Source organism: Streptomyces caniscabiei (genome assembly GCF_014930365.1).
Classification (GTDB): domain Bacteria; phylum Actinomycetota; class Actinomycetes; order Streptomycetales; family Streptomycetaceae; genus Streptomyces; species Streptomyces caniscabiei.
Genome location: NZ_JABXWI010000003.1, coordinates 57672 through 173014 on the forward strand (window position 1 = coordinate 57672; position 115343 = coordinate 173014).

General features: G+C 72.3%; 94 protein-coding genes (2 of these 94 cut by a window edge). 40 read left to right on the top strand and 54 right to left on the bottom strand.

All coding sequences use genetic code 11. The features are described 5' to 3' along the window. The 5 genes from HW837_RS08700 to HW837_RS08720 all read right to left on the bottom strand — a co-directional run. Window positions 1-1162, bottom strand: the 5' portion of a protein-coding gene (locus HW837_RS08700; RefSeq protein ID WP_193380991.1) for a pyridoxal-phosphate dependent enzyme. The gene continues 179 nt to the left of window position 1, outside the view; only the first 1162 of its 1341 coding nucleotides appear in the window; its start codon is at window positions 1160-1162; the stop codon falls past the left edge of the window. Continuing rightward, window positions 1159-2673 carry a type III PLP-dependent enzyme domain-containing protein gene (locus HW837_RS08705; RefSeq protein WP_193380992.1) on the bottom strand — a complete coding sequence of 505 codons (1515 nt, stop codon included), beginning with the start codon at window positions 2671-2673 and terminating at the stop codon, window positions 1159-1161. Before HW837_RS08705 ends, HW837_RS08700 begins: the two co-directional genes overlap by 4 nt. 497 nt (window positions 2674-3170) lie before the next feature. Continuing rightward, window positions 3171-3722 (bottom strand): GNAT family N-acetyltransferase, encoded by a 552-nt coding sequence (locus HW837_RS08710; RefSeq protein ID WP_045559662.1) that lies wholly within the window; start codon window positions 3720-3722, stop codon window positions 3171-3173. A 133-nt stretch (window positions 3723-3855) separates the two neighbouring features. Further along, entirely contained in the window at window positions 3856-4338 is a 483-nt protein-coding gene (locus HW837_RS08715; RefSeq protein ID WP_093791230.1) for a DUF2267 domain-containing protein, read from the bottom strand. A gap of 200 nt (window positions 4339-4538) precedes the next feature. Beyond that, window positions 4539-4973, bottom strand: a complete 435-nt coding sequence (locus HW837_RS08720) for an Hsp20/alpha crystallin family protein (protein WP_045559664.1) — start codon at window positions 4971-4973, stop codon at window positions 4539-4541. Between the two features lie 142 nt (window positions 4974-5115). On the opposite strand from HW837_RS08720, the gene HW837_RS08725 reads away from it, so the two are divergent. Further along, window positions 5116-5811, top strand: a complete 696-nt coding sequence (locus HW837_RS08725) for a hypothetical protein (RefSeq protein WP_045559665.1) — start codon at window positions 5116-5118, stop codon at window positions 5809-5811. A gap of 289 nt (window positions 5812-6100) precedes the next feature. Here HW837_RS08725 and HW837_RS08730 read toward each other — a convergent pair whose 3' ends face one another. Beyond that, the gene (locus HW837_RS08730) at window positions 6101-6781 is read right to left on the bottom strand and encodes a HemK2/MTQ2 family protein methyltransferase (protein WP_093791234.1); all 681 of its coding nucleotides are present in this window, start codon (window positions 6779-6781) and stop codon (window positions 6101-6103) included. A gap of 421 nt (window positions 6782-7202) precedes the next feature. On the opposite strand from HW837_RS08730, the gene HW837_RS08735 reads away from it, so the two are divergent. Further along, complete coding sequence (locus HW837_RS08735; RefSeq protein WP_060886883.1) at window positions 7203-7625, top strand: CBS domain-containing protein; 423 nt, start codon at window positions 7203-7205, stop codon at window positions 7623-7625. A 26-nt stretch (window positions 7626-7651) separates the two neighbouring features. After that, window positions 7652-7873, top strand: a complete 222-nt coding sequence (locus tag HW837_RS08740; protein ID WP_045559668.1) for a DUF6480 family protein — start codon at window positions 7652-7654, stop codon at window positions 7871-7873. Window positions 7874-7907: 34 nt separating this feature from the next. Here the strand turns inward: HW837_RS08740 and HW837_RS08745 are convergent, their stop codons facing one another. Next, window positions 7908-8369 carry an ATP-binding protein gene (locus HW837_RS08745; protein ID WP_045559669.1) on the bottom strand — a complete coding sequence of 154 codons (462 nt, stop codon included), beginning with the start codon at window positions 8367-8369 and terminating at the stop codon, window positions 7908-7910. A gap of 217 nt (window positions 8370-8586) precedes the next feature. Between HW837_RS08745 and HW837_RS08750 the strand changes: the two genes are divergently transcribed. Continuing rightward, window positions 8587-8949: a hypothetical protein gene (locus HW837_RS08750; protein WP_045559670.1), complete on the top strand. Its 363-nt coding sequence runs from the start codon at window positions 8587-8589 to the stop codon at window positions 8947-8949. A gap of 77 nt (window positions 8950-9026) precedes the next feature. Here the strand turns inward: HW837_RS08750 and HW837_RS08755 are convergent, their stop codons facing one another. From HW837_RS08755 to HW837_RS08770, 4 genes are all read right to left on the bottom strand, one after another. Further along, window positions 9027-9992 carry a YihY/virulence factor BrkB family protein gene (locus tag HW837_RS08755; RefSeq protein WP_045559671.1) on the bottom strand — a complete coding sequence of 322 codons (966 nt, stop codon included), beginning with the start codon at window positions 9990-9992 and terminating at the stop codon, window positions 9027-9029. Window positions 9993-10002: 10 nt separating this feature from the next. Then, window positions 10003-10428, bottom strand: a complete 426-nt coding sequence (locus HW837_RS08760; protein ID WP_045559672.1) for a DUF6003 family protein — start codon at window positions 10426-10428, stop codon at window positions 10003-10005. A 112-nt stretch (window positions 10429-10540) separates the two neighbouring features. Beyond that, complete coding sequence (locus tag HW837_RS08765) at window positions 10541-11287, bottom strand: DUF1775 domain-containing protein (RefSeq protein ID WP_193380993.1); 747 nt, start codon at window positions 11285-11287, stop codon at window positions 10541-10543. A gap of 175 nt (window positions 11288-11462) precedes the next feature. Next, entirely contained in the window at window positions 11463-12167 is a 705-nt protein-coding gene (locus HW837_RS08770) for a hypothetical protein (RefSeq protein WP_045559918.1), read from the bottom strand. A gap of 291 nt (window positions 12168-12458) precedes the next feature. On the opposite strand from HW837_RS08770, the gene HW837_RS08775 reads away from it, so the two are divergent. From HW837_RS08775 to HW837_RS08785, 3 genes are all read left to right on the top strand, one after another. Continuing rightward, window positions 12459-14231 (top strand): hydroxysqualene dehydroxylase, encoded by a 1773-nt coding sequence (locus tag HW837_RS08775; RefSeq protein ID WP_093791236.1) that lies wholly within the window; start codon window positions 12459-12461, stop codon window positions 14229-14231. Window positions 14232-14323: 92 nt separating this feature from the next. Continuing rightward, entirely contained in the window at window positions 14324-16075 is a 1752-nt protein-coding gene (locus HW837_RS08780; RefSeq protein WP_045559675.1) for a SulP family inorganic anion transporter, read from the top strand. Window positions 16076-16192: 117 nt separating this feature from the next. After that, a complete protein-coding gene (locus HW837_RS08785) occupies window positions 16193-16978 on the top strand; it encodes an MBL fold metallo-hydrolase (RefSeq protein ID WP_045559676.1) in 786 nt (261 codons plus the stop codon). A 55-nt stretch (window positions 16979-17033) separates the two neighbouring features. Here HW837_RS08785 and HW837_RS08790 read toward each other — a convergent pair whose 3' ends face one another. From HW837_RS08790 to HW837_RS08805, 4 genes are all read right to left on the bottom strand, one after another. Next, the gene (locus HW837_RS08790; RefSeq protein WP_045559677.1) at window positions 17034-17729 is read right to left on the bottom strand and encodes an alpha/beta fold hydrolase; all 696 of its coding nucleotides are present in this window, start codon (window positions 17727-17729) and stop codon (window positions 17034-17036) included. A 96-nt stretch (window positions 17730-17825) separates the two neighbouring features. After that, window positions 17826-18737 carry an alpha/beta hydrolase gene (locus HW837_RS08795; RefSeq protein WP_193382340.1) on the bottom strand — a complete coding sequence of 304 codons (912 nt, stop codon included), beginning with the start codon at window positions 18735-18737 and terminating at the stop codon, window positions 17826-17828. Window positions 18738-18882: 145 nt separating this feature from the next. Next, a complete protein-coding gene (locus HW837_RS08800; protein WP_045559678.1) occupies window positions 18883-19695 on the bottom strand; it encodes a VOC family protein in 813 nt (270 codons plus the stop codon). Between the two features lie 73 nt (window positions 19696-19768). Next, window positions 19769-20434 carry an SDR family NAD(P)-dependent oxidoreductase gene (locus HW837_RS08805; protein WP_045559679.1) on the bottom strand — a complete coding sequence of 222 codons (666 nt, stop codon included), beginning with the start codon at window positions 20432-20434 and terminating at the stop codon, window positions 19769-19771. A 118-nt stretch (window positions 20435-20552) separates the two neighbouring features. Here HW837_RS08805 and HW837_RS08810 point away from each other — a divergent pair, with 118 nt between their 5' ends. From HW837_RS08810 to HW837_RS08820, 3 genes are all read left to right on the top strand, one after another. Next, window positions 20553-21458 carry a PaaX family transcriptional regulator gene (locus HW837_RS08810; RefSeq protein ID WP_371271677.1) on the top strand — a complete coding sequence of 302 codons (906 nt, stop codon included), beginning with the start codon at window positions 20553-20555 and terminating at the stop codon, window positions 21456-21458. Between the two features lie 363 nt (window positions 21459-21821). Then, window positions 21822-22499, top strand: a complete 678-nt coding sequence (locus HW837_RS08815; RefSeq protein WP_045559681.1) for a response regulator — start codon at window positions 21822-21824, stop codon at window positions 22497-22499. Continuing rightward, complete coding sequence (locus HW837_RS08820; protein WP_237270091.1) at window positions 22496-23656, top strand: sensor histidine kinase; 1161 nt, start codon at window positions 22496-22498, stop codon at window positions 23654-23656. The genes HW837_RS08815 and HW837_RS08820 overlap by 4 nt, the downstream gene beginning before the upstream one ends. Here HW837_RS08820 and HW837_RS08825 read toward each other — a convergent pair. After that, window positions 23653-26076 (bottom strand): SpoIIE family protein phosphatase, encoded by a 2424-nt coding sequence (locus tag HW837_RS08825; protein ID WP_193380997.1) that lies wholly within the window; start codon window positions 26074-26076, stop codon window positions 23653-23655. The genes HW837_RS08820 and HW837_RS08825 overlap by 4 nt on opposite strands. Before the next feature lie 151 nt (window positions 26077-26227). Here HW837_RS08825 and HW837_RS08830 point away from each other — a divergent pair, with 151 nt between their 5' ends. Then, on the top strand, window positions 26228-28024 hold the full coding sequence (locus HW837_RS08830) for a serine/threonine-protein kinase (RefSeq protein WP_313895509.1): 1797 nt from the start codon (window positions 26228-26230) through the stop codon (window positions 28022-28024). Here the strand turns inward: HW837_RS08830 and HW837_RS08835 are convergent. Further along, window positions 28011-29501, bottom strand: coding sequence for a hypothetical protein (locus HW837_RS08835; RefSeq protein WP_045559684.1), 1491 nt, complete (start codon window positions 29499-29501; stop codon window positions 28011-28013). The genes HW837_RS08830 and HW837_RS08835 overlap by 14 nt on opposite strands. A gap of 149 nt (window positions 29502-29650) precedes the next feature. Between HW837_RS08835 and HW837_RS08840 the strand changes: the two genes are divergently transcribed. After that, window positions 29651-31396 (top strand): acyltransferase, encoded by a 1746-nt coding sequence (locus tag HW837_RS08840; RefSeq protein WP_078853651.1) that lies wholly within the window; start codon window positions 29651-29653, stop codon window positions 31394-31396. A gap of 342 nt (window positions 31397-31738) precedes the next feature. Beyond that, the gene (locus tag HW837_RS08845) at window positions 31739-32704 is read left to right on the top strand and encodes an alpha/beta hydrolase (RefSeq protein ID WP_045559685.1); all 966 of its coding nucleotides are present in this window, start codon (window positions 31739-31741) and stop codon (window positions 32702-32704) included. 22 nt (window positions 32705-32726) lie between these two features. On the opposite strand, the gene fxsT is transcribed toward HW837_RS08845, so the two are convergent. The 8 genes from fxsT to HW837_RS08890 form a co-directional block, all read right to left on the bottom strand. After that, a complete protein-coding gene (gene fxsT / locus HW837_RS08850) occupies window positions 32727-36716 on the bottom strand; it encodes an FxSxx-COOH system tetratricopeptide repeat protein (RefSeq protein ID WP_045559686.1) in 3990 nt (1329 codons plus the stop codon). Beyond that, window positions 36713-38050 (bottom strand): FxsC protein, encoded by a 1338-nt coding sequence (gene fsxC, locus HW837_RS08855; RefSeq protein ID WP_045559687.1) that lies wholly within the window; start codon window positions 38048-38050, stop codon window positions 36713-36715. Before fsxC ends, fxsT begins: the two co-directional genes overlap by 4 nt. Window positions 38051-38054: 4 nt before the next feature. Beyond that, window positions 38055-38762, bottom strand: a complete 708-nt coding sequence (locus tag HW837_RS08860) for a TIR-like protein FxsC (protein WP_234442663.1) — start codon at window positions 38760-38762, stop codon at window positions 38055-38057. 115 nt (window positions 38763-38877) lie between these two features. Next, a complete protein-coding gene (locus HW837_RS48485; RefSeq protein WP_313895508.1) occupies window positions 38878-41664 on the bottom strand; it encodes an FxsB family cyclophane-forming radical SAM/SPASM peptide maturase in 2787 nt (928 codons plus the stop codon). 33 nt (window positions 41665-41697) lie between these two features. After that, window positions 41698-41853 carry an FxSxx-COOH cyclophane-containing RiPP peptide gene (gene fxsA / locus HW837_RS08875; protein ID WP_005482117.1) on the bottom strand — a complete coding sequence of 52 codons (156 nt, stop codon included), beginning with the start codon at window positions 41851-41853 and terminating at the stop codon, window positions 41698-41700. Between the two features lie 190 nt (window positions 41854-42043). Next, window positions 42044-42943 (bottom strand): ATP-binding cassette domain-containing protein, encoded by a 900-nt coding sequence (locus HW837_RS08880; RefSeq protein ID WP_086787168.1) that lies wholly within the window; start codon window positions 42941-42943, stop codon window positions 42044-42046. An 8-nt stretch (window positions 42944-42951) separates the two neighbouring features. Next, window positions 42952-44028 (bottom strand): ABC transporter permease, encoded by a 1077-nt coding sequence (locus tag HW837_RS08885; protein WP_045559690.1) that lies wholly within the window; start codon window positions 44026-44028, stop codon window positions 42952-42954. Between the two features lie 5 nt (window positions 44029-44033). After that, complete coding sequence (locus tag HW837_RS08890) at window positions 44034-45050, bottom strand: sugar ABC transporter substrate-binding protein (protein WP_045559691.1); 1017 nt, start codon at window positions 45048-45050, stop codon at window positions 44034-44036. Window positions 45051-45383: 333 nt separating this feature from the next. On the opposite strand from HW837_RS08890, the gene iolC reads away from it, so the two are divergent. The 4 genes from iolC (at window position 45384) to HW837_RS08910 (ending at window position 50292) form a co-directional block, all read left to right on the top strand. Further along, window positions 45384-46343: a 5-dehydro-2-deoxygluconokinase gene (gene iolC, locus HW837_RS08895; RefSeq protein WP_045559692.1), complete on the top strand. Its 960-nt coding sequence runs from the start codon at window positions 45384-45386 to the stop codon at window positions 46341-46343. 271 nt (window positions 46344-46614) lie between these two features. After that, window positions 46615-47493 carry a Cgl0159 family (beta/alpha)8-fold protein gene (locus HW837_RS08900; protein ID WP_045559693.1) on the top strand — a complete coding sequence of 293 codons (879 nt, stop codon included), beginning with the start codon at window positions 46615-46617 and terminating at the stop codon, window positions 47491-47493. A gap of 47 nt (window positions 47494-47540) precedes the next feature. Beyond that, complete coding sequence (iolD, locus tag HW837_RS08905) at window positions 47541-49418, top strand: 3D-(3,5/4)-trihydroxycyclohexane-1,2-dione acylhydrolase (decyclizing) (RefSeq protein ID WP_093791246.1); 1878 nt, start codon at window positions 47541-47543, stop codon at window positions 49416-49418. A 103-nt stretch (window positions 49419-49521) separates the two neighbouring features. Next, window positions 49522-50292 (top strand): GntR family transcriptional regulator, encoded by a 771-nt coding sequence (locus tag HW837_RS08910; protein ID WP_045559695.1) that lies wholly within the window; start codon window positions 49522-49524, stop codon window positions 50290-50292. Between the two features lie 46 nt (window positions 50293-50338). Here HW837_RS08910 and HW837_RS08915 read toward each other — a convergent pair whose 3' ends face one another. After that, on the bottom strand, window positions 50339-51490 hold the full coding sequence (locus HW837_RS08915; RefSeq protein WP_045559696.1) for a Gfo/Idh/MocA family protein: 1152 nt from the start codon (window positions 51488-51490) through the stop codon (window positions 50339-50341). Between the two features lie 111 nt (window positions 51491-51601). Between HW837_RS08915 and HW837_RS08920 the strand changes: the two genes are divergently transcribed. Next, window positions 51602-52618: a LacI family DNA-binding transcriptional regulator gene (locus HW837_RS08920; RefSeq protein WP_045559697.1), complete on the top strand. Its 1017-nt coding sequence runs from the start codon at window positions 51602-51604 to the stop codon at window positions 52616-52618. A gap of 14 nt (window positions 52619-52632) precedes the next feature. Here HW837_RS08920 and HW837_RS08925 read toward each other — a convergent pair whose 3' ends face one another. Beyond that, window positions 52633-53121 carry a MarR family winged helix-turn-helix transcriptional regulator gene (locus HW837_RS08925; protein ID WP_045559923.1) on the bottom strand — a complete coding sequence of 163 codons (489 nt, stop codon included), beginning with the start codon at window positions 53119-53121 and terminating at the stop codon, window positions 52633-52635. A 140-nt stretch (window positions 53122-53261) separates the two neighbouring features. Here HW837_RS08925 and HW837_RS08930 point away from each other — a divergent pair, with 140 nt between their 5' ends. Further along, window positions 53262-53636, top strand: a complete 375-nt coding sequence (locus HW837_RS08930; protein ID WP_045559698.1) for a DoxX family protein — start codon at window positions 53262-53264, stop codon at window positions 53634-53636. Window positions 53637-53639: 3 nt separating this feature from the next. Here HW837_RS08930 and HW837_RS08935 read toward each other — a convergent pair whose 3' ends face one another. From HW837_RS08935 to HW837_RS08955, 5 genes are all read right to left on the bottom strand, one after another. Next, window positions 53640-54065, bottom strand: a complete 426-nt coding sequence (locus tag HW837_RS08935) for an ankyrin repeat domain-containing protein (protein WP_045559699.1) — start codon at window positions 54063-54065, stop codon at window positions 53640-53642. 78 nt (window positions 54066-54143) lie between these two features. Beyond that, window positions 54144-54755, bottom strand: a complete 612-nt coding sequence (locus HW837_RS08940; protein ID WP_045559700.1) for a hypothetical protein — start codon at window positions 54753-54755, stop codon at window positions 54144-54146. After that, window positions 54752-55624 carry a carbohydrate ABC transporter permease gene (locus tag HW837_RS08945; protein ID WP_045559701.1) on the bottom strand — a complete coding sequence of 291 codons (873 nt, stop codon included), beginning with the start codon at window positions 55622-55624 and terminating at the stop codon, window positions 54752-54754. Before HW837_RS08945 ends, HW837_RS08940 begins: the two co-directional genes overlap by 4 nt. Further along, the gene (locus HW837_RS08950) at window positions 55621-56562 is read right to left on the bottom strand and encodes a carbohydrate ABC transporter permease (RefSeq protein WP_045559702.1); all 942 of its coding nucleotides are present in this window, start codon (window positions 56560-56562) and stop codon (window positions 55621-55623) included. Before HW837_RS08950 ends, HW837_RS08945 begins: the two co-directional genes overlap by 4 nt. Next, window positions 56559-57854: an ABC transporter substrate-binding protein gene (locus HW837_RS08955; RefSeq protein ID WP_093791254.1), complete on the bottom strand. Its 1296-nt coding sequence runs from the start codon at window positions 57852-57854 to the stop codon at window positions 56559-56561. Before HW837_RS08955 ends, HW837_RS08950 begins: the two co-directional genes overlap by 4 nt. 65 nt (window positions 57855-57919) lie before the next feature. Between HW837_RS08955 and HW837_RS08960 the strand changes: the two genes are divergently transcribed. Continuing rightward, entirely contained in the window at window positions 57920-59269 is a 1350-nt protein-coding gene (locus tag HW837_RS08960) for a Gfo/Idh/MocA family protein (protein ID WP_193380999.1), read from the top strand. Window positions 59270-59315: 46 nt separating this feature from the next. On the opposite strand, the gene HW837_RS08965 is transcribed toward HW837_RS08960, so the two are convergent. Further along, window positions 59316-60548, bottom strand: coding sequence for a cytochrome P450 (locus HW837_RS08965; RefSeq protein WP_093791258.1), 1233 nt, complete (start codon window positions 60546-60548; stop codon window positions 59316-59318). Between the two features lie 257 nt (window positions 60549-60805). Between HW837_RS08965 and HW837_RS08970 the strand changes: the two genes are divergently transcribed. Beyond that, window positions 60806-61261 (top strand): SRPBCC family protein, encoded by a 456-nt coding sequence (locus HW837_RS08970; RefSeq protein ID WP_193381000.1) that lies wholly within the window; start codon window positions 60806-60808, stop codon window positions 61259-61261. 130 nt (window positions 61262-61391) lie between these two features. Then, complete coding sequence (locus HW837_RS08975) at window positions 61392-62042, top strand: class I SAM-dependent DNA methyltransferase (RefSeq protein WP_193381001.1); 651 nt, start codon at window positions 61392-61394, stop codon at window positions 62040-62042. Window positions 62043-62106: 64 nt separating this feature from the next. Here HW837_RS08975 and HW837_RS08980 read toward each other — a convergent pair whose 3' ends face one another. The 3 genes from HW837_RS08980 to HW837_RS08990 all read right to left on the bottom strand — a co-directional run bounded on the left by HW837_RS08980 (window position 62107) and on the right by HW837_RS08990 (window position 64887). Then, window positions 62107-63039, bottom strand: coding sequence for a hypothetical protein (locus HW837_RS08980; RefSeq protein ID WP_237270112.1), 933 nt, complete (start codon window positions 63037-63039; stop codon window positions 62107-62109). Window positions 63040-63115: 76 nt separating this feature from the next. Continuing rightward, window positions 63116-64243, bottom strand: a complete 1128-nt coding sequence (locus HW837_RS08985) for a DUF4185 domain-containing protein (RefSeq protein ID WP_078853653.1) — start codon at window positions 64241-64243, stop codon at window positions 63116-63118. Between the two features lie 125 nt (window positions 64244-64368). Continuing rightward, on the bottom strand, window positions 64369-64887 hold the full coding sequence (locus HW837_RS08990; RefSeq protein WP_045559709.1) for a phospholipase A2: 519 nt from the start codon (window positions 64885-64887) through the stop codon (window positions 64369-64371). 149 nt (window positions 64888-65036) lie between these two features. Between HW837_RS08990 and HW837_RS08995 the strand changes: the two genes are divergently transcribed. Further along, the gene (locus HW837_RS08995; RefSeq protein ID WP_093791434.1) at window positions 65037-67964 is read left to right on the top strand and encodes an nSTAND1 domain-containing NTPase; all 2928 of its coding nucleotides are present in this window, start codon (window positions 65037-65039) and stop codon (window positions 67962-67964) included. Window positions 67965-68015: 51 nt separating this feature from the next. Here the strand turns inward: HW837_RS08995 and HW837_RS09000 are convergent, their stop codons facing one another. The 5 genes from HW837_RS09000 to HW837_RS09020 form a co-directional block, all read right to left on the bottom strand. After that, a complete protein-coding gene (locus tag HW837_RS09000; RefSeq protein WP_193381002.1) occupies window positions 68016-69170 on the bottom strand; it encodes an XdhC family protein in 1155 nt (384 codons plus the stop codon). 61 nt (window positions 69171-69231) lie between these two features. Then, window positions 69232-70677 carry an NCS2 family permease gene (locus tag HW837_RS09005; RefSeq protein WP_193381003.1) on the bottom strand — a complete coding sequence of 482 codons (1446 nt, stop codon included), beginning with the start codon at window positions 70675-70677 and terminating at the stop codon, window positions 69232-69234. 347 nt (window positions 70678-71024) lie between these two features. Then, window positions 71025-73412, bottom strand: coding sequence for a xanthine dehydrogenase family protein molybdopterin-binding subunit (locus HW837_RS09010; RefSeq protein ID WP_045559712.1), 2388 nt, complete (start codon window positions 73410-73412; stop codon window positions 71025-71027). Window positions 73413-73414: 2 nt separating this feature from the next. After that, a complete protein-coding gene (locus HW837_RS09015; protein WP_045559713.1) occupies window positions 73415-74017 on the bottom strand; it encodes a (2Fe-2S)-binding protein in 603 nt (200 codons plus the stop codon). Beyond that, window positions 74017-74907: an FAD binding domain-containing protein gene (locus HW837_RS09020; RefSeq protein WP_045559714.1), complete on the bottom strand. Its 891-nt coding sequence runs from the start codon at window positions 74905-74907 to the stop codon at window positions 74017-74019. The genes HW837_RS09015 and HW837_RS09020 overlap by 1 nt, the downstream gene beginning before the upstream one ends. A 264-nt stretch (window positions 74908-75171) precedes the next feature. On the opposite strand from HW837_RS09020, the gene HW837_RS09025 reads away from it, so the two are divergent. Further along, window positions 75172-76854 (top strand): PucR family transcriptional regulator, encoded by a 1683-nt coding sequence (locus tag HW837_RS09025; RefSeq protein ID WP_045559715.1) that lies wholly within the window; start codon window positions 75172-75174, stop codon window positions 76852-76854. A 150-nt stretch (window positions 76855-77004) separates the two neighbouring features. Beyond that, the gene (locus HW837_RS09030) at window positions 77005-77781 is read left to right on the top strand and encodes a hypothetical protein (RefSeq protein WP_045559926.1); all 777 of its coding nucleotides are present in this window, start codon (window positions 77005-77007) and stop codon (window positions 77779-77781) included. 248 nt (window positions 77782-78029) lie between these two features. Here HW837_RS09030 and HW837_RS09035 read toward each other — a convergent pair whose 3' ends face one another. Further along, complete coding sequence (locus HW837_RS09035) at window positions 78030-78920, bottom strand: GntR family transcriptional regulator (protein WP_371271731.1); 891 nt, start codon at window positions 78918-78920, stop codon at window positions 78030-78032. Window positions 78921-79118: 198 nt separating this feature from the next. Between HW837_RS09035 and HW837_RS09040 the strand changes: the two genes are divergently transcribed. Both HW837_RS09040 and HW837_RS09045 read left to right on the top strand, forming a co-directional pair. Continuing rightward, window positions 79119-79985 (top strand): (2Fe-2S)-binding protein, encoded by an 867-nt coding sequence (locus HW837_RS09040; protein WP_045559716.1) that lies wholly within the window; start codon window positions 79119-79121, stop codon window positions 79983-79985. A 337-nt stretch (window positions 79986-80322) separates the two neighbouring features. After that, window positions 80323-81381, top strand: coding sequence for a DUF2637 domain-containing protein (locus HW837_RS09045; protein ID WP_045559717.1), 1059 nt, complete (start codon window positions 80323-80325; stop codon window positions 81379-81381). A 121-nt stretch (window positions 81382-81502) separates the two neighbouring features. Here the strand turns inward: HW837_RS09045 and HW837_RS09050 are convergent, their stop codons facing one another. Together HW837_RS09050 and HW837_RS09055 are read right to left on the bottom strand one after the other, a co-directional pair. Beyond that, complete coding sequence (locus HW837_RS09050) at window positions 81503-81982, bottom strand: ATP-binding protein (protein ID WP_045559928.1); 480 nt, start codon at window positions 81980-81982, stop codon at window positions 81503-81505. A gap of 443 nt (window positions 81983-82425) precedes the next feature. Next, complete coding sequence (locus HW837_RS09055; RefSeq protein ID WP_408994914.1) at window positions 82426-84069, bottom strand: protein phosphatase 2C domain-containing protein; 1644 nt, start codon at window positions 84067-84069, stop codon at window positions 82426-82428. A gap of 739 nt (window positions 84070-84808) precedes the next feature. On the opposite strand from HW837_RS09055, the gene HW837_RS09060 reads away from it, so the two are divergent. The 3 genes from HW837_RS09060 to HW837_RS09070 all read left to right on the top strand — a co-directional run bounded on the left by HW837_RS09060 (window position 84809) and on the right by HW837_RS09070 (window position 87052). Further along, window positions 84809-85036, top strand: coding sequence for a hypothetical protein (locus HW837_RS09060; RefSeq protein WP_052682965.1), 228 nt, complete (start codon window positions 84809-84811; stop codon window positions 85034-85036). Window positions 85037-85540: 504 nt separating this feature from the next. Further along, entirely contained in the window at window positions 85541-86524 is a 984-nt protein-coding gene (locus tag HW837_RS09065) for a helix-turn-helix domain-containing protein (protein WP_045559718.1), read from the top strand. A 45-nt stretch (window positions 86525-86569) separates the two neighbouring features. Then, window positions 86570-87052: a DUF456 domain-containing protein gene (locus tag HW837_RS09070; RefSeq protein WP_045559719.1), complete on the top strand. Its 483-nt coding sequence runs from the start codon at window positions 86570-86572 to the stop codon at window positions 87050-87052. A gap of 43 nt (window positions 87053-87095) precedes the next feature. On the opposite strand, the gene HW837_RS09075 is transcribed toward HW837_RS09070, so the two are convergent. The 8 genes from HW837_RS09075 to HW837_RS09110 form a co-directional block, all read right to left on the bottom strand. After that, entirely contained in the window at window positions 87096-87596 is a 501-nt protein-coding gene (locus HW837_RS09075; RefSeq protein ID WP_045559720.1) for a methylated-DNA--[protein]-cysteine S-methyltransferase, read from the bottom strand. Continuing rightward, complete coding sequence (locus tag HW837_RS09080) at window positions 87593-88993, bottom strand: DNA-3-methyladenine glycosylase 2 family protein (protein ID WP_193381004.1); 1401 nt, start codon at window positions 88991-88993, stop codon at window positions 87593-87595. The genes HW837_RS09075 and HW837_RS09080 overlap by 4 nt, the downstream gene beginning before the upstream one ends. A 141-nt stretch (window positions 88994-89134) precedes the next feature. Continuing rightward, complete coding sequence (rsgA, locus tag HW837_RS09085; protein ID WP_390623550.1) at window positions 89135-90262, bottom strand: ribosome small subunit-dependent GTPase A; 1128 nt, start codon at window positions 90260-90262, stop codon at window positions 89135-89137. Window positions 90263-90542: 280 nt separating this feature from the next. Beyond that, a complete protein-coding gene (locus HW837_RS09090; RefSeq protein ID WP_193381005.1) occupies window positions 90543-92072 on the bottom strand; it encodes a cellulose-binding domain-containing protein in 1530 nt (509 codons plus the stop codon). A gap of 215 nt (window positions 92073-92287) precedes the next feature. After that, window positions 92288-93613, bottom strand: coding sequence for a radical SAM protein (locus HW837_RS09095; protein ID WP_045559723.1), 1326 nt, complete (start codon window positions 93611-93613; stop codon window positions 92288-92290). Window positions 93614-93947: 334 nt separating this feature from the next. After that, window positions 93948-98423, bottom strand: coding sequence for a discoidin domain-containing protein (locus tag HW837_RS09100; RefSeq protein ID WP_193381006.1), 4476 nt, complete (start codon window positions 98421-98423; stop codon window positions 93948-93950). A gap of 198 nt (window positions 98424-98621) precedes the next feature. Beyond that, window positions 98622-98993, bottom strand: a complete 372-nt coding sequence (locus tag HW837_RS09105; protein ID WP_045559725.1) for a hypothetical protein — start codon at window positions 98991-98993, stop codon at window positions 98622-98624. Window positions 98994-99111: 118 nt separating this feature from the next. Then, window positions 99112-100119, bottom strand: coding sequence for a hydroxyacid dehydrogenase (locus tag HW837_RS09110; RefSeq protein ID WP_045559726.1), 1008 nt, complete (start codon window positions 100117-100119; stop codon window positions 99112-99114). A gap of 159 nt (window positions 100120-100278) precedes the next feature. On the opposite strand from HW837_RS09110, the gene HW837_RS09115 reads away from it, so the two are divergent. From HW837_RS09115 to HW837_RS09150, 8 genes are all read left to right on the top strand, one after another. Further along, window positions 100279-101526: an FAD-binding protein gene (locus HW837_RS09115; protein WP_045559727.1), complete on the top strand. Its 1248-nt coding sequence runs from the start codon at window positions 100279-100281 to the stop codon at window positions 101524-101526. 122 nt (window positions 101527-101648) lie between these two features. Continuing rightward, on the top strand, window positions 101649-102950 hold the full coding sequence (locus HW837_RS09120) for an ROK family transcriptional regulator (RefSeq protein WP_045559728.1): 1302 nt from the start codon (window positions 101649-101651) through the stop codon (window positions 102948-102950). Window positions 102951-103198: 248 nt separating this feature from the next. Beyond that, a complete protein-coding gene (locus HW837_RS09125; RefSeq protein ID WP_193381007.1) occupies window positions 103199-104461 on the top strand; it encodes an ABC transporter substrate-binding protein in 1263 nt (420 codons plus the stop codon). A gap of 23 nt (window positions 104462-104484) precedes the next feature. After that, window positions 104485-105450: a carbohydrate ABC transporter permease gene (locus tag HW837_RS09130; protein WP_045559730.1), complete on the top strand. Its 966-nt coding sequence runs from the start codon at window positions 104485-104487 to the stop codon at window positions 105448-105450. Continuing rightward, window positions 105447-106349, top strand: a complete 903-nt coding sequence (locus tag HW837_RS09135) for a carbohydrate ABC transporter permease (protein WP_193381008.1) — start codon at window positions 105447-105449, stop codon at window positions 106347-106349. Before HW837_RS09130 ends, HW837_RS09135 begins: the two co-directional genes overlap by 4 nt. A gap of 19 nt (window positions 106350-106368) precedes the next feature. After that, the gene (locus HW837_RS09140; RefSeq protein WP_045559732.1) at window positions 106369-109260 is read left to right on the top strand and encodes a glycoside hydrolase family 2 TIM barrel-domain containing protein; all 2892 of its coding nucleotides are present in this window, start codon (window positions 106369-106371) and stop codon (window positions 109258-109260) included. Between the two features lie 123 nt (window positions 109261-109383). Next, complete coding sequence (locus HW837_RS09145) at window positions 109384-109968, top strand: hypothetical protein (RefSeq protein ID WP_045559733.1); 585 nt, start codon at window positions 109384-109386, stop codon at window positions 109966-109968. 128 nt (window positions 109969-110096) lie between these two features. Then, entirely contained in the window at window positions 110097-111416 is a 1320-nt protein-coding gene (locus tag HW837_RS09150) for a jacalin-like lectin (protein WP_093791450.1), read from the top strand. On the opposite strand, the gene HW837_RS09155 is transcribed toward HW837_RS09150, so the two are convergent. Further along, a complete protein-coding gene (locus HW837_RS09155; RefSeq protein ID WP_319677614.1) occupies window positions 111355-112446 on the bottom strand; it encodes a zinc ribbon domain-containing protein in 1092 nt (363 codons plus the stop codon). The genes HW837_RS09150 and HW837_RS09155 overlap by 62 nt on opposite strands. A 290-nt stretch (window positions 112447-112736) precedes the next feature. Between HW837_RS09155 and HW837_RS09160 the strand changes: the two genes are divergently transcribed. Both HW837_RS09160 and HW837_RS09165 read left to right on the top strand, forming a co-directional pair. Continuing rightward, window positions 112737-113309 carry a TetR/AcrR family transcriptional regulator gene (locus HW837_RS09160; RefSeq protein ID WP_045559932.1) on the top strand — a complete coding sequence of 191 codons (573 nt, stop codon included), beginning with the start codon at window positions 112737-112739 and terminating at the stop codon, window positions 113307-113309. Between the two features lie 59 nt (window positions 113310-113368). Then, window positions 113369-114778: a hypothetical protein gene (locus HW837_RS09165; RefSeq protein ID WP_093791452.1), complete on the top strand. Its 1410-nt coding sequence runs from the start codon at window positions 113369-113371 to the stop codon at window positions 114776-114778. On the opposite strand, the gene HW837_RS09170 is transcribed toward HW837_RS09165, so the two are convergent. Then, window positions 114723-115343, bottom strand: partial view of a DUF2264 domain-containing protein gene (locus HW837_RS09170; RefSeq protein WP_193381009.1) — the 3' portion only. 1137 nt of this gene lie beyond the right edge of the window; 621 of the gene's 1758 nt are visible here — the last part of the coding sequence; its start codon lies off the right edge, out of view; the stop codon is at window positions 114723-114725. The genes HW837_RS09165 and HW837_RS09170 overlap by 56 nt on opposite strands.

Below are 115343 nucleotides of genomic sequence, written 5' to 3' on the forward strand. Positions count from 1 at the left end.
GTTCCTCGAAGAGTTCGTCGACGATGTTCACCGAGCCGTCGATGTGCAGCGCGGCGTACGCGAAGGGACCGCGCAGGTCGATCACGAGGGGGCGCTGCTCGGCGATCCACTTCTGGGCCTCCTCGACGTCGATGACCTTCGCCGAGCGGATCTCGCTGTCGGTCGGTGCCGCGAGCGCGTTGCGCGCCGGGGGGCGGCCCAGCAGGTCCGGGCGGCGCTGCCGGACGTAGCCGAGATAGCTCTCCACCCGGTCGCAGACGATGAAGACGGCCGTCTTCCGCTCCGTCGACCCGGCGTCCGCAGCCGTCAACTCGGCGTCCACGGCGGCGAGATGGCGGACGGCGCCGAGGTAGGCCGCCCCGCCGGTCGGACCGGCGAGCAGTCCGCAGCGGCGGAGCAGGGTGAGCATGCCGTCGATGGCCTCGTCGGCGCTCACCGACTCCAGCGTGTCGTAGGTGGCCGGGTCGAAGATGCCGACCTCCTGCACCTCGTCGACGGTACGGATGCCGGGGATGAAGTCCCCCTTGCGGCCGACCAGTCCGACGACGCGCACCGCCGGGTCGTGCGCGCGCAACGCCCGGGCGACGCCGGTGGACGATCCGGCGGTGCCCACGCAGGCGATGAACCAGTCGGGGGCGCGGCCGTCCAGGTCGGCGATGATCTCCGGGCCCGTTCCGGTGGCGTGAGCCTCGGTGTTGAGGGCGTTGAAGTACTGGTCCGTGTGCAGGTGGGCGCCGCCCGGGCGGTTCAGCCGCTGGTGGAAGAGGGTGAGAGGGTCTTCGGTGTCGGTCGGGTCGAGACATTCGGTCTGGCCGGGGAGTTCCTCGATCTCGGCGCCGAGCAGCAGGAGCAGGTCTTTGATCTCGGGTACGCGCATCCGGTTGGTGACGCTCTTGAACGGCAGTCCGTGCAGGCCGGCGATGAGAGCCAGGGCCTTGGCGGTGTTGCCGCTGGACAGCTCGACGATCGTCTCGCCGCGCTCCTTGGCGCCGGCGATGTCCTGCCGGGTCATGCTCCAGGCGGCCCGGTCCTTCAGCGAGCCGAAGGGGTTGAGCATCTCCAGCTTGGCGTAGAGGTCGATGTTGCGCAGGCCGTGGACGGCCGGGTCGATACGGACCAGCGGTGTGTCACCGATGGCGTCGGTGATGGTGTCGTACCTCATCCCTGCGGACCCCCCGTGCGGTCGAGCGGCCAGTACTCCTCGTCCAGGCACCACCGCCACCGGCCGCCCTGCCGGTGGACGGCCACCTTGCGGGCGACGGGCTGCTGTTGGGCGTGCGTGGCGCCGAAGTCCATGCAGTAGCCGGCCGTGTTGACGAAGGCGAGGAGGTCGCCGGGGCGCGGGAGCCGGGGCAGGAAGACGGTGCGGCGGGTGATCAGGTCCGCCTCCAGGCAGAGGTTGCCCATGAGGTGGACGGCGACCGCGCCCGCCGTGTCGTCGCCGGAGCCCGACGGGGTGCCGCCGGAGCCCGTCGGGGCGTCACCGGAATCCGTCGGGTCTCGGGACAGGACCAGGGGGTCCAGGAGCACTCCGTGGTCCTCCAGGCCGACGTCGCCCGCGTTCATCGCGAGGCGCACCAGGTACGGCCCCGTGTCCATGGGCCGGACCTCCAGGACCCGGCCGAGGGTGAGGCCGCACTGGTCGACCAGGGCGCGGCCGGGCTCGACACAGAGGTCGTACAGGCTCTCCAGCAGCAGGACACCCAGGGGGCGCCCCAGGCTCGGCGAGGGGTACGAGAGCAGTGCGTCGAGGTACGCGGCCCCGGCGACGGGGCGATGGGCGGGGTAGAGGCTCAGCGCGCCCCTGAGGGTGCCGTTCTCGGCCCGTAGGCCGTAGCCGTGGCCGCCCCAGGTCAGGGGTGGGCGGCTGCCCATGACGGCGGCGGTGAGTTCGGTGGTGTAGCGCTCCCACTGGGCCGCGTGCGCCAGGTAGTCGATACCGAAGCCGCCGCCGACGTCGATGGCGCGCGGCTGGAAGCCACGGATCCGCAACTCCTCCATGGCCCGGAGGCATCCGTCGAGCGCGGCCGCCTTCTCGTCGAGGCTGGTGGTGTCGAGGTGGTAGCCGACGCCGATCGGGTCCAGGACCTGCCGGTGGCGTTCGAGGATGTCGAGCAGGAGGTGCAGGGATTTCACCGAGGTGCCGAAGCGGCTCCGGCGCGAGAGCCGTCTGGCTCCGGCCGCCTCGAATCCGGAGAGGCGCAACAGCACGCGCAGGGGCGGCAGTTCGTGGGTGCGGACGAGGTCGGCGGCCTGCCGGAGTTCCTCGGGGCCGTCGACGTTGAGGACGGCCCCGGTGCGCGCGGTGAGCCAGAGGAAGTCCGGGTCCTTGGGGCCCGTCGCCATGATCCGGTCGCCGGCGAAGCCGGATCCGAGCGCGTGCTGGAGTTCACGGAGCGAGGCGGCGTCCAGGGAGGCGTCCGTCGTGGTGAGCCGGCGTACGAGGGAGCTGGAACGGTTGGCCTTGTGGGCGAAGTAGATCTGCCCGCCGAGGCGGTGGCGGTCGAAGACCGAACGGAACTGACGCAGATTGTCGGTGATCCGGTCCGGCAGGACGATGTTGAGGGGTGAGCCGAGCGCGTCCACGAGGGTGTGGAGGAGTGGAGCCGACTCCAGGAGCGCCGCTGTGGGCGGTGCCAGCCGCGGCTCCAGGTACAACGGGTCGTCGCTCATACCAGCGCTTCCTCCCGCCGAGGAGTACGTACCGGTGTCGGCAAACAGCCATGACGACCCTAACCAGCACCGGCCCCTCTCAATCCGGCACGGCCGAAGGGGAGCCGTTTCCGACTGCTTCCGGCTGCCGGACGGCTGGAACGGGACGGTCGGGGCGGGGCCGGACGAGGCGGAGGGGAGGGTGGGGGCGGGGAGGGTCGGGAGGGGCCGGGGTGCTTCGCGGCGGGGCGGGAGGCGCGGGGGCAGGGGCAGGGTCGGCGGGGCGGGCGAGGTCGGCGGGCCGGGATGCGTCGTGGTGGGGCGGAGGTGCAGGGGCAGGGCGGACGCCGTGGGGGCCGGGATGGACCGGTGACAGGGAGATGCCCGGCAGGTCCGGTCGGCCGGGAGATCGGGGGGCCGGGCTGGATCGGGTGGCCGGGCTGAATCGGGGTGGGCCGGGCTGGATCGGGGTGGGGCGGGGACGGGTGGGTGCGGTTCAGAGGGTGAGGTTCGTCAGGTCAGAGGGTGAGGCTCATCAGGATCGAGTCCCGGTCGTCGCCCGGCGCGATCCGCAGCGCGCCGGGCCATCGGCCGACCTCCACCCACCCGACCTTGCGGTAGAAGTCCTCCAGGCCGACACCGCCCCGGGCGGAGAGCGACAGCCGCTCCAGGCCCATCTCGTCCCGCGCGATGTCACGGACGCGGTGCATCAGCGCGACGCCGACGCCCCGGCCGCGATGGCGTGGACGGGTCTGGACGTGGTTGACCGTGCCGCAGTGCGCGCCCAGGGGGTGCGGTTCGCGGCGCAGGATCAGCCAGCCCGCGAGCGAGCCGCCGACGGTGGCGACGAGCAGTCTGCCGTGGCCCGGGTGCAGCCGGCGGACGAGCCCGTCGACCACGGGGGCCACGTCCCGGGCGCTGACCGGCAGCGGCGGGAACTCGGTGGCGAGCACCGCGCCGCCCGCGTTGGCCACCTCTCCCCAGCAGTCGACGATCTCCTGTCTGAGTTCACCGGTGACCTCGTCGGGGCACGTCAACTGCAGCAATTCCGGAGCTCCGTGGGCCGTCATGCCTTCAGCCTTCCAGAGGAGCGGGCGCCGGCACACGTCCACGAGGCCCTGGCCCGGCGTGTCCGCCTCCCCCCGACGGGTCGGCCGCGGCGCCGCGTCCTCGGCTCCGCCGGGTGGGGCGGCGCCCGGCGCTTCAGAGGGGCGTCGCGCCGGTCGGGGCTCCCGCGCCCACCAGGGACGCCGTGGGCGCCTGGGTGAGTTCCGCGCGGCCGAACAACAGGGCGTAGCCGGGCGGGAGTTGGGCGAGGATGCGGTCGAGGAGGTCGTCGCCCGCGAGCTGCGCGACGATCCGCAGGACGGTCCCGGTGTCCCAGCGGGTCGTGGCCGCCGTACCGCCCGTGCGCGACGCCAGGTCCTTGACGAAGCCCCAGCCGGTGACGGGTTCGGGGTCGGGGATCTCCGCCGTGAAGCAGCGAGCGGCCTCGTGGGGCAGTCTGGCCGCGAGTTCCACGCGCTCGTCGCCGGTGAGGCGGCGACCGAAGGCGGTCAGTACGGCGCGTACGGCCTCCTCGGCCCGTGCGCGGGTGGGGTAGGCGCCTTCGTAGCGCACTCTTTCCAGCAGCTGCTCGAACGTCATGCCCGCGGTGTGCCGGCACGGCTCTTGCAGGGAGAACATCGTGAAGCGATTGCCTTTCTCGTCCGAGGGGGGCGCGTCCGTGGGGGCGCGATGGGGGGCGAGGGGGGCGGCGGCCGGGGACTGAGCCCAGGCCGCCGGTGGGACGGGCCGAGGACGGCGTGGGGGACGGGGGGCGGGCGGAGGACGGGCGGAGGACCCGCGGAGGCGCCCGCCCTCTGTACCGCGCGGCCGACCGGAGGTCAGCCGCGGATCTCCCGGTGCGCGGTGCCGCCGCCGATGGCGACCTTGCGGGGCTTGGCGCGCTCGGCGATCGGGATCCGCAGAGTCAGCACACCCGCGTCGTAGTCCGCCCTGATGTGCTCGGTGTCCAGGGTGTCGGCCAGCACGACCTGGCGGGAGAAGACACCCAGGGGACGCTCGGAGAGCTCCATCTGCACGTCGTCGGACTTGGGGACGGGGCGCCGCTCGGCCTTGACGGTCAGCATGTTGCGCTCGACGTCGACATCGATCGCGTCCGGGGACACACCGGGCAGGTCGAGGGCGATGACGTACTCCTCGCCCTCGCGGTAGGCGTCCATCGGCATCGCTGACGGGCGTGACCATGTGCCGGTCGGGTTCAGGAGCTGCTGGGTGAGGCGGTCCAGCTCACGGAACGGATCGGTGCGCATCAACATCGTCAAACACCTCCAGTGTTCGGGTCAGGCACGTTCCTGCCAATGCGTTTCACCTGCCTTCGTTGTAACATGTCATCCAAGTGATGACAAGTGGAAAGTCATCGAGTCGATGACATCGCGAGTGTGTGACGCTGGAGGGCCCATGACCACCGCCGACCGACAGCCGCCCCCCGATCCCGGCGGTCCCACCCCCACGTCCTTTCTCGCGGCGGCGGCGGCGCTGGACACGATCCACGCGGCGCTGCACGCGGCCCGGACTCCTCGGGACGGGGAGCCGGACGGGGAGCCGCCCGCGCCCGAAGCGGCCAGCTCGCAGCAGACGCTGGCCGCGCTGCTGATGCTCCGTGAGGCGCGTGACCAGCTCGCCGAGTGGGAGGCGGGGTTGATCGAGGCGGCCCGGGAGGCGGGCGCCAGCTGGGCCGATCTCGCGCACCCCTTGGGCGTCTCCAGCCGTCAGGCCGCCGAGCGCCGCTACCTGCGGGTGCGCCCTGGGCGTCCCGGATCCACCGGCGAACAGCGTGTCCAGGCCACGCGCGACCGCCGCGCCGCCGACCGCAGCGTCAGTGCGTGGGCCCGCGCCAACGCGGCGGACCTGCGCGGGCTCGCGGGTCGGATCACCGCGCTCACGGACCTCCCGGCCGCCGCGCGCACCCCCGTCGTCGAACTCACCACGGCCCTCGCGGACGACGACGCGGCCGCCCTGATCGCCCCCTTGGCGGACACGCACGCGTACCTGACACCGAGCCACCCCGAGATCGCGGCCCGAGTCGACGACATCACCCGCCACACCGACGGACTCCGCCGCAAGAGCACCGACAAACGCCAGAACCGCCCGTGACCACCCCGACTCCGGCTGCGGGTGGTGTGGGGGCGGCCGGGGAGGAGGGGTGGGGCGAGGTTGAGAGCCGGGCGCTGGGTGGGGGCCGGAGGCCGGCGAAAGCCGGGCCCGCAGCGGGAATTGGGCGGGGGCCGGCACCCGGGCCGGGAACCGGGCGCCCAGCCAGGCTCGACCGCCGAGCCCAGGGCCGGAGGCCGGGTGTCGAGCCCAGGGCCGGGCGTCAGGTCGGGAACCCGGCGGTGCGCCCAGGCTCGGCCGCCGAGCAGCCCGCCTTCTGTGCGCCTCGGCCTCAGGGGCGTTCGGCTCGGATGACCACCAGTTCCTCCTGGGTGTCGTCCTCGGTGATCAGGCCTTGGTGGACGAGCCAGGGGCGGCGGGAGCGGAGTACCGGGCCGTAGGGCACCTCCGCGCGGTCGACGACCGAGGCGCGCAGGCCGGCCTTCTCCAGGCGCCGCAGTGTCGTGTCGGTGCCGCACAGGTCCGAGTGGACGACCAGCAGCGTCCCGCCCGGGCGGAGCATCCGGGGCGCCGTCGCGCAGAGGCGGTCCACGAACACCCGGCCGTCCCGGCCGGCCTCCCATGCCCGGGCCCGCCCGTTGCGCGGGATCCGGTCGGCGGGCGAGGGCACGTACGGCGGATTGCTGATCACCAGGTCGTACGTGCTCCCCGCGACCGCCGTGGTCAGGTCACCGTGCCGGACACGCACCCGCCGACGGGCGAGCAGCGCGTTGACGCGTGCCGTGATCACGGAGAGCCATGAGATGTCTACGGCGGTCACCCGGGCGCCCAGGCGCGCGGCGTGTACGGCGACGGCGCCGCTGCCGGTCCCCAGGTCGAGCACGTCGGTGGAGGGACCGATGTCCTCGCGGCAGAGGGCACGCATGAGCAACTCGGTGTCCCACTGCGGGGCGTACACGCCCGGTGGGGTGAGCAACAGCGTCGACGTCGACACCAGCGTGAGCGCCGCCATCGCTCACCTCCGTTTCCTTGGGCACGACGGCGACACCGCCGCGACGAGCCTCCGACGCCGAGCCGAGCACCCGGCACATCCGCCGATTCACGCCACATACGCCATGCACGCCATACGCGCTGCGCGCGCCACACACGCATCACACGCCTCACGCGCCGCACACGAGTGCCCAGGGTTCTACGGGCCACACGGGTGACTACAGGTGGCTACCGGCGGCCACCGGTAGCTACGGGTGGCTACGGGTGACTACGGGTGGTCGGGCCGCTGAGCCGGAGGCACTCACTTCAGGGGTGGTCGAGTCGGACGAGTGCCCCTGGGGAGCCGTGCGAAGCAGAGGCGTGGTGTTTTGCCGCTTATGGGTACTCGCGGAGCCGAGTGGCGGTGAAGGCGCCGTCCCCAGTTCACGGAGGGATGGGTTCCCATGACTCAGCATGTCAGCGAGCTGATGACAAGCGCCCCGGTGACCGTCGAGCCGCAGACGTCGGTGGCGACCGTGGCCCGGATGATGCGGGACGAGGACATCGGCGCCGTCCTGGTCACCGAGGGCGACCGGCTGCGAGGGCTGGTCAGCGACCGCGACCTGGTGGTCCGCACGCTGGCCGAGGGCGGCGACCCGGGCCGGACGACCGTGGCGGAGGCGTGCAGCGACGACCTCGTCACGGTGGGCCCCGACGACGACGTCCGCCACGCGGTGGAACTGATGCGTGAGCACTCGGTCCGCCGTATGCCGGTCGTCGACGCGGAGCAGCACGCGGTGGGCATCGTCTCCCTCGGGGACCTGGCCATCGAGCGCGACCCCGAGTCGGCCCTCGGCGACATCAGCTCCACGAAGCCCAACAAGTAGCGCGTCCGCCGAAGGGAGCGTGCGACATGACGACCCCTGAACCCGGCCCCCGACGGGCGCCGGGAGTCGACGCACACGGCGGGGTGCCGCCCGGTGAGACCCCGCCCGGCGAAGGGGGGACCTACGGAATCTCCCATCCGGAGCCGCCCGCACCGCGCAGGGGATGGGGGTCGATGTCCCTCGTCCTGATCCTGGTGGTGGTGGCGCTGATGGTGATCGGGCTGGTCGGTATGGCCGTGGTCCTCTGATCGCACGGCGGTGAGCAAGGCCGGTGACGCGCCGTCACCGGCCGCCGCCGGGCGGGTCGGCCAGTGCGATGCGGGCCGTGATGCGCTTGCCGACCGGTTCCTGTTCCACGAAGAGGTCCTCGGTGACGGCCTTGACGATCTCCAGCCCGTGCTGTCCGACCCGGTCGGGATCGGCGCCCCGGGCCGCGGGCACCGTCGGATCGCTGTCCCACACGACGATCTCCACGCTGTCGGCGGTGACGCGCAGCTCCAGGAGCACGGGACCGGGGGCGTACTTGCGGGCGTTGGTGACCAGTTCACTGACCACCAACTGGGTGAGGTCCCGCGCCCGCGCGGAGACGGCCAGCCGGTGATCGGCGTGGGCACGGTCGAGGAACGCGAGGGCGTGATGGCGGGCGTCGGCGATGCAGCCGTCCTCGCCACCCAGGGCGTATCCGGCGCGCATCAGACACTTGTCCGGCCCGCCACAGCCGTCACCGTCGGCATTCGATCCCACGTGTCCCGCCCTCATTCCCCCCTCACATACGCGCCCGTACCCGCGATGGTCCCATCCATGCCACCCGGTCGACCGCGGGAGGGCGGCCCTATCCGGACCGGACGGGCGGTGAAATGGCCCGATTGCGACGCTCGCACCGAGTTCGGACGCGGCTGCCCGGGGCATTCGGACGGCGGAGACGTGCTTGCGCTCATGGAGCCTCAGGGGAGGAGAGGTCATGCATCTGGCACGGGGAGGGAGCGCGGACGGCACCGGGTTGCTGTGGGCCATGGGCGCTCTGGCGCTGTACGTGTTGATCGGTTACGGGTTGCGGTACCGGGCCCGCGTCCGGCGCGGCTCGGGGCGGCCCGCGCGTGAGGCCCTGCGCGATCTGGGGGAGGGGGAGGAACCGCAGCCGCGGCAGCGCTTCGTCAGCCGCATGATCATGCTGTGCGGCGGGGCGGCCACCGGGTTGGTGGGCTACGCGACCGCCGGCGTCGTCCGTGTCGTGGCCGTGGGCCTCACCGCCGTGGTGGGCGTCGCGGCATGGGCGTACTACGACCACCGCACCGAGACGCGTGCCGCCGCCGCGGACCGGTGACCCACCCGCCCCGCCCGGCGTCACGGCCCCGGCTCGGGGCGCCGGCTCCGGCCGGGAACCGAGGTCCCACCCCGAGGTCACGGCCCCGGTCCCGGGTCCGGTCGGACGGCCTCCGTGATTCCCGCCCGGGCGGCTTCGAGCTGGGCGGCGAACGCGATCCCCAGGAACAGCGCGACACCCGTCAGGTTGGCCCACAGCAGCAGGGCGACGAACGCCGTCAGCGGCCCGTACACGGCGCCGAACGAGCCGCTCCTCGCGACGTAGAGCGCCAGGAGCCACGTGGCCGTGACCCACAGGACCAGGTGGACCGCCGAGCCGAACGCCAGCCAGGTGTAGCCGGGCTGGTCCCTGCGCGGGGCCCAGCGGAAGATCACCGCCGACGCGACCCAGGCGAGCAGGACACCCAGCGGCACTTCGAGGGGGCCCCACAGGTCGAGCCAGTCCCGGGACCAGTCGAGGGTCTCCACCACCGCGGTCCCCACGGCGTCCCCGGCGACGAGCACGAGGAACCCCAGGACCATCGGCATGCCCGCCGCGAGGGCGAGCAGCAGGGCCCGCCCGTACTTGGCGAGGAAGGGCCGGTCGCGTTCGACGCCGTAGATGCGGTTGGCGCCCCGCTCCACCTGCCCCATCGCCGAAGCGAGGTTCAGCAGGGCGAAGGCCAGTCCCAGCCACATGGCGACGGCGTTCCACACGCCGGAGCCGGCGCTGCGCGCGGTGGCGTCCAGCGCGTCCTCGACCAGGCTCGCGCTGGCGCCCGGCACGATCCGGCCCACGGTGCGTTCGATGATCCGCCCCACGCTCTCCGTGTGCACGGTGGTGGCCACGCCGACCAGGGCGATGGTGAACGGCACCAGGCCGAGGACCACCTGGAAGGCGAGTGAACGGGAGTGGGAGAAACCGTCCGCGTAGCGGAACCGGGCGAACGCGTCGAGCAGCAGCCGGCGGCCCCCGTAGTGCCTGAGCGCGGTCAGCGCCTCGTCGCCGGACAGTTCCTCCCCGATCATGTCCCGTGTCTGCGGGACATGGACGACGGTCCCCATCGCGGGCGTCTCAGCCGCTCGCCGCGGCGGTCACCGTGTCGGGGTCCATGCCCGTCAGTTCGACGATGCGGTGCGGTGGCACGCCCGCCGCCAGGGCGCGGCCGATCAGTCCGTCCCGGCCCTCCGCGCTGTCGCGGTAGGCGAGCAGTTCCTCCTCGATCCGGGCGAGCGGCTCCGGTGCCAGCCGGTGGCGGACCCGGCTCAGTTCCTCGTCGTTCAGCGGGACGGGCAGCCGTTCCGCCCCCTCGGGAATGGACCCCGTCTCCTCCGGCGGCAGCAGGCGCAGTCGCGCGGAGGTCGGCGTGGTCCCCTGGGCGTCCAGCCACGCGCGAACGGCGGGAGTCTCCATGCAGGCGAGATCCTCGACGGCGGCGGGGGCCACGCCGAGCGGCACGGACTCGTCGTCGAGCAGGAACAGATAGGCGTCGTCGGTCATCCTCGATCCTTTCCCCACGGCTGCTGACCGACATCCGCATACCCCCTCGCGGCCGATTAACCGTCCGGCGGGCCCGGGCTCACCCGAACCGGGCCCGCGTCGGCTCCCGGGGTCAGGCGGTGGTGCCGCGACGGCTCCGGAACCACCACACTCCGCCGCCGACCGCGACGAGGACGGCCGCGCCGATGCCCAGCGGGACGGCCGGGGAGAGACCGTCGTCGCCGTCCGTGCTCTCCGCGGCCGGCTCGGCCGACGGCGTCCGGTCGTCGGACTGGGTCGTGTCCTTCGCGGCCTCGGTCTCGGGAGCGGCGGTCGTGGGCTCCGCGGAGGGCGTGGGGCTGACGGCCTTCGCGCCAGGAGCTGCGGCCTTCAGGTCCAGGCGGGGCGCCGGGTGACCGTGGTGGCCGTCGTCCTCGGACTCCTCCAGTTCGATCCAGCGGTCCACCTTGCCGTCGCTGTAGGACTGGAGCGTCTTGAAGACCAGCGACTTCGCGTCGGGCAACTGCCGTACGGAGACGACGTACTCGACGTCCTCCCCCACCGCGAGCTTGTCGCCCGAGACGGTGTAGCCCCGGCCGGTGGGGGCGAACTTCCAGCCGTCCGGGCCCTTGTCGTAGGTGATGTCGGCGGGGACGAGACCCTCGGGGAGGATCACCTCCAGCTTGGTGATGCCGGCCGTGGCGGACTCCGACGCGGCGGAGAAGGTCAGTTCGACGTTCTGGTCGAGGGCGCGGGCGCCGTCCGCCTCGACCTCCGCGTGGGCCGCGGCGGGCCCCGCGACGGCGACGACGGACGCGAGGGCGACCGCGGTGAGGGCGCCGGTTCGACGCATGGTGCGCAGCAGGGTGGAGCGATGCACGGGGAACTCCCTTGAGGGGGTGGGCTGAAGGCTGTGACGGGACACGGGGCAGCCCCGGCGCACCCGGATCGGCAAAGGGCCGACCGTCGGGTACGGGGGTGCGGTGCTTGCCCGGGGCGGGGAGCCGACAGCGGGGCGTCGTCTCCGCGTGATGTCCCCGGGAAACCGGCTGTCGTCAGGAGGCGACAGCGGTCCCGGCCGGTGGCCCGCGGGAGGTGATCGCGTGGGTGAGGAGACAGCGGTGCGCCACGCGGTCCGTACGGGCGCGGCGGGCGCGGATCCGCGGACGGTACGGCGGCATGGACGGGCTGCGGAGCAGGCGCAGCGGCGCGGTCAGCCAGCCGGCGAACGCCCGCAGGATGCGGAAGGCGGCGCGCTCACCGTGGGCGAGCCAGAGGCCGCAGAGCACCGCGGCCAGCAGATGGGCGGCGAGCATGCCCGTCGAGGGCAGGCCGCCCAGGGCGTGGTCCAGCGCGTGCGCGGGCCCCGCGCCCATGTGGTCCATCGCCGCCGAGGAGGTCGCGGCCCCCGTCGCGTGCTCCATCGGTGCCGCGCCGGGCACGGCGCCCGTCACGGTGCCGGCCGTCCGCGCGGCCCGGCCCGTGGCGCTCCCGGAGTGCCGGACGGCCGTATGGGCGAGCGAGAACATCGTGTGGAGGACGGCCTGGGCCGCGACCGTGGCGGAGCCGACAAGGAGCGGCCCGCGTTCCCGGGCGCCGGACCACCAGGCCGCGCCGCCGGTCACCACCGCGCCCGCGGCCATGGCCCACCAGGGCACCGCCGTCCCGGACATCATGACGTGCCCGAGGGAGGTGAGCAGCACGCAGACAGCCGCGAACACGGCGGCCCTGAGCGTGCGGGAACACCCCCCAGCGGTCATCGAGCCCATCCTCGCAGTCCTGGTCCCATGCGTCACGAGAAGGTACGTGAACGCCCCTGGCCTCCCACTCAATCCAGCCGTTGTGACACACACCACACCGGCTCCGGAAGGAGGCGCGCACCCAGCGGCTGGTCCACGGTCGAGGCGGGCGGCGCGAAGCGGTGCCGCGCGCGGCGGCCTGATGCGGCATCAAGCCAAAGTGGCCCGCGCGGCGCCGGTCGACTTCCGGGATCGGTGCGTCGCTCCTATCTTCGTACGCCGATGGTGGTTACCGACGGTAAGGGGTGGGCGATGGGCACGCGGGGCGGCACCACACGCAGAGGGTTCCTGGGTACGGCGACGGCTGCCGGCGGCGCCGTCGCGCTGGGCACCGCCGGGCGGGCCACCGCCGACGACGGCGCCGCCGCGCGCACCGTGGCCGTCCTCGGCGGCGGCGTCGCCGGGCTCACGGCGGCACACGAACTCGCCGAGCGCGGCTTCCGGGTGACGGTGTACGAACGCAAGGCGCTCGGCGGCAAGGCCCGCAGCATGGACGTACCGGGCAGCGCCACCGGCGGGCGTGCCCCGTTGCCCGGGGAACACGGCTTCCGCTTCATCCCGGGGATCTATCACAACCTGCCCGACACCATGCGCCGCATCCCCTTCCCGGGCAACGCCCATGGCGTGCACGACAACCTCGTGGCCCCCAAGGAGATGCTGTTCGCCCGGTCCGGCGGCCGGGAGGACATCAGGATCCCCCTGCCCTGGCCGGACAGCGGCCCCGCCGAACTCACCCCCGACGAGATCCGCCGCGCCGTCACCGCGGTGCTGGACACCGCCTTCAACCTCCCGCTCCACGAGGCCCTCTACTTCGCCGACCGCTTCCTGGTCTTCCTCACCAGCTGCGACGAGCGGCGCGACGAGACCTGGGAACGGACGCCGTGGTGGGAGTTCGTGCGGGCCGGGCGGATGTCGTTCGACTACCAGCGGATCCTCGCCGTCGGCATCACCCGCAACATCGTGGCCACCAAGGCGGAGGAGGCCAGCACCCGTACGGTCGCCACCCTGCTGGAGGCCTTCGCCTTCAACCTGCTGGGGCGGGGCGCGGACGGCCCGCTGGACCGGATCCTGAACGCGCCCACGAACGAGGCCTGGATCGACCCGTGGGTGACCCATCTGCGGTCGCTGGGCGTCGAGTTCAGGATCGGCTGGACCGTACGGGACCTGACGCTCGCGGGGGGCCGGATCGGCGGGGCCGTCGTGGAGGACCCGGGCGGCGCCCGGCGGACCGTCACCGCCGACCACTACATCTCGGCCATGCCGGTCGAGCACGCCCGGCGCACCTGGAACGCCGCCGTGCGCGCCGCCGATCCCCAACTGGCCGCGTGCGACCGGCTGGAGACCGACTGGATGACCGGCATCCAGTTCTATCTGACCGAACGCACACCGATCCTGCACGGCCATCTCGACCTCATCGACTCCCCCTGGTCGCTGACCGCGATCGCGCAGGCCCAGCACTGGCCGGGCCACGACTTCCCCGCCGACTTCGGCGACGGCACGGTCGCGGACTGCCTCTCCGTGGACGTCTCCGAGTGGGACCGCCCGGGCATCCTGTACGGGAAGACCGCCAAGCAGTGCACCCGCGCGGAGGTCGCCCGCGAGGTGTGGGCGCAGCTGAAGGCGGCGCTCAACGACAGCGGCCGTACGGTCCTGAAGGACTCCGTGCTGCACTCCTGGTTCCTCGACCCGGCGGTGGACGGCCTCGGCACCCCGAACCCGGTCAACGACGAGCAGTTGCTGATCCATCCGACGGGCACCTTCCACCACCGTCCCCGCTCGGCCACCCGGATCCCCAACCTCTTCCTGTCGGGCGACTACGTGGCCGTGCCCATCGACCTGGCGACCATGGAGGGCGCCAACACCTCGGCCCGGCAGGCCGTCAACGCGCTGCTCGACCGGATCGGTTCGTCCGCCGAACGGTGCGCCGTCACCCCGCTGTACCGGGCGCCCGAGTTCGAGGCGCTCAAGCGCCACGACCGCACCCGGTACCTCCTGCGGCTGCCGAACCTGTTCGACCTGGGCTGACAGCGCCGTCCGGCGTAAGAAGCGACACTTCACCGTCCGCGCCGGGGTCCCGCCGTTCACGTGCCACGCTTGCCGGGACGGAAGGACGGTCTGTGACAACCGAGCGCAAGAGCCGAGGGCTCCTCTCCAGGGTGCGGGCGGTTCCCGGGGTCCGTGCGGTGTCGTCCTACCGGCGCGAGTGGCTGGTCAAGGACCTGGTCGCGGGGGTGGTCCTGACCACGCTGCTGGTGCCGCAGGGCATGGCGTACGCCGAGCTGGCGGGCCTGCCGCCCATCACCGGTCTCTACACGACGGTGCTCTGCCTGCTCGGGTACGCGGTGTGCGGACCGTCCCGGATCCTGGTGCTGGGCCCGGACTCCTCGCTCGGGCCGATGATCGCGGCCACCGTGCTGCCGCTGGTGGCGGCGGACGGGGACCCCGACCGGGCCGTCGCGCTGGCGTCGATGCTCGCGCTCATGGTGGCGGGCATCATGCTGCTGGCGTCGGTGGCGAAGCTCGGCTTCATCGCCGACCTGATCTCGAAACCGACGATGATCGGCTACATGAACGGCCTGGCGCTGACCATCCTGATCGGTCAGCTGCCCAAGCTGCTCGGCTTCAAGGTCGAGGCGGACGATCTGATCGGCGAGTGCGTCGGCTTCGTCCGGGAACTCGCCGACGGGGCGGCGGTGCCGGCGGCCGCCGCGGTCGGTGCCGGCGGGATCGTGGTGATCCTGGTCCTGCAGCGCTTCCTGCCGAAGGTCCCCGCGGTGCTCGTGATGGTGGTCCTGGCGATCGCCGCCGCCACGGCCTTCGACCTCGGCGCGCACGGCGTCAGCCTGGTCGGCGAACTGCCCGAGGGTTTCCCGCCGTTCACGGTCCCCGACATCCGGCTCTCCGACCTCGCCCCGCTGTTCGGCGGGGCGCTGGGCATCGCCCTGGTGTCCCTGGCCGACACGATCTCCAACGCGTCGGCCTTCGCGGCCCGTACGGGGCAGGAGGTCCGCGGCAACCAGGAGATGACCGGGGTCGGGGTGGCGAACCTGGCCGCCGGTCTCTTCCAGGGCTTCCCGGTCAGCACGAGCGGGTCCCGGACGGCCGTGGCGGAACGCGCGGGGGCGCGGAGCCAGCTCACCGGCGTCGTCGGAGCGGCCCTGATCGTCCTCATGCTGGTGCTGGTTCCGGGGCTGTTCCGTGATCTGCCCCAGCCGGCCCTGGCCGCCGTGGTCATCACCGCGTCGCTCTCCCTGGCCGACGTCCCGGGGGCGGTACGGCTGTGGCGGCAGCGGCGGGCGGAGTTCCTGCTCTGCCTCGCGGCCTTCCTGGGTGTGGCCCTGCTCGGCGTACTGCCCGGGATCGCCGTCGCCGTGGCGCTGTCCGTCCTCAATGTCTTCCGGCGCGCGTGGTGGCCGTACAACACCGTGCTGGGGCGGGTGCGGGACCTGGAGGGCTACCACGACATCCGCTCCTACCCGCAGGCCCGGCAGCTGCCGGGCCTGGTGATCTACCGGTTCGACGCCCCGCTCTTCTTCGCCAACGCCAAGGCCTTCCGCGACGAGGTCAGGCGCCTGGCCTCGGCCGAGCCGCGGCCGAGCTGGATCGTGATCGCGGCGGAGCCCATGACCGACGTCGACACCACCGCCGCCGACGTGCTGGAGGAACTGGACGAGGACCTCAACGCCCGTCACGTGCACCTCGTGTTCGCCGAACTCAAGGACCCCGTACGCCGGAAGATCGAACGCTACGGCCTCACCCGCACCATCGATCCCCACCACTTCTTCCCCACACTGGAGTCCGCCGTCGCCGCGTACCGTCTGCGCGCCGCAGCGGATCGGGACCCGCTACCGAGCGAGGAGGAGGGATGAGGCCCGGCGCGGCCCCGTACGCTGTCCGCCGAAACGCCCAGGGGGCGGGTGAGCCGCCCATGTCCCCGGGGCCGTCTCTTCCCGTCCTCTCCTCGACACCCCGAAGGCGGTACTGCCGTGAAGGTGCACCACCTCAACTGCGGGACGATGCTCCCGCTCACCGGCGCGCTGGTCTGCCATGTCCTGCTCGTCGAGGCGCCCGGCGGGCTGGTGCTGGTGGACTCCGGGTTCGGGCTGCGCGACATCGCCGAGCCGGGACGCCGGCTGGGCTCCTCCCGGCACCTGGTCCGGCCCGTGCTCCGGGCCGAGGAGACGGCCGCGCGTCAGGTCGAGGCCCTGGGGTTCCGGCGGGACGACGTACGGCACATCGTCGTCACCCACTTCGACTTCGACCACATCGGCGGCCTGGCCGACTTCCCCGACGCCCAGGTCCACACGACGGCCGCCGAGGCCCTGGGCGCCGTCGTCTCCCCGTCCCGGCGGGAACGGTCCCGGTACCGCTCCGCGCAGTGGGACCACGGGCCGAAGCTCGTCGAGCACACCCCGGACGGCGAGGCCTGGCGCGGATTCGCCGCCGCCAAGGAACTCGACGCCGTCGCCCCGGGGATCGTCCTGGTCTCCCTGCCGGGGCACACCCGCGGCCACGCCTGCGTCGCGGTCGACACCGGAAACGGCTGGATCCTGCACGCCGGCGACGCCTTCTACCACCGCGGCACGCTCGACGGGCGCTCCCCCGCCCCCCGGGCCCTGCGTGCCGTGGAGAACCTGCTGGCGCACGACCTGAAGCAGGTGCGCGCCAACCACGTCCGCCTCGCCGCACTGCACCGCCGGGCCGAGGCCGATCTGACCGTCGTCAACGCGCACGACCCCGTGCTGCTGGAGCGGATGCGGACCGCGCCGTAGCCACGGCACCGCACCGCACCGGCCGCCCCGGAGTCGACCGCCGAGAGGGCGGGCGTCAGATCCAGCCGTCGAGCGACTTCATGAAGCCGTCGAAGTCGTCCCGGTGGATGGTGTGGCCGGCTCCGGGGACGGAACGGACCGTGAAGCCGCCGGCCCTGAGCCGGTCGGTGTCCTCGGGGCCGACCAGGGAGCTGGGGTCGGCGAGTTGGACGAGGGAGGGGACGACGGGGTGGCCGGGGACGAACCCGGTGAGCGGGCGGCCGCCGAGGAAGTGGGCGGAGCCGGCGTCCCAGGCGGCCAGGGTGGCCATCTCGATGTCGATGTCCTCGGGGTCCCAGCGGGGGTTGAGCGCGGCCGTCCGGGAGCGGGTGGCGCGTTTGAAGGCGGCGAACACCTCGGGGCCGACGTGCCGCTCGGGGTCGGCGGACGACCAGGCCGGGTCCGCGTAGACCGCACGCCGGGGCCGCAGCCGCTCGACGGCGAGGGAGAGGGCGAGCCCGCCCAGGGAGTGCCCGAGTGCCAGGTCGGCCTGCCGGGGCAGGGTGTCGACGAGGTCGTCCGCGAAGAGCTGCGGGCTGTACGCGCCGCGCGGTGAGAGCCCGTGGCCGCGCAGGTCCACGGCGATCACCCGGTAGCCGCGGTCCGCGAGCGCCGGGCCGACCCGGCGCCAGGTGCGGGAGTCGGACATGATGCCGTGGACGAGCAGGGCGGTCCGGTCACCGGCGCCCCACTCACGGGTGTGCAGCAGCACGTGGTGCCCTTCGTCGGGTCGGCGTCGGTCAGGCCGCGGCCGGTGTATCCGGTCGCAGCCCGGGTGAGCAGTGTCCCGCCGACGGGGCGCGCGCCGTCAAGCCGCGTCGGGGACGGTGGCGTCGAGGGCGGTGCGCAGGGTCGTGGCCATCAGGTCGATCGCCTCCTTGCCTGCCTCCACCGGGCCGGTGTGGGTGAAGTAGTGGTCGACGCCCTCGAAGACGCGGTGGGTGACCGGGACCCCGGCCTTCGCCAGGGCCTTGGCGTAGGCGTCGCCCTCGTCGCGCAGTCGGTCGTTCTCGGCGGTGATGACCAGGGCGGGCGCCAGGCCGGAGAGGTCGTCGACGAGGCCGGGGGAGGCCAAGGGGTCGGCGAGGTCGGCCGGATTCGGGACGTAGGCGGCGGTGAAGATGCGCATGAGCCCCGGGCTGAGAAGCGGCTTGGCGATGCGGGACCGCTTGGTGGCCGGGTCGGCGACCTGGTCGAGCAGCGCGGAGTCGATGATCTGCAGACGCGGGGTGACGGTGCCCCGGTCGCGGGCCGTCTGGCAGACCACGGCGGTCAGGTTGGCGCCCGCGCTGTGGCCGCCGACGGCGAGCCGTGAGCCGTCCCAGCCGTGGGCCTCGCCGTTCCGCGCGACCCACTCGACGACGTCGTAGGCCTGGGTGACGGCGGTGGGGAAGACGTGCTGCGGGGCGACGGAGTAGTCGACGTTGACGACGACGCAGCCGGCGGTGGCGGCGATGTAGCGGCAGATGTGGTCGTCCTGCTCGGGGCGGGCCACGATGAAGCCGCCGCCGTGGAAGTTGACGTAGACGGGAGCGGGGGTGGGGGTGGCGGTCGGCGGGCGGTAGACGGTGCAGTCGACCGGGCCGGCCCCGGTCTCCACCCGAAGGGTTTCCGTCCGTTTCGGCACGTCGGTGAAGCGCAGGTCCTGGTGGACGCGGGTCATGACGCCGCTGAGCAGCAGCTGGACCCCTCTGGCCTGGATTCTGGCACCGAACGACATGATCGCACCCACCCATCGCTCCAACATTGAATTAACAGGATTCCTGTTGGTGGGATGATGGACGCTGATCCGGTTTTCCGCAATGGTGAGCACGCCACCGGCGCGGGAACGGTGGCGTGCGGGGGGGGCGTCAGGGGCGCCGGGGTCAGCTCTCGGCGGCGGCGAGGAGGACGAAGTCCGCGCCCGACGGGTCGAGGCAGACGGCCAGCCGGCCGACGTCCGGCATGTCCACGGGGCCCATCTGCACACTGCCGCCGTTCCCGGTGACCGCCGCGACAGCCGTGTCGCAGTCGGCGACGGCGAAGACGGGATGCCAGTACGGCCGTCCGCCGGTCAGGGTGAGGTCCTCCGCGCGGAGCTGCATCAGGCCGCCCTGCATGCGCTCCTCGGGGAGCCCGGCGGGCGTGATGAGGGTGTACACGCCCCCGTCGCCCTGCATCGGCATGTCGCCGAACTGCCAGCCGAGGACGCCGCCGTAGAACTCCTTGGCGGCGGAGGCGTCGGTCGTGTACAGCTCGGTCCAGGACAGCGAGCCCGGCTCGTCCGCGAGTTCGAATCCCGCGTTCGTGCCCGGCTGCCAGACGGCGAACTGACCGCCGAGCGGGTCGCTGTACTGGGCCATCCGCCCCCAGTCACCGAGGTCCCGCGACGGCACCCGCACGGTGCCGCCGGCGCCCTCCACGGCCCGCGTCGTGGCGTCCGCGTCGGTGACGGTGTAGTAGAGCATCCAGGCCGACCGCGCGCCCTCCTCGGTGAGCTCGCCGAGCCCGCCGACGACCTTGCCGTCCTTGCGGAAGACTCCGCCCGAGCCCTCCGTCCCCTCCCCCTCTCCCCCGCCGCCCATGGGCTCGTACTCCCAGCCCAGCACCGCCCGGTAGAAGGCCGCCGCGGCCGGGAGGTCGCGGACGCCGAGGTCCAGCCAGCAGGGGGAGCCGGGCTTCAGGTCAGTGGTGATCACAGGATTCCCCTTCACGTTCTCGGTGCCTGTGCCTTCAGCCTGACACCGGCCGCGGACGCCCGCGCGCCGACCGTCAGGCGTCCAGGTCGTCGGCGAAGTGCCGGAAGCCGTGGCGGTCGCGGTGGATGCCCCACAGGGTGTCGGCGAGGACGGCCGGGTCCTTGCGGGGGTGCCCGGGGACGATCGCGCCGGGCACCACCAGCTGCGCGACATGGACGCCCTCGGCCGCGAGGGTGTCGTGCAGCAGGTGGCCGTACGCGCTCTCCGCCGCGAACGCCACGGACGTCCCGGCCCGGTCGGGGTGCGGGACCACGGCCGTACCGCCGTTGACGAGCAGGATCGTGCCGCGGCCGAGGGCGCGCATCCCGGGCAGCACCTGGCGCACGGCGGCGACCGCGCCGTAGACGGAGAACTCGATCGGGCCGACCAGGTCGGCGGGGCTCGTCTCCAGCACCGGCAGCATGAAGTCCGGATGCGGCAGGGGGCTGTACTGGAGGACCTCGATCGGGCCGAGCGCCGTGCGCGCCGCGTCGAGCGCGGCGGTCAGGGCCTCGGGGTCGCGTACGTCGGCGGTGAACCCCCGCGCGGTGACGCCCTGGTCGGCGAGGTCGGCGGCGAGCGCCCTCGTGCGCTCCGGGTCGCGGGCGACGAGCGCCACGGCGAACCCCTCACGGCCGAAGCGACGGGCGACGGCCGCGCCGAGACCCGGCCCGGCTCCGATGACGGCGATGGTGGTCATGGCTCGTGTGCCTCCTGACGGACGTGCTCGACGGTCCCCACTGTCCCGGAGCCGTCACGATCGCGCGCCGCCAGGGGTGCGGGAATCACGCGGAGCGGGCGGCCGTACGCTTTCCCCCGTGGAGGACTACGACATCCTGGACACCCCGGACAGAGACACCCCGGACAGAGACACCCGGGACGACGACATCTCGGACGGCCCGCAGTCGCGTCCGCAGTCGCTCATGCTCGCCTTCTTCGGCAACCACGTGCTGGAGGAGGACGACGGTGACCTGTGCGTGTACTCGGGCAGCATCATCGACGTGCTCGGCCGGGTCGGCGTCGGTGAACAGGCCGTACGCTCCACCCTGACCCGCATGGTCAACCGCGGTCTGCTGCGGCGCCGCCGGGAGGGCCGCAGGATGTACTTCGGCCTCACCCCGCAGGCGACCCGCGTCCTCATGGACGGCCGCACCCGCGTCTGGCGGCAGGGCGCGGTCAACGACGACTGGGACGGCACCTGGACCCTCCTCGGCTTCTCCCTCCCCGAGGCGTGGAAACGCCGGCGCCACGACCTGCGTTCACGGCTGACCTGGTCCGGGTTCGGCGCCCTCTACAGCGGGCTCTGGGTCGCGCCCGGGAACGTCGACATCGCCGCGGCCGTCGCCGACCTCGGGCTCACCGACCACGTCAAGATCTTCCACGCCCGGGCGAACGAGGCCACCGACGTCGAGCTGATGATCCGCGACACCTGGGACCTGGAGAGCATCGCCGCCCGCTACGTCGCCTTCGACAAACGCTGGACGGCCCTCCTGGGCTCGGGCGCCGACCCGGTCGACGATCCGATCGGCACGCGGCTGCGGCTGGTCAGCGACTGGCTGTGGACCATCCGCACCGACCCCCGGCTCCCCGCCCGCCACCTTCCCTCCGAATGGCCCGCCCGCCCGGCCGAGGAGACCTTCCGCCGTCTCGCCGAACTGACCGCGTCCCCGGCCCGGCACGCGGCCCACGCCTTGCTCGACACGGTGCCGGCCCGCCGGGCCTGACCGAGGTGGGTGGGGGCCGCCGGGTGCGTTGTCGGGTGCGGGTGGGTGGGGGTTGCTCGCCCAGTTCCCCGCGCCCCTGAAAGGCCGCAGGCCCTGGCGGGCCCTTGGCCTTTCGGGCCGAGAAGCACGGGGCGCAACCCCTGCTTTTCAGGGGCGCGGGGAACTGCGCGAGAAGCCCCACCGGGCCCGCACCCGACAACGCACCCGGCGGCCCCCCACACGGCTGGAACGCTCCCCCCGAGTGGCGGGACCGCCCGACCCGGTCGCCACGCGGAGCGGGTCCCGTTCTACGGTCGGAGCGGTGACAGTGGACGGTGAGGTGCGGGCGGCGACCCGCCCACGGGACGGCGAGGCGGGACGCGTGTGATCCGGGTGACGGTGGTGGACGACGAGGCCCTGGTGCGGTCCGGCTTCAAGCTGATCCTGAACGCGGCGGAGGACATCGAGGTCGTCGCGACGGCGACGGGCGCCGAGGCGGTCGAGACCGTACGGCGCGTGGCGCCGGACGTCGTGCTGCTCGACATCCGGATGCCGGACGTCGACGGCCTGACCGTGCTGCGGGAAGTGCGCGCGCTGCCGCAGCCACCGGTGGTGGCGATGCTGACGACGTTCGACGCCGACGAGTACATCCTCACCGCGCTGCGTTCCGGCGCGGCCGGCTTCCTGCTCAAGGACACCGAACCCGAGCAACTGGCCCAGCTGGTGCGGACGTTGGTGGCCGGTGGTGTGGTGATGTCGCCGAAGGCGTCCCGCGCCGTCTGGCAGAGCCATCCCGTGGCCGCATCCGTCGACGACGTCGAGGCCGCCCGGGTGGGGCGGCTCACCGGGCGCGAGCGGGAGGTGCTCGTGCTGGTCGCGGAGGGACTGTCGAACGCCGACATCGGCGCCCGTGTCCACCTCAGCGCGGGCACGGTGAAGGACCATGTCAGCGCGATCCTCGGCAAGTTGCGGGTGAGCAGCCGCGTGCAGGCCGCACTGCTCGCTCAGCGGGCCGGGCTGCTCGACGACGGGGCGCGGCGCTCGCCGGAGGCAGGTCGATGACCGCGCCGAGAGCCGGCGCGTGGTGGGCGCGGATGCCGGATCCGGTGGTGGACGCCCTGGTCGTCCTGATCGCGGTCGTCGACGTCGTGCTCAATCTGTGGGGCGCCTCGCCCCTCACCACCGGGATCGCGGCCGGGGGCTGCGCCGCCCTCGCGCTGCGCCGGCGGTTCCCGCTCGCCGTCTTCGCGTGCACGTTGCCGGTCGCGCTGATGCTGGACGTCGTGTTCGCCCCGCTCGCGGCCCTGTTCACCCTGGCGGAACGGTCCCGCGACCGCCGTCTGCTCGGCATGTGCGCCCTGCTCTTCGGGCTCGCCTCCGCCACCCCCTGGCCGCTGAACGACATCAGCCCGCACGACCGCAACTGGACGGTCGTGTACTTCTTCTACACGCTCGCCACCGCCGCCGCCCCCGTCCTGCTGGGCCAACTCGTGCAGGCGCGGCGGGACCTGGCGGGCCGCCTGGTCGAGATCGAGGACGCGCGGGAACACGAGCGGCTGCTCCACTCGCAGGCCGTGCTCGCCCGCGAACGCGCCCAGCTGGCCCGTGAGATGCATGACGTCGTCTCCCACCAGGTCAGTCTGATCGCCGTGCAGGCGGGCGCGCTGCAGGTCGCCGCCCGGGACCCGGCGGCCAAGGAGGGCGCCCGCACCATCCGTTCGCTCAGTGTCGACACCCTCGACGAACTGCGGCACATGGTGACCCTGCTGCGCGCCTCCGGTGGCCGGGCCACGGAACTCACCCCGCAGCCCACCCTGGCCGACCTCCACCGTCTGGTCACCACCAGCGGTATCGAGGCCGACCTCACGGGCGAACTCCCGCCGGACATCGGCACGCCCGCCCAGCGCGCGGTCTACCGCACCGTGCAGGAGGCCCTCACCAACGTCCGCAAGCACGCCCCGGGCGCCACCGCCGCCGTACGGCTCCGGTGCGCCGCCGACGGCTCGTCCTACGGCGTCACGGTCACGAACGGCCCCGTCCTCCGCCCCTCCCTGCCGCTCCCCGGCTCCCGCCAGGGCCTCGTCGGGCTGCGGGAACGCGCCGAACTCCTGGGCGGCACCCTGGAGTCGGGCCCGACGTCCGACGGCGGCTGGGAGGTGACGCTGCGGATCCCGGCCCCGGACTCGGCAGGGCCCCTTCCCGCCCGTCCCCCTCTCTAGAGCGCGGCCGGTTCCGGGAAGGTCAGGTCGGCGGCTTCGTGCAGTTCGGCCCAGACCGTCTTGCCCCGGCGGGCGCGGCGGGTGCCCCAGTGCTCGGCGAGCTGGGCGACCAGGAGCAGGCCTCGGCCGCCCTCGTCGTAGCCCCGGGCGCGGCGCAGATGCGGCGTGGTGCCGCCGGAGTCGGAGACCTCGCAGATGAGGGTGCGGTCGCGGATGAGCCGTAGCCGGACGGGGGGCCGGCCGTAGCGGATGGCGTTGGTGACGAGTTCGCTGACCACCAGCTCGGCGGTGAACTCCAGCTCCGCCAGGCCCCAGTCCCGCAGCTGCCGGGTGACGTGGGCCCTGGCCCGCGCGACGGCGGCGGGTTCGGCCGCCAGGTCCCACGTGGCGACCTGGCTCGCGCCGAGGGCGTGGGTCCGGGCCAGGAGCAGGGCGACGTCGTCGGGTGGTCTGGCCGGGAGCAGGGCTTCGAGCACGGCGTCGCAGGTGGTCTCCAGGGAGGGGCCGGGCCGGGCGAGGGCGTCGCGGAGCCGGGCCAGACCCGCGCCGATGTCGTGGTCCCGCGCCTCGATCAGACCGTCGGTGTAGAGCGCGAGCACACTGCCCTCCGGCAGTTCGAACTCCGCCGCCTCGAACGGCAGCCCGCCCAGGCCGAGCGGCGGTCCCGGCGGCAGCTCCAGGAAGTCGACGGTGCCGTCCCGGCCGACCGCGGCGGGCAGCACGTGCCCCGCGCGGGCGAGGGTGCAGCGGCGCGACACGGGGTCGTACACGGCGTAGAGGCAGGTGGCCCCGATGTCCCCGCCACCGCCGACGGCCTCGGCCGCGTCGCTCCCGGCAGCCGCCTCCGCCCGCACGACCGCATCGGCTACGGCGGTCACGGCGGCTCCGGCGGTCGGAACGGTCCGAGCCTCGTCGTCCGCGTCGTGAACGCGGTCCTCGTAGTCCTCCTCGTTCCTGTCGTCCGCGTCGTTCTCCTCCACCTCGGCGGCGAGGCGGAGCACGACGTCGTCCAGATGGGTGAGGAGTTCGTCGGGCGGCAGATCGATGTCCGCCAGGGTGCGTACGGCGGTCCGCAGGCGCCCCATGGTGGCGGCGGCGTGGATGCCGTGCCCCACGACGTCGCCCACGACGAGGGCGACCCTGGCGCCGGAGAGCGGGATGACGTCGTACCAGTCGCCGCCCACGCCGCCCTGGGCGTCGGCGGGGAGGTAGCGGAAGGCGACGTCGACGGCGGACTGCCTCGGGGTGCGGCGCGGGAGCAGGCTGCGTTGCAGGGTGAGGGCGGTGGCTCGGGCGTGTGTGTAGCGGCGCGCGTTGTCCACCGCGATCGCCGCCCTCGCCGCGATCTCCTGCGCGAGCAGCAGGTCCTCGTCGTCGAACGCGTCGGGATTGCGGTCCCGGCAGAACTGGGCGACACCGAGCGTGGCCCCCCGCGCCCGCAACGGCACCACCAGCGTGGAGTGCACCGGCCGACGCCGACCGCCGGGGCCACCGTCCCCGCCCCCGCCCCCGCCAGCACCAGCACCAGCACCAGCACCAGCACCGGCCTCGGCCCCCACCGCACCGGCACCGCACCCGCCGCCCGGTGGCTCGGCGGCCGTGTACGGCCCCCGGTGGTCGCCGTCGAGGCGGTGCCTGCTCGGCTGGCCCGTGGCCAGCGCGCGGGACGCCGGCGAGCCGGGCGGGTAGGTGTGGGGCAGCCGAGAGGCGGGCGGGGCCACCGGGCCCGGATGGGCTACCGACCGCTGGGCGACCCGGTGGAGCACGGGGGACGTGCGCGGTTCGTCCGGCGGGGTGCCGTGGGCGCCGAGCGCGGAGTCGAGCAGGTCGACGGTGACGAGGTCGGCGAAGTGCTCGGTGGCGAAGTCGGCCAGCTCCTGCGTGGTCCGGGCGATGTCCAGCGTGGTGCCGATGCGGACGCTCGACTCGTTCACCATGGACAGCCGCCAGCGCAGCCGCCGGTCGCGCTCCTCCTGGTAGGCGAGGACGCCCTGCTCGGAGGTGCGGTCCACGTACCCGGTCGCCGTCACGATGAGGCTCCGCGCGGCCTCGCTGATCAGGGCCGCGTCGTCGGTGCACCGGGGCATCTCCGCCAGCAGGTGGTCGAGGATGATGCCCTGGCCCAGCCGGAAGGCCCGCAGCACCGCGCTCACCGGGATTCCGTGCCGGGCCACCCGGCGGACGCGCTCCAGTTCGGTGGACGGCACCTCGATGCCGCCCGGTTCGACGCCGTACCGCAGGGCGGACAGCACCGCGACGACGTGCTCGGCGACGTTGTCCGAGGCCATGGCGTCGGGGTGCGCCCACAGCTCGGGCATCTCGCGGCGCAGGCATCGCTCCACCTCGGCGGTCAGCTCGTCCGCTCTGGGGACGAGCTCACGCGCGACACGGGCCACGAGACCGTCAGCCGTGGAGTCCACAGTCACGACGGTACGCCGAACAACGGCTCACGCCCCACCGCGAGCCCGACCGCCCCGCCGTCCCGGGGGACGGTCCTCATCCCTGCTCCTTACCCGGGTCCGGCTATTGTGACGAGGCGAATCGAACAGACGCAGGGCTGGCGGAGGGCACGTGGTGTCGGACGTAGGGCGGCTCGTCGCCGGGCGCTACCGGCTCACGGAGCAGATAGGCCGCGGCGGCATGGGCACGGTGTGGCGGGCGGGGGACGAGGTCCTCGACCGCCAGGTCGCCGTGAAGCGACTGCATGTGCAGCCGCATCTGTCGCCCGACGACCTCGTCACCCTGTACGAGCGCACGCGCCGCGAGGCCCGCAGCGCGGCCCGCATCGCGCACCCGAACGTGATCGTCGTCCACGACGTCGTGGACGACCGTCTGGACGACCACACGAACGACCACACGGACGACGGCACGGGCGGCCACGCGGGCGGGGTCCGGGGCGGCGGCACGGGCGGCTCCGGCGACGGCCGGCCCTGCATCGTCATGGAGTACGTCCCGGCGCCCACCCTCGCCGACCTCCTCGCCGACGGCCGGACCCTCCCGCCCGAGGAGGCGGCCCGGATCGGTCTGGGCATGGTCGCCGCGCTGCGTGCCGCGCACGCCGCCGGGGTGCTGCACCGCGACGTCAAACCCGGCAACGTCCTGCTCGGCGCCGAGGGGCGGGTCGTCCTCACCGACTTCGGCATCGCGATGACGGCGGACGCCTCGACCCTCACCAAGACCGGCGAGATGGTCGGCTCCATCCACTACATGGCCCCGGAGCGGATCCGCGGCCAGAAGCCCGGTCCGGCCTCGGACCTGTGGGCCCTCGGGGCCACGCTCTACCAGGCGGTCGAGGGACGGCCGCCGTTCCGCCGCCTCACCGCGATGGAGGCCGCGTACGCCATCGCGGTGGACCCCCTGGAGCCCTTGAAGCGGGGCGGCGCCCTGGAACCGCTCATCGAGGCCCTCCTGGCCAAGGACCCCGCCGACCGGCCCACCACGGAACAGACGGAACGGGCCCTCCGCGCCGTCGTCTCCGGCCAGGCGACCATGGCCCTGCCGATGCCGATGCCGATGCCGACGCCGACTGCGACGCCGGCTTCGACGCCGATGCCTTCGCCGGGAGCCGGCGGCCCCGCCGGGGGAGGCACGCGCTCGTACGACGCCGACACGACCGGCAGCCGGACGGGCGGTGGCGCGACCGGCGGCGGGACCGTGGGAGGCACGAGCGGCGGTCGGCACACGGGCCGGCAGACGCCCCCGGCCGAACCCGGGAGCCCCCCGGACGGCGGACGCCCGGATCGCGGCGGCCGCAGGAAGCGTCGGATCCTCGTCCCGGTCGCCGTCGCGGTGGCCGTGGCCGCCACGGTCGCGGGTGCCGGGCTCTACCTGGTCTCGAACCCCGCCGGGCAACCCAGCTCCCCGAGGGGCGGCACGTCCGCCACGCCTTCCCACTCCCCCTCGCCCGTACCCGCCGGCTATCACCTGGTCAGGGACAAGACCCTGGGGATCTCCTTCCCGGTCCCGGACGGCTGGCTGGCCGGCAAGCGGACGTCGGAGTCGGTCACCTACACCGACGAGACGAAACTGGTCGGACTCACCATCGGCGTCGTGGACCCCGCCGGCTCGCACCCCGAGGCCCACTTCGAGGACATCGAGGCCAACACCAAGATCAACTACCCGGACTCGTACCGGCGGCTGCGGATGCAGCGGACCACCTTCCGCGGCGAACCGGCGGCCGTCTGGGAGTTCACCTTCCAGGGCCGGGCCCGGGCCTTCCGCGCCATCGACCTCGGATACGGCCGCGAGGGCGAACGGGAGTACGACATCTACCTCTCGGCCCCGGCCCTCGACTGGGACGTCTACCGCCCCGTCTTCGACAAGGTCAAGAACGGCTTCACCACCGACGCCTCCGTCAAGGCCCCGTGAGCGCCCGTCCCCCGGTCGGCGCCACATGCAGCCGGAACCCGGCGACCCGGTGTGCCGGCCACGCCCGGGCGAACTCGGGCGGCCCGCCGCCCGGCGCGACGAGGGCCGCCACGGGGATGCGGTCGGCGGCGCGCACCATGCCTTCGCGGGTGATGTTGGCGTTGTTGCCGCGGGTGTGGGCGGAGGAGCAGCCCGCGTAGTAGGCGATGGGGATGGCGTAGTCGCCGGTCAGCAGACAGGGCGGCCGGACGCCGAGGCGCCGCAGTTCCGCGGCGACACGGTCCCAGTCGCGGTGGGACGCGGTGGTGCGCGTGACGGTTCGCTCCAGCACCGCGTACTGCACCGCGAGGTGCGCGACGAGCCCGAGCGCCACCACGGCCCCCGCGACCGGCCGCCAGGCCCCGCCGGGCCCCCTGACGAGGTCCAGCAGCGCGTCGGCGACGGGGATCGCCAGCAGGGCGTACGCGGGCAGCAGGAAGCGCGGAGCGGCGTACCCGATCAGGAACAGGTACGGGACGGCCGCCGTGGCGGCGCAGACCAGGGGCACCGCCGTGGCCGCCGGCCGCCCGGCCCGGACCGCGACGGCCAGGCCGAGCGCGGCCAGCACCGGCAGGACGAACCACCAGGCGCTGACCGCCGGATGCGGCAGGTCGCCGGTGCACGGGCGGCACAGCGTGCGCCCCACCAGGCTGCGCACCTGGTCGTCGACGGCGATGTTCCAGCCCAGCCCGCCCTGGATCCGCGACCCGTCGGACAGCCGCCGGGCCGGCCCGCCGAACCGGGCGTACGCCTCCACGACCCAGGCGACCATCCCGGTGGCGAGGCCGGCCGCCGTGACCGCCAGGAGCCGTGGGCGCCGCCATCGCCGTACGGCCACCAGCAGCGTGAACAGCGGGAGTGTCACCCACACGGCGTCGGTGGGCCGCATCCACGCCATCAGCGCCGCGGCCGCGCCCGCGCCCCACAGCGCCGTGCGGTCCCCCGGATCGTCGCGGGCCCGCAGGAAGCAGGCCACACAGCCGAGCGCGCCGACCGCGACCCAGTAGTTGGGCATGGCCTGCGGCCCGTAGAAGAGGGTCACCCACAGGGACGCGAACAGCGCCCCGGCGACCGCGCGCACATGTGCCGGGAAGAGCCCTCGCCAGGCGTGCAGGGCGAGGTGGAGCGCCACTCCCGACAGCAGCGCGAGATACACGCGCAGCACCACGGTGGAGGACGTCCAGACGACCACCGGTGCCACCAGCAGCGGCACGCCCCGGGTCCGGGGCGCGCTGAAGAACGCCGCCGGCGCGTGCGGGCTGACCTGGCTGACGTACACCGTCTCGTCCCACCCGAGCCCCATCCCCGGTGGTACGAGCAGGAGTTGGGCCAGTGTGAACGCCGCGGCGACCAGGGCGACGGGGCCGGGGCGCGGGGCCACGGCCGTCGGGACGGCGACGGGCGCGACGACCGGAGCAGCGTGCGAACTCATGCGCATGGACCCATCCCGGGGCGACACCGACAAGCCTCTTACCCGACACATGCATTTAAAGGGACAAAAGGATCAGCCGCCCGCCGCCGTGCGCGGCGGCCCCTGCAAAGGCCACCCCCTTCCTCACACGACACCGCGCGGCTTAGCGTGCGCGCATGCATCAACGAAAGCCGCCGCCCGCGCAGCCCTTCCCCGACACCGAACGCCCAGGTGGCCCCGGCGACCCGGTCCGCTTCGACCACTGCCCCTGGCTGTTCGAGAAGGAGGCGACGGAGGAGCAACGGGCGGCGCAGCGGGAGCGTCAGCGCTCGCTCGACGGGGACAGCGCGGTGGGCGAGCGCTGCTACGTGGCCGAGTCGGCGGCGGTCCTGCCCGACCTCCTCCGTCTGGGCGACGACTCGTACATCGCCGCCCACGCCTATGTCACCGGCACCCTGACCACCGGCACGGACTGCACGCTGAACCCCTTCACCGTGGTCCGGGGCACCGTCTCCCTCGGCACCGGGGTACGCATCGGAGCGCACACCTCCCTCCTCGCCTTCAACCACTCCATGGACCCCGACCGGCCGGTCCACCGGCAGCCCCAGACCAGCCGGGGCATCACGGTCGGCGACGACGTGTGGATCGGCTCCCATGTGGTGGTCGTGGACGGTGTGACCATCGGCGACCACTGTGTGATCGGCGCGGGCGCCGTGGTGACGAAGGACCTGCCGGCGTGGACCGTCGCCGCGGGGAACCCGGCCCGCCGCATACGGGACAGACGGGAGCCGACGGGCCCGAGGCGGGAGACCGGGGGGACGGGAGCGGGAACGGCCGGCCCCGAGGCCCTGGCGCGGTTCGCCGACACCGCCCGCGACCAGGCCGCCGGCCTCCTCGCCCGCTGCTGGGACGGCGACCGGTACACGGACCGCCCCGGCGTCGCCCCCACCGTGCGGGCCCACTGCGACGCCGTGGAGATCGCCGACCTGCTGCTGTCGGCCGCCCCCGCGCAACTGGAGCGGGCGGAACACATCGAGCGCCTGACGTCCCTCCAGGACCGGGAGACCGGCCTGGTGCCCGAACTCGGCGAGCGGCTGCCTCGGATGGACGCCGACGGCTTCACCGGCGAGGGCGCGGCGCTCTACCACGTCCTGTCGGTGGGCTACGCGCTGGACCTCCTGGGCTCCGCCTTTCCCCAACCGGTGTGCGGCGTAAGGCACATGACGGCCTCTCAACTGGTCGACCGGCTGGAACGGCTGCCGTGGCGGGACGGCGCGTGGGAAGCGGGCGCGTGGATCGACTCCTGGGCCACGGCCGCCCACTGGAACCTCCGGCACCCGGACGGCGCGGGCCTCGCCCCGGGCACCCTCGAAGCCCTCTTCGGCTGGCTCCTCACCCGCGCCGACCCCTGGACCGGTATGTGGGGCACCCCTTCCCGCGGCGCGGGCCGTCTGCAGGTGGTGAACGGCTACTACCGGCTCACCCGGGGTTCCTTCGCGCAGTTCGGGGTACCCGTCCCCCATCCGGAACGGGTCGTGGACGCGGTACTGGACCACGCCCGTGACACCCGCTACTTCGGTGCGGGCCGGGAGAACGCCTGCAACGTCCTCGACGTCGCCCATCCGCTGTGGCTGTGCGCACGGCAGTCGGGCGGCCCGGGAACGGGCGACGGCGGCTACCGGTCGGCCGAGATCCGCGGCTGGGCCGAACAGCGGCTCACCGCCGTCCTGGCCCGCTGGCAGGACGGCAGGGGGCTCGGGTTCGGACCGGGTACGGCGGGACCCGGACCGGAACCGGGGCTGCAGGGAACCGAGATGTGGTTGGCCATCGTCTGGCTGCTGGCCGATCTGCTGGGCCGCTCCGACGCCCTGGGCTATCGGCCCCGCGGGGTGCACCGCCCCGAGCCCGCCGCCGGGACGTGAGACACACCACTTCCCGGAACGTCAGCGTCCGTACTGCTCCTAACGGGTGGTCGCTCCTTCACCCAGGTGCCGGGCATCAAGCGGGGGCGGAAAGGGCTTAGGGAGCACGGTGAGGCGGCATGACCCATGACGCACTCGGTCATGACGAATTCCCCCCTCGTCCGGCGACCCGTGCCCCGGTGCACTACCTTGGGCCGTGAACAGCCGAGCGGCCCACGTTTACCCAATTCTTGCCATATGAAGCCAGAACGGCTGAGCAGCTACTAGGAGCGGGGCTTCCCATGCGTAATGCTGGGAGGTCCCGCGCTTCACTCCACAGCCGCTGGCACGGGAGGGCATCGGGTGGTCAAGACAGTGAAGACGCCGTCCGGCGGACGGACGATCGCCTACGAGACCTGGGGCGATCCGGACGCACACCCGGTGTTTCTGCTGCACGGAACTCCCGGAAGCCGACTCGGGCCCCGGCTGCGCACCTTCGACCTGCACAAGCTCGGAGTGCGCCTCATCGCCTACGACCGGCCGGGGTACGGCGGTTCCGACCGTCACGAGCGTCGCCGCGTGGTCGACGCCGCCGAGGACGTCGCCGCCATCGCCGAGGACCTGGACCTCAAGAAGTACTCCGTGGTGGGCAGATCGGGCGGCGCACCGCACGCGTTGGCCTGCGCTGCACGGAACATGGGCAGCCAGGTGGCGAGTGTCGCGGCGTTGGTCTCCCTCGCTCCGCCGAAGCCCGACAGCGACGACGACAGCCCGGGCGACAGTGCCACCGACGGACTCGACTGGCCCGAGTGGCACAAGGAGATGTCCGAGTCCAATGTGTCGACCTACGAGCTGCTGCGGCGCCACGCACCCGACGTGACCGAGCTGGGCGCGCTGCTGGCCCGCAACGCCGAGACCATCCGGCGCGACCCCACCGTGTTCCTCGCGTCCCTCCGGGGCGAGATGCCGAGCGTGGACCGGGTGATCGTCGAGGACGCCGGGATCCGCCAGGCCCTCCTCAGGAACTACCTGTCGGCGGTGGGCGAGGGGGAGGCCGTCGACCCCCGCGCGCCGATGGGGTGGGTGGACGACCTGGTCGCGTTCCGGCGGCCCTGGGGATTCGATCTCAAGGACATCGACGGTTCCGTGCCCGTGATGCTGTGGCACGGCGAACACGACATCTTCGCCCCGGTCGCCCATTTCCGCTGGCTGACCAAGAAGATCCCCTCGGCCACACCCAAGCTGCAGCCCTCCGCGGCGCACTTCGCGGCGCTGCCCGCCCTGCCCCAGGTGCTGGCCTGGGCCCGGGACGAGGCCGGGCCCTCCTAGCGCCTGTCGCGCCGTCCCGCGGTCAGATCGGGTGCGGCTCCAGGTCGAGACAGCTGAGTCTCCAGTCCTTCAGGGCCACCACGCGGGGATGGTCCCTGCCGATGCGCTTGCTGAGCGCGGCCAGCGCGTCGTGGTGGGTGGTGCGGGCCTCCTCCGCCCGGCCCAGATGACTGAGGACGACGGCGAGGTTGCCGGCGCAGGTCAAGGTCGACGGGTGCAGCGGGTCGAGCACCTCCCTGAGCATCTCGAACGACCCGACGCTGATCCTGCGGGCCTCGTCCCAGCTGCCGAGCGCCGCCTCCGCGACGGCCAGGTTCGCGTGGCAGATGAGCGCGAACGGGTGGGCCGCGCCGTTGAGTTCGGAGAACCGGGCCTGGGCCTCGCGGAGCAACTCCCGTGCCTCGCCCGCGGCTTCCGGGTGGATTGACCCGATGTCGTGCAGGAGCAGGACCGCGTGGTTGACCGAGCAGGCCACCGTGTGGGAGTGCCCTTCCCCCAGCTTGTCCCTCAGGTTCTCCTGGACCCGGCGGATCGAATCGAGTCCTTCGTCGACCCGTCCCTGGGCGGCCATGTCCCCGGCCAGGCTCATCTCCAGCAGCAGCTCCTCCGACGTCGACTTCTCGCCGTCCGGAGTGCTTCTGAGCACATGCCGTACGAGCTCCTCGGCCTCCGCCGCCCGGCCCGCCCTGCGCAGCGAACCGGCCAGCCCCTTGGCCGTGTTCAGCACGGTCGGTGAGCCCTGGGTGAGGCGGGGATTGCGCAGACAGCGCTCGTAGGCCTTCCTCAACAGCGCGACGGATTCGTCGTAGTCCCCGCAGTCACGCAGGTCACGGCCCAGGTTCACCGCCGACTCGATGGTCAGAGGGTGGTCGTGGAGCTGAATGGCCTCACGGAGTTCCAGTGTCCTGCGGTCGAGATCGCGGGCGCGGTAGTAGTCGCCGGAAAGTCTCAGGGCGACGGCGAGGTTGTTGGCCGCGCTGAGCGTGCGCGCGTTGTCCTCGCCGTAGTTCAGCTCGTATCTGCGGTACGTCTCCTCGTCGTACTGCAGGGCCTCGGTCAGCCGTCCCAGGCCCCGCAGGTCGGCGGCGATGCTACTGGTGGTCATCAGGATGTGCTGGTCGTCGATGTCGTCCAGCACCTCCAGCTGCCGCTCCAAAACCTCCTGGTCCAGGGCGAGGGACTCCTCGTACTTGCCCTGGGCGCGCAGGATGTTCGCGATCTGGAAGCGCATGTGCAGCGTCCAGCGTTCGTCGGGCGACTCCTCCGCGGACCAGGCGGCCACCCGGCGCAGGCTGTAGTCCATCGCCTGGCTCAGCTCGCCCCGGCGGCGCAGCTGACGGACCCGGTCGACGTAGAGCTCCTTGATGCCCTCGTCAGGGGCCCTCTCCGCCCAGGGCGTACCGAGGTGCGGCCAGATGATGCGGTACTTCTCCCAGGTGTTGGGGTTCTCCGGGTCGTCCCCGCTCGGCCGGGCGGCGATCAGCGAGCGGTAGACGGCCGCTTGGGCCGCGTCACGCTCCTCGGCGGTCATCCCCTCCCGCATCGCGCTCTGCATCATGCGGTGCACCGTCACGCTCCGGGCCTTGCGGTCCAGCGTGACCAGGGAGAACTTGCTGAGTTCCTTGTAGGCGCGGGAGACCGTGCGCACCCCGCCCAGGGCGCGGGAGACCTCGTAGCCCTCCAGGAGATCCATGGAGATCTCCTCGGGGCTGTAGTACGAGCAGATCTGCAGCAGCTTCACCGCCGGCGGGAAGCTCTCCCGCAGCTGCCTCAGGCCGAACTCCCACGTGTTCGTACCGGACTTGACGACCGCGCCCACCGAGTTCTCATCGGGGGCTCCGGTGGCCTGCGGCTGGAGCTTCTTGATGTAGTCGCGTACGTCGGCCCGGGTCTGCTCGATAAAGGCCGCGGCCCGTTCGATCGCGATCGGCAGGTCGCCCAGGGACTCCGCGATCTGGTCGGCCTCCGTCCAGCCGCAGTCGGGCAGCCGGCTGTGCAGATGGGCGATGCTCTCGTTCCGCTCGAACACCGGGATGTCCACGGTGTCCACGAACCGTCCCCAGCCCTCGGCGCGCTGGCTGGTGACCAGGATGTGGCCGCTGCGGCCGTCCATCATCCACTCGGGCAGGTGGTCCGCCTCCGGGACGTTGTCCAGGATCAGCAGCCAGTTGTCGTACTGGTCACCGTGGTTGAGCGCCTCGTAGACCATCTTGGCGGTGTCGGTGGGGTTGGTGCGCGCGGGCAGGCCCAGTTCCTCGGCCATGCCGGCGTACTGCTCGACGGCCAGGATCTTCTGCTCGGCCTGGATGTGCCAGACCACGTCGTAGTCGCTCTTGTAGCGGTAGGCGAACTCCTGGGCCAGCAGGGTCTTTCCCACTCCGCCCATGCCCTTGAGCACCAGGGCCCGGGTGTCGCCCTTCCAGAGCTTCTCCCGGATGCTCTCCAAAATTTCCGTACGGCCGGTGAAGGACAATTTGCGCAGCGGGACGTCGAAGACCGACGGCTCGGTTTTCGGGAAGCGGGGCAGTTTCGGCTCGTCGCCGGTGAAGTGGTTGCGCGAGAGGGAGTCGGCGCTGCGGCCGAACCAGGTCAGCAGGGCGTCACGGCCGGCCTCACCGTCGTGGCAGCCCGTCATGTCGGCGAGTTGCTCCGTGAAGGGGGCCTCCAGGGACACCTGGTCGTCGACCTGCATCGAGACCAGCTGGTGCGTCCGGCGGTCGCTCTCCGCGTAGACCGCCTCCCAGGTGGTGCGGAAGCGGGACGACCTGAGGTAGGCCTCGGAGAAGATGACCAGGGTGTGGGAGGCCGACTCGACGCCCCGTTCGATCTCGTCCCGCACCTGTGAGCTCTCCGTGGTGCCTTCCTGCGCCAGGTGGACCTTGAAGCCCGCCTGCTCCAGCACCGCCCCCGCCCAGTTGGCCCAACTGCGGTCCTGCGGGACGAAGCTGATGTACACGTCGGAGATCCGCGGCGGGCGATGGCGGGTGTACCGGTCGAGGGTCTTGTGACGCAGCGACTCGTCGATGCGGGGCATCGACTCGACCTGGCCGTCGGTGATGACCTCGGTGAGTCTCTCGTAGGCCGCGAGCAGGCTCTTGGGGTCCCCCGGCTTCTCCCGGAACGGGGCGAGCGTCTCCTCGTAGGAGTAGATGGGCCGGTAGGGGATCTCCACACTGCCCCAGTAGCTCTCCGGGTCCCGGTCGGGGATGTGTTTGCGCACGATGCGGTCGAAACGGTACTGGATCTGTCCCCGGGCGGCGTCGAGCCGGTCGGCCTCGGCGTTCTCCACCCGCATGGGGACGGGCAGGATCCGGATGTCCCGGTTGCCGTACAGCATCCCGTCGATGCGCTCTGCGACCCCGGCGGCGCCCTCGATGCTCTGGCTGCTCGGGGTGAAGCAGGTGACCACGGTGTGCGGCAGATTGACCGTGCAGATGTCGGAGATGTCGTTGAGCCCGGTGCGGCTGTCGATGAGGACGTAGTCGAAGTTCTCGACGAACTCGCGCTTGAGCCCTTCCAGGAACCTGGTGGCGAGGGGCCCGTCCATGAAGTCCTTCCAGTCGAACTGGGAGAACGCCGAGAGATAGCCCTTGTTCTTGGTGCCCGCCGGCATGTAGTAGAGCTGACCGCCCGAGGGGAAGTTCCAGTCGACCTGGATGAGACAGCTGTTGAGGGTGATCCCGTCGGCCGCCTCCACGTCGGACCCGCCCGCGTGGTCGGAACCCAGTTCGAACTGGGGAAGGGTGTCACCCCTGCTCTGCATCGAGCGCGCGAACTGCGTGGACCGGCTGACCAGTTCGAGCACACCCGGGGTGGTCCGCAGCTGGCTCTCACTCAGGAAGGGATGCAGAAAGCGGTCCAGACCGGGGGCGTCGAGATCCCAGTCGACCACCAGGACACGGTTGCCCGCGGAGGCGAGGATCCAGGCCGTGTTGGCGAGCGCCATCGTCCGTCCCGTACCACCCTTGTACGAGTAGAACGTGATGATCCTGCGCGCGTCCTCGCCGGTCATGGCCTGCCCTCCACGCGACTGCCGTCGCTCGATGCCCCGTTGCCCCGGCCGGTGTCGGGCCGTCGGGGCAGGTCCGCACCGGCATCCGGGACGCCCCGGACACCTGTGCCGCTCCGGGGCAATTGCGAGTGAATGTACCGCAAGTAGCGGATCTTGGTCGCCTCAGCCAGTTCGCTGAACCACCGGGTGAAGACATCCGCTCCGGCCAGCCCGCGTACCGCTTCCTGCTCGCCCACCCGGCCCTCGCTGATGAACCGGGGAAAGTTCGCCGCCAGCAGTCCGCGCAGTCGGTCGGACTGTTCCTTCGTCTGCAGATCGTCCCCCGCCAGAGTACTCAGCACCGCCGTCCACGGCCGCCGGGCCCGGTCGAACTCCTTTGCCTGGCGCGCCATTTGGGAGTTCTCCAGCGCCCAGGGGTCCACCACCAGGATCCAGGGGGCGGTGGGGAGTTCGGTGTCCCTCAGCTCCGTCTGGAACTTGTCGAAGGGCTTCACGGTGGGCTCGAAGCCCAGATTGCGGGCCAGCGCCTCCATCAGCTCGACCAGCGGGCCCACCGCCCTGCCGTACGGGCGCCAGTCGTCCACCTGCGGTCCGTAGCGGGCGCTGTCGCGGCCGACGGGTAACCCCTCCTCGGTCGGGGCGAGCACGGTGATGTGCAGCGGGGAGGCGTAGGGCGCGTCGGCGAAGGCGTCGTCCAGCCCCGCGAGCGTCTCCGGCCGCGGCGCCCTTCCCTCGCCGCCCATGGTCCGCGCCCGCCCGGGACCCGCGGCCGCCAGGTCGACGATGCGCTGGGCCAGCCAGTCGGTCACCTGGGCGACCTGGGCGGCGACCCGGTCCGCCGCGCCCTCGTCCTCCGGGTCCGGGCGTTCGGACAGGTCCAGCACCTGGTCGAGCAGCCGGTGCAGTCCCATGGACGCGTAGTTCTCGGCGGCCTCACCGATGCCGTCCGGCACCTCCGGGTACTGCTCCTTGACCTTCTTCGGGAGCGACGTGGGCGAGTACGGCGTCCACAGCACCGGGACGATGCTCGGCCGGGTCTCGTGCGCACCCTGGGTGACCGCGGTCCACTGCCGGCCGCACTGGGGATTGCTGAAGTACCGCTTGGAGTACAGCGGAACGAAGACCTGGCAGTCGAGAAGCGCCCTGACCGACAACTCCCCCGGCGTTCCCGGCCGTTCGACGAAGCCCGCCTCCTCCTTCGTCACCCTCGCGCGCCGCGCCACTTTGGCGCACAGTTCGTCGAAGAACCGGAAGACCAGACGATTGGGATCCTGTGAGGCGTCCCGGTGCCGGGGAACAGGAACCCGCGCATAGCTCATGAAGAACATCGGCATCCCGCTACTCCCCCTCGAAGACGTTCCGGAGGTCTTTGAACAGCTCCACGTCGCACGGTTCAAGGCTGGTCTGCTGAGCCACGTTGACGATCCTCTGAGCGAGCGCCCACACAGAGCTGCGGTACCTGGCGTGCCGGCCCGCCTTCTTCAATCCGTAGAAGCCCGATCCAAGGTAGTCCTCACCCAGGTCGTGCCGAGCGAACTGCACTTTCTTCGCCACGGGCGGCAGAGTCAGATGCTGCTGTCCCACCCAGAGGACGGGAATGATCGCGTTGCCCGTGTACGGCCGGGTCCGAAGCTGTTCCTCCTGACGTCGTGCGAAGGCGTCCCATTCCTTTCCGCACCATTCCCTCGTGAAGTACCGGCTGGTGTAGACGGGCACGAAAACCCGGCAGGTGGCCAGAGCGTGTTCGAGTCTGCTCTGCCAGTTCTCACCCAGATCGATGCTCTGGTCGAGGAATCCGGGCGATTCCACGCCGTCGTGATCAGTCAACTGCATGATGTCGCTGCATAAATGGGTGTGGAACTGCTCCAACGCCACAGTAGACGGATCCTTCTTCGCCCTCGCACCCGCCGGCAACCGTGCGTAACTCATGAAGAATACGTACGGATCGGAGGAAACCGACGCCGGTGTCGCCTGAGAAGCCGGATGAACCATGGACTCGCCTTTCCCTCCCCCGTCGCCCACCTCGGGTCTCCCCGCCCCGAGCATCACCGCTGATTCTTCTCCAGGGTCCATTGGAACGCGAAGACCGCCGTGGGTGCCAGGGGTCTGCCGGCTCAAGTTGTATCGGACACCGTTACGGTGAACGGGAATTGATCGAGCATCAGACCGCGATCGGGCCGGTTTCGGCCACTCCCCCCAGGGTCTCCGCCTCGCCCCGCAGGCCGCGCACGAACCGGTGTCCCAGGGCGGTCAGGGAGCCGGTTCCGGCCACCGTGTCGAGGGCGTCCAGCACGGCCGTGCGCCACTTGTCCGCCTCGACGCGGGAGCGTTCGTACAGGGCCGGGCCGACACCGCCCGCACCGCGGCGGACCCTGAGCCGCCAGATGTCGGCGACCGCGAGATGGGCGTACGCGCCCTGCACGAGAGCGTCGAGCGGCCTGGCGTCGGGGCGCCACAGCACCTGGTAGCGGCGGTCGTCGAGGCCGTCGAGCAGGTCGAACATGTCGAGCATCGCGCCCAGTTTGACGTGCTGGTACTCGTGCACGATCAGCATGGCCAGATCCTCGGCCGTGCGGGGCAGCGCGATGCCGACCGCCCCGAACGCGTGCCGGGAGGTGGCGCTGACGTCGTCGCCGGACGCCGCGGGCGCGAGCGGGGTCACCGTGGTCAGTCCGGCGGCGATGCCCTGCGCGTACTCGGCGTACTGGGTCCTGATCAGTTGCCAGGCCTCCCCGAACATCGCCTCCCACCGTCGGAATTCGGCCTCGGACAGGCGGGGCAGGGGCTCGTAGCCGTAGCAGTCGCGGGCGGGGTCCAGGTCGTCCAGGGCCACTTCCAGTCCGTCGGCGGACAGCTGGCGCAGCGGCTGCCAGCGCATGCCGTCGGGGGGCTGTTCCTGGCCCAGGGTCCGCCCTTCGACGGTGAGCGCGGTGTCGGCGGCCGTCACGGTGACCGTGCCGGGGCGGCGCCCGTCCCGGCCGTCGGCGGGCAGCGACAGCCGCCCCAGGCCGGGGAGATGGATCGCCGGCCCCTCGGGCTCGTGCCGCAGCGGGACGGACAGGGTCAGGCGGCCACCGGCGCGCGCGACGGCCGACAGCGCGGCCTCGGCCGGGCGGCCCTCGGCCCGCCGTCGCACCGGCTGCCCGCACGCGAGGGCCCACACACGGAGGTACGGATCGGCCAGCAGGACGTCCAGCGCGGCGGCCGGCAGCGCCAGGATCGCCTCCCAGCCGGGCCCCGAGTCCGCCGGGCCGGCGCGTTCCGGCATCGGGCCGGCGCGTTCCGGCATCGGGCCGGCGCGTTCCGGCATCGGGCCGGGAGCCGCGTCGGCGCCCGTGCGCGCACCCGTGGCCGCAGCCGCGCCCGCACGCGCACCCGTCCCTGCGCTCGTGCTCTCGCCCGCGCCGGGACCGGCACTCGCCGGAATCGGCGCCGGCCCGGCCGTCAGTCCCGGACCGGCACCGGGGCCCGAGCCGAAGGCCGAGCCCGAGCCCGATCGCGCACCCGAACCCGAACCCGAGCCCGAACTCAAGCCCGTGCCCGGTCCGAAGCCCGGCCCGGCGGACCCCGAGCCCGGGGCGGAACCGGAACCCCCTCCCCGACCGGAACCCCCTCCCGGGCCGGCCCCCGCGTCCTGGCCGGGACCCCGCCCGGACCCCGCCCCCGTCCCCGTCCCCTGGGTGTCCGCTCGGCGGGCCGCCGCCAGCAGCGCTCTGCGCTGGCTGTTCTGTGCCGCGGCCAGGGAGCGGACGGCGGCCGCGCTGCCGTAGCCGGCGGCCAGTTCGTCGAAGTGGGTCCAGGACAGACCGTGCCAGCCGTGGCGGACGTCGGCGTCGTTGCGCTCCGTGGTCTGGACGTACTCGATGATCTTCAGCAGGTCGGCGCAGTAGACGGAGGGGTTGTCGAACCCGTTGGAGGCGCGGTGGCGATGCCCGTAGAGGCCGCCGCCGCAGACGGAGACGACGGGGCAGGCGCGGCACTGCGCGCTCAGTCCGTCGAGCCCGGCGCGGCGGGCCTGGATGCCCCGGTGCTCGGCGGCCTCCTCCAGCCGGTGGGTGGCGAGGTGCATGCCGGTCGCCGGGGCTCCCGGGTACGCCGTCTTCAGCCAGTCCGCCTGTTCGAGGGCACCGTCGGTCTCGATCACGAGCAGGTCCGAACTGCCCAGCCCCAGCGCCTCGGTGAGGCTGCCACGGCCGCGGGTCAGCCGGCTGATGGACTCGAACATCCGGATGCGCATCGGCATGCCGTCGGCGGTCCACTGCTTGTGCACGGCGATCAGCCAGTCCGCGTAGTCGGTCTCGCCGCCGGGGCGGGGTGGCGGGAATTCCCAGGTGGCGTGCGGCAGCAGGAAGTCGACGGCGGGCGGGCGGAGCGCGGCCAGCGCCCGGTACACCTCCACCGGGTCGTTCTCGACGTCGATCGTGCAGAGCAGCCCGCCGAAGGCGGCGCGGTGGGGCGGTGAGCCGAGCAGGCGCACCGCGCGGACCACGTCGTGGTAGGAGCCGGAGCCGTCCCGTCTGATCCGGTGGCGGTCGTTGGACGCCTCGTCGCCGTCGAGCGAGACGCTGGTGACGATGGACTCGTCGACGAGCATCGCGCAGAACTCGTCGTCCAGGCGCAGCCCGTTGGTCTGCATGCGCAGGTCGAGTTCGGCCACGCCGTGCAGCGCGGAGCGGAGTGCGCGGGCGAAGCCGCGCAGGCGTTCCCGCCCGGCGAGCAGGGGCTCACCGCCGTGCAGCACGACGTGTACGCGGGTGAGGCGGTGCGCGGTCGCGTGTTCGGCGATCCGCGCGGCCGCACGACGGAACGTCTCCTGGGACATCGTCACCGGCCGCCCGCGCCAGCTCTGGTCGGCGTGCTGGTAGACGTAGCAGTGGTCACAGGCCAGATCGCACCGGCTGTGCACCTTGATCACAAACTGGCGGAAGGGCCGCGCCGCCACCGTCACCGGGACGATCCCTCGTCGTTCCGGCCAGGCCGGTCAGAGCGACGACTGGAAGGCGGCCACCGGCTCTCCGCCACCTGCGAGCATCCTTGCCATTGCCGATTCCTGAGCGGACTCGGGCACCTCGTCGAGCGAAGTGTCGTGCAGATCCCTGACGACGCTCGTGGCGAAGGGCTGCTCGTACCTGTCCATAGGCGTCTCCTCGGGCGTACGGCTCCGGGCGGCACACCTCATAGTGACGGCCGGGTAACCGAACAGCAAGGCGATCGCCAGCCAAGTACGCTGACCGGCGAGAAGTCGTTCGCCGACCGGCGAGGGGCTCCGTGTGAAGCGCCCTCGCCGTGTCGTCGGCCGCGTGGCCGCCCACGAGGAGCGGCCGGGGTCAGGCGGCCCCGTCCTTCGCGGAGGCCGCGGGTGCGGTGAGGTCGTCCTCCTCGGGGAGTTCCTCGACGTCGACGCCGCGAACCTGGGCCAACTCGTGCTTGAGCGCCGCGAGTTCCGTACCGCCGGCCATGTGGTTGGTGAGTTCTTCGAGGCTGACCCGGTCGCGGGCGGCACTGAGTTCGAGGGTGCCGAGGCGCAGGACGCTGAAGTGGTCGCCGACCATGTAGGCGTGGTGGGGGTTGTGGGTGATGAAGATGACGCCCAGGCCGCGGTCGCGGGCGGCGGCGATGTACTTCAGCACCACGCCGGACTGCTTCACACCGAGCGCCGCGGTGGGCTCGTCCAGGATCAGCACCCGGGCGCCGAAGTAGACGGCGCGGGCGATGGCGACGCACTGGCGCTGGCCGCCGGAGAGGGTGCCGATGGGCTGGTCGAGGTCGTCCAGGACGATGCCCATGTTGCGCAGTTCGGTGTCCGCGGTCTCCTTCATCCGGGCGATGTCCAGGCGCCGGACGGGCCAGGGGCCCTTGGTGAACTCGGAGCCGAGGAAGAAGTTGCGCCAGACCGGCATCAGCGGGACCGTCGCCAGGTCCTGGTAGACGGTGGCGATACCGGCGTCCAGGGCCTCGCGCGGGGTGGTGAAGCGCACCGGCTCGCCGTCGACGAGGACCTCGCCCTCGGTGTGCTGGTGCAGACCCGAGATGATCTTGATCAGGGTGGACTTGCCGGCGCCGTTGTCGCCCAGGACGCAGGTGACACGGCCGGGGTGGACGGCCAGGTTCACACCGTGCAGGGCGCGGACGTTGCCGTAGGCCTTGCCGGTGTTCCGCAGCTCGACCACGGGGGCCTCGCCCGCGCCCGAGGTCGCGGGGGTGGTGGTTTCGTTGCTGGTGGTCACGGGGTGGTTCACCTCCGGGTGGCCTGGCTGCGGACCCACAGATTGACGAGGGCGGCGATCAGGAGCATCACGCCGAGGAAGGCCTTGAACCAGTCGGGGTTCCAGTTGGCGTAGACGATGCCCTGGGAGACCATGCCGAAGATGAAGGCACCGATCACCGGGCCGACCGCCGAGCCGTAGCCGCCGGTCAGCAGGCACCCGCCGATCACCGCGGCGATGATGTACAGGAACTCGTTGCCCACGCCCTCACCGGACTGCACCGTGTTGAACGAGAACAGCAGGTGCATGCCGACGAACCAGGCACCCGCGCCGACCCCCATGAACAGGGCGACCTTGGTGAAGTTCACGGGCACGCCGACGGCCCGCGCACTGTCCTTGTTGCCGCCGACCGCGAAGATCCAGTTGCCGAACTTGGTGCGCAGCAGCAGCCAGGTCGCGATCGCCGCGAACGCCAGCCAGTAGAAGACCGTGATCTTGACCTCGACGCCGCCGATGCCGACCTCGGAGGCGAAGACGCTCTTGGCCTGGTCGAAGCCGTCCATGTCGCTGATGGAGTCGGACGCCACGTTGCCGGTGAAGATCTTCGTCACCGCCAGGTTCGAGCCCTGGAGGATCAGGAACGACCCGAGCGTGACGAGGAAGCTGGGCAGCCCGGTCTTGATCAGCAGCCAGCCGTTGAACGCGCCCACCGCCAGCGACGCGATCAGCGCGACGATCACGCCGGTCCACACGTTCACCGACAGCTGGAAGCTGAGGATCGCTGCGGTCAGGGCGGAGGTGGTGACCGCGACACCGGCGGACAGGTCGAACTCGCCGCCGATCATCAGCAGGGCCACCGGGATCGCCATGATGCCCATGACGGAGGCCTGGTAGAGCACGGTCGCCAGCGAACTGGCCTCCCGGAAGGACGGGGCCACCGAGAAGAAGAAGATGTACACCCCGATCGCGGCGATCAGCGCGCCGACCTCCGGGCGGGCCAGCAGCCGCCGTCCGAGCGAGCGCTGCACGGTGCGCCCGTCCTTCTGTGTGCCGGCCGGCGGAGCCGGCGGCGAGGAACTCGCCGCCGGAGCCGTTGCTTGGGTCATTCAGATCACCGGGTGCCCTTCGCGGCGAACTCGGCGATCTTGTCGACGTTCTTCTTGTCGACGAACGCGGGGCCGGTCAGCACCGCTTCCTCGCCACCGCCGCTGTAGTTGCCGTTGTTCTTGTAGAGCCACATCGAGTCCACGGCCAGGTAGCCCTGCAGATACGGCTGCTGGTCCACCGCGAACTGGATGTCGCCGCTCTTGATCGAGTCCGTCAGCTCCTTGTTCAGGTCGAAGGTGGCGACCTTCGCCTTGCTCCCGGCGTCCGCGACCGACTGGACCGCGGTCAGGGCGTAGGGGGCACCGAGGGCGACCACGTAGTCGATGGCGGTGTCCTGCTTGAGCTTGGCGGTGATGGTCGACTTCACGGACGGCATGTCGGTGCCCGTGACGTTGAGGACCTCGGTGTCGCCCTCGAAGGTCTTCTTCACGCCCGCGCAGCGCTGCTCCAGGCCCACGTTGCCCTGCTCCTGCACGACACAGACGGCCTTCTTCGCGCCGACGTCGTTCAACCGCTTGCCGAACGCCTCGCCCGCCACGCTCTCGTCCTGCCCGAAGAAGGACATCAGACCGAGGTTCTGCCAGTCGCTCAGACCGGAGTTGAGGCCGACGACCGGGATGCCCGCCTTCGTCGCCTTTGCCACGACGTCCTTCATCGCGTCGGGCTTGGCGAGGGTGATCGCGATGCCGTCGACCTTCTGGTCGATCGCGTTCTGCACCAGGTTGGCCTGGTTGCCGGCGTTCGGGTCCGCCGAGTAGATCAGCTCGATGTTGTCCTTGTCGGCCGCCGCCTGGGCGCCCTTGCGGACGATGTCCCAGAAGGTGTCCCCGGGGGCCTGGTGGGTGACCAGAGCGACCTTCATCCGGGGCGTGTCGGCCTTGCCCGCGGAGGCGTTCGACCCGCCCTCCTCGGCCTTCTTCCCGCCGGAGTCGCTGGAGCAGCCGGCTATCAGCAGCGCGGAAGCCGCGGCCATGGCGATGAAGGGGGCCACTCTGCGTGAGCGGGAGTACGTGCGGTCCATCTTTCCTGCACCTCACTGTGCGACAGGGGGAAAGGGAACGGGACAGCGTCGGGCGGACTGCCCGCGCGGGCCCGGACGTTCGAAGTCCGGATCATTGTGCCGGTAGGCCGGCTGCGCTGTTTCGTTGGGACGGGATACAAACCCCTGACGGACCCCCCTGTCAAGACTTTGTTAAGACATCATTTCAGAAGCAGGTCAGGATGTCAGTACAAACTCTTGACACCGGGTCGGTTCGGGCCCTAAATCTGGGATACATCCGGACCCGAGCACACGCATCCCCGCGCGCCGCGGGTCTCCGGTGGCCCGCATCCCCCCACCCGAGGAGCGACGCGCATGCCCGAGCCCGCCGAATCCTTCGATCTGATCACGATGGGTCGTATCGGAATCGATCTCTATCCGTTGCAGACCGGCGTCCCACTCGCGCGTGTCGAGTCCTTCGGAAAGTTCCTCGGCGGATCGGCCGCCAATGTCGCGGTGGCCGCCGCACGGCTCGGCAACGCGACCGCGGTGATCACCCGGACCGGCGACGACCCCTTCGGCACGTTCCTGCACGAGGCGCTCGAGGAGTTCGGCGTCGACGACCGGTTCGTCACGCCCGTCGCGGAGTACCCGACCCCTGTCACGTTCTGCGAGATCTTCCCGCCGGACGACTTCCCGCTCTACTTCTACCGCCGCCCGAAGGCCCCCGACCTGGAGATCCGCACCGAAGAGCTGGACTGCTTCGCCATCCGCGCGGCCCGGGTCTTCTGGATCACCGGCACCGGCCTGAGCGAGGAACCGAGCCGCTCGGCGACGCTCGCCGCGCTCAAGGCCCGTGGCCGGTCCGGCATCACCGTCTTCGACCTCGACTGGCGGCCCATGTTCTGGGACGACCCCGAGACGGCCCGGCCGTACTACGCCGAGGCGCTGCGCCACGCGACGGTGGCCGTCGGCAACCTCGACGAGTGCGAGGTGGCGACGGGCGTACGGGAGCCGCGGGCGTGCGCGGAGGCGTTGCTGGAGGCGGGGGTGGAGCTGGCCGTGGTGAAGCAGGGCCCCAAGGGGGTCCTCGCCGTCCACCGCGACGGCACGGTGGCGGAGGTGCCGCCGGTGCCGGTGGAGGTGGTGAACGGGCTGGGCGCGGGGGACGCGTTCGGGGGGTCGCTCTGCCACGGGCTGCTGCGGGGCTGGGACCTGGAACGGATGATGCGCCACGCGAACGCGGCGGGGGCGATCGTGGCGTCGCGTCTCGCCTGTTCTTCGGCGATGCCGACGGAGGGGGAGGTGGGGGCGTTGTTGAGCGGTGGGGGGTGAGGGGGTGGTGGGGTGCGTCGTCGGGTGCGTCGTCGGGTGCGGGTGAGTGGGGGCTGGTCGCGCAGTTCCCCGCGCCCCTGAAAAGCAGGGGCTGCGCCCCGTGCTTTTCAGGCCCGCAGGGCCGTGGTCTTTCAGGCCCGCAGGGGCCTGGTCTTTCAGGGGCGCGGGGAACTGCGCGAGAAGCCCCACCCACCCGCACCCGGCGACGCACCCCAACCAGCCACCCCTTTCCCCGACCCCGACCCCGCCCCCGACGCCCCCGGAGCCCCACTTGACCATCCGCATCCCCGACCTCCCCACCCTCCGCGCCCGGCACCCCGAATCCGTCGCCGAAGCCGCCGCGCGCCGCTCCCGCCGCCCCCTCGTCGGCGACACCGGCCGTCTGATGATCGTCGCCGCCGACCACCCCGCCCGCGGAGCGCTCCGCGTCGGCGACCGCCCCCTCGCCATGGCCGACCGCGCCGACCTCCTGGAACGGCTCTGCACGGCCCTGTCCCGCCCCGGCGTGGACGGCGTGCTCGCCACCGCCGACATCCTGGAGGACCTGCTGCTCCTGGGCGCCCTGGAAGGCAAGGTCGTCATGGGCTCCCTCAACCGCGGCGGGCTCGCCGGCGCCTCGTTCGAGATGGACGACCGCTTCACCGGCCACCGCCCCGAGGACATCGAGCGGCTCCGTTTCGACGCCGGCAAACTCCTGCTGCGCATCGACCACGACGACCCCGGTTCCCTGCGCACCCTGTACTCCACGGCCCGGGCGGTCGACGACATGGCGGCGCGCCGACTGCCGCTGTTCGTCGAGCCGTTCCTCTCCCGCCGGGTGGACGGCAGGGTCCGCAACGACCTGAGTGCCGATGCCGTGACCCGTTCCATCGCCATCGCGGCCGGTCTCGGCGGCACCTCCGCGTACACCTGGCTGAAGCTGCCGGTCACCGACGACCCCGACGCGATGGGCGAGGTGCTGGAGACGTCCACCCTGCCGACCGTGCTGCTGGGCGGCGAAGTGGGCAAGGATCAGGAGGGCGCGTACGAGAAGTGGCGCAAGGCCCTGCGGCTGCCCACGGTCCAGGGCCTGGTCGTCGGCCGCTCCCTGCTCTACCCCGCCGAGGGCGACGTGGAGACCGCGGTCGACACGGCGGTCGGACTGCTCTGAGCCCGCCCCGCACACCAACCACCACCACCCCAACCCGTGAGGTCCCGATGTCCCAGTCCCCCACCCGCCGTCTGACCGTCGCCCAGGCGCTGGTGCGGTTCCTGTCCGCGCAGTACACCGAGCGCGACGGTGCGCGCCACCGGCTGATCGCCGGCACCTGGGGCATCTTCGGCCACGGCAATGTGGCGGGCATCGGCCAGGCGCTCCTTGAGGCCGGTGAGGAGACGATGCCGTTCCACCAGGGCCGCAACGAGCAGTCCATGGTGCACGCGGCCGTCGGGTACGCCCGCCAGCTGAACCGGCTCTCCGCGCAGGCGGTCACCACCTCCATCGGCCCCGGCGCCACCAACCTGGTCACCGGCGCCGCCCTCGCCACCATCAACCGCCTGCCCGTACTCCTCCTCCCCGGCGACTACTTCGCCACCCGCACCGCCGACCCGCTGCTCCAGCAGCTGGAGCACCCCACCGAGGCCGACGTCTCGGTCAACGACACCCTGCGCCCGGTCTCCCGCCACTTCGACCGGATCACCCGCCCCGAGGCGCTGATCCCGGCCGCCCTGAACGCCATGCGGGTCCTCGCCGACCCGGTCGACACCGGCGCAGTCACCCTCGCCCTGCCGCAGGACGTGCAGGCGGAGGCGTACGACTGGCCCGAGGAGTTCTTCGCCGAGCGCGTGTGGCGCGTACGGCGTCCCGAGGCCGACCCGGTGGAGCTGGCGGAGGCGGTGCGGGCGATCCGCGCCGCGCGGCGGCCGCTGATCGTCGCGGGCGGCGGCGTCCACCACAGCGAGGCCGAGGCGGCGTTGAAGGCCCTGGTCGACGCCACGGGCATCCCGGTCGCGTCCACCCAGGCGGGCAAGGGCTCCCTGCGCCACGACCACCCCGCCGACCTCGGCGGCATCGGGCACACCGGCACGGCCGTCTGCGACGACATCGCCCGTGGGGCCGACCTGATCGTCGGCGTCGGCACCCGCTACACCGACTTCACCACCGCCTCGAACACCCTCTTCCAGGCACCGGACGTCCGTTTCGTCAACCTCAACATCGCCGCGTTCGACGCCCACAAGCTGGCCGCCCGGACGGTGGTCTGCGACGCGCGGGCCGGGCTCACGGCGCTCGCCGAGGCGCTGGACGGGCACCGGGTGGACGAGGCGTACGAGGCCGAGTACCGGGCCGGCAAGGAGCGCTGGGAGCAGGTCGTCGAGGCCGCCTACGGCGTGGCCGACGAGCACGCCGTGCCCACCCAGACCCAGGTGCTCGGCGCCCTGGACTCGGTCGTCGGCGACGAGGACGTCGTCATCAACGCGGCCGGTTCGCTCCCCGGCGACCTGCACAAGCTGTGGCGGGCCCGCGGCCCCCGCCAGTACCACCTGGAGTACGGCTACTCCTGCATGGGCTACGAGATCCCCGCCGGGATCGGTGTCCAGCAGGCGGCGCCCGGCACGGTCGTCTGGTCGCTGGTCGGCGACGGCACGTACCTGATGATGCCGACGGAGATCGTGACGGCCGTCCAGGAGGGCCTGCCGGTCAACCTGGTCCTCATCCAGAACCACGGCTACGCCTCCATCGGCGGCCTCTCCGAGTCGGTCGGCGGCGAGCGCTTCGGCACCGCCTACCGCTACCGCGCCGCCGACGGCACCTTCTCCGGCGCCCCGCTCCCGGTGGACCTCGCCGCCAACGCGGCCAGCCTCGGCATGGACGTCATCCGCGCGAAGACCGTGAAGGAGCTGCGCGACGCGCTGGCCGCGGCCCGCGCCTCGGACCGGCCCACCTGTGTGTACGTCGAGACCGACCCGACGCCCACCGCTCCCCCGGCACAGGCCTGGTGGGACGTGCCGGTCGCGGAGACCGCCTCCCGGCCGGCCGCCGTCGAGGCGCGCACGGCGTACGACCGCGAGGTGGCCGACCGGCGCCGCCACCTCTGACGGCCGGTCACCTGAAGGGCCCGAGCCCGGCGCGCTGTGCGCCGGGCTTGTCAGGACAATGCGATGACAGGGGTTCCTGTCATCCGGACGGACGGATACCCTCATGGGCGTGACCAGCGCGACTACGGGGAGTACAGGCAGTCTCGACCTCAGTGTCGACCGGAGCAGCCCGGTGCCGCTGTACTACCAGCTGGCCCGGCAGCTGGAGTCGGCGATCGAGCACGGCGCGCTCGGGCCGGGCAGCCTCCTGGGCAACGAGATCGAGCTCGCCGGCCGTCTCGGCCTGTCCCGGCCGACCGTACGGCAGGCCATCCAGTCGCTCGTCGACAAGGGCCTGCTCGTACGCCGCCGGGGCGTCGGCACGCAGGTGGTGCACAGCCAGGTCAAACGGCCGCTGGAGCTGAGCAGCCTGTACGACGACCTGGAGGCGGCCGGTCAGCGGCCCACGACCGTGGTGGTCCTGAGCGAACTCCGCCAGGCCTCCGCCGAGACAGCGGCCGCCCTGGGCATCGCCGAGGGCGCCGACGTGCACCTCTTCGAACGGCTGCGCCTCACCCACGGGCAGCCGGTCGCGCTCCTGTCCAACTTCGTCCCGGCCGGGCTGCTGGACCTGGACACCGAGCGCCTGGAGTCGACGGGCCTGTACCGGATGATGCGCAACGCCGGCATCACCCTGCACAGCGCCCACCAGAGCGTCGGCGCCCGTATCGCGACACCCGAGGAGGCCGACCGGCTCGGCGAGCCGGAGGGCGCCGCGGTGCTCACGATGCAGCGCACGGCGTACGACGACACCGGGCGCGCCGTCGAGTACGGCACCCATATCTACCGGGCCTCGCGCTACTCCTTCGACTTCCAGCTGCTCGTCCGCAACTGACTTCCGGGCGAGGGGAGTTCGAGGCCGGCAGGTGGTCCTCCGGCCTTCAGAGGTGCACCCATGCCCCCGCCTCGGCGGAGCGGCTCATCGCGTCCAGCGCGGTGGCGCTGCGCACGGCGTCGGCGAGGGTGGTGCCGTGCGGGGTGCCGTCGGCGATGGAGCTGAGGAAGTTGTACGCCTCGATCACCTTGAGGTCGTCGTAGCCCATGGCGTTGGCTGAGCCCGGCTGGAAGGCGGAGTAGGTGCCGTGGCCGGGGCCGACGTAGAGGGTGTGGACGGACTGGTCCTGGTAGGCGTCCCCCTTGCTGACGCCCAGTTCGCCCATGCGGCGGAAGTCCCAGAAGAGCGCGCCCTCGGTGCCGTGGATCTCGAAGCCGTAGTTGTTCTGCTCGCCGACGGAGACCCGGCAGGCCTCCAGGACGCCCCGGGCGCCGGAGGCGAAGCGGAGCAGACAGTTGACGTAGTCCTCGTTCTCGACGGGGCCGAGTTCGCCGCCCGAGGCGCGGGTGTGGCCGGCGGTGGCGCCGGCGGGGCGGGCCCGCTCGGGGACGAAGATCGCGGTGTCGGCGATGAGGGAGGCGATGTCGCCGAGCAGGTAGCGGGCCAGGTCGACCCCGTGGGAGGCGAGGTCACCGAGGACCCCGCTGCCACCGCGCTGCCGCTCGTACCGCCAGGTCAGGGCGCCCTCGGGGTGGGCGGCGTAGTCGCTGAAGAGGCGGATGCGGACATGGGTGACGGTGCCGATCTCGCCGGCGGCGATCAGCTCGCGGGCGGCTTCCACGGCGGGCGCGTTGCGGTAGTTGAAGCCGACGGTGCCCTGGACGCCGGCCTTCTCGACCGCGTCGGCGACGGCGCGGGCGTCGGCGGCGGTGAGCCCGACCGGCTTCTCGATCCAGATGTGCTTGCCGGCGTCGGCCATGGCGACGCCGATCTCCCGGTGCAGGAAGTTCGGCGCGGTGATGCTGACCGCCCGGACCCGCGGATCGGCGGCCACGTCGCGCCAGTCCCGGGCGGTGGTGGCGAAGCCGAACTGCCGGGCCGCCTCCTCGGCGCGGCCGGGCACGTCCTCGACGACGGTGACCAGCTCGGGCCGCAGGGCCAGCTCCGGGAAGTGGTGGGTCACCCGCGCGTACGCCTGGGTGTGCACCCGGCCCATCCACCCGAACCCCACGACGGCGACACCGAGCCCACTCACCATGACTGCCCTTCATTGGACCGTTCCAAAATCGTCTGTCGCTCACCCTGCGGGCATGCCCCAGCCCTGTCAAGCCCTTTGACACGGTCGTGCCGCTGTGGAACGGTCCAGGCCATGAGACCCGGACCCCCGACCCCGACGATCCGTGACGTCGCCGAGCGGGCCGGTGTGTCCAAGTCACTGGTCTCACTGGTACTGCGCGGCTCGGCGCAGGTACGCGAGGAGAAGCGGCAGGCGGTACTGGCCGCCGTGGACGAGCTGGGCTACCGGCCGAACGCCGCCGCGCGCAGCCTGAGCGAGCGCCGGACCCGTACGGTCGGCGTCCTCCTCAACGACATGCGCAACCCCTGGTTCGTCGAGCTGCTCGACGGTCTCAACTCCCGCCTGCACGACAACGGTCTGCGCATGTTGCTGGCCGACGGCCATCTCAACCGGCGGCTCGGCGAGGACCTCACCCGCACCTTCACCGAGCTGCGGGTCGACGGGCTGGTCGCGGTCGGCACCCTGCCGCCCTCCGAGGCGCTGCGCACGGCCGCCGGGCTCGTCCCGACGGTGGTGGCGGGCGCCCGCGAGCCCACGCTCCCCCAGGTGGACGTCGTCGCGGGCGACGACCAGCACGGCGCCCGCCTGGCCACCGAGCACCTCATCGGCCTCGGTCACCGGCGCATCGCGCACATCGCGGGGGACGGTGTGGTCGGGGCCCTGCGCCGCCGCAGCTTCGAGACGGTGATGCGCGAGCACGGGCTGAGCGGCCTGGCGGCCGTCGAACGGGGCGACCTGACCGAGGAGGGCGGCTACCGCGCCACGGTCCGGCTGCTGAGCCTGACCGAACGGCCCACCGCCGTCGTCGCGTTCAACGACATGGCCTGCGTGGGCGCCCTGTCCGCGGCCGAGGAGCTGGGCCTGCGGGTGCCGCGCGACCTGTCCCTCGTCGGCTACGACAACACCTATGTCTCCCGGCTGCGCCACCTCTGGCTCACCACCGTGGACAACGCCAGCCACGACGTGGGCCGCACCGCCGCGCAGCGCCTGCTGGACCGCATCGCCGATCCGGCGCGCCCCGCCGAGGTCGTGCTGACCACGCCGACGCTGGAGGTCCGGGGCACCACCGGCCCGCCGGCCGGCCTCTGAGGGGTGACGGGCCGTCAGCTCGGCGGCAGGCAGTGGTCGTCGGGCGCGACGCTCCGCCAGATCCGTCTCCCGATGTCCCGCAACTGCCGCTGCTGGGCCTTGGTGAGCGCGTCGAACACATAACGGCGTACGGCGTCGGCGTGGCCCGGCGCGCTCTCGACGACCTTGGCGTGACCGGCGTCCGTGAGGACGGCCAGGGTGTAGCGCCCGTCGGAGGGGTCGGGCTCGCGGCGCACCCAGTCGCTGCGCTCCAGCCGTTTCACCAGGTGGGAGAGGCGGGACAGCGACGAACCGACGTGCCCGGCCAGGTCGCTCATCCGCAGGGTGCGCCCCTCGGTCTGCGACAGCATGGCCATCACCACGTACTCGACGTGGCTGACGCCCGCGTCCCGCTGCAGTTCCGCGTCCAGCGCGCTCGGCAGTCTGACCATCACGCCGGCCAGCGCGTGCCAGGTCTCCATCTCCTCGTCGGTCAGCGGACGCGACTGCTGCGGTGTCTCCATGGCGCCCACTCTACGTGCAGCCTCCACCGATCAAGCTCGCGATGACTTGACGCTTCAACTCGATCGACTCTACGTTGAACCCCCACCTCTCTTGAATGTTCAACTCAAACCCGCCCCTTCTGCATGGGAAGAAGTCCGCCATGAACGTCACCCTCTGGATCATCGCGAGCCTGCTCGCGGCCGCGTTCCTCGCCGCGGGCCTGATGAAGACCGCGCAGTCCAAGGAGAAGCTGGCGGCCTCCGGCATGACATGGGTGGAGGCGTTCTCCCCGGGCATGGTGAAGACCATCGGCGCGCTGGAGGGCCTGGGCGCCGTCGGACTGATCCTCCCGGCGGTCCTCGACATAGCCACGGTGTTCGTCCCGCTCGCGGCGACCGGCCTCGCCGTCACGATGCTCGGCGCGGTCGTCTTCCACCTCCGCCGCGGCGAGACCAAGGAGACGGCACCGAGCCTGGTCCTGCTGATCCTGGCGGCCGTGGTGGCCTGGGGCCGGTTCGGACCGTACGCGTTCTGAGTCCTACTCGGCGTCAGGAACGGCCCCCGCCGTGAGCAGCACGGCCGCCGTCTCGGTGTGGAAGCCGGCGGCCGCCCAGTCGAGCGGGGAGCGGCCCGTGCCGTGGTCCTCGCGGAGGTCGGGATCGGCGCCGTGGGCGAGAAGTTCGCGCACCGCCTCGATGTGTCCCCAGCACGCGGCGCCGCACAGCGGGGTGCCCTCCGTGCCGTGTCCGCTCTCGGTGTCGGGCGCGGCCCCGGCCGCGAGCAGCAGGCGCACGGCGTCGGCGGCCCCGTGGACGGCGGCCGCGTACAGGGGCGTCGTCCCTTCGGCGTCCGTCGTCTCGGCGGGGGCTCCGGCCCGCAGCAACGCGGCGACGGCGGTGGTGTCGCCGACCGCCGCGGCCCACACCAGCCGGTGCGACAGTTTCTTCCGCCGCCGTCTGTTCACCGTCGCGCTCCCCCTAGGCAGGACGTCCGAGGCACGGGCCCGTCATGCGCGTCAGCCCGTCGTGCGGGGGTCAGCCCATCACACGCCCTCCCGTACGGCGACCCCTTTTCCGCGTACGTCGACGGCCGTGAGCGCCAGCGCCAGCAGCCCCGGTACGAGGAACACCAGCGGCAGCAGCATCCAGGCGCTCGCCGCGGCCGTCGCCACCGCGAGGACGACCAGCGCGCTGCCGCCCGGATCGCGCACCGCGTCCCGGGCCGCTCCCCGCACCGCCGCCGGCCAGTCCCCGACCGACTCGGGGCGGGCGCAGGCACGCAAGCCGATCACGGCGGCGCAGCCGCCGAGGGCGGCGACGAGGAGGGCGAAGGCCCTGCCGCCGGGGAGTCCGGCACCGGCGAGGGCCAGATCGACCAGGGCGAGGAACAGGCCGCCGAGGGCGAGCAGCCCGGCGGCCAGGTCGCCGGGGCGCAGTCGCCTGCGCAGCGCCCCGAGGAACCGGGCGGCCGTGACCGGGCGGCCCTCGCGTACGCCGCGCAGGACCGCGCAGGCCGTGGAGAGCGCGGCGGGCACGGTGACCAGCGGAAGGCTCACCACCGCCACGGCGACACCGACACTCAGCACATCGGCGAACAGCGTCATGCGCGGGCCGAAGATCTCGCCCGGCTCCCGGTCGGTCCGCGGCGCGCTCACCCCTTGATCCCGGAGTTGGCCATGCCCTCCACCAGGAACCGCTGGAAGGCGAGGAAGAACAGCACGATCGGCAGGAGGGCGATGACGGACATGGCGAACATCGGGCCGAACGCCGAGGTGCTCGACGCGTCCACGAACGACCTGAGCGCCAGGGTCAACGTGAACTTCTCCGGCGAGAAGAGATAGATCAGCTGGGTGAAGAAGTCGTTCCAGGTCCAGATGAAGGTGAAGATCGCGGTGGTGATCAGGGCGGGCCGGGTGAGGGGCAGGATCACCGAGAAGAAGCTCCGGAACGGTCCGCAGCCGTCGATGCGCGCCGCCTCCTCCAGTTCCCTCGGCAGTCCGCGCATGAACTGCACGATGAGGAAGACGAAGAAGGCCTCGGTGGCGAGGAACTTCGGCAGGATCAGCGGCCAGTAGGTGTTCACCATGCCGAGCTGGTTGAAGATGATGTACTGCGGGATCAGCACGGCGTGGTGCGGCAGCATGATCGTCGCGATCATGAAGGCGAAGAGCGGTCCCCGGAAACGGAAGCGCAGCCGCGCGAAGGCGTACGCGGCCAGGGAGCAGGAGAGGACGTTCCCGACGACCGCGCCGCCGGCGATCAGCAGGGAGTTGCCGAGCAGCCGGCCCACCGACACGTCGTTGACGCCGTCGAGCGCGGTCTCGTAGTTGGACCACTCCAGCCGGCTCGGCAGCAGGTCGAGGCTGGCGATGACCTCGTTCGCGGGCTTCACGGAGGTCGCGAGGAGCCAGGCCAGCGGGTACAGCATGACGAGGAGCGCGGCCAGGCAGCCGGCGTGCAGGGCCACCCGCCGCCAGGCGACAGGCTTGCGTACTACGGGCGTTGAGGGTGTGCTGGTGGTCATCGGTCCCCCTCGGAGGCGTAGAAGACCCAGGAGCGGGACGTGCGGAACAGGATCGCGGTGACCGCGCCGATGGCGAGCAGCAGCACCCACGCCATGGCGGAGGCGTAGCCCATGTGGGAGGCGACGAAGCCCCGGTCGTAGAGGTAGAGCGTGTAGAAGAGGGTGGAGTCGGCGGGGCCGCCCTTGCCCGCGCTGACCGCGAAGGCCGGGGTGAAGACCTGGAAGGCCTGGATGGTCTGGAGGACCAGGTTGAAGAAGATCACGGGCGACAGCATCGGCACCGTGATCGACACGAAGCGGCGCCAGGCACTCGCGCCGTCCACCTCGGCGGCCTCGTACAACTCCCCCGGGATCTGCTGGAGTCCGGCGAGGAAGATGACCATCGGGGCGCCGAACTGCCACACCGTGAGCAGGGCGACCGCGAGCAGGGCCCAGCCGGGACGGTTGACCCAGCCGCCGGTGCCGAGGAGGTGGTCGACGGTGCCGCCGTCGTTGAAGATCGCCCGCCAGACCAGGGCGATGGACATGGAGGCGCCGAGGAGCGAGGGGGCGTAGAAGGCGGAGCGGTAGAAGGCGCGGCCGCGCTTCATGTTCTTCAGGGCCAGGGCGACCAGGAGGGCGAGGGCCAGTTGCAGCGGGACGGCGAGGACGACGTACAGCAGGGTCGTCGCCACCGAGCGCCAGTAGCGGGGGTCCTCGGTGAACATCTGGGTGTAGTTGCGCAGGCCCACCCAGCTGGGGGCGTTGAAGAGGTCGTAGTCGGTGAAGGAGAGGTAGAGCGAGACGGCCATCGGGAGCAGGGTCAGGACGCAGGCCCCGAGCACCCAGGGGGAGAGGAACACCCAGGCCGCGCCCTCCCGTCGGCGGCGCCGGGCGGGCCGGTCCGGCTGGGGAACTCCCTTGCCGCGTACGGTGGTCGGCAGTTGCGTGGTGGTCATGACCTCAGCTCCGCCTTCGCCTCGGTGAGGTAGTTCTCGGCGGCCTCGCGGGGGGACATCCGCTCGTAGGACACCTGGTCGTAGTCGCGCTGGAACGTGGTCTGCAGGGCGCTGTCGCCCGACGGGGGCGCCTGGGGCGGCGGGTCGAGCTTCCCTTCGACGGTGGCCTGGTACTCGTAGATCGTCCTGTCGAAGTCCTTGAGCTCGGCCGCGATGTCGGCACGGATCGACTCGTTGACGGGGATGCCCCGGGTGGCGCCGAGGATCTTCGCGGCCTCGTCGTCGTTGAGCAGGAAGTCGACGAGCCGGGCGGACTCCTCCGGGTGGCCGGAGTCGGCGGCCACGCCCATGAACATGGAGGGCTTGAAGTACTGCCCTGGCGTGCCGTCCTCGCCGCCCGGCATGGGGGCGAGGGAGATCCCGGTGGGGACGAGGGCGAGGTAACCGCTCGCGGGCGCGTCCCAGTTGACGTCGGAGGCGGCCGTGCCCCGGCCCAGCGGGGTGTTCTCGACCGTGCCGTCGAGCTGGGTGGTCTGTTCGGCGGGCGAGACGGCGCCCTCGCGGCGGAGCCGGTCGGTGAAGGTCCACCAGCGGGTCAGATCGTCGGCGTCGAAGCCGAGCCGGCGGTCCTCGGTGTAGAGGGCCTTGCCCTGGCCGCGCAGCCAGATCTCGAAGGCGTCCTCGCTCTGCCCGGGGTCGGTACCGCCGGGTTCTCCGCTCTCCTCGGCCACCTTCCGCATGGCGTCGGCCCATTCGCTCCAGGTCCAGCCGACCCGGGGCGGTGCGAGACCGGCCGCCTTCCACTTCTCGGTGTCGTAGACCATGGTCTCGGTGCCACGGCCCTGCGGCACGGCGTACTGCTTGCCGTCGACCTTGCCGGTGGCGAGCAGTCCCGGCTCGAACTCGGCGGTGTCCAGGGCCGATCGCTGTTCGGCGAGGTCCAGGAGCACGCCCCCGGAGGCGTACTGGTCGATCATCCGGTAGTCGAGCTGCATCACGTCCGGGGCGTCGCCGCCGGCGGCCTGGGTGGCGAGCTTCTGCTTGTAGGCCTCGTAGCCGGCGAAGGAGGTCTGTATGTCGATCCCCGGGTTCTTCTGCTCGAAGAGTTCGACGGCCGCCTGGGTTCTGGCGGCCCGGTCGGGGTTGCCCCACCACGTGTAGCGCAGGACGACCTTCCCGCCGTCGCCGCCCGACCCGTCCGCGCCGGAGCAGCCGGCGAGCAGCGCGCAGAGCGCCAGCGCGGCGGCCGCCGCACGGGGTTTCCAGGACTCCCTCGTCCTGATTCGGGGCATGAGTGGGTCACCTCTTTCACTAGAAAGCGCTTCCACCCCCCGTAGCGACCCTAGGGAAGGTCCGGATGTCACAACAAGACCCCTGCACCACCTCCCCACAACCCCGCCGCGCCGCCGTGGTGGGGCTCGGTGCCCGGGCGCGGATGTTCACCGAGGCCCTGACGGGACCCTTCGCGGAACGGGTGGAGCTGGTCGGGCTCTGCGACCTGAACACGCACCGCATGGCCGCCCACAACGCCTGGATCGCCGCCGACCACCCCGGCCGCGCGCCCGTACCGGCGTACGGGGCCGACGAGTTCGAGGAGATGCTGCGCCGCGAGCGGGTCGACCTGGTCGTGGTGTGCACGGTGGACCGGACCCACGACCACTACATCGTCCGCGCCCTGGAGGCGGGCTGCGACGTCGTCACCGAGAAGCCGATGACGACCGACGCCGAGCGCGCCCACCGCATCCTGGAGGCCCGGCGGCGGACCGGGCGCGAGGTCCGCGTCTCCTTCAACTACCGCTACAACCCCGTGCATTCGGCCGTACGGGAACTGCTCGCGAGCGGTGAGATCGGGGAGGTCGGCTCGGTGCACTTCGAGTGGCTGCTCGATCTGCGGCACGGCGCCGACTACTTCCGCCGCTGGCACCGCGACAAGGCGAACTCGGGCGGTCTCCTCGTCCACAAGTCGACCCACCACTTCGACCTGGTCAACTGGTGGCTCGGCACCCGCCCCGAGACCGTCTACGCCCAGGGCGGCCTCTTCTTCTACGGCGACGAGGCGGGCCGCCGCCGGGGCCTCGCCCGGGACTACACCCGCGCCCACGGCTCCCCGGCGGCCGAGTCCGACCCCTTCGCTCTGCGCCTGCGGGACTCCCCCGTCCTCACCGCGCTCTACCTGGACGCCGAGCGGGAGGACGGCTACCACCGCGACCAGAACGTCTTCGGGCCCGGCGTCAGCATCGAGGACGACATGGCGGTCCTCGTCCGCTACGCCTCCGGCGCCACCCTGACCTACCACCTCACCGCCTACTCCCCCTGGGAGGGCTACCGCATCGCCTTCAACGGCAGCGAGGGGCGCGTCGAGCTGCTGGTGGAGGAGTCGACGTGGACGCGGGCCCAGGTACGGGTCACCGGCGCGAGCCCGGTCCTGCACGGCGCCGAGGCGGGCGGGGCGACCGGCAGGACCCAGCTGCTGGTCCGCCGTTTCTGGGAGCCGCCGCGCGAGGTGAAGGTGAAGACGGGCGAGGGCGGGCACGGCGGCGGCGATGTCCGCATGCTGGCCGACCTGTTCGGGGAGCGGGTGCCGGACGCGCTCGGGCGGGCGGCCCACGCGGTGGACGGGGCACGGTCACTGGTGACGGGGCTGGCGGCGAACCGGTCGCTGGAGACGGGGATGCTGGTGGCGGCGCGGGAGTTGCTGGACGTGTGAGCCGTCCTCGGTCTCCGCGCGCCGCCCGGCGCTCACGCCGCGCGGATCACCAGACGAGGTCGAGGCGTTCCGGGGAGCGGTGGATCAACGTCGGCCGCATGGTGATCCGTCGGCCCTCCGCCAGCCGCAGCTCCGGGAGGCGGCTGGTCAACTGCTCCAGCGTCAGGCGGAGTTGTTCCCGGGCGAGCTGTGAGCCGGGGCAGGTGTGGGTGCCGAGACCGAAGGAGAGGTGACGGCTGCCGGCGTGGCGGGTGATGTCGAAGTCGTCGGGACGCGGGTGGCGGGAAGCGTCCCGGTTGGCGCCGGCGAACGCGAGGAACACCGGTGTCCCGGCGGGGAGTTCGGTGCCCGCGAGGGTGACCGGGCGGGTGGTGACGCGACGGAAGCCCTGCAACGCGGTGTCATAGCGGGCGGCTTCCTCGACGGCGGCCGGGATGCGCTCCGGTTCGGCGCAGAGCAGCTCCCACTGCCGGCGGTCGCGCAGCAGATGCAGGACGGTGGTCCCGATGAGGGCCGTCGTGGTCAGGTGCCCCGCGATGAGCAGGTTCTGGAGGTGGGCGACGACCTGGTGCCGCTCGTCGAGCGTCAGCTCGCCGGTGCCCGGTCCTGCGACGGAGGTGATGAGTTCGGTGCCCAGGTCCGCGCGCGGGTCCGCGCGCCGGGCGCGTACGAAGGCGTCGAGCCGGTGGGCGGTGGCGACCACGTCCTCGGCCGCCGCGATCTGCTCGGCCTCCGTCATGGGCCGGAACAGCAGCTGCTCGGCCCGGTGACCGCCGTGCACCAGCGCCCGCACGTCGTCCGGGTCGAACCCGACGAGCCGCCCGACGACCTCGCCGGGCAGCCGCCCCGCGTACGCCGACATCAGCTCGACGCGGCCGCCCTCGCCGTTCTTGACGAAGTCGTCGACGAGGGCGGCGGCCCGTTCGGCGGCGTACGGCAGGACGGCGGCGACCCTGGCGGGCGACAGGCCCCGCACGATGGGGGCGCGCAGCTCCTGGTGGAGGGCGCCGTCGGCGGTGACGACGACGGGGCGGCCGCCGAAGCCGCCGCCGAGGACGGCCAGCGCGGCGGGCGCGGGCATGACGTCGGGGCGCAGGGCGTTGGCCGAGGAGAAGTCCTCCGGGCGCCGCAGCACCTCCCGTACGTCGGCGTCCCGCGCCACCAGCCAGGAGTCCAGCTCGGGGACGTACGTCAGCCCCTCGGCCGCCCTGGCCCGCGCGTAGAGCGGATACGGATCCCGCTGCAACTCGTCGAGTCTGGCGTGCAGTTCAGGGTCCACGAGAGCACCTTCCGGCCAGGGGCGGGCGTGCGGTCGCGCTCATCGTGCCGTACGGCGTGGCGGGGCGGTAGGGGCTCTGCGCCGAGTGCGACGGACGACGGACGGGCGGGGCGGTCCGCGTGGGGTGATCCGGGTGGGGCGGGGCGGTGCTGGGGGCCGTGCTGGGGGGCGGTCCGGATGCATGCGGGCACATGACGCGACCCTCCGTACGCCCTCGCCACCCGCCTCCTCCGCGCGGGTTCGCCTACGCTCGCCCCGTGGTTCTCTTCCTCCTGGAACGCCTCTCCCCGCTCCCCGTGGACCGTGCCTGGTGGCTGCTGACCGACTGGCCCCGGCACGGGGACGTCGTGCCGCTGACCCGCGTCACCGTGCGCACGCCTCCGCCGACCGGTGAGGGCACGGTGTTCGTGGCCCGCAGCGGTGTGGGGCCGCTCGCCTTCGACGACCCGATGGAGGTCACGGTCTGGCAGCCGCCCGAGGCGGGGGCAGCCGGCAAGTGCCGTCTCGTCAAGCATGGTTCGTTCGTCACCGGGTGGGCCGAGATCGAGGTCCATCCGCACGGTGACGGCGCGTCCCGTACGGTCTGGCGCGAGGACCTGCGGGTGCGCCCGCTGCCGGGCCTGTTCGACCGCCCGCTCGGAGGGCTGGCGCGGCGCATGTTCGGACGGGCGATGGACAGGCTGCTCACGGACGACGAACGACGTCGGGGCTGAACGGACGACGAACGGCGTCGGGGCTGATCCGCACGGTGTCCGGCCCGGCCCGATCGTCACCGCCGCACAGGCCGCTCTCTCCGGCCGCTGTCCGACGTCGTTGTCAGACCCTCCGGCTACCGTCCGAAGCATGAGCGCACACGACCACACCACCCGGGAGTCCTACGACACGGTCGCCACCGACTACGAGAAGCTGCTGAGAGACGAGTTGGCGAAGAGCCCGTTCGAGCGGGCCATGCTGGGGGTGTTCGCCGAGCGGGTGCTGGACGCCGGGGGCGGACGCGTCGCGGACCTGGGGTGCGGGCCGGGGCGGATCACCGGACATCTGGCCTCGCTGGGGCTCGACGTCTGTGGCGTCGACCTCTCGCCCCAGATGATCGCCGTGGCCCGCTGGGCGCACCCGGGGCTCCGGTTCGACGTGGGCACGATGACCGCCCTCGACTTCGAGGACGGCTGCTTGGCGGGCGCCCTCGCCTGGTACTCCACTGTTCACACCCCGCTCGCCGAACTCCCGCCATTGTTACGGGAGTTCCACCGGATCCTCGCCCCCGGCGGACTCCTCGCCATGGCGTACAAGGTGGGCGACGAGTCCGTCCATCTGACGCACGCCTACGGTCACCCCCTCGACCTCGACGTCCACCGCTTCCCGCCGGACCGGATCGCCGAGCTGCTGCGCGACGCCGGCTTGGTGGAGTCGGCGCGGTTGGTGCGGGAGGCCGACGGGCCCGGCACCACGGCGAACACCCCGCAGGCGTACGTGCTGGCGCGCAAGCCGGGGTGAGCCGACCGGAGACCTGGACCTGCGGCTGAGGGCCGGGACCCGGAGAGCGGGTGCCGGCCGGTGGTCAGGACGGGCCCGGGTCCCCGTTGCGGCCGGCGGCCAGGCCGTCGCGGCGGTCGCGGTCGCCGTCGCCCGTGGTGCTGAGGAGGGTGTCGCAGATCTCGCGGAGCTTGTCGGTGGCCTGTTTGGAGAAGAGTCCGCAGAGCCCGGCGATGCCGGAGAAGCCGTACGGGTTGGTCGCCCCGGTGCCGGAGCTGCCGGCGAACAGGCCGCCGCGCAGCAGGAGATAGACGAGGAGCGCGAGGGCCACCCCGATCCCGGCACGCAGGAGGTACCACCACAGCCAGCTCGCGTAGAGCCGCCGGTTGCCGACGTATGTCGCGAAGGACGTGGCCGCGTGGACGAAGCTGCCGAGCGCGCTGCACACCACCACGGCCAGCAGCATCGCGGTGTCGGCGGTCAGCGACCAGTCCCCCAGGCCGAACGGCGACCAGCGCGCGGTGGCCGTGGGCTCCGCCCCGGGCTCGACCGTCGCCAGCACCGCCGGCCAGAGCGTCACGAGGGCTCCGCAGACGAAGACGACATCGGCGAGGAGGAAGAGCCCCAGGAGCGCGGTCGACACGGTCGACAACCGCCGGTCGTCGGCGGCACCGCCGCTTCCGGGTTCCCCTGGGCCGGTGTCACTGCCCGAGCCCCCGCCACCGTGACCGGCGTCGGCTCCGGCTCCGGCTCCGGTGTCGGCACCGGCATCGGCATCGGCATCGGCATCGGCGGCCGGAGCCTCGTCGCCGCCCGCACCCGGGGCATTGGCCCCGCCGGCGGCGTCCCCGCCTTCGGCGCCCTCCGCGGTCCTGACGTCCGTGCCGTCGCCCGTGGCCGTGCCGTCGCTCGTGCCGTCGTCGGCGGTGGCTCCCCGCCCCCGCTCGTCCGTGTCCGCCCCCGTCGCGCCGGCCGGGCTCTCGGTCCCGTCCCCGCGCGGTCGCTCCCCACCGGTCATGCTGCTCAACTGCCCGCCCCCGTAGTGCTGTTGCCCTAGAGCAACGGTCGGCCCTGCCGACCCGGGGGTCAAGCGGTCAGGGGGCGAGACCGCGAACGCGGTACTGCATGACGCGGTACGGCCAGCCCGCCTCGGTGTTCCATTGGCTCACCGACAGGTGCAGGTCGTCGAGCGTCGACCCTGGAATGACGTAACCGCCGTACAACTGCGCCACGTGGGTGTCGTCCTCGTCGCCCCAGGACGTGCCCCACAGGAGGGTGCGGCGATGGGCGGTGCGCAGGTCCGCCGTGGGGTGGTCGGCGACCAGGCCCTCGATCCGGTAGTCGCCCTGGTTGAACCAGGTCAGGATCCACCGGCCGTCGAGCAGGCGCAGACAGAGCTCGCCGAACCTGCCCTCCAGGACGGGCGTGGGCGGGTTGCCCCAGGCCCAGCAGCCGTCGGGGCCCTGTCCCCACGGCTCGTAGGCACCGGGATCAGTCAGCCGGCCCGGGCGTACGCGGTGCAGGATGACCGGCTTGTCCCGCTGGAACCCGGTAGACAGGACGTAGACGTACCCGTCACCTCCGAGCGCCCAGGTGAGCAGCTGGAACATGCCGCCGTGCAGGTTCGCGGCGAACACGGCACCGGTGGCACTCCAGGTCGCGCCCGAGTCGTCCGACCGCCAGATCTCGGTGCGCACCACGTTGCCGAGCCCTTTGTTCACCATGACGTGCAGATACATGGTGTCGCCGAGGGTGATCACGTCGGAGGGCAGCACGGTGGAGTATGCGGGGTTGTCGTGGTCGTACGGCCACAGCTGCCGGGCGTGCCGTCCCCCCACCGCACCGGTCCAGACGACCGGCCGACGGTGCCCGTCGAAGCGCCCGTACAGCGCCACGGGCGAGCGCCACCACCCGCCGCCGACCCTGGCTTCCTCGAAGGTGTCGCCGAAGACGAACAGGAGTCGGCCGTCGGGCGTCCGTACCGGCACGCCCAGGTCGGTGGCCTCCATGCGGAACCGGGTGGTGAGACCGGGACCGGTGAGGTCGGCGATCTTGGAGACGCGGAGGGGGTCCGTCGCCGCGTGGGCCGGGGTGCGGAGCAGGGGGCCGCCCGCGAGGACCGCCGTGGCGGTGGCCCGGAGGAAGCCGGCCCGGCTGAGGTGGACCGGGCGGACGTGGGCCCGGGGTGGACGTGGGGCGCTGTCCGGTGTGCTGTCGGGCATGAATGCTCCTTCGTGAATGTGGGGGACCCGGGGGGCGGGGTATCGCCCCCGCGCGGCCGTCTCTGTACCTCGCCCACCGCGACGGCGCCCCCCGAACAGGCGGGCGCCGTCGCGGCCTTCTGCTGTCAGGCGGCCCAGAAGTACTTGTCTCCGAAGTTGTGCACGGCCAGGTAGGCGGCGCGTGCATGGATCAGGCACCAGTTGCCGCCGCCGTGGTGGTCGAAGCACGTCTGGCGCATCTCGTGCCAGAAGCGCGTGTCGATCCAGTCCTTCGTCTGCCGGATGGGGCTGAGCCGGAGGCCTCCGGCTTGCGCCCCGTAGTTGCGGTAGCCGAAGTCGTGCTGGTTGCAGGCTTCGGTGAACAGGTTCTTGATCTCCTGCGGGCCGCTGCACCCGTCGTTGGCCCAGTTGAACGGTGCGACCTTCGGGTGCTTGGTGAAGTCGTAGTACCGAAGGTTCATGATGCGGTCCGCGACCTGCCGGACATCCTCCGCGGGCGCTGCCGCGGCGACCGTCCGCAGGGAGGGCGCGGTCCGCACGACGGCGGCGGGAGCCGCGACGGCGGGCAGGGCCTCGCCGACGCCGAGCGCGGTCACGGCGGTGGCCAGGAGCGCGGGCAGGACGGTTCGTACGCGGGTCTTCATGGAATTCCTCTTTTCCGTTCGTCGTCCGGTCCTCGGTGCGGGACCTGATGCACCGTTTGTAGCCGCTAATCTGTTGTTCAAGGCCGGTGGGCCGATGGTGAACAAACGGATGCCGAACAATCCGTGCGAGACGGGGAAAGGGTGGGCGCATGCCGCGGGGGGAAAAGCCTCTGGACCCGGAAGGCGGTCCTCTGTTCGAATTCGCGGCCCGCTTACGGAAACTGCGGGAACAGGCCGGCCGCCCGACCTACCGCGACCTTTCACAAAAATCGCATTATGGGATCGCGGCACTGTCCTCGGCTGCGGCAGGGCGTCAGCTTCCCAGCCTGGCCGTCACTCTCGCCTACGTCCGCGCCTGCGGCGGTGACGAGCGGGAATGGAAACGGATCTGGCAAAGGACGGCCGACGCGTGCAGCGGCACGGACACCTCGGCCGCGACCGGCGCGGAGAACCGGAAAGGGGGCGGCGCCAAGCCGCCCTATGCCGGTCTGCGCGCGTTCGAGGAGGCCGATGCCGCGTCTTTCTTCGGACGCGAGAAACTCACCGCCGCACTCGTCGAACATCTGAAGGAAAAACGGCTCCTCGTGTTGTTCGGGGCATCGGGATCCGGAAAATCGTCCGTGCTGCGCGCGGGTGTGCTCCCCGCATTTCCCGATGTTTCCTCACTGGTCCTCACCCCCGGACCGAATCCCCTGGAGGAATGCGCCCTACGGCTGGCTGCCCGGGCCGGGGTGGCTCCCGGCCCGGTCCGTGCCGACCTCGCGGCCGAACCGGACACCTTCCACCGGATGGTGCGCCAGATCCTCGCCGGGCAGCAGGAGGCCGGCTCCGCGACGGACGAACTCCTCGTCGTCGTGGACCAGTTCGAGGAGGTGTTCACCCTCTGTGCCGACGCGCGGGAGCGGGAGCGGTTCGTCGCCGCGCTCGTGCACGCGGCGCAGGCCCCCGACAGCCGCACACGGGTCGCCATCGCCGTGCGGTCCGACTTCTACACGCACTGCATCCGGCTGGCCGGTCTCGTCGAGGCTCTGCCCCATGCCCACCATCCCGTCGGCCCGATGAACGCCGAGGAACTGAGGGCGGCGATCGTCCAGCCCGCTGCCCGCTCCCGGCTCACCGTCGAAAGTGCCCTGCTGACGACCCTCACGGCCGAGGCCCACGGCCGGCCGGGCGCGCTGCCCCTGCTCTCGCACGCTCTGCTGGAGACCTGGCAACGACGTCGGGGCAACGCTCTCACGCTGGCCGGATACCGCGCGGCGGGCGGCATCGAGGACGCGCTCGCCCAGACCGCCGAGAAGTTCCACGACGCCCTCGACGACAGCCGCCAGAAGGCCGCGCGGCGGCTGTTCCTGCGCCTCGTCGCCCTGGGTGAGGGCACCGAGGACACCAAACGCCGTGTGCCACGCCGGGAACTCGACAGCGGTCCGGACACCGGCTTCGTCCTCGAACAGGCGACCAGGGCCAGGCTGCTGACGGCCGACGCCGACCACGTGGAGATCGCCCACGAGGCCCTGATCCGCTGCTGGCCCCGGTTCGGCGCCTGGCTGGAGGAGGACCGCGGCCAGGTACGTCTGCACCGGGCCCTCACCGAGGCCACCACACTCTGGGAGTCCCTGGACCGCGACCCCGACACCCTGTACCGCGGGGTACGCCTCGCCGCGGCGAAGGACATCCCGCCGCAGGCGCTGACCGCCCGGGAACGCGCCTTCCTCGACGCCGGCGAGGAGGCCGCACAGCTGACGCGACAGCGCGGCCGCCGCAGCCTGCGCCGCCTGCGCAGGCTGGCCGGAGCCCTGGTCGTCCTGCTCGTGTGCGCCGTGGCCGCCACCGGTTTCGCCGTCCGGGCACAGCACACCGTCACCCAGCAGCGCAACGAGGCCGTGGCCCTCCGGGCCGCCGACGAAGCCGTGCTCCTCAGCCGGCACGATCCGTCCCTCGCCGTCCAGATCGCGCTGGCCGCCTACCGGCGGACTCAGCAGGACCGTACCGAGGACGCCCTGCTCAGCTCGCTGTCCGTCGCGTCGACCGACCCCGGAACGACCGGCTCCGCACCCATCGGGCGGGCACCGGTCGGGCACACACCGGCCGTGCCCGCCGACGGCCGCACCCTGGCCATGGCCGACGGCTCCCAGGTCGCCCTGTGGGACATCACCGATCCACGGCGGCCCTCCCGACTCGGCACCACCGAGGGGGCCGGCCTGGGCCCGATCCAGTTCACCCGGGACGGCGACACACTGCTCGGTGTGGGCAGCGACGGCACGCTCCGGCTGTGGGACGTGAGCGACCCGCACCACCCCAGGGTGCTGTCGAAGCGGCCCACGGAACACACCGACAGCGTCTACTCCGTCGCCGTACGCGGGGACGGCCACGTGGCCGCCACCGGCAGCTACGACGACACCATCCGCCTCTGGGACATCACCGACCCGGCCCGCCCCCGTCTGCTCGACACGCTCACCGGGCACACCGGCGATGTCAAACCCGTGGTGTTCAGCCCCGACGGAAAGACCTTGGCCTCGGGCTCCAACGACCACGACATCCGCATCTGGGACGTGACCGACCCGCACCACGCCGCCCCCGTCGCCGTCCTGGAGGGGCACGAACACTTCGTCGACGCCCTCGCCTACAGTCCGGACGGCCGTACGCTGCTGAGCGGGAGCGACGACCGCACGGCGAGGCTGTGGGACGTCGGCGATCTCCCCCGGCGCCGTGGGCTGGGTGTGCTGGCCCGGCACACCGACATCGTCACCAGCGTGGCCTTCGCCTCCCACGGCCGCACGGCGGTGACCGTCGGCATCGACGGCGTGGTGAGCGCCTGGGACCTGAACGACCGCGCGCGCCCTGCTCCCCTGGCCCGCCTCACCAACCCGGGCGGGACGGTCAAGGAGGTCCGCTACCTGGAGGCGGACGGGACGTTCCTCACCGTGACCGCCCACCAGAGTGTGCAGATCTGGTACACCGACCTCGACCGGGCGCTCGCCGAGGCCTGCGACCGCGTCCGAGGCACCATCAGCCGCGCCGAGTGGGCCGACCACTTCCCCCGCCTCGACTACGACCCGCCCTGCCCGCGCCGCACCTGACGGGGAACGGCCGCCCGGCGAGCAGGTGAAGAACGCCGTCCCGGCGAACCCTCAGGAGACGCGCAGGCTCGGCAGTTCCGTGAGGGTGGCCGGGCCGTCGTGGTGGATCGGGGTGTGCGCGCCGGTCAGGGACACCCCGCTGCCGCCCCGCCGGTCGGCGACGATCTCGGCGGCGATGGACAGCGCGGTCTCCTCCGGGGTGCGCGCGCCGAGGTCGAGACCGATCGGGGAGCGCAGCCGGGCCAGCTCCAGTTCGGTGACGCCGACCTGGCGGAGGCGTTCGTTGCGGTCGAGGTGGGTGCGGCGGGACCCCATCGCGCCGACGTAGGCGACGGGGAGCCGTAGGGCGAGCTGGAGGAGCGGGATGTCGAACTTGGCGTCGTGGGTGAGGACGCACAGGACCGTACGGGCGTCGACGGACGTGCGCTCCAGGTAGCGGTGGGGCCAGTCGACGACGATCTCGTCCGCCTCCGGGAAGCGGTCACGGGTCGCGAAGACGGGGCGGGCGTCGCAGACGGTGACGTGGTGGCCGAGGAACTTGCCGACGCGGACCAGCGCCGCCGCGAAGTCGATCGCGCCGAAGACGATCATCCGGGGCGGCGGGACGGACGACTCGACGAGGACCGTGAGGGGCGCTCCGCACCGCGACCCCTGCTCCCCGATCTCCACGGTCTGTGTGCGGCCGGCGTCGAGGAGGGCGCGGGCCTCGGCGGCGACCGTGCGGTCGAGCTCGGGGTGGGCGCCGTAACCGCCGTCGTAGGAGCCGTCCGGGCGGACCAGCAGGGCGCGGCCCCGCAGGTCCGCCGGGCCGGAGACGATCCGGGCCAGGGCCGCCGCCCGCCCGCTCGCGGCGGTGGCGAGCGCGGCGGCGGCCACCGGGCGGACGGGATCGCCGGCCCGCACCGGCGTGACGAGGATGTCGATGACTCCGCCGCAGGTCAGCCCGACGGCGAAGGCGTCGTCGTCGCTGTAGCCGAAGCGTTCGAGGATCGACTCGCCGTCGGCCAGCGCCTGTTGGCACAGTTCGTAGACGGCGCCCTCCACACAGCCGCCGGAGACCGAGCCGATCGCCGTGCCGTCGGCGTCCACCGCGAGGGCGGCGCCCGGCCGGCGGGGCGCGCTGCCGCCGACGGCCACCACGGTGGCCACGGCGAAGTCACGCCCCTGCTCGACCCACCGGTGCAGTTCTTCGGCGATGTCCAGCATCTCTCGGTCTCCTTCGACGTCAACAGCGGTGGTGCGGACGGTACGCGGGCGGGGACGACCGCTAGTGCACGCCCATCCAGTTCTCGATGGGGTCGAGGGCGAAGAAGACGACGAAGACCGCCGTCAGGCCCCACATGAACGCGCCGATCTCCCGCGCCCGGCCCTGGGCGAGCTTGATGGCGACGTAGGAGACGACTCCGGCGGCGACGCCCGCGGTGATGGAGTACGTGAACGGCATGATCACGACGGTCAGGAAGACGGGGATCGCGGTGGCGCGGTCGGACCAGTCGACGTGCCGGGCGTTCATCATCATCATGGCGCCGATGACGACGAGCGCGGCGGCCGCGACCTCGCCGGGCACGATCGCCGTGAGCGGGGTGAAGAACAGACAGGCCGTGAAGAAGAGACCGGTGACGACGGAGGAGAGTCCGGTGCGGGCGCCCTCGCCGACTCCCGTGGCCGACTCCACGAACACGGTCTGGCCCGAGCCGCCGGCCACCCCGCCGATCGCGCCGCCCGCGCCGTCGATGAACAGCGCCTTGGACAGGCCCGGCATCCGGCCCTTGTCGTCGGCGAGCCCGGCCTCCGTGCCCACGCCGATGATGGTGGCCATCGCGTCGAAGAACCCGGCGAGCACAAGGGTGAAGACGATCATGCCGACCGTCATCGCGCCGACGTCGCCCCAGCCGCCGAACTCGACCTGGCCGAAGAGCGAGAAGTCCGGCATCGAGACCGCGCTGCCGTGCAACTCCGGTGCGCCGCCCGCCCATTGCTTCGGGTCGATGACGTCGAGGGCGTTGAGGAGGACGGCGACGACGGTGCCGCCGACGATGCCGAGCAGGATCGCGCCGGGGACGCCCCGGGCCTGGAGCATGAAGATCGCGAGGAGAGTGACCGCGAAGAGGAGGACGGGCCAGCCGGCGAGTTCGCCGGTGGGGCCGAGGCTGACCGGGGTCGCCTTGCCCTGGTGCACGAAACCGGCCTTGTAGAAGCCGATCAGGGCGACGAACAGACCGATCCCCATGGTGATCGCGTGCTTCAGGGCGAGCGGGATGGCGTTCATGATCATCTCGCGGAGGCCGGTGACGACCAGGAGCATGATGATCACGCCGTACATCACGCACATGCCCATCGCCTGCGGCCAGGTCATCTGCGGGGCGACCTGCGAGGCGATCACGCCGGAGACGGAGAGGCCGGCGGCGAGGGCGAGCGGGACACGGCCGACGACACCCATGAGGAGCGTGCTGACGGCCGCCGCGAGCGCGGTCGCCGTGATCAGGGCCTGCTGGCCGAGGGTCGCGCCGGAGGCGTCCGGGCCGGAGAGGATGAGCGGGTTGAGCAGGAGGATGTACGCCATCGCCATGAAGGTGGTGACGCCGCCGCGGACCTCCCGGGCGGGGGTGGATCCTCGCCGGGTGATGTGGAAGTACCGGTCGAGACGGGACCGGCCGGCCGGGTCGACGGCGCCTTCGGCGATCGTCCTCGGCTTGAGCGACTGTTGGGTCATGGGGCCTTCTCCCAAGGTTCACAGGGACACCCGGCCGTTGCACTGGGCTTCGGCGGGATTTGGGAAGGTGCCCGACCCGGGGGACGGCCCGAGACGAACGTGGGTGGTGGGGTGAGCGGGTGGGTGCGTTGTCGGGTGCGGGTGCGTGGGGGCTTCTCGCGCAGTTCCCCGCGCCCCTGAAAGCATCAGGCCCCTGCGGGCCTGAAAAGACCACGGCCCTGCGCCCCTGAAAAGCACGGGGCGCAGCCCCTGCTTTTCAGGGGCGCGGGGAACTGCGCGAGAAGCCCCACGCACCCGCACCCGCCCACGAACCGACCCACCCGAGTTCATAGGCGCCCGGCGGCCACCTACGCCGTACCGGTCAGATGCTCCGGCCGTACCGGCGTCCGGTTCAACTCCAGCCCCGTCGCGGAGCGGATCGCCGCGAGGACGGCCGGGGTCGACGACAGGGTCGGCGCCTCCCCGACGCCACGCAACCCGTACGGCGCGTGGTCGTCGGCGAGTTCGAGCACGTCGACGGGGATGGTCGGCGTGTCGAGGATCGTGGGGATGAGGTAGTCCGTGAAGGACGGATTGCGCACCTTCGCGGTCTTCGGGTCGACGACGATCTCCTCCATCACCGCGATGCCCAGCCCCTGGGTCGTACCGCCCTGGATCTGGCCCACCACGGAGAGCGGGTTGAGCGCCTTGCCGACGTCCTGCGCGCAGGCGAGTTCGACGACCTTGACCATGCCCAGCTCGGTGTCGACCTCGACGACCGCGCGGTGCGCGGCGAAGGAGTACTGGACATGGCCGAAGCCCTGCCCGGTGCGCAGGTCGAACGGCTCGGTCGGCCGGTGCCGCCACTCCGCCTCGACCTCGACGGCCTCGTCCCCGAGGACGTCCACCAGGTCGGCCAGCACCTCACCCGCGTCGGTGACGACCTTGCCGCCCTCCAGCAGCAGCTCGGCCGTGGCCCAGGCGGGGTGGTACGTACCGAACTTGCGGCGCCCCCGCTCCAGGACCTTCTCGCGGACCAGCTCGCAGCTGTTCCTGACCGCGCCGCCCGTGACGTACGTCTGGCGGGACGCGGAGGTCGAGCCGGCCGAACCCACCTGGGTGTCGGCCGGGTTGATGGTCACCCGGGTGACACCCAGCTCGGTGCGGGCGATCTGCGCGTGGACGGTGATGCCGCCCTGGCCGACCTCCGCCATGGCGGTGTGGACCGTCGCCACGGGTTCGCCGCCGACGACCTCCATCCTCACCCGCGCCGTCGAGTAGTCGTCGAACCCCTCGGAGAAGCCGACGTTCTTGATGCCGACCGCGTAGCCGACGCCCCGGACGACGCCCTCGCCGTGGGTGGTGTTGGAGAGGCCGCCCGGCAGCTGTCGTACGTCCGCCGCCTCGCCCGCCGCGAGCCACTGCTGCTCCGGCGGCAGGGGCATCGCCTTGACGCGGCGCAGGAGTTCGGCGACCGGGGCCGGGGAGTCGACGGCCTGGCCGGTGGGCAGGAGGGTGCCCTGCTCCATGGCGTTGATCCGCCGGAACTCAACCGGGTCCATGCCGAGCTTCGCCGCCAGCTTGTCCATCTGCGCCTCGTACGCGAAGCACGCCTGGACCGCTCCGAAGCCGCGCATCGCGCCGCAGGGCGGGTTGTTGGTGTAGAGGGCGAGGGCCTCGATGTCGACGTCCTCGACGACGTACGGGCCCGCGCCGAGCGAGGCGGCGTTGCCGACGACGGCCGGGGAGGAGGAGGCGTAGGCGCCGCCGTCCAGGACGATACGGGCCTTGAGGTGGGTGAGCTTGCCGTCCTTCGTCGCGCCGTGCTCGTAGTGGAGCTTCGCGGGGTGACGGTGGACATGGCCGAAGAAGGACTCGAAGCGGTTGAAGACGATCTTGACGGGCTTGCCCGTGCGCAGGGCGAGCAGGCAGGCGTGGATCTGCATCGACAGGTCCTCGCGACCGCCGAAGGCCCCGCCGACACCGGCCAGCGTCATCCGGACCTTGTCCTCGGGCAGGCCGAGCACGGGGGCGATCTGGCGCAGGTCGGCGTGCAGCCACTGGGTGGCGATGTAGAGGTCGACGCCGCCGTCCTCGGCGGGGACGGCGAGGCCGGACTCGGGGCCGAGGAAGGCCTGGTCCTGCATGCCGAAGACGTACTCGCCCTCGACGATGACGTCGGCGCGCTCGCGTGCCTTCGCCACGTCGCCGCGGATGACGGGCTGGCGGTGGACGATGTTGGGGTGCGGGACGTGCCCGACGTGGTGGTCGGTTCGGTTCTCGTGGAGGAGGATCGCGTCCGGCGCGGTCGCGGAGGCCTCGTCGGAGATGACGGGCAGTTCGCGGTACTCGACCTTGATCTTGGCGGCGGCGCGCCGTGCGGTCTCGGGGTGGTCGGCCGCGACGATGGCGACGGGCTCGCCGTGGTGGCGGACCTTGCCGTGGGCGAGGACGGGGGTGTCCTGGATCTCCAGGCCGTAGTGCTTCACCTCGGTCGGCAGGTCGTCGTACGTCATGACGGCGTACACGCCGGGGGTGGCGAGGGCCTCGCCGGTGTCGATGGAGACGATCTCGGCGTGGGCGACCGGGGAGCGCAGGATCTGGCCCCAGAGCATGTCCTCGTGCCACACGTCGGAGGAGTACGCGAACTCGCCGGTGACCTTGAGGGTGCCGTCCGGGCGGAGCGTGGACTCGCCGATGCCGCCCTTGGTGCGGGAGCCCTGGGTGAGGGTGGTGGGCAGGCCGGTGGTTCCCATGGTCAGACCCCTTCGGACTGCCGGGCGGCCGCGAGGCGGACCGCGTCCATGATCGTCTCGTAGCCGGTGCAGCGGCACAGGTTGCCCGACAGCGCCTCACGGATGTCCGCGTCGCTCGGGTTCGGGGTGCGTTCCAGCATCTCGTCGGCCGCGACCAGCAGGCCCGGGGTGCAGAAGCCGCACTGCACGGCGCCGGCGTCGATGAACGCCTGCTGGATCGGGGAGAGTTCGGTGCCCTTGCCGGTCTGCGAGTCGGTGCCCCCGGCCGCCCACCGCTTGGCCTCGTCGAGCGAAGTCCCGCCCTGTGTGGGCGAACCGCAGGCACCGGACGCGCAACCGCCGTGCTCGGCCCGCTGCTTGGCGAAGTCGGCCAGCCCCTCCACCGTGACGACCTCGCGGCCCTCCACCTGTCCGGCGGCCACCAGGCACGAACACACCGGGACACCGTCGAGGCGGACCGTGCAGGAGCCGCACTCGCCCTGTTCGCAGGCGTTCTTGGAGCCGGGCAGGCCCATCCGCTCCCGCAGCACGTACAGCAGGGACTCGCCCTCCCACACGTCGTCGGCTTCCTGCGGACGGCCGTTGACCGTGAAACTGACGCGCATTACGCGACTCCCTCCGTGCGGGCGGCGGTGCCGCGGTAGGACTCCCAGGTCCACATGAGCGTGCGGCGGGCCATGACGCCGACGGCGTGACGGCGGTAGCTCGCGGTGCCGCGGACGTCGTCGATCGGGTTGCACGCGCCGGCGCACAGGTCCGCGAACTGCTTGGCGACCGACGGGGTGATGATCCGGCCGTTGTCCCAGAAGCCGCCCTCGTCTAGCGCCGCGTTCAGGAACTCCTCGGCGGCCCTGGCCCGGACGGGTGTGGGCGCGGCCGAGCCGATGCCGGTGCGGACGGTGCGCGTGGCCGGGTGCAGGGCCAGTCCGAAGGCGCAGACGGCGATGACCATGGCGTTGCGGGTGCCGACCTTGGAGTACTGCTGCGGCCCGTCGGCCTTGTCGATGTGCACCGCGCGGATCAGCTCGTCCGGCGCGAGGGCGTTGCGCTTGACGCCGGTGTAGAAGTCGTCGATGGGGATGAGCCGGGATCCCCGTACGGACTCGGCCTCGACCTGGGCGCCCGCCGCGAGCAGGGCGGGGTGGGCGTCACCGGCCGGGGAGGCGGTCCCGAGGTTGCCGCCGACGCCGCCGCGGTTGCGGATCTGCGGGGAGGCCACCGTGTGCGAGGCCAGGGCGAGGCCGGGCAGCTCGCTACGGAGGTGCTCCATGATCCGGGTGTACGGGACGGACGCGCCGAGGCGCACCGTGTCCTCGCCGACCTCCCACTCGGAGAGTTCGCCGACGCGGTTCAGGTCGAGCAGGTACTCGGGCCGACGGTGGTCGAAGTTGATCTCGACCATCACGTCGGTGCCGCCGGCGATCGGCACAGCGGTGGGGTGCTCGGCCTTCGCGGCGAGCGCCTCCTCCCAGCTGGCGGGGCGAAGGAAGTCCATCTGACCGGCTCTCTTCTTCGTCTCGGATCGTTCTGTTCAAGCCAGATCGTGTGCGGCGGGCCCGGCTCGTCCATGCGCTGTCCATGTGTTCCGGACCTCAGTACACAGCGCCCTCCGCCACCCCGGTCAGTCACGGAAAGCATGAAGGAGTTGGCTGGCCAGGGCGCACATCTTGTAGATTCGTATGAACGGAGGCCCTCTGCAACCTCTGGGTATTCCCCTGGAAACATCCTTGTTCTCGACACAGGAACGGCGGCGACGAGAATGCGCCTGCGCGCACTGCTGGAAACCGATGCGCTGGGTCTGCGGCTGCTCGGCGGCGAGGACGAACTGGACCGCACCGTGCGCGGTGTGATGACCACCGACCTCAAAGACCCCAGCCGCTATCTCTCCGGCGGCGAGCTGGTGCTCACGGGCCTCGCCTGGCGCCGTGACGCCGCCGACTCCGAACCCTTCGTACGGCTCCTGGCCGGCGCCGGCGTCACCGCGCTGGCCGCCGGGGAGGCGGAGCTGGGTGACGTCCCCGAGGACCTCGTCGTGGCCTGCGCCCGGCACCGGCTGCCGCTCTTCGCGGTCAACGAGTCGGTGGCCTTCGCGACCATCACCGAGCACGTCGTACGGCAGGTCTCCGGCGAGCGCGCGGGCGACCTGGCGGCCGTGGTGGACCGGCACCGCCGGATGATGACCTCCGGCCCGGCGGGCGGCGGCCCGGACGTCGTCCTGGACCTGCTCGGCTCCGACCTGGACCTGCGCGCCTGGGTGCTCTCCCCCGCCGGCCGGCTCGTCGCGGGCCCCGAGGACGCCGGACCCGCCCTCCCCGCCGAGCTGTGCGCGCGGCTGGCCGCCGAGCATCTGGCGGCGACGCGCAGCGGCCGGCCCGGTCCGCACCGGGTGGCCGTCGGCACCACCACGTACTCCCTCTTCCCGATCGGCGGCGCGGGCCGGGGCACGGGCTCCGGCGGCGCCCCGCGCGACGCGCGCGAGACCCTGCTGTCGGACTGGCTCCTCGCGGTCGAGGCCGACGCCGGGGACTGGCCCGCCGAGCGGCTCGACCTGCTGCACGGCGTCACCCAGCTGATCGCGGTCGAGCGCGACCGCCGCGACGCGGCCCGTACGGTACGGCGCCGGCTCGCCCAGGAGGTCCTGGAGCTGGTGCAGGTGGGGGCGGCCCCGGCCGAGATCGCGGCCCGGCTGCGGGTGGCCGCGCCGGTGCTGGTGCCCGGCCTGGGGGCGGCACCGCACTGGCAGGTCGTCGTGGCCCGGGTCGAGTGGGCGGGCGGCGAGGTCGACAGCGGCCCGGTCACCCAGGCGCTCCTGGAGGAGATCCTCGTCGACCCGCTGTCCACGGGGCCCGAGCCCTCCGACCGCGTCGCCGTCGCCCACACGGGTGAGGAGGCCATCGCCCTCGTCCCCCTCCCGGCGGTCTCCTCCGAGCACGACGGCTCCGAGTCCGGCATCCACGCCGACGCCCTCCTCGCGGCCGTACGGAACCCGCTGAGCGCCGGCCTCGACGACGACGGCCGGCTCACCCTGGGCGTCAGCGCGGCCGTGCACTCCGCCGAGGGGCTGCGCGGCGCCCTGGAGGAGGCCCGGCACGCCCGCCGGGTGGCGGCGGCCCGCTCCGGCCGGGTGTGCGCGGCCGGGCACCAGGAACTGGCCTCGCACGTCCTGCTGCTCCCCTTCGTCCCCGACGACGTGCGCCGCGCCTTCACGGCCCGGCTCCTGGACCCGCTGCGCGACTACGACCGGCGGCACCGCGCCGAGCTGATCCCCACCCTGGAGGCGTTCCTGGAGTGCGACGGCTCCTGGACGCGCTGCGCCGCGCGCCTCCACCTGCACGTCAACACGCTGCGGTACCGGGTGGGCCGCATCGAGCAGTTGACGGGCCGGGACCTCTCCCGGCTGGAGGACAAGCTGGACTTCTTCCTGGCCCTGCGCATGAGCTGAGCCCCGGGGGTGGTGGGCGAAGATCGAAGTGCGCCGTCCGCACCCCATGACTTTGTGAATTCCTTCACCCACCCCCTTGGCCGGGCGCCGGGATTCGTGCTGAGATGCCGCCACCACTCAAAGCTCAAGGACGTGCTCGGGGAGGGCAACGTGGCGCATACCGCCATGTCTGGTGACGGAACGACAGCCGGTGACGATCCACTCCAGACCGCGGTATGGCGGCTGCGCTCACGCGCCTGCTGGGTCGACGCGGCCGCCCTGATCGAGCCCGACGGTCCACGGGCCTCGCTCCAGCGGACCGCACTGCTCGTCGAGCGCTGCCTCTACACCGAGCAGGGCTGGGAGGACGCCGAGGACGCGCTGCGCACGGCCGAGGCACAGGCCCGCACCGACGACGAGCGCGGCGCGGCCGCCTGCGAGCGCGGTCAACTGGCGTACGCGGCCACGCTGCTCGGGGTCCGGGACCGCTCCGACGAGGCGCGGGCCGCGCTCGGCCGGGCGGCGGCCCTGATCGCCCCCGGCGCGCCCGGCCGGGCCCTGCTCGACTTCCGGCGGGGCCTGCTCGCCGAGAACCTCGCCCACTCCCCGCAGGCCGCGCGCGCCGCCTACCGCCGGGCCCACGCCGGTGCCACCGCCCATGACGACCTGCTCCTTCAGTCCTTCACCTGGCGCCATCTCGCCGGGCTCGCCCTGCGCGAGGGCGAGTTGGCCGAGGCGCGGCACGGCTTCGCCGAATCCCTGCGCATCAGGGAGGAGTTGGGGTACCTCGTGGGCACCGCCCCAGCGCTCGTCTCGCTCGCCGAGACGGAGTCCGAGCCGGAGGCGTCGCGACTGCGGGAGGAGGCGGGGCGGTTGTTCCGGCTGCTGGGCGGGGTGCCGATCTGGCTGGCGCGGCAGCTGGCGCCGCCACCGGCGGCTACGGCGTGACGGGGTGACGGCGCGGCGTCATGGCTCGGGGGTGCGGGTGCGTCGGCGGGTGCGGGTGCGTGGGGGCTGGTCGCGCAGTTCCCCGCGCCCCTGAAAAGCCGGGGCTGCGCCCCGCGCTTTTCATCCCGCAGCCCCGTCGCCTTTCAGGGCCGCGGGGCCGTGGTCTTTCAGGCCCGCAGGGCCTGGGCTTTCAGGGGCGCGGGGAACTGCGCGAGAAGCCCCACGCACCCGCACCCGCCGACGAGCCCTCAGCCCCCCACCCCGAAATGCCGCTCCACCAGACAGCACGCCGCCTCCAAATCCCCCGCCACCAACGCGTCCAGCAACGCGATGTGCTCGGCGGCGTCAGCCATCAGTTCCACGCGGCCCCCGCTGCCGGACACCCCCACCTGGCCGCCCCCCAACGGCAGTTGCGTCCGCCGGTGGAGGTCGTCCGTGAGCTGCAGCAACTGCTCGTTGCCTGACAGCCCCAGCACCCCGCGGTGAAAGGCCCGGTCCGCCTCCCCGTACGTCGCCCGGCACCCGGAGGACGCCGCCCGCGCCGTCTCGTCGGCGAGGGGCCGCAGCTCGCCCCAGCGGTCCGCCGGCAGCGTCCGCGCGAGCCTCATGACCACCGGCACCTGGAGCAGCGCCCGCACCTCCGCCAGTTCGGCCAGCTCCCGGGCGCCCCGCCGTACGACACGGAAGCCCCGGTTGGGCACGACCTCGACCGCGCCCTCGATGGCCAGTTGCTGCATCGCCTCGCGCACGGGCGTCGCGGAGACCCCGAACCGCTCCCCCAGCGCGGGCGCGGAGTAGACCTCGCCCGGCGACAGGTCCCCACCGGCGAGCGCGGCCCGCAGCGCGTCGAGGATCTGGCCCCGCACGGAGGCCCGCTGGACGACGGGACGTCCCTGGGCGCGCGGCAGCGGGATCGGGACCTCGCTGTGCGTGTGCTCACCCCGGGCCGCGTCGGCGCCGGGCCCGGTGTCGCCCCGGCCCCCGGCCGCGGTGCCGTCCGCCGCGATGCCCCGCTCCCGGTCGACGTCCGCGACACCGGGCTGCGCGGGCACGCGGTACGCCGACGCCGGACGAGCGGCGGCGGGGTCCGGCGCGCTCATGGCCGTGGCCTCGCGCGGGCGCGGTCCGGCCTGCTCCACGGGTCCTCCTCCGAGCCGAGTCGAGTGTCGAACGGGTCGAGTAGCGCGGCCGACGGGGTACATGGGGGCGGTTAGGTCACTACTCGGGTTGTTACCGGTCGTAAAGCACCATAGGCGCACATGACCTCAGTTCAAACCTCGACCACCTCGGGTAAGGTAAGCCTTACTTGGCAGCGATGGTGAAACGGCGGTCTCCGTATGCCCCAGACAGCACCGGCACCGGCACCCACTTCACGCAGGTCGCCCCTGGCGGCGGCGTACGCGCGCCTCACCGAGGTGCTGCCGATGATGAGCGTGACAGAACTCTCCCCCATGGATCCATTGCCCGATGGTGAGGGGTGGGTCTCCGCCGCCGGACTGGCGGCGGCGGGAGCCGAGCTCGACTCGTTCCTGGCGTGGGACGAGGCCCAGATACTGCGGGACCACGGCCGCGAGGGCCGCCCGGACGTGGTGGCGACCTTCGGACTGCACCGCTACTCCTGGTACGCCTGCCTGCTCTTCACGGTCCCCTGGTTCCTCCAGCGCCGGGTGCCGCGCTTCCCCGTCGGGCACGTGGCGTTCCAGCGCGAGCAGAGCCGGCTGGTGGTGCGCGGAGAAACGTTCAGCTGCCTGCCGGACGACCCGGCGGCCGGTGAACCCGGCGCCCGGGTCGTGGCGGACGAGGAGGCGCTGCGGGCCGAGGTGCGGGCCGCGTTCGCCGAGCACATAGAACCGGTGCTGGCCGGCTTCGGCCCGCGCATGCGGCGGCGCGGACGGGCGTTGTGGGGCATGGCGACCGACGAGGTCGTCGAGGGCATCTGGTACATCGCCGAACTCCTGGGCCCCGACGAGCGGGAGCGCTGCCGGCGCGAGCTGGAACTGCTGCTCCCGGGCTCGACGCGGCCGTACGTGGGCGCGGCGGGCTTCCGTGAACTGACCGGCCCCGGCGGCGAGTCGCTGCCCACCCGGGAACGGGCGAGCTGCTGCATGTTCTACACGCTGGTCCCGGAGGACACCTGCGTCACCTGCCCGCGCACGTGCGAGACGGAGCGGATCTCCAAACTCACGGCCGCCGCCACCGGTTGACAGCGCCTCACCGCGGGCCGGTGGACGGTGCGCGGGCGGCCCCCCGGCGATCGCCCGCGGCATGTGTCGTAAGATCCACTCCGGGTGGGACCCTCGTCGGGTTACAGGTGGTTCACAAATTCCTCACTTGTCGCAGGAACTTTCCGTGGAACCACTCGAACGGGTAATCTCACTCGCACTCTACTCCCGTCCCTCGCGCGGTAGTTCGAGCAGAATGCCGCCTGGCGTCACTCATTGCACTTCTTTGGCGGTCTCTTGCCCCGAAACCCCCTGAGGGCCGCGAGGATTGGGCCACTATGGCGGGCGTTACGCCCTATCCCAATGCAAGGGACCCCTGATGAGATTGACCGACATATCGCTGAACTGGCTGCTTCCGGGCGCCGTACTGCTCCTGGGCATGCTGGCGGCGGTTGCGGTGCTCGCGCGCGGCAAGCGCTCCGGGGAGCACGCGAAGACCGAGGATTCCTGGGAACGTAGCGAGGAGCGCCGCAGGCGCAAGGAGAGCCTCTACGGCCTCTTCTCCTACATTCTCCTCTTCTGCTGTGCCGCGGTCGCCGCCGCGCTCTCCTTCCGCGGCCTGGTGGGCTTCGGTGAGCAGAACCTGGGCCTCACCGACGGATGGCAGTACCTGGTTCCGTTCGGGCTGGACGGTGCCGCCATGTTCTGCTCGGTCCTCGCGGTGCGCGAGGCCAGCCACGGTGACGCGGCTCTCGGTTCCCGCATACTCGTGTGGACGTTCGCCGGTGCGGCGGCCTGGTTCAACTGGGTGCACGCGCCCCGGGGTCTCGGCCACGACGGCGCCCCGCAGTTCTTCGCCGGCATGTCCCTGTCCGCCGCGGTGCTCTTCGACCGCGCGCTGAAGCAGACCCGCCGGGCCGCACTGCGCGAGCAGGGCCTCGTGCCGCGTCCGCTGCCGCAGATCCGGGTGGTCCGCTGGATGCGGGCCCCGCGTGAGACCTACAGGGCCTGGTCGCTGATGCTCCTGGAGGGCGTGCGCAGCCTGGACGAGGCCGTGGACGAGGTCCGCGAGGACAAGCGGCTGAAGGAGGAGACCCGGTCGCGCAAGCGCGAGCAGGAGCGTCTGGAGCGCGCCCACCTCAAGGCCATCAGCCGGGGCCACCGGGGTCTGCCCGGTCGTGGCGGCGGTGGCGGCGGTGGCGGACGCCAGGTCGACACCACCGTGGAGCGTGTGCCGGCGGCCCAGGTGGCCTCGGACTCCGCCATATCCACGCCGGAACAGCTGCCCGTGCGTACGCGTCCCTCCCTGCAGCCCGTCCGCAACGGCGCTGACAAGTCGATCACGGTCGACCTCACCGCGGAGGACGACACCATGGCCCTGCCGCGGCTCGACTCCCTGGAGCGCAAGCTCAAGGATCTGGAGCAGCAGTTCGGCTGAGCAGGACGAGCCACACATCGGACAGGGGCGCGGCGAGAGCCGCGCCCCTGTCCGTTCGCCCACTGCCACCGCGACGCCGATCCCGCGGACGCCGGTCCGGCGGAGGCTTCTCGGAAGGGCCTTAGGTCAGGCCGCCGTCGAGGTCGAACCACACCGACTTGCCCACGCCGTGCGACCGTACCCCCCAGGCGTCGGCGAGGGACTGGACGAGGAGCAGACCGCGTCCGTTCGTGCTGTCGTCGGCGGGCGGCACCCTCGGCTTGGGCCTGCGGCCCACGAAGTCCCGTACCTCCACGTGCAGTCCGCGGGGCGAGACGGTGGCGGTCAGCACCGCGTCGTGGTCGGTGTGGATGATCGCGTTGGTGACCAGCTCACTCGTCAGCAGCTCCGCTATCTCCGATCTGCCCGGTCGCCCCCATTGCCGCAGCAGCTCCCGCAGCGCCCTGCGGGCCTCGGGCACCGCCCTCAGGTCGGCCCGCCCGAGTCTGTGCCTGAGCTGTTCGGCGTCGGCCTTCTTCGCCGCCTCGCCGACCGCCTCCTCCACCTCTGCCGAGGAGGCCCCGATCGCCGTGGGACCGCCTCCTCGTGCCTGCCTCTTCATGACCCCCGCCCACGCGCCGATGACGATTCCCTCCTGCTCGAACACGTACACGGGGATCCATGCCCCGTCCGGATCGCGGCACTCATGTCGAATCGTGAACGACCGCCCGTACGCTTTCAAACGCACAGAGTCAAGCCAGCTGCCAGTACCTCGCGAGAGCGCTTGCCGCCCCGTGAAACCACCGCACAGCCCTACGAACCCGGCCCCCGCCCCGCTCCCCACAGCCCTCGGCGCCCCCGGTCCTCGCCCCCGACTGCCCGCGCGGGGCTGCGGATCCAGCCGTGTGCCACTGGGACGCGACGGCCGAGCGCGCGGTGTCTACCCCGGCCGGGGCGGCCCACGCACCCGATGATGTTGATTGGCCGGAATCGCGCGCTGGTACAGGCCAACTCACGGCCGAAAGCTGCCGATCGACGCCCGTCCGCGCCCGCCGGGGGCCGCCGTCAGGTCTCCCACACGGCGGCGGCCGTACGGTCGTCCGTGTACCCCTTGACCCTGACCTGGGCGTCGGCGAGGAAGGCGGCGAGCCCGGGCGGTTCGGCGCCTCCCCAGCGGGCCGCCAGATGCTCGGCGAGCGGCGGCTCCCCACGCAACGGTTCGGCCAGACCGCCGGTGCACAGCAGCAGGACGTCCTCCTCCCGGGCCACGGAGGCACGGAAGCGGAAGGGCTCGCGGGGCGGGGCCGGAGCGGGCTCGTACGGGCTCGGGGGCGTCGTGATGCCCAGGTCCATGGTGAGGCGGTCGCCGTCGGGGGTCTCGTGCGGCAGCGAGCCGAAGCCGACCACCGGGGCACCGGCCGTGTCGGCGACCCGGGGCTCTATGTCCTGCCACTCGCCGCCCCGCAGCCGGAACAGTCCGCCCGCGCCGACCCCGAAGAACACGCGCGTACGGCACCCGGGGTCGGCCGGGAGCAGCAGACAGCGCAGGCTCGCCGTGTACTCCTCCGGGTCGAGCCCCTGCTCCACGGCGCCGGCGCGGAGCTTGCCGAGACTGCGGTCGGTGAGGCGGTGCAGCCCCGACTTCAGATCGCCGCGCCGGGCGGCCCGGATGTCCTCCACCAGCCGCACATGGCTCAGCCCGACGGCCCGGCCGATCCACCGGCACGCCTCCGCCGCCGCACGGTGCGCTCCGGGGGTGGCCCGGGCGCCGGTCGCCATGGCCACCAGGACGAGTGCCTGCTCGCCGAGGCCGAAGCGGGCGGTGAGGAGCGCGTCGCGGCGCGGCTCGCCGCGGTAGCGCGCGGAGTCCCCGCGCAGCGACGCGGCGCGCAGCGTGCACGCCCCGTAGCGCGCGCCGTCCAGCACCGTGTCCGCCACCAGGTCGCCGAGGTCCTCCGGGTCCGCCGGCGGCAACGCGGTCGGCTCCGCGTCGTAGGTGGGCGGGCCGGACCCCACGTACTCGACCCGCACCCGCCCGCTCTCGCCGACGAGCGACACCTCGTCCGCCTGGAGGGTGGGGATGTCGGGCTGGGTGGCGGGCCGGGCGTCGGAGGGCTCCGAAGGGGCCGGTGAGGGGGCGCCGGGTGGGGAGGTCGGCTGGGCGGGGATCGGGGCCGGCGTCCGGTGGGGGCTCCGGTCGGGCGGGCGGCGCCAGGGCGCGGCCGCGCGGAAGCCCGGCGGGGTGGGCCCGGGCGGAAAGGTCACGGGCCCCGACGGTTGGACCGACGGTGGCTCCCACGGCGCGGGCTGCGGAGTGAGCCCGCTGAGCCGGGGGTCCCTGGCGGGCGGGAAGCCCGACGAGCCGAGCGGTTGACGCGGGACGGCCGCGAAGGGCGCCCGCGGACCGGCCTCGCCGGACGGGGCGACACCGCGCTCACCGGGCGAGGCGGTGTCGGCGCGGGACGGCCGACGCGGGTCGACGTCGCCGGGCCCGACGGGACCGACGGGACCGGGACTCACGGACGGACGCGGAGGAACAGCGGGCGGTACGGCGCCACTGCCGACACCGGCCGGGCCGTGCGAGCCGTGCGGGCCGACATCGACAGGCGGCACCGGTCCCGGGCCGGCATCGACGGACGCCGCAGGGTCAGGGCCGGCCGACGGACGCGGAGGAACAGCGGGCGGCACGGAACCGGGGCCGGGGCCCATCCCCGGGCCGGCATCGACGGAGGACACAGGATCAGGACCGGCCGACGGACGCGGAGGAACAGCGGGGGACGCCGGCCCCGGGCCCGACGCCGCAGCCGGGTCGGCATCGACAGGCTGCGCGGAATCTGGGCTGGACGGCGGACGTGGAGGGGCAGCGGGGGGTGTGGGCGTGGTGTCGGGAGCGGTGGCCCGGTGTGCGGCCCGGTCGCCCCGGCGGTCTTGGTCGTCGCGGCCGGCGGGGTCGTTCGGTGGGCTCTGGGGCGGCACCCGGTCCGGGTGGGCGCCCGGCGAGCCCTGCGGTGGCACCCGGTCGGAGAGGGCACCCGATCGACCCGGACGGGCGTCCTGCGGAGCCGTGCGCGGGCCGCTCGGCGAGCTCGCCCCGTCACCGGAATCGCCCGCCCCGCCCCACCCGCCTCCGGAACCATCCGCCCGGCCCGACCCAGCTCCGGAACCATCCGCCCGGCCCGACCCGCCTCCGGGTCCGGCCGCCCGGCCCGGCGTCCCGCCCGACTCACCTCTGGCAGCCGACGTACCCGGCACAGACGCCCAGGCGCCCGACGTACCCGGCACGGCGCCCCAGGCCCCTCGCCCGCCCGAACCATCCGAGCCACCACCTGAGCGACCTGAGCGACCGGAGCCGTCCGGCGCAGCCGGAGCGCCTGGCGCACCCGGCGCACCCGGCGCACCCGGCGCACCCGGCGCACCCGGCGCACCCGCAGGACGCACCGGCGTCGCCGTGTCCGACGCGTCCCATGGGCTCACCTCATCCCGCCCAGCCGGTGAACCCGGCCCGGTCGACCCGCCCGGCGTCGTCGAGGGCTCCGGTGGTGGCGGGTTCGGGGTTCCGTCCCTGACCGTCTTCGCCGCCGAGGCGAAGCGGTCGTCGAGGGAATCGGCCGCCACCGAGGCGCCCGTGTCCCCGTTCGCGTCGTCGTACAACTGCCGCCACCAGTCGTCCTCGTGACCGGTCGGCCTCTCCCCCTGCTGACTCATGCCCCTAATTGTCCACCTCGGGAGCCGTATGAAAACGGGGCATCCGGAAAATCGTCCCACGCGGCCGGCACCCCGTCGGCGTGTCGGACTACATGCCGAACTCCGGTGCGAGACAAGGGAGTCGAGAGGAGGGCGGGAGACGGCGGGAGGATGGTGGGAGATGAGGGAAATGCGGCGGATCGGGAAGTATGGGGGGAGTGGGGGCGCTCGGGTCGGGGCGCCCCGGAGCGCGCTGCGGAGCACGTCGTTCGGGGACCGCCGGGCGGTGCCACCCCCCCACAGGAGAAACCGCCCGGCGGTGCCGGGGTGACCGGCGCGCGGTGCGGGCGCGGGGGCCGGTCGGCCCGAGTGTGCGGGAGGTTCCTGGGATTTCGCTGTGCGACCCCGCCTGCCGGTGGGGCGCCCGGTGCGGTGATGATGGGCCGACGCGGAAGTGCGCCGAGGAGGCGCGGCGAGTGAGGGGCGGCGTCGCCGGATGCTGGGAGCGATCGGTCTCGACGAGACGCACGAGTCGGCCTACCGGGCCCTGGTGTCCGTGGGCGCCGCCGACGTACCGGACCTGGCGCGCCGGCTCGCGCTCGGGGAGCACGACACCGAACGCGCGCTGCGCCGACTGGAGCGGCACGGTCTCGCCGCCCAGTCCTCCGCGCGCCCCGGCCGCTGGGTCGCCGCACCCCCCGGCGTGGCCCTCGGCGCCCTGCTCACCCAGCAACGGCACGAGCTGGAGAAGGCCGAGCTGACGGCGGCGCTGCTCGCCGAGGAGTACCGGACGAACGCGGCCGAGCCCGCGGCGCACGACCTGGTCGAGGTGGTGATCGGCTCGGCCGCGATAGCGCAGCGCTTCCTGCAGCTCCAGCTCGGCGCCACGGAGGAGGTCTGCGCCATGGTCACCGGGGCTCCCATCGCGGTCTCCGGGCCGGAGAACAACCCCGCGGAGGAGCAGGCGACCGGTCGCGGCGTCGGTTACCGCGTGGTGGTCGAACGGGCCGTCCTGGACGAGGACGCCGGGCTGACCGAGCTGTCCGCCGCGCTGGGCCGGGAGGAGCGGGTGCGGGTCATGGACGAGGTGCCCACGAAACTCGTCATCGCCGACCGGACGCTCGCCATGCTGCCGCTCACCACGCACACCGCCGAGCCCGCCGCGCTCGTCGTCCACGCGAGCGGCCTGCTGGAGCTGCTGTCGGGCCTGTTCGAGTCGGTCTGGCGGCAGGCCCTCCCGCTGCGCCTGGGATCCGGCCGGGTCATCGAGGACGTCCCGGACGCCCCCGACGCCACCGATCTGGAGATCCTCTCCCTGCTGCTGGCCGGCATGACCGACGCGAGCGTCGCCAAACAGCTGGACCTGGGCCTGCGGACCGTGCAGCGCCGGGTGAAGGGCCTGATGGAACTCGCCGGGGTCACGACCCGGCTCCAGCTGGGCTGGCACGCCTACGAGCGGGCCTGGGTGACCCGGGACTGACACCCCTGACCTGCGCGTTCCCGCTGGGTCCGGCACCCTGGGCAGATGGGAGCGTGGGAACTCCTGCTGGTCGGGGTCGTACTGCTGCTCGGCCTGTGCGGAGTGCTGGTGCCCGGTGTTCCGGGGTCCTGGCTCGTGTGGGCCGGGGTCATGTGGTGGGCGCTGGAGGATCCGCGGCCCATCGCCTGGTGGGTGCTGGTGGGCGCGACCACGGTGCTGCTCGCGGCCCGGGCGGTCCGCTGGGTCCTGCCGCCCCGGCGCCTGACGGAGAGCGGTGCCACCCCGCGCATGGGGGTGTACGCGGGGGCCGGGGCCTTCCTCGGCTTCGTCCTCGTGCCCGTGCTCGGCGCGATCCCCGGCTTCGTCGGCGGTATCTACCTCTCCGAACGGCTCCGCCTCGGCCACCCCGGCGCGGCGAGGGCCGCGACGCGCACGGCGATGCGCTCGGGCGGTTCGAGCGTCCTGGCGGAGCTCTTCGCCTGTCTGCTGGTGACGGGGGCGTGGGTGGGCGTGGTGTTCGGCGGCTGAGCCGGCCGGGACTGCCGCCGACACCACCGACGGGCCGGGGCCGTCACGGCCGGAGTACGCCCTCCAGACCGAGGAGGAGGCGTTTGCGGTCGAGGCCGCCGGCGTATCCCGTGAGGGTGCCGTCCGCGCCGATCACCCGGTGGCAGGGGCGGACGATGAGGAGGGGGTTCGCGCCGATCGCGCCGCCCACGGCCCGGACGGCGGCGCGGGGTGCGCCGATCCGGGCGGCGACGGCGCCGTAGGTGACGGTCGCGCCGAAGGGGACGTCGTCGAGCGCGGCCCAGACCCGCCGCCGGAACTCGGTGCCCTCGCCGCGCAGCTCCAGCCGGAACTCCTTGAGCTCACCGGCGAAGTAGGCGGCGAGCTGTTCCTCGGCGGCCCGGAAGGGGGCGGGGTCGCGCAGCCAGCCCGGCAGCGGGACCCGGCCGCCCTTCTGCTCCGGTACGGAGAGGGAGGTGAGGGCGCCGTGCTCGTCGGCGGTGAGGAGGAGTCGCCCGACGGGACTGTCGACGACGGTGTAGTACGTCCGCTGCTCGGTGCTCACGGCTGAACTCCCTGTTCCTGTGTCCGAAGGTGTTGGACGGCGTACGACCGCCAGGGCCGCCAGGCGTCCGGCACGGCCTCGCCCGGGGGTGCCACGTCCGGGTCGCCGAGGGCGCGGGTGCGGATCTCGGCGACGGTACGGGCGTCCAGGCCGGGCAGTGCGAGGAGGGCCGCCTCGGTGGCGTCCCGGTCGGCGCCGACGTCGAGGCGGCAGGTGCCGTCGGCGAGGGCGCGTGCGAGGGCGCCGAGCGGGCCGCCCGCGCCGGCCAGCGCTCCGGGTTCGGGGAACAGGTGCGTCAGCGTCCCCCGCGGGGCGTCCAGCATCTTGCCGTACGCCCGCACGAGCCGTTCCGCCTCCGCGCGCCCGACGAGCGCCCGTACGGCGAACTCCTCCGGGTCGGCAGTGCCCGGTGAGCGCAGCCCCGGCCTGGCGGCGACGAGCGGGGCGAGCCGGGCGTCCTCGCCGAGGCGCTCGTCCACGGCGTACGGATCGGCGTCCAGGTCGAACAGCCGTCGCAGCCGCTGCACGGCGGTGGTGAGGTCCCGGGGGTCGGTGAGGTGGAGCCGGGCGTCGAGCCAGCCGCCGGACCGTCCCGGCGGGGCGGCCCCCGGTCGCTCGTCGACCTCGGCGATCGCGGTGCCGTACGGGAGGCGGAGGGTGCGCTGGTGGGTGCGGTGGCCGCGTACGCCGGTCGTCTCCTCGACGCCGGTGACGGACTCGGCGGCCAGGACGTCGAAGAGGGCGGTGGACCGGTACGGGCCCCGGTACGCGAGCCGGAGCGGGATGCCGGTCGTGGGTGAGCCGGCGGGCCGCCGGGGTGCGCCGGCGCGCAGGGCGCTGGGTGTCATGGCGTACACCGCGCGGATCGTGTCGTTGAACTGGCGCACGCTGGCGAAGCCGGACGCGAAGGCGATCTCGGTGACCGGGAGGGCGGTGGTCCGCAGCAGGACGCGGGCGGTGTGCGCCCGCTGGGCGCGGGCCAGGGCGACGGGCCCGGCGCCGACCTCGGCGGTGAGCTGCCGCCGGACCTGGCGCGCGCTGTAACCGAGCCGCACCGCCAGCCCGGCGACGCCCTCGCGGTCGACGACGCCGTCCCCGATGAGCCGCATGGCCCGGCCCACGGAGTCCGCGCGCACGTTCCACTCGGCCGAGCCGGGCACGGCGTCCGGACGGCACCGTCGGCAGGCCCGGAACCCGGCGCCCTGGGCGGCGGCCGCGGACGCGTAGAAGCGGACGTTCTCCCGTTTCGGCGTCACCGCCGGGCAGCTCGGCCGGCAGTAGATCCCGGTCGTCCGGACGGCGAAGAAGAACTCCCCGTCGAACCGGCCGTCCCTGCTCCGCACGGCCTCGTACCTGGTGTCCTCGTCCCCCGTGCCGTCCTTCATGCCGTCCTTCATGTCCTCAAGTGTCGACGACGCGGAGGCGGCGGGCTGGCGGTATTCGGACACTGCGCCCCTGAGAGGCAAGGGGCGCAGCCCCTGCCTCTCAGGGGGCGCGGGGAACTGCGCGACAAGCCCCCACTCACCCGCGCCGGGAACTCACCGCAAGCCACCCCGCTTCGCCTCCATCGCCGCCCGCCCCTGCGCGCCCCGCCGCTTCCACTCCTTGCGGATCTCCGCCCGCAGTCGCGCGTCGCTCTTGGCGACGATCCGCTGGTTCTCGCGGAGCAGCTTGCGGTAGCTCTCGAGCCGCCGCTCGGGCAGTTCACCGGACTCGACCGCGCCGAGGACGGCGCAGCCGGGCTCGGCGACGTGCGCGCAGTCGTGGAAGCGGCAGTCCGCGGCCAGTTCCTCGATCTCGGCGAAGACCTGTCCCACGCCGGTCTCGGCGTCCCACAGGCCGACGCCGCGCAGCCCGGGTGTGTCGATGAGGACACCGCCGCCGGGCAGGACGAGCAGGTTGCGGGTGGTCGTGGTGTGCCGTCCCTTGCCGTCCACGTCGCGGGTGGCCCGGACGTCCATGACGTCGTCGCCGAGCAGCGCGTTGGCGAGGGTCGACTTGCCCGCGCCGGACTGCCCGAGCAGGACGGAGGTGCCCCCGGCGAGCACCGCGGCGAGGACGTCGAGACCCTCGCCGTGGGTGGAGCTGACCGTCAGCACGGGGACGCCGGGCGCGACGGTCTCCACGTCCTGCACGAGATGCCCCAGGGTGACGGCGTCCGGCACGAGGTCGGCCTTGGTGAGGACGACCACCGGCTGGGCCCCGGACTCCCAGGCCAGCGCGAGGAACCGTTCGACCCGGCCGAGGTCGAGTTCCACGGCGAGCGACACGGCGACGACCGCGTGGTCGACGTTGGCGGCGAGGATCTGCCCCTCGGCGCGCTTGGAGGAGGTGGAGCGGACGAAGGCGCTGCGGCGGGGCAGGTACGCGCGGATGTAGCGGGGGTCGCCCGCGGGTTCCACGGCGACCCAGTCGCCCGTGCAGACGACCCGCATGGGGTCGTGGGGGGTGACGAACGCGGTGTCGGCCCGCAGCGGACCGTCGGCGGTGACGACGTCGCACTGCCCGCGGTCGACCCGGACGACCCGCCCGGCCAGCAGGCCCTCGGCGGCGTAGGGGGCGAAGGCGTCCGCCCAGGCGTCGTCCCAGCCGTAGGGGGCGAGGTCGGACACGGACGCGGAGACGCGGGAGGAGACGGATCCGGAGGTGGAGAGGGAACCGGAGATGGAGCCGGAGGAAGTCAAGGGAGACCCTTCACAGGGTGGCCCCGGCGGTCGTGCAGGACGTGGGTGTCAGCCGGTGGCCACGGAGGTGGACTGGATGGATTCCTGGATGCGGGCAGCGCCCATCGCAATGACAGCCATCGGTCGACACCTCCTGTCTCACTCGTCGTCGTCGGCGACGGCGGCCGGAACGGCCGCCGTGCTCGGTGGTCTCACCCTAGCGGGGGCCCGAGGACCCCCGTCAACCGATTAATGGCGGCGCCCCCGGCGCCGCGCCCCGCGCTCAGTCCGCGCAGTCGCACTTCTTCCCGTTGAGCGTGAAGTTCACGGGGACGGGGTTGTCGTAGCCCTGCCAGATGCCGAGGAAGCCGACGCCGAAGGTGCCGCCCGCGGCGACGGTCTTGTTGTAGTCGGCGGAGGTGGCGGTGACCTTGGAGCCCTCCTGGTCGAAGGTGCCGTCCCACATCTGGGTGACGCGCTGCTCGGCCGCGTAGGTCCAGGCGATGTGCCAGCCGTCGAGGGCCTTGGTGGAGGTGACGGTGACGGCACCCTGGAAGCCGCCGGGCCATTCGTTGACGACCTGGTAGCGGACGTGGCAGGTGGCGTCGGACGACTTGCCGGGGTCCACCGGCTGGTGGGTGACGCGGGCGGGCGTCGAGGAGTCGCCCTGGGGTTCCTCGTGGCTGTTGCCGCCCTGGTTCTTGTCGCCCTTGTCGTCCTCGTCGCCGGAACCGGTCTCCTCGGGCCGCGACGTGCTCTGCAGCTCGGACGAGTCGCCGCCGGACGGCGCCCCGGTCACCGGGAACCTCGGGTCCTGCTGCACCACCGGCGACTCCCGCCCGGAGGAGCCCTCGACGACGGGCTCGTCGTCGCCGAACGGCATGAGGGAGACGGCGAGCGCCAGCACGGAGAGGAGACCGGCTCCGGCGAGCAGCCCGTTCCGGCTGAACCGGGGCCGCGGTTCCCGGCCCGGCGAGAGTCCCCGGTCGGTGCCGGTGGCGTCGGCGCGCCCGGGGAGCAGCCCGGCGTCGGCCGCGCGGCGGCGGCGCTCCAGGTAGGCGAGTCCGCCCCAGCCGATCACGCCGCCGGCGAGTGCGGCGGGCAGGCCGCCGCCGTGCAGGCCGAGGCAGCCCGCGGCCTCGGCGCACTGCACGCAGGTGGCGAGGTGGCGGGAGAGGTCGTCGGGGGTGTCGGTGCCGGGCGAGCGGGTCACCGCGTCCAGCAGCCGGGCGTAGGTGCGGCAGTCGGCGTGCAGGGGCGCGTCGAGCTGGCCGCGGTGGCAGCGGTCCCGGAACAGCGCCCGGACCTGGTCGAGTTCGGTCCTGGCGACCGCCGGGTCGAGACCGAGCCGGCGGGCCACCGAGCCGAGCGGCAGTGACTCGACCTCGGCGAGCCACAGCAGGGCCGCGTCGGGTTCCTGCATGTCCCGCAGGGCGCGCAGGGCGAGCGGGCGGTACAGCGGCGGGCCGGTGTAGCGGGCGGCCTTGTCCGAGTTGAGCCAGAGGCGCAGCTCGGGGTCGAGCCGGTGGCCCTGGCCGCCCGTCTCCCAGGCGGTGGCGCTGGTCCTGACCCAGGTCAGGAGGAACGGTATTCGAGGCAGGCGCAGGGCGCGCCGTCCGGCACCGCGGTCGGCCCCCGCCTCGGACTCCAGGGCGTGTGCCTCGTGCATGCCGTTCGTGAAGGCCTCGGTGGCCAGTTGGGTCGCCGCGGCCGAACCGGACGTGCACAGGTCGGCGTACGACAGGACCGCGTCCCAGCACTCCGAGAACAGCGCGGCCTCGGCGGCGTCCTGGGGCTTCGGCAGGTCGGGCATGGGTCTCCTGCATCCAACAGAGCGAGGGGGGAAGTATGCAAAAGTAGTCAACTGCCCTTTAAATCCAAGGGAGTTGGGGGGACCACCTTGCGGTGCCCCAGAGCTTTTCACGCTTCCCACACAACTGACAAGCTGCGTCTTCAAATGCGGTTACCAGCGGTCACACTGTTGAGTTGTACGTACGCCGACCCCGATCGACTCAACCGCCACAGGAGTTACTCGGCGGGAACCTCCTCGACGGCCGGAAGGCTGTCCATGAAGGAGCTGACGGAGAAGACGGCGTTGCCGGGGCCGGGCGGGCCGTAGCCGGGCGGCGACGACAGCCCGAACTCCTCCATCGTGGCGCGGTAGGCCTGCAGCAGCCGGATGTGGTACTCCAGCGGCGCGCCCTGCGGGTTGGCCTTGCCGAGCGGGGTGGTGGGCTCCGGGCACCAGGTGGTGAAGCGGGGCGTGATGCCCTGCGACATGAAGAAGCGCAGGCCCTCGGTGGTCGACGCGATCGCCTCGTCGACGGTCTTGAACCCGAAGGGTTCGGCCATCTCCACGCCCGCCACGAAGTTGGGGATCACGTTGCGCGCGCCGAAGACACCGGCGGAGTCCAGGATCCGCTTGTGCCACTCGTCGCGGCCGACGTACCGCTCCTTGCCGGGGCAGTACATCTTGAAGAGGTACTCGTCCCAGACCTCGTAGTTGGGGTGGTAGATCTTCACGCCGTAGTCGTGGAAGCGCTTGACGTCGTCCAGCGGCAGCGCCTGGGCGACGACCTTGCCGATCCAGCGGTCCGGGAAGCGCTCCTCGATGGCCTTGGCGTAGTGGCCGTAGAAGTCGGCCTCGTCCCGGCCGGAGACCGTCTTGGTGATGGCGCCGCCGGTGAGCGTGTACGCGGTGGACGTCTTCGCCGTGTCGTAGCGGTCGATGATCTCCAGGGCTTCGAGGACCTCGTCGACGTCCTTCACGCCCGTGTACGGCCGGCCCGCCGCCTTGTGCTGGCGCCAGTTGTGGTTGATGTCGCAGTACTGGCACTCCTCCTTCGCGCCGAAGTACTGGCAGACGCGGAAGACGGTCAGATAGATGAGGTAGCCCCACTGGATGGTGGGGGCCACCTCCATCACGGACTTCCCGTTGGAGAGGGTGTGCTTGTAGTACTCCGGCATGGGCGGGACGCCGACGTCCGCGATGCGCTTGCCGTCCAGGTAGAGGCCGAGGAGGCCGTCCTCGTCGGACGCCACCCGGTAGGGCGAGGACGGGTTGACCCGTACGGAGACGACCGTGCGCCGCAGGTCGTAGGGGCCGCCGGTGAGGATGATCTCCTCCGGCGGGCGGCGCAGGGCGGCCTCGCCCAGCTCGGGGAGGGTGCCGTGGTCGAAGGAGAAGATGAAGTACGACTTCGGCTTGACCTCGCCCTTCTCGTTGTCGCTCAGCGCGGAGGCGTCGAAGGCCACGCCGCCCCTGAGCAGGTCCTCCTTGAAGACGGCTTCCCGTGGCACGTGCGGGAACCTCTCCATCAGGTCCTCCACCAGTGCGGTGCGGCTGCCATCCATCCCGTTGTCTCCTCGCTCCCGACGTCGCGTGGGGGTTGCCCGTGCGCGTCCCCCACGGTATGCCTCCGGCGGTCAGGGGGAGGGAGCGGGGGGTTGTTCGGGGGTGGCGCCTACTGGGGTGGAGGGTGCGTGTCTCGTCGGCGGGTGCGGGTGCGTGGGGCGTCTCGCGCAGTTCCCCGCGCCCCTGAAAAAGCAGGGGCTGCGCCCCGTGCTTTTTCGGCCCGAGAGGGCCGTAGGCCCTTGAGGGGCGCGGGGAACTGCGCGAGAAGCCCCACCCATCCGCACCCGCCGACGCACCGAACCCCCCGAGCTCGACGGCGCGACGAAGGCCCCCTCAGTCCTCCGCCGCGTACGACCAGAACTCCACCTCCGTCAGGTTGCACCGCCCGTTGTGCGTGTCGTGGAGGCGGAGCAGCGGATACGTCGCCGTCGTCGGCAGGGCCGCCTCGTACCACGTGCCGTCCGTCGTCGTGCCGATGGTGTGCAGGTCGGTCCAGGTCGCGCCGCCGTCCGTGGAGCCGCGCAGCACCGTGCCCGTCGCCCGTGCCGCGAACCCGGCGCGCGGCAGGACGCGGAGCCTGTCGACCCGCAGGGTGCCGCCCGCGCCCGCGTCGATGTCGATCCAGCTGTCGGCCGCGAGGGTGTCCGTGTAGGTGGCGGGGTCGCCGTCGAAGGCCCGCCAGCCGTTGCCGGCCTGCGTCCCCGTGCCGGGCCAGGCGATGGTCGACGCCTTCACCATCGACGCGGTCACCTCGGTGCGGCGCAGCAATGTCTCCCGGGAGACGAGCAGCTCGTACGCCGCGTACACCTCGTCGATCCGGGTGTCCTCGTCCTTCCCGGTCTCCGCCTCCACCCGGTCGAGCTCGGCGGTGAAGGCCGCGTGGCTCTTCTTCGTCCATCCGGCCGGGTCGGTGGCGCGCGCCCGGGCGAGGACGTCGGCGAAGGTCTCGGCGACGGCCACGGCGGGTGCGGAGACCCGGGTGCCGCCGCCCACCAGGGCCGCCGTGACCCGGTAGTGGCGCCTGCCGTGCCGCAGCCCCTCGTCGTCGTGGGCGAGGGACCGGGTGTCCTTGGCGAGCACGTGCCAGGTGTCGCCGTCCGTGGACCGCTCCAGGGTGAACGTGAGCGCGTCCTCCGGCTTGCCCCAGCGGGCGGTGACGGTGTCGCCGTCCCGCTCCAGGGCGACGAGCAGCGGAGCGTTCCCGAGGCCGTCGACCTCCACCTCGGCGAAGGCCGCGTCGCCCGTGGCCACGACGCCCGCGTGCACCGCGTACGGGAAGGGGCAGAAGAGGCTGCCGACCGTCACCCAGGTACGGCCGTCGCGCGACACCTGGCCGTGCACCCGGTGGGTGGTGAGGTCGCGGACGAGCCGGAGGTACGGGGTGGCGGCCAGGGTGCGGCCGGGGAGAGGCCGGGTGATCGGGGAGCGGAGGTCGTCCTGCCAGTCGTGGCGGCTGTCGCGGGTGCGGTGGTGCAGGACGAGTCCGCCGTCGGCGTCGGCGCCGAAGTACACGTGCCGGGTGTCGGCGGTGAGCCGGTCGCGGAGCATCAGGCCGGTCGCGGGGCCCCGGGCGCCGTCCACACGGGCCGTGAGCGTGAAGCCGCCCACCGCCGGGCGGTTCACGAAGTGCAGTGCGTCGTCGATGTCGCGGGAGGAGACCCGGTAGTCGTCGCCCTCGCCGAGGCCGTCGCCGTGGGCGCCGAGGACGCGGACGGTCGAGCCGCGCACGATCGCACCGCCCTCGCGGGCGTGGTGGAGGGCGTCGTCGCGCCAGCCGGTCCGGCGCACCCCGGGCGAGGCGGGCCGCTTCAGCTCGGTCTCGATCGCGTACGACGCCGGGGCCCGGCCCGCCGCGTTCACCGCCGTGACCGTGTAGAAGCGGGTCTCGCCGGACCGCGCGGACGTGTCCGCGAAGTGCCGGCCCTTCACCCCGGAGGCGATCAGCTCGTACGGGCCCTTGCGTCGGGTCGCCCGCCGTACCTCGTAGTGCGTGGCGCCCGCTGACGTCTGCCAGGTGACCAGGACCGAGGCGTCGCCGGGCAGGGTGTGGACGAAGTCGACGGGGGAGGGCGGGAGTTCGGTGACGGTCTCCGACTCCAGGCGCAGCACCAGCCCGGTCATCGGCGGCACGCTCACCTTGCCGCCGCGCACCGGCAGCCTCCGGCCGCTCACCAGGTCGAGGACGCCCGTGCCGCCGCCCGGTACCGCCACCCGGTGGGTGCGCTCGTTCCCGTACGCCTTCCGGGTCGTGTTGACGGCGAAGAGGTAGCGGCCGTAGCGGGCCGTGAGGAGATCGGGGTAGCCCGAGTAGGCGTGGTCGGCCTCGAAGTTCTCGCGGTGGACCGTCCCCACGCCGGGCTGGAAGGTGATGGGGGCGATCTCGCCGGCGAGGGCCTGGAGGGCGGTGGAGTCGCCCGTCTGCTGGTCCTCCATGAAGTCGACGTCGATGTTGTCCATGCGGGCCCAGTAGTCCTCGTACCGGAAGAGCCCCTCGGTGTGCAGCTGGACGATGTGGTCGCGGTCGGGGTGGCGGACGTGGAGCCGGCCGTTGCGGGCGAAGCCGCGCTGGCGTTCGTTGAGATGGCCCCACAGATGGGTGTCGCCGTCGCGCAGGGAGACGAACATGCAGTCCACGTCGACCCAGGCGAAGCGCTCGTAGTCGGCGGTGCGCACCCCGAGCGCGGTGAGTTCGGCGGGGGTGTAGTAGGCGAAGTCGGTGTGCGGGTGGACGATGCCGGTCGGTTCCTGGTTCTTCAACCAGTCCCAGGTCTCGCCGAGTTCGAGGTCGTACTTGTTCTTCGACTTCACGGCGGAGAAGTTGGCGAAGTACTGGTGGTCGGCGATCTGCTGCTGGGCGAAGCCCACCGCCTCCCGGGCGTAGCGCCGGGTGCGGCTCCACTGCTCGCCGGCGTACCGCTCGGGGTGCTCGGCGATGTGGTGGGCGAGGGAGACGTAGTGGAGGAGCTTGCCCTCGGAGATGCGCAGGACGTAGCCGGGGAAGCCGGGGAAGTTGGTGTTGCGCTCGTCGACGACCATCTCCATGCGCATGGTCCGCTTGAGGTCGTCGTCGAGGTCGGTCATCCGGGCGTGCGAGCGGGCATGCAGGTTGCGCAGCGCCAACTCCAGTATTTTGTCGTTGAGTTGTTCGTCGCCCTCGTGGCCCCAGGTGCGGTGGAACCACTCGGGGAGGTAGTTGGTGGCCTCGCCGTAGTTGGCGACGTAGCCGTTCTCGCGGGTGTGGCCGGCCTCGGTCATGGTCGTGAAGTGGGTGCCGAGGGGGAGGCGGCGGACGATGTCGCCGTTCTTGTCGAGTTTGGAGCGGGCCAGCCCTTTGATGACGTACTTGACGTAGTCGTCGGTCCAGCGGGCCGTGGTGTCGTGCTGGAAGAGGGAGTGGAAGAGGTCGAGGTCCTGACCGTCGGGGCCGACCAGCACCTCCTCGCCGAGGAAGGGCTCCCAGCCGAGGGCCTCGCCGACGATGCGGTGGCTGCGCTCCCGCCCCTCGTAGTGCGGGGACCCGATCACCCGCAGGCCCTCGTGGGCCTCCCAGGCGCCCTCGTACGTGTACATCACCTGGTTGTAGATGTAGGAGAGGCGGGAGCGGGCGTAGTCGAAGTTGGCCTTCAGGACGCGTTCCCAGGCGGCGCGGCGGGTGAGGGGGCCGCCGTCCCGGCCGACGCCCGCGAGGGAGGTGGGCCCTTCCTCGGTGCCGGTGACGAACGGTTCGTCGAGGAACTCCTCGAAGGCCTCGCGGCCGTGGACATCGTTGTCGGCGATGACGTTCTCGACCAGGTACAGCGCCTGGCCGAGCGCCCCGTAGTAGCCGCCCCAGTCGCCCTGGTGCCCGCCCCAGGCCAGCAGCCTGGTGTTCCGGTAGTAGTCCTTGGTGTGGTTGTCGACGCACTTGAGGACCCGCAGCAGCGCGGCCTTCCGGGCGGCCGGGGTCTTCGCCGGGCACCAGGAGGCACGGGCCAGCGCGCCCGCGTAGAAGAACAGCTCCTCGACGTAGCGGACGATGGACAGCCTGCCGTCGGCGGTCGCGTCCACCTTCGCCGAGAGGGAGTCGAAGAGCTTCACCTGATCGGCGACATAGCCGTCGACGAGCGCCTGCCTCGCGGTGTCGTCGACGTCGGCGACCGTGGCGGTGGGCGGGGTGAACTCGGTCCGGGGATCGTCGCCGAGGTCGAGGTGGCTGCCGGTGTGGGTGTAGGCGCGGTGGTAGCCGCGGGAGTTCGCGGTCACCTTGCCGGAGAAGGCGCTGTCGTAGGTGCGCAGGGTGATCTCGGCCCGGGTCCGGCCGCGGGTGTGCTCCAGCGGCAGCATGATCGTGGCGTAGAAGAAGCGTCCGGGGAGGGGCCGGCTGGTGCCGGTGTTCAGGGCCTCGTAGTCGCCGGAGCGGCGGTAGCCGATCTGCTCGCCGTTGATGTACGCGATCGTCTTGTACGGGGAGGTGTCACCGCCCCAGAACTTCACCGTGAGGTGGTTCTGGTGGACCGGGTCGACGGCGACGGTGAAGCGGAGGTCGCCGCCCTTGACGCCGGGGGTGGAGAGGGGCCTCGCGACCCGCGCCCGGTCCCCCGCGTGGCCGTCGACGACCTCGGTGTCCGGGCCGTGGAAGTCGTGGGCCGCCTCGGAGTCCGCGTCGCCGAAGTCGACGAGGTCCAGCCGTCCCGCGCCGCCCGCCGCGGCGCCGGTCCCCCGCTCGGGCGCGTCCCCGGCAGCCGCCGCCGGGGACCAGGCACCGGCGAGGGCCAGTGTGCCGGTGCCCGCCGCGGCCGTGGTCAGGACGGATCTTCTGGAGATGGGCATGCGGAGTCCTCCCGGCCGGGCGCACAGCACAGCAGTAAACGTTCTCTGCGGAAGGTAGGGGGCTCCGGTCGAGGTCGACAAGATGTCGTACGGCAGAAAGACTTTCGATCGCCCTGTAAAACAGACAACGGTTGTCGGCGTGATCACGCCGACAACCGTTGTCTGTCTTTTCCGCGACTCAGGTGCGTGTCCGCACGGTCAGCAGTCGCGCAGCGGGTCCGTCTCGCTGTAGATGGCGGTGTCCTTCATCCAGCCGAGCCGGCCGTTGTCGGCGACGGTCTTGATCCAGCGGTTCGGGTGCGGCCCGCCCACCCAGGCCTGGTTGTCCATCTTGCAGAAGAACCAGCTCGGATTGGTGTTCATGGTCCCGACGACCTGGTTGGGGTTCGGGTACAGCGGGTTGTTGCCCACCGAGCCGTACACCGGGGCGCCGGCGACGTTGTTGCACCACCACCTGATGCCGTCCTCGTGCCGCCAGCAGGCGGACGCGGCGGACGCGGACGGCGCCGCGAGGGTGGTGCCGAGTGCGGCGGCCAGGCCGGCGGTGGCGACCAGCCATCGAAACCTCATGTGCGTGTTCCTCTCCTGTCAGCACGTGCGTGTCCCGCACCGAAGCCTGCCGACTGGCGAGGCGCGGTCGCGCCCCCTTTCGATCAGGGTCGAAAACCGCTGGTGGAAGCGTCCGCGCTCACGCCATCCGCTCCAGCGCCCCCCGGTCGAGCGCGTACGCCGGCTCCTCCCCGGCGGCCAGCCGTTCGGCCTCCTCCGTGACGGCGAGGCCGAGGCGGGCGACCTCGTTGCCCTGGGAGCCGGCGAGGTGGGGGGTGACGAAGGCGTTCGGGAGGTCCAGGAGAGGGGAGTCGGCGGGCAGCGGCTCGGGGTCGGTGACGTCGAGGACCGCCGAGAGGCGCCCGGCGCGCAGCTCGTCGACGAGGGCGTCGTGGTCGACGAGGGCACCGCGCGCGGTGTTGATCAGGGCCGCCCCGTCGGGCATGAGGGACAGCGCGCGGCGGTCGATCAGACGGTGGGTCTCGGGGGTGTCGGGGGCGTGCACGGTGACGATGTCCGAGGTGCGCAGCAGCTCGTCGAGCGGGAGCAGCGGGACGCCGAGGGCGGCGGCCCCGGCCTCGTCGACGTAGGGGTCGGTGAGGCTCACCCGCAGGTCGAAGGGGCGCAGCAGTTCGATGACGCGGCGGCCGATGCGGGAGGCGCCGACGACGCCGACGCGGCGGCCGTGGTTGCCGATGCCGGGGACGAATCCCCAGCCCGGCGAGACGCGCTCGGCGCGCAGGCGTTCGCGGCGGCCGAGGATGTCCTTGCCGGCGAGCAGGATCATGGCGAGCGTGTACTCGGCGACGGGCAGGGCGTTGGCGGCGGCGGCCGTGGAGACGGCGATGCCGCGTTCCCAGACGGCCGGGGTGACGAAGCCCTTCACCGAACCCGCCGAGTGCAGCAGCGCCCGCAGCCCGGGGGCGGCGTCGAGGACCGGCTCGTCGATACGGGGGCAGCCCCAGCCGGTGATCAGCACCTCGGTTCCGGCCAGCGCCGCCCGGATCCGGGGGTCGGTGAAGTCCTCGGCGATCAGGGCGGGGTCGATGTCCACGGTCTCCCGCAGGCGGGCCAGCACGTCCGGCGGGAAGACCTGCGGAACGTTCTCGGCCGTCATGGCGAACAGTGCGCGGGGACGCTCGGGCAAGGAGGAACCTTCCGGCTGGGCGGGCGCAAGGGCCAGGCCGAGGGGACAGTAAGCGGTCTCTACGGTAGGCAGGCGCCCAGCAGGAGGTCAATGAACAGGACGGCTCACCGGGCGGAGAAGATGGCCCTCGACAGCTACGGCCAGCGGAGGGCACCAGGCATGACGACCGAGACCATCACCAACTGGGCCGGGAACATCACGTACACCGCCGGGGAGGTGCACCGGCCGGAATCCGTCGACGCGCTGCGGGCCCTGGTCGCGGGCAGCGAGCGGGTGCGGGTGCTGGGCAGCGGCCACTCGTTCAACGAGATCGCGGAACCCGGCCCCGAGGGGGTGCTCCTGTCCCTGACCGGGCTGGCCCCGGAGATCGAGGTGGACACGACGGCCCGCACGGTACGGGTCGGGGGCGGTGTCCGTTACGCGGAACTGGCCCGCGCGGTGCACGCCCACGGTCTCGCCCTGCACAACATGGCCTCCCTGCCGCACATCTCGGTCGCGGGCTCGGTGGCCACCGGTACGCACGGCTCAGGCAACGGCAACGGTCCGCTCGCGGCGGCGGTGCGCGAGGTCGAGCTGGTCACGGCGGACGGGGCGACGCTGACGCTCGCGCGCGGCGACGGCCGTTTCGGCGGGGCGGTGACCTCGCTCGGCGCGCTCGGTGTGGTCACCGCGCTCACCCTCGACCTGGAGCCGGCCTTCGAGGTCGCCCAGCGCGTCCACGGTGAACTCCCGCTGGCGGGGCTGGACTTCGACGCCGTGTCGGCGGCGGCGTACAGCGTGAGCCTCTTCACCCGCTGGCGGCACTCCGGCTTCGACCAGGTGTGGGTCAAGGAGCGCGCGGACCGGGCGGCGGCGGACTTCCCGTGGGCGGCGCCCGCGACCGAGGCGATGCATCCGGTGCCGGGGATGCCTGCGGTGAACTGCACCGAGCAGTTCGGGGTGCCGGGGCCCTGGCACGAGCGGCTGCCGCACTTCCGGGCCGAGTTCACGCCGAGCAGCGGGGAGGAGTTGCAGTCGGAGTACCTGTTGCCGCGCTCGTTCGCCGGGGAGGCGCTGCGCGCGCTCGACGGCGTCCGGCATGTCGTCGCGCCGGTGCTCCAGGTCTGCGAGGTCCGTACGGTCGCCGCCGACGAGCAGTGGCTGAGCCCCGCCCACGGCCGGGGCACGGTCGCGCTCCACTTCACCTGGATCGCGGACCCGGCGCCGGTGCTGCCGGTGGTCCGGCGGGTCGAGGAGGTGCTCGCGCCGTACGAGGCCCGGCCGCACTGGGGCAAGGTCTTCACGGTTCCGGCGGCGGACCTGCGGGCGCTGTACCCCCGGCTGGGTGATTTCCGGGCGCTGGCCGAAGTCCTGGACCCGACGGGCAAGTTCCGCAACGCCTTCGTCCGGGAGGTGCTCGGCACGTGAGTCTTCGGCGTACTTCGTAAACCCCCTTTCCTAACCCCTTGTAGAAAGTCCCTCCTCGCCATAGCCTGAGCGCCGCGCCGGGGCAACAGGCCTCGTCATGGCCTGGAGGGATCGAGGGGATCATGTCGTCGGTGAAGCGCACCTCACGCGACATCCGCACCGCGAACCGCTACGAGGTGCTGCGCCAGATCATCGCCAAGTCTCCCACCTCCCGACAGGAGCTGGCGGCGGCCACCGGGCTGAGCCTGGCCACGGTCGCCACGCTCGTGGGCGAGCTGCTCGACCTCCGCATGATCACCGAGGTCGGGTTCGAGGACTCGGCGGGCGGCCGCCCCCGCGGGCTGGTGGCCGTCAACGCGTCGGGGGGCGCGCTGATCGGCGTCGACATCGCGGAGACGTACGTCCACGTCGAGCTGTTCGACCTGGCGCTGAACGTCCTGGCCCGCGCCGAGGAGAACGTCCGCCCGGGTGAGAGCCTGCCCGAGCAGATGGTGGGGCACGTCGCCGCCGCCGTCGGCTCCGTGGTCGCGCAGGCCGGCACCGAGGGCGCCCGGGTGCTCGGCGTCGGGGTGAGTGTGCCGGGGCAGGTCGACCGCGCCACCGGCATCTCGGAGTACGCGCCCAACTGGGACTGGCACGACGTACCGCTGCTCGATCTGCTGACCGAGCACATCGCCTACCCCCTGTACCTGGACAATCCGCTGCGCGCCGTCGCCGTGGCCGAGCTGTGGTTCGGCGCGGCCCGGGGACGCGGGGACGCCGCGGTGATCACCCTCGGGACCGGCGTGGGCGCCGGGCTCGTCCTGGACGGCGGGCTGCACCGGGGAGTGAGCAACAGCGCCGGCGAGTGGGGCCACACGACGATCGTGCTGGACGGCCGGCTGTGCCACTGCGGCAACCACGGCTGTGTGGAGACGTATGTGGGCGCCCCGGGGATCATGCTGAACCTCCGGGAGCTGAGCCCGCGCAGCACCCTGCTGCACCCCGAGGACCAGACGGCCACCATCGCGGCCCTCGCGCGGGGCGCGGCCCGGCACGACCCGGTGGCGGTCAAGGTGGTGCGGGACACCGCCCGATATCTCGGGGCGGGGATCGCCGACCTGGTCAATCTGTTCAACCCCGAGGTGGTCGTGCTCAGTAGCTGGGTCGCGGCCGCCCTGGGCGAGCCCCTGGTCACGGAGGTGCGCGAGGCGGTCGCCCGGCACGCGCTGCCGCGACCGATGGCCGCCACCGAGATCGTGCTCTCCCAGATCCCGAGCGATCCGGCATGCCTGGGCGCGGCGACGTTCGCGCTGGAGGGCGCGCTCCAGTCGGTCGGGCAGAAACCGGGCACCCGGGCCGCGTCGGCCATGTCGCGGAGCAGGCCCGCCGTGCGCCGCCGAGGGCGGTCCGAAGAGCGCGACAGCCTGCGCGAACACCCCTGAGCCGAGGGCCGCCGGACCCTGACCCGGCGGCCCTCTCCCCCACGTCAAACCCTTTGCACCGCACGGACGTTCGGAACACCGAACCGAATACAACGCTTCGAACAGACTTCGTCCAACCCCTTGCCGAAGCCTTAGCCGAAGGTTAACGTCCCGCACCGCAAGCCTCTTTGAGCCACTGAGTCATCCGGCCCTGAGCCACTGAGCCATGGGCGCAGAGCCGCAGCCGTACTCGAGACAAGGACGTCAGCATGTCGGCATTCAGGAACAGCAACTTCGACCGCCGTACCGCCCTGCGGGCCGCGCTGGGTCTGGCCGCCGCCGGCGGACTGGCCGCGTGCGGCGGCAACACCGGCAGGAGCAGCAGCGGTGGCGGCGCCGGCCTCACGCAGTACTTCCACGCGTACGGCGAGGCGGGCACCGAGCAGGCCATCAAGCGCTACGCGAAGGCCTACAAGAAGTCCAACGTCACCACGCAGTGGATCACCGGCTCCAACTTCGAGAGCAAGCTGTTCGCCTCGCTGCTCACGGACAAGGCCCCCGACTGCTTCGAGTTCCACCCGCAGCTGCAGATGATCGAGAGCGGCCAGGTCGCCGACCTGACCGACCTGATAGACCCGGTCAAGGACGACTTCAACCAGGCCGACATCCAGTCGCACACGGTCGACGGCAAGATCTACGGCATCCGGATGATCGACGACCCGCAGTTCTTCTTCTACCGCAAGTCGCTGTTCGAGAAGGCCGGTGTCGAGGTCCCGCAGACGCTGGAGGAGCTGGCGGAGGCCGCCGCCAAGCTGACCACCAGCAAGGTCAAGGGTGCCTACCTCGGCAACACCCTGCACTCGATGGTCAACCCGCTGATCTGGTCGGCCGGCGCGCAGCACCTGGACGAGAAGAACCAGATCGCCTACCACACGGACGCGGTCGTCGACGGCTTCAAGCAGCTGCGCAAGCTGTTCACCAGCGGTGACCTGCTGCTCGACGCCCCGACCGACTTCTGGGACCCCTCCGCGCTCAACCAGGGCCTGACCGCCATGCAGTGGTGCGGCATGTGGGCGATGCCGCAGATGCAGGAGGCGCTCGGCGACGACCTCGGCATCTTCCCGTTCCCGAAGGTCGGCAGCGCCGGCAAGCAGTCCGTCTACAACGGCGGCTGGTCGATGTTCGTCAACGCCAAGGGCAAGAACGTCGAAGAGACCAAGGAATACGTGAAGTGGCTGTGGATCGACCAGAAGGACTACCAGGAGGACTGGGCGCTCTCCTACGGCTTCCACATCCCGCCGCGCACGTCGATCGCCGAGTCCGCCGACAAGCTGAAGTCGGGCCTGCCCGCTGAGGGCGTGAAGCTCTTCAACGAGTTCGGCCACTTCGACAACATCGGCTGGACCCAGGCGAGCATCACCGCCCTGGAGGACGTCCTCGCCAACTCCGTGCGCAAGGGCGGCGACCCGGACAAGGAACTGACCAAGGCCGACGCGAAGGTCAACAAGGAACTGAAGAAGCTCTTCGGCTAGGCCGACGGACAGGTACTCACGACATGTCGACCATCACCAAGGACGGCGTCTCCAGCCCCGCCCCGGCGAAGGCCTCCCCGGCCAAGCCGCGGCGGGGGCTGCGGGGCTCTCCCACCTTCAACTTCTGGCTCTTCACCGGGCCGTTCCTGATCGGCCTGGCGATCTTCGTCTATCTGCCGATCCTGTGGAGCCTCTACCTGTCGTTCTTCGAGGCCCGCTTCACGGTCACGCCGAGCGAGTTCATCGGGCTCGACAACTACGTGACGATGCTGACCGACGAGGACTTCATCGGATCGCTCGGCACCTTCACCGTCTTCGCCGCGTTGATCGTGCCACTGACCTGGGCGACCTCGCTCGGCCTCGCGCTGATGGTGAACCGGCTGCGGTTCATGCGGGCGTTCTTCCGCTCGGTGTTCTTCCTGCCGACGGCGGTCAGCTATGTCGCCGCCTCCCTGATCTGGAAGATGTCCATCTTCAACGGTGTCCGCTTCGGTCTCGCGAACACCTTCCTGGGCATCTTCGGCATCGACAACACCGCGTGGCTGGCCAGCCCCGACCCGCCGTGGTACTGGCTGCTCATCGTGACCGTACGCCTCTGGCTCCAGGCCGGCTTCTACATGATCCTCTTCATCGCGGCCCTGCAGAACATCCCGCAGGAGATGTACGAGGCGGCCTCGATCGACGGCGCCAAGCCCGGCTGGCAGACCTTCTGGCACATCACCCTGCCGCAGCTGCGGGCGACCTCCACCGCCGTGATCCTGCTGCTGCTCGTGGCGGCCTATCAGGGCTTCGACGAGTTCTTCAACCTGCTGAACAAGACCACCTGGGGCAGACCGCCGCTGGTGGAGCTGTACTACAAGGCGCTCGGTGAGAGCCAGGACTACGGCGCGGGCAGTGCGGGCGCGCTGATCCTCACCGTACTGATCTGCCTCGTGACCCTGCTCCAGGGCAAGATCATGGGATTCGGAAGGGGTGAGGAGTCCAAGTGACCACCACCACGACACCTCCGGCGGACCGGGTCGACCGGGTCGAGGTACCGGCCAAGGCGCGCCGTGTCCGGACCGGCAGTGTGATCGGCTCGGCCGGTCTCTACATCGCCACCGGCATCGCCGCGATCCTCTTCCTCATCCCCTTCTATCTGATCGTCCGCAACGCGCTGATGACGGACCCGGAGATCACGGGCGAGGAATGGAAGTGGTTCCCCACCGACATCCAGTGGGGCAACATCACCGAGCCGTTCGACGACCCGTCGGTCGACTTCGCGCGCTCCCTGTGGAACTCGGCCGTCGTCGGCGTCCTGCACACCGTCGGCACCCTGCTGGTGTGCTCGCTGGCCGGCTACGGCCTGGCCCGGATCCCGTACAAGCACGCCAACAAGGTCTTCTACGCCGTCCTCGGCACCCTGATGGTCCCGACCGCCGTGACCTTCGTGCCCAGCTTCGTGCTCGTGTCGTCCCTCGGCTGGATCGACACCTACCGGGGTCTGATCATTCCGGGCCTCTTCAGTGGTTTCACCTGCTTCCTGTTCCGGCAGTACTTCCTGGGGTTCCCCAAGGAGCTGGAGGAGGCGGCGCGGGTGGACGGGCTCGGTTACATGGGCGCGTACTGGCGGGTCGTCGTACCCAACTCGCTGAACTTCTTCGCCGCGATGGCGACGATCACGTTCATCAGCGGGTGGAACTCCTTCCTGTGGCCCCTGGTCATCGGCCAGGACCCGAGCGCGTGGACCGTCCAGATCGCGCTCTCGAACTACACGACCGGCCAGACCGTGAATTTCCATCTGATCTTCATGGCCACCGCCATTTCCATCCTGCCTCTCGTGTTCGTCTTCCTCTTCCTCCAGCGCTGGCTGGTGCAGGGCATCGCGCAGACTGGCATCAAGGGCTAGGAAATCAGCAAGGAGACCGATGTCTTTCCGCACCACCGGCACCACCGCCGCTTCGTCCTTCGACTACGTCGAGGACGTGTCCCCGGGCCGCGGGGCCCTTCCGCCCCGCGCCTGGTACGCGTCCTCCGACGCCCGGGCCCTGTCGCTGAACGGCGTCTGGCGCTTCCGGCTGTCGCCGACCGCCGACGCGGAGGACGACTCGTTCGCCGCCGAGGGGTACGACGCCGGGGGCTGGGGCCGGGTGGCCGTCCCGGGTCACTGGGTGATGCAGGGCCACGGGGCCTACGGGGCGCCGATCTACACCAACCACCTGTACCCGTTCCCGGTGGACCCGCCGAGGGTGCCGTCGGAGAACCCGACCGGTGACCACCTGCGGTCCTTCGACCTGCCGGAGGGGTGGCCCGCTCTCGACGAGGGCGGGGCGGTGCTGCGCTTCGACGGTGTGGAGTCGTGCGCCCGGGTGTGGCTGAACGGCACGGACATCGGTGAGTTCAAGGGCTCCCGGCTGCCGCACGAGTTCGCGGTCGGGCACCTGTTGAAGCCGGCGGGGAACGTCCTCGCCGTCCGGGTCCACCAGTGGTCCGCCGGCTCCTACCTGGAGGACCAGGACCAGTGGTGGCTGCCCGGCATCTTCCGGGACGTCACCCTGCTGCACCGCCCGGCGGGCAGCGCCCTCGACTTCTTCGTGCACGCCTCCTACGACCACGTGGGCGGCATCGGGACCCTCCGCGTCGACTCCGACGTGGACGGCCGGGTGCTCGTCCCCGCCCTCGACATCGATGTCGCGACCGGCGAGCCGGTCACGGTCCCGGTCGAGCCGTGGACCGCCGAGACACCCCGGCTGTACGACGGCGAGCTGGTCACGGCGGGCGAGCGCGTCCCGCTGCGGATCGGTTTCCGTACGGTCGTCCTGGAGGACGGTCTGCTCAAGGTCAACGGGAAGGCGATCCTCTTCAAGGGCGTCAACCGGCACGAGTGGCACCCCGTCAAGGGCCGCTCCCTCGACCTGGAGACCATGCGCGAGGACGTGCTGCTGATGAAGCGGCACAACCTGAACGCCGTGCGCACCTCGCACTACCCGCCGCACCCGGCCTTCCTCGACCTCTGCGACGAGTACGGCCTCTGGGTGATCGACGAGTGCGACCTGGAGACCCACGGCTTCACCGAGCAGAACTGGCGGGACAACCCCGTCGACGACGACCGCTGGACCCCGGCCCTGCTGGACCGCGCGGCCCGCATGGTCGAACGCGACAAGAACCACCCCTCGGTCGTCATCTGGTCCCTCGGCAACGAGGCCGGCACCGGCCGCGGCCTGACCGCCATGGCCGAGTGGATCCACGGCCGCGACGACTCGCGCCTGGTGCACTACGAGGGCGACTGGGACTGCCGGGACACCGACATCTACTCCCGGATGTACGCCGACCACGCCGAGACCGAGCGCATCGGACAGCGCCTGGACGGCGGCACCCACAAGCGCCGGCAACTGCCCTTCATCCAGTGCGAGTACGGGCACGCCATGGGCAACGGCCCCGGCGGCATCGCCGACTACCAGCGCATCTTCGAGGCGCACGAGCGCATCCAGGGCGGCTTCATCTGGGAGTGGATCGACCACGGCGTCCAGCACCCCACACTGGGCTACGCCTACGGCGGCGACTTCGGGGAGGAACTGCACGACGGCAACTTCGTCTGCGACGGCCTCGTCTTCCCGGACCGGACGCCGTCGCCGGGTCTGATCGAGTTCAAGAAGGTCATCGAGCCGGTCCGCATCGACGGCGACGGCTCGGCCGGGACGGTCCGGGTGCGCAACGCGTTCGACTTCCAGGACCTGTCCTCACTGGCCTTCGAGTGGGCGTACGAGGTGGACGGGAAGACGATCGAGGCCGGGACCCTCTCCGTGCCCGCCCTGAAGCCCGGTGAGTCGGCCGAGGTGAAGCTGCCGCAGCCGCCGACCGGCGGCCCGGCGGGCGAAGCGCTGTGGACCGTACGGGCACTGCTGGCCGAGGACACGACGTGGGGCAGGAAGGACCACCAGGTGGCGTGGGCCCAACTGCCCGCCGTGGAGCGCCCGTCGCCGATGGTGACACCAGGCGACGGCCCCACGGCGAGCGAGAAGCTGATCTACCTCGGCCCGGCCTCCTTCGACGTCCGCACGGGTGCGCTGAAGACCATCGGCGGCGTCGACGTGACCGGGCTGCGGCTGGACGTCTGGCGGGCGACCACCGACAACGACGAGGGCGCCTGGAACGGCAACACCTGCTACAGCAGGCTGTGGCGGGACCTCGGCCTGCACCGCGTGCAACACCGCCTGGACGGGGTGGAGTTGGGTGAGGACGCGCTGACCGTACGGACGCGGGTGGCACCGGCCGCCCGGGAGGTCGGGCTGCGCACGACGTACCGGTGGACCGCCGACGACACCCGGCTGAGGCTGACCGTGTCGGTGGAGCCGGACGGTGACTGGACGGTCCCGCTGCCGAGGCTCGGCATCCGCTTCGGGCTGCGGTCGGCGAACGCGGTCACCTGGTACGGCGGCGGCCCCGGCGAGGGCTACCCCGACACCAGGTCGGCCTCCATGGTGAGCCGTCACCACTCCACGGTGGACGGCCTCCAGACCCCCTACGTGCGCCCGCAGGAGAACGGCGCCCGGCCCGACGTGCGCTGGGCGGAGCTGGGCGGTCTGCGGATCGACGGGGACCCGGAGTTCTGGTTCACGGCCCGCCGCTGGACCACCGAACAGCTGGACGCCGCCGCGCATCTGACGGACCTTCAGGCCGGTGACACGGTGTGGGTCAACCTGGACCACGCCGAGATGGGCGTCGGCTCGCAGTCCTGCGGCCCGGGCCCCCTGCCCCAGTACCACCTGACGGCGGGAGCTGCGGAGTTCTCCTTCGTGTTCTCGACGACGGAGGCATAGGCGACCGGTGGACAGCGGCCGGCCGGCTCGTACGCCGGCCGGCCGCTGTCCGTCGCGGGCCGCTGTCCGTCGCGAGCCGCTGTCCGTCGCGGGCCGCCTGCGGAGGCCGGATACCCTCGCCCGATGAACGACGATCGTGCCGCCGCGTACGCCGCCTCGGCCGCCATCTGGTCCCGTCTCGCCACCCTGCTTCCCGACCCGGAGGACGTCGAACTCGTCCAGGACTGCTGGGACATCGGGGAGCAGGAGGCGGGACTGAGCACACTGGTGGAACGGCTCACCGAACTGCGCCTGCCCGTCGACGACACCGCGCGGACCCGGATCGCGGTGCTGGCGGAGGAGTGGACGGTGTGGGACCGGCACGGGTCGGAGATCGCGCACCTGGCGCAGAGCCCCGAACGGCCCCCGCGGCTAAGGGTCTTCGAGGACGGCGCGGAGGACACGATCCCCGCCGCCGAGGTGCTGTCGGAGCCTCCCTCCCCGACCTCGGAGCTCGTCCCCTGGATCGCCTGTCCGCCCTGCGGCCGGACTTTGGCCCGGTCGCACCGGCGCGAGGAGTGGGGCGGGCTGTCGTATCTCGCCGAGGCCTACGTCGTCCTCGCCCACGACCGCGCCTTCGCCCCGCTGGTCCTCGACGCGCGGGGGGACGCGGCGGCGTGGTCGGCCCTGGAGGCGCTGAACAAGGCGTGCGGGTGCGCCTCGGACTGACGGGGCGGCACGTCTTTCACTGTTTCCCCACCGGGCCTTGCGCGTCACACCCGTGAACCTCGAACCTGAGCACAGTTCGACTTACTCGCGGTTACACCCGCTCCCCCGACCGGAGAGACACCCCCACCATGAGAAGACTTCTCGGCACCCTCACCGCCGGTGCGATCGCCGTCGCCGGCCTCGCCACCACCGGCGCCACACCGGCCGCGGCCGCCACCAGTGGCACGTTCAACGTGCTGACGTACAACGTCGCCGGGCTCCCGGAGGGGCTGAGCTCCGGGAGCCCGGAGAAGAACACCCCGCTGATATCGCCGCGCCTCGGGGCGTACGACATCGTGAACGTGCAGGAGGACTTCAACTACCACGCGGCCCTGTACGCGGGTGACAACCACCCGTACCGCACCGCCACCAGTGGCGGTGTGCCGTTCGGAGACGGCCTCAACACACTGTCGGACTACGCGTTCGACGACTTCCAGCGGGTGAAGTGGAACAACTGCACCGGCACCAACTGCCTGACCCCGAAGGGCTTCTCGCTGGCCCGGGTGCGGCTCGACGAGGGCGTCTACGTCGACCTCTACAACGTGCACACCAACGCCGACTCCGACGACGCGGCCCTCGCCGCCCGCCGCGCCAACGTCACCCAGCTCTCGCAGTTCATCCAGGCGAACTCTGCGGGCAACGCGGTGATCGTCATGGGTGACACCAACACCCGTTACACCCGCACCGGCGACAACATCCGCTCGCTCGCGTCCGAGAACGGGCTCACTGACCCGTGGGTGCAGCTGGTCAAGGGCGGTGTCGCCCCCGCCCTCGGCAGCGACGCGCTGGTCTGCCCGACGACCGCCCCCACCAACGACTGCGAGGTCGTCGACAAGGTCTTCTTCCGCGACAGCAACGTGGTGGACCTGACCGCCACCCGCTACAACAACGACTGGGCGAAGTTCCTCGACTCCGCGGGCGCCAACCTCTCCGACCACTTCCCGCACACGGTCGACTTCTCCTGGACCCTCAACTCCCGGCTCCGGGCCAGCGACTTCGCCGGCGGCCCGCACGGCACGGCGTTCACCGACGCCGACGACCTGCCCTCGACCGTCTCGCCCCGCACCCTGACCCTGCGCGGCGCCTCCCGCCTCGACGCGGTCTCGCTCACGCACGACGGCGGTACGACGCTGACCCACGGCGGCACCGGCGGCACGGCGACCTCGCTCACCCTGGCCGCCGGCGAGCACCTGACCTCGGTGAAGCTGTCGCAGGGCCAGAAGGACGGGCGCACCCGGATCTTCTCCGCCGCCTTCGGCACGGACAAGGGCCGCTCCCTCGCCTCCGGTACGGCCACCTCGGACACGAAGACCTTCACGGCGCCCGCCGGCTGGCAGATCGTGGGCTTCACCGGCCGCTCGGGCGACGAGATCGACAAGCTGGGCGTCCTGTACGCGCCGATCGGCTGACCGCGGACGGCCTGAGGCCGACCCGCGCTTCGGCTGTCACCCGGCCTCGGGGCCCTTGATCACCGGGCGGTAGCGTCTCTGACCAGCTTGGCGATCCCAGGTCAGACGTAGTGTCTAGCTCGGGTTCTGCCCATCGTGGAGGAGTCGCGTGGACGTGCAGGTGGAAACCCGCGCCCAGTGCTGTTCCTCGTGGCCGGTGTCGGCTGATGGGTGTGATGGTCGTCGTCACGCTCTGGTGCCGGTGGGCTGCGCGGGGCAGCCGTCCGCGGTCCGTGTGGGCGTGTCCCTCCGGACGCTGGCCCGCCGGGCCCGAGGAGTTGGCGGGGGAGGGTGTCCGGCGTCGCCTGGGCGTCGGACGTGCTGGGTGTCGCCGGGTGGGTCCGGTCTTGGACCGGTTCGTCCGGCGGGTCTTCGGCGCGGGGGTGATGACAGCGCCCGCTTCGAGCTTGTCGATCACGGTGCGGATGGCCATGGCCCCGCGGGTGTGGTCGGTGACGGTCTTGCTCTGGTGGGTCAGGCCGCGTGCGGCGATACGCCGCCACGCGCCCTCGTCGCGGTCGCCCTGCCAGCCGCAGGAGTCGCAGACGGCCCACTTCCAGCCGGGTGTGGCGGGCCGGTCGGGGGCCCTGCGGTGCCGCAACACCTCCAGGCACTGCGGGCAGTGCCTGGAGGTGCCCCGCGCCGGGACGGTGACCACGGCGATGCCCGCCTCGGCGGCCAGGTGCCGTATCCGGTCCACGATCTGCCCGCGCACGGCTTGGGAGAGCCGGGTGTTCATAGTGCGGCCCATGCCCCTGGCCTCCATCGAGCGGAGGTCTTCGACGTAGATCACGGTCGCCGAGGCGGCGATGGCCAGGTCGACGGCCCAGCGTGCGGCCCCCGGCGTCCTCACCGGCGGCCAGCACGTCCACATCGGCGGCGTTCCAGTGCTCGGCCAGCAGCGCGGCGGCCATGCCCGAGACCAGATCAGCAGCCCAGCCCACCCTTCCCGCCAGAGCCGAGGTGGACAGGAATTCCCCCGTCTCCTCATCCACACCCGTACGCAGCAGGCCACGTACGCAGGCGGTGCGAGCGATCTCGCCCCCGGCAAGCGGCAGTTTCCGGCTCATCTGTGCCCCCCTTCCCGTCCGCGATGCTGTCATCCGATCAACGACGCTCCCCACGGATGGTCACGCATTCGATCCACGTACCCACATACGACACCGACACCGAGCACACGGCATGACGCCCGACGGATGAAGAATCACTACGGATATCCAAGGAAATGCGGGACCCTTGGCGTTCTCGGGTCCAGAGGTTCCAGATGAAGAGGTGGTCTCCATGGCCCGTGCCGGGCTCACCGTCGACCGGGTCGTGGAGGCCGCGGCCGATCTCGCGGACGAGATCGGGTTCGAGAAGGTCACCCTGTCCGCGCTGGCGCGGCACTTCGGGGTGAAGGACGCGAGTCTGTACTCGCACGTCAAGAACCTCCAGGACCTGCGGACCCGGGTCGCCCTGCTGGCGGGCGGCGAGATGATCGACCGGATCGCCGACGCGGTCGCCGGGCGCGCGGGCCGGGACGCGCTGGCCGCCTTCGCCGGGGCCTACCGGGAGTACGCCCTCCAGCACCCCGGCCGGTACGCGGCCACGCAGCTCCCCATGGACCAGGTCCTCGTCACCGACTCCCCCGCGCTGCGCCGCACCGCCGAGATCACCTACGGCATGCTCCGCGCCTACGGCCTCGACGAACCCGACCTCACGGACGCCGTACGCCTGCTGCGCAGCACGTTCCACGGCTACTGCGCCCTGGAGGCCGGCGGGAGCTTCGGCGCGCCGCGGGACGTGGGTCTGTCGTGGTCGAAGGCCGTCGAGGCCCTGCACATGGCGCTGACGCACTGGCCCACCGGCTCTTGAGATCTCAAATATTTGCCCTCGGACGGCAACCTCGTGCCCTTCGGCGGCGACCTCAAGGCATGACACCTGCAACACCCTCACCCTCCGCCCCGCCCAGACACCGTCGTCGCCATCTCGCGCGCAAGCCCGTCATCGGGTCGCTCGTGGCCGCGTCCGTGCTGGCGGGGGCCTGGTACGCGACCGCCGGGGCGGCGCCCTCGGCCCCCTCGGCGGCCGGTGATCTCACCGTCACGAACACGACCGTGAGCCTGCCGGCGAAGTTCCCCTATCTCTCGGCGGGCTACAACAACAGCCGGGAGTGGACGCGGACGGCGACGGCCGTCGCGCCGAACGGGACCCTGCGGGTCGCCTGGCCGGCCTCGGACGGCATCCATGTCACGCCGCTGACGGCGGTCGGCAAGCGCTCCGGCGCGGACACGGTCGTCAAGGGGACGAAGGAGGTCGGGGGCCTCGTCGCGCACAACGACGGGTTCGCTCTGCTGACCCGGGTCGCCGACACCAACAAGTGGAAGGAGACCGCCGCCGCGCTCGTCCGCTACAAGAACGGCAAGCAGGCCTGGCGGACCAAGCTCACCGGCGCCTCCTCCGACGACACGGCCCCGCTGCTCGACGGCCAGCTCGCCTGGAACGGCAAGAAGTACGGCGCCTACTTCGTGGTGCACGGCGCGGGCGGCTTCGCCGACGGCCACTTCGGCGACAAGCTCGCCTACGTCGGCTCCACCGGCAAGAAGCTGAGCGGCGGCTGGGGCTGGGGCTGCTCCCACAACGAGGGCATAGCCCTGCGCGCCGAGACCAGCGGGAACTTCACCTCCCTCTGCTTCGACGACTGGCGGTCCGGCCTGTTCGTCTCCACCGGCATAGGCGCCCCCGACAACGCGCCCGTCGTCCAGCGTGAGCAGTGCTGGGCCGGTTACTGCGGCGGCACCTTCGCGGGCCGCACCGGCGACCTGGTGAAGTCCTCCACCGGCCGCTACGCCACCGCGTTCGCCTCACGGGGCGCGGCATCCGCCAAGAAGAACCCGGACGACTCCAGCGGGCGGGGCTGGACGGTCAAGCCGAGGACCAGCACCCACCAGGTCGCCCTGGCGTTCCTCAAGAACCGGAACACCCCCTCGGGCAAGCCGGTCTACCTGACCTCCGCCAAGGGCACCGAGCACGTCAACGTGCGCGTCGCCCCGTACGGCAAGGACCGGCTCCTCGTCTCCTACGAGACCCTGAAGAACGCCAAGTGCGCGAGCGGTACCTGCACCGGCACCTTCACGGGCACCCACTTCCGGCTCGTGGACTGGAACGGCAAGCTCCAGGGCGCGGACAAGGTGGTGAAGGCGCGTATCTCCGGTGACATCGCCGTCCTGAAGGACGGGACGCTGGCCTGGGCGTACGCGCCCGTCACCCCGTCCTACACGACCGCCCTCACCGGGGCGTCACCGACCACGAAGACGCTGCGGATCGCTCGTCTGAAGCCGTAGCGCCGCGGTCGAACCGGAATGCCGCCCGCTCGCCGTCGGCCCAGGTCACGACCACGTCGTGACCGCCCTCCACCGTCACGGAGACCAGCTCCGTGAGCGGCAGGGGGTCGGGGTCGGCGGTGAGGCGGGCGAGCGCGACGAAGAGGGTGGCGTCCCCGGCCGTCGTGCCCTCGCATCCGGGGCCGCCGGTCTCCGACAGGCCGTGCGCGGGCGCGAGTTCGGCCCGTACGCCCTCCGCCGCCGCCCACCCCGTGATCCGCACCGGGGTGCCGGGCGCCGCGCCGCTCACCAACTGGGCACGGACCTCGACCGCGCCCCGGGCCACGACGAGGCCGGTGACCCGGACACCGCTGTCGCCGACCGCGTGCCGGGACGCGGCCCACCCCTCCCCCACGCCCAGCGGCTCGATGTCGACACGGCTCGCGTCGCCGCCGACGATCACGCTGTTGTCGTACGTCGCCGCCAGCGCCGCCAGGGGCACGGGTCGCGTCACCGTCGAGTAGGCGAGCCGGGTGTAGAAGGGGTCGTAGCGGACGTCCTCGCTGCCGTGGTTGTGGAGGCGGAC

Coding starts and splice junctions, on each gene's coding strand:
- HW837_RS08705 (WP_193380992.1), bottom strand. CDS start 2,673: ATGAGCGACGACCCGTTGTACCTGGAGCCGCGGCTGGCACCGCCCACA.
- HW837_RS08710 (WP_045559662.1), bottom strand. CDS start 3,722: ATGACGGCCCACGGAGCTCCGGAATTGCTGCAGTTGACGTGCCCCGAC.
- HW837_RS08715 (WP_093791230.1), bottom strand. CDS start 4,338: ATGTTCTCCCTGCAAGAGCCGTGCCGGCACACCGCGGGCATGACGTTC.
- HW837_RS08720 (WP_045559664.1), bottom strand. CDS start 4,973: ATGTTGATGCGCACCGATCCGTTCCGTGAGCTGGACCGCCTCACCCAG.
- HW837_RS08725 (WP_045559665.1), top strand. CDS start 5,116: ATGACCACCGCCGACCGACAGCCGCCCCCCGATCCCGGCGGTCCCACC.
- HW837_RS08730 (WP_093791234.1), bottom strand. CDS start 6,781: ATGGCGGCGCTCACGCTGGTGTCGACGTCGACGCTGTTGCTCACCCCA.
- HW837_RS08735 (WP_060886883.1), top strand. CDS start 7,203: ATGACTCAGCATGTCAGCGAGCTGATGACAAGCGCCCCGGTGACCGTC.
- HW837_RS08740 (WP_045559668.1), top strand. CDS start 7,652: ATGACGACCCCTGAACCCGGCCCCCGACGGGCGCCGGGAGTCGACGCA.
- HW837_RS08750 (WP_045559670.1), top strand. CDS start 8,587: ATGCATCTGGCACGGGGAGGGAGCGCGGACGGCACCGGGTTGCTGTGG.
- HW837_RS08755 (WP_045559671.1), bottom strand. CDS start 9,992: ATGGGGACCGTCGTCCATGTCCCGCAGACACGGGACATGATCGGGGAG.
- HW837_RS08760 (WP_045559672.1), bottom strand. CDS start 10,428: ATGACCGACGACGCCTATCTGTTCCTGCTCGACGACGAGTCCGTGCCG.
- HW837_RS08770 (WP_045559918.1), bottom strand. CDS start 12,167: ATGACCGCTGGGGGGTGTTCCCGCACGCTCAGGGCCGCCGTGTTCGCG.
- HW837_RS08775 (WP_093791236.1), top strand. CDS start 12,459: ATGGGCACGCGGGGCGGCACCACACGCAGAGGGTTCCTGGGTACGGCG.
- HW837_RS08795 (WP_193382340.1), bottom strand. CDS start 18,737: ATGTCGTTCGGTGCCAGAATCCAGGCCAGAGGGGTCCAGCTGCTGCTC.
- HW837_RS08805 (WP_045559679.1), bottom strand. CDS start 20,434: ATGACCACCATCGCCGTCATCGGAGCCGGGCCGGGTCTCGGCGCGGCC.
- HW837_RS08820 (WP_237270091.1), top strand. CDS start 22,496: ATGACCGCGCCGAGAGCCGGCGCGTGGTGGGCGCGGATGCCGGATCCG.
- HW837_RS08835 (WP_045559684.1), bottom strand. CDS start 29,501: ATGCGCATGAGTTCGCACGCTGCTCCGGTCGTCGCGCCCGTCGCCGTC.
- HW837_RS08840 (WP_078853651.1), top strand. CDS start 29,651: ATGCATCAACGAAAGCCGCCGCCCGCGCAGCCCTTCCCCGACACCGAA.
- fxsT (WP_045559686.1), bottom strand. CDS start 36,716: ATGACCGGCGAGGACGCGCGCAGGATCATCACGTTCTACTCGTACAAG.
- fsxC (WP_045559687.1), bottom strand. CDS start 38,050: ATGCCGATGTTCTTCATGAGCTATGCGCGGGTTCCTGTTCCCCGGCAC.
- HW837_RS08860 (WP_234442663.1), bottom strand. CDS start 38,762: ATGCTCGGGGCGGGGAGACCCGAGGTGGGCGACGGGGGAGGGAAAGGC.
- fxsA (WP_005482117.1), bottom strand. CDS start 41,853: ATGGACAGGTACGAGCAGCCCTTCGCCACGAGCGTCGTCAGGGATCTG.
- HW837_RS08885 (WP_045559690.1), bottom strand. CDS start 44,028: ATGACCCAAGCAACGGCTCCGGCGGCGAGTTCCTCGCCGCCGGCTCCG.
- HW837_RS08890 (WP_045559691.1), bottom strand. CDS start 45,050: ATGGACCGCACGTACTCCCGCTCACGCAGAGTGGCCCCCTTCATCGCC.
- iolC (WP_045559692.1), top strand. CDS start 45,384: ATGCCCGAGCCCGCCGAATCCTTCGATCTGATCACGATGGGTCGTATC.
- iolD (WP_093791246.1), top strand. CDS start 47,541: ATGTCCCAGTCCCCCACCCGCCGTCTGACCGTCGCCCAGGCGCTGGTG.
- HW837_RS08910 (WP_045559695.1), top strand. CDS start 49,522: ATGGGCGTGACCAGCGCGACTACGGGGAGTACAGGCAGTCTCGACCTC.
- HW837_RS08915 (WP_045559696.1), bottom strand. CDS start 51,490: ATGGTGAGTGGGCTCGGTGTCGCCGTCGTGGGGTTCGGGTGGATGGGC.
- HW837_RS08920 (WP_045559697.1), top strand. CDS start 51,602: ATGAGACCCGGACCCCCGACCCCGACGATCCGTGACGTCGCCGAGCGG.
- HW837_RS08925 (WP_045559923.1), bottom strand. CDS start 53,121: ATGGAGACACCGCAGCAGTCGCGTCCGCTGACCGACGAGGAGATGGAG.
- HW837_RS08930 (WP_045559698.1), top strand. CDS start 53,262: ATGAACGTCACCCTCTGGATCATCGCGAGCCTGCTCGCGGCCGCGTTC.
- HW837_RS08945 (WP_045559701.1), bottom strand. CDS start 55,624: ATGACCACCAGCACACCCTCAACGCCCGTAGTACGCAAGCCTGTCGCC.
- HW837_RS08950 (WP_045559702.1), bottom strand. CDS start 56,562: ATGACCACCACGCAACTGCCGACCACCGTACGCGGCAAGGGAGTTCCC.
- HW837_RS08955 (WP_093791254.1), bottom strand. CDS start 57,854: ATGCCCCGAATCAGGACGAGGGAGTCCTGGAAACCCCGTGCGGCGGCC.
- HW837_RS08960 (WP_193380999.1), top strand. CDS start 57,920: ATGTCACAACAAGACCCCTGCACCACCTCCCCACAACCCCGCCGCGCC.
- HW837_RS08975 (WP_193381001.1), top strand. CDS start 61,392: ATGAGCGCACACGACCACACCACCCGGGAGTCCTACGACACGGTCGCC.
- HW837_RS08980 (WP_237270112.1), bottom strand. CDS start 63,039: ATGACCGGTGGGGAGCGACCGCGCGGGGACGGGACCGAGAGCCCGGCC.
- HW837_RS08985 (WP_078853653.1), bottom strand. CDS start 64,243: ATGCCCGACAGCACACCGGACAGCGCCCCACGTCCACCCCGGGCCCAC.
- HW837_RS08990 (WP_045559709.1), bottom strand. CDS start 64,887: ATGAAGACCCGCGTACGAACCGTCCTGCCCGCGCTCCTGGCCACCGCC.
- HW837_RS08995 (WP_093791434.1), top strand. CDS start 65,037: ATGCCGCGGGGGGAAAAGCCTCTGGACCCGGAAGGCGGTCCTCTGTTC.
- HW837_RS09000 (WP_193381002.1), bottom strand. CDS start 69,170: ATGCTGGACATCGCCGAAGAACTGCACCGGTGGGTCGAGCAGGGGCGT.
- HW837_RS09005 (WP_193381003.1), bottom strand. CDS start 70,677: ATGACCCAACAGTCGCTCAAGCCGAGGACGATCGCCGAAGGCGCCGTC.
- HW837_RS09010 (WP_045559712.1), bottom strand. CDS start 73,412: ATGGGAACCACCGGCCTGCCCACCACCCTCACCCAGGGCTCCCGCACC.
- HW837_RS09015 (WP_045559713.1), bottom strand. CDS start 74,017: ATGCGCGTCAGTTTCACGGTCAACGGCCGTCCGCAGGAAGCCGACGAC.
- HW837_RS09020 (WP_045559714.1), bottom strand. CDS start 74,907: ATGGACTTCCTTCGCCCCGCCAGCTGGGAGGAGGCGCTCGCCGCGAAG.
- HW837_RS09025 (WP_045559715.1), top strand. CDS start 75,172: ATGCGCCTGCGCGCACTGCTGGAAACCGATGCGCTGGGTCTGCGGCTG.
- HW837_RS09040 (WP_045559716.1), top strand. CDS start 79,119: ATGCCCCAGACAGCACCGGCACCGGCACCCACTTCACGCAGGTCGCCC.
- HW837_RS09045 (WP_045559717.1), top strand. CDS start 80,323: ATGAGATTGACCGACATATCGCTGAACTGGCTGCTTCCGGGCGCCGTA.
- HW837_RS09050 (WP_045559928.1), bottom strand. CDS start 81,982: ATGAAGAGGCAGGCACGAGGAGGCGGTCCCACGGCGATCGGGGCCTCC.
- HW837_RS09055 (WP_408994914.1), bottom strand. CDS start 84,069: ATGGGCCCCGGCCCCGGTTCCGTGCCGCCCGCTGTTCCTCCGCGTCCG.
- HW837_RS09065 (WP_045559718.1), top strand. CDS start 85,541: ATGCTGGGAGCGATCGGTCTCGACGAGACGCACGAGTCGGCCTACCGG.
- HW837_RS09070 (WP_045559719.1), top strand. CDS start 86,570: ATGGGAGCGTGGGAACTCCTGCTGGTCGGGGTCGTACTGCTGCTCGGC.
- HW837_RS09080 (WP_193381004.1), bottom strand. CDS start 88,993: ATGAAGGACGGCATGAAGGACGGCACGGGGGACGAGGACACCAGGTAC.
- HW837_RS09090 (WP_193381005.1), bottom strand. CDS start 92,072: ATGCCCGACCTGCCGAAGCCCCAGGACGCCGCCGAGGCCGCGCTGTTC.
- HW837_RS09095 (WP_045559723.1), bottom strand. CDS start 93,613: ATGGATGGCAGCCGCACCGCACTGGTGGAGGACCTGATGGAGAGGTTC.
- HW837_RS09100 (WP_193381006.1), bottom strand. CDS start 98,423: ATGCCCATCTCCAGAAGATCCGTCCTGACCACGGCCGCGGCGGGCACC.
- HW837_RS09105 (WP_045559725.1), bottom strand. CDS start 98,993: ATGAGGTTTCGATGGCTGGTCGCCACCGCCGGCCTGGCCGCCGCACTC.
- HW837_RS09115 (WP_045559727.1), top strand. CDS start 100,279: ATGACGACCGAGACCATCACCAACTGGGCCGGGAACATCACGTACACC.
- HW837_RS09120 (WP_045559728.1), top strand. CDS start 101,649: ATGTCGTCGGTGAAGCGCACCTCACGCGACATCCGCACCGCGAACCGC.
- HW837_RS09125 (WP_193381007.1), top strand. CDS start 103,199: ATGTCGGCATTCAGGAACAGCAACTTCGACCGCCGTACCGCCCTGCGG.
- HW837_RS09130 (WP_045559730.1), top strand. CDS start 104,485: ATGTCGACCATCACCAAGGACGGCGTCTCCAGCCCCGCCCCGGCGAAG.
- HW837_RS09140 (WP_045559732.1), top strand. CDS start 106,369: ATGTCTTTCCGCACCACCGGCACCACCGCCGCTTCGTCCTTCGACTAC.
- HW837_RS09145 (WP_045559733.1), top strand. CDS start 109,384: ATGAACGACGATCGTGCCGCCGCGTACGCCGCCTCGGCCGCCATCTGG.
- HW837_RS09150 (WP_093791450.1), top strand. CDS start 110,097: ATGAGAAGACTTCTCGGCACCCTCACCGCCGGTGCGATCGCCGTCGCC.
- HW837_RS09155 (WP_319677614.1), bottom strand. CDS start 112,446: ATGAGGAGACGGGGGAATTCCTGTCCACCTCGGCTCTGGCGGGAAGGG.
- HW837_RS09160 (WP_045559932.1), top strand. CDS start 112,737: ATGGCCCGTGCCGGGCTCACCGTCGACCGGGTCGTGGAGGCCGCGGCC.
- HW837_RS09165 (WP_093791452.1), top strand. CDS start 113,369: ATGACACCTGCAACACCCTCACCCTCCGCCCCGCCCAGACACCGTCGT.